The following is a 115,343-nucleotide window of genomic DNA, read 5'->3' as shown; positions in this document are numbered from 1 at the left end:
CGATCAGCTATAAAGAAGCAAGAGAAAAAATGGCACGTTCACTTCAAGAAATGCGAATTCGTGGGGTGAAAACGAATATTCCATTTTTACGTAATGTGATTCAACATGACAAGTTTGCGTCTGGTGATTACACGACGAAATTTTTAGAAGAAGCACCTGAGTTATTCACAATTAAAACTTCACGTGATAGAGGTACCAAAACGTTAGAATATATCGGGAATGTAACGATTAACGGTTTTCCAAGTGTTGAAAAAAGGCCGAAGCCGCATTTCGAGAAACCTCATATTCCGACGACAGATACGAAAGCGATTGCTTCATTAAGTGGTACGAAACAATTACTTGATGCAAAAGGGCCTGAAGCCGTCGCGGCATGGGTTAAAGCCCAAGAAGACGTATTGCTCACTGATACGACATTTCGTGATGCACATCAATCTTTACTCGCAACACGTGTGAGAACGCATGATTTACTCAAAATTGCCCCAGAAACTGCACAAGTGATGAAAGATAACTTCTCACTTGAATTATGGGGTGGTGCAACGTTTGATGTCGCCTATAACTTCTTGAAAGAAAATCCATGGGAACGTCTCGAAAAATTAAGAAAAGCAATTCCAAATGTGTTATTCCAAATGCTATTACGTGCATCTAATGCAGTGGGGTATCGCAATTACCCTGACAATGTCATTCAAAAATTTATTGCGGAAAGTGCCGATGCAGGGATCGACGTCTTTAGAATATTTGACTCGTTGAACTGGTTAGAACAAATGAAAGTCGCTAACGAAGCGGTCCAAAAAGCAGGTAAAATTTCTGAAGGAACGATTTGTTATACAGGTGATATTTTAAATCCTGAACGTTCTAATATTTATACGTTGGAATACTATGTAAAACTCGCGAAAGAGCTAGAGCGTGAAGGTTTCCATATTTTAGCGATTAAAGATATGGCAGGGTTACTGAAGCCTAGAGCAGCATATGAGTTGATTGGTGAATTGAAAGCCGCTGTTGACCTACCGATTCATCTTCATACACACGATACGAGTGGTAACGGGATTCTCACTTATAAAGAAGCAATCGAAGCCGGTGTTGATGTCATTGATACAGCAGTTGCGGCGATGTCAGGTTTAACAAGTCAACCAAGTAGTAATTCATTGTATTATGCCATGAGTGGGTTTGAACGTAATATTCGTATGGATATTGAAGGCCATGAAACACTTTCACATTATTGGGATGCAGTACGTCCGTATTATAGTGATTTTGAAAGTGATATGAAATCGCCACATACAGAAATTTATCAACATGAAATGCCAGGGGGCCAATATTCTAACTTACGTCAACAAGCGAAAAGTTTAGGGCTTGGTGAACGTTTCAGTGAAGTGAAAGACATGTACCGCCGTGTCAACTTCCTCTTTGGTGATATTGTGAAAGTGACGCCATCATCAAAAGTAGTCGGGGATATGGCACTCTACATGGTACAAAATGAATTGGATGAAACGTCTGTGATCGAGCAAGGTCATAAGTTAGATTTTCCTGAATCTGTAGTTTCTTTCTTTAGAGGCGATATTGGTCAGCCAGTGAACGGATTTAACGAGACATTACAACGTGTCATTTTAAAAGGCCAACAACCATTAACTGCACGTCCTGGTGAATATTTAGCGCCTATCGATTTTGAAGCTTTACGTGAAGAATTACAAGAAAAGCAAGAAAGTAAAGTGACTGAACAAGACTTAATCAGCTATGCGTTGTATCCAAAAGTGTATGAACAATATATGCAAACTTATGAAACGTTTGGCAATGTTTCTAAGTTAGATACACCAACATTCTTCTTCGGTATGCGCAATAACGAAAAAATCCAAATCGAAATTGATAAAGGTAAAATTTTAATCGTTGAGTTGAAAACCATTACGGAACCTGATGAAAATGGTGTGCGTACCGTGTTCTTTGATATGAATGGTCAAGCACGTCGTATTCAGGTGAAAGACGAAAATATTCAAACGTCTCATTTAGCGAAAGTGAAGGCAGATAAGAGCAATCCAAATCATATCGGTGCACAAATGCCGGGTACAATTATTGAAGTGAACGTCGCTGAAGGAGATCAAGTTGAAGCGGGGCAATCACTTATTATTAGTGAAGCAATGAAGATGGAAACAACAGTACAAGCGCCGTTTAAAGGAACGATTTCAAAAATACATGTCGTTGCAAACGATAGCGTCGAAACACAAGATTTACTCATTGAAATTGAACCAGTAGTATAACAGTAAAGTCGGCACGGTTTGTTAAATCCTATCATTACAATTTTCTATAAACATAGCGTTAAAATGCATACCACAAAGCAATCACAAAAAGACATCAAACAACGACTTATGTTGTTTGATGTCTTTTGCAATGCGCATTATTTTAAATTTGTTGATCGCCGCGATTAGTTCGCAAAATTAACAAGATGAAATAACTAATCATGCCGAATAATAACGTGATAAAAAGTGCGTGTAATAACGCAATAATTAAATTCACGTTTGTAACGATTGAAAGTGCCCCAGTTACAACTTGTAAAATAATTAAAATAAAGCTTGCTGTATAACCGTAATGAATCGTTCTCATCGTTGGATAATGTTTGACAGCGTGGATATAAGTAAACATTATAACAAAAAACGTAATCATAGCCATCAGCCTGTGTGCCAGTTGAACCCAGTCGTGCACATCATGAGGCACAATATCGTTAAATGGCAATGGCCATGCACCGTATGCAAGACTTGAATCTGTATGTCTCACAAGTGCACCTGTGTATATCGTTAAATATACGACACCCGTCATTATCCATGTATAGCGTTGCAACGGTTTACGGATGTGGACTTTATTGGCTTCGTATTTTTTATCCATGTCAAAAATGATTAAAGTCAATACGAAAACAGATGAGAAGCTAATTAGGGAAATACCAAAATGAAGTGCGAGCACATAATCATTTTGTTGCCACATGACGGCAGCGGCACCCACTAAGGCTTGAATGAGTAAAAAGCCAATGCTAATCATACCTAAAGGCTTTACCTCTTTAATATGCCCAATGTTTTTCCAAGATGTGATCACAAGCCATGTCACAAAAATTACAGATAATCCAGATACAGCTCTGTGACTCAATTCAATAATTGTTTCTATCGGTAGGTTTTGTGGTAATAATGCGCCATGACACAGCGGCCAATCTGAACCACAACCATCTTCAGAACCTGTTTTTGTTACGAGTGCACCACCAAGCTGAACCCAAGTCATAATCAACGTCGTTAAGACAGCAAGCCACTTTAGGTTTCGCTTTTTAAACAATCTCAAACACCTCATTATGTATCAAATTAAATAATCTCTATTCATCAACATCACCCACATTATAACAAAAACTGAACTGAAAAATGTGAATTTATCATGACGTTTTTTGAATGTCGTTAAAGTGTCACAAATTTTTCTCATTTGAACTAGTCATTCTCGACGCTTTCATATATCATGAATGTATATGTTATTTTAAGGGGGGGGAACTGATGTCCAAATCAGAGGTTGTATCACAAACTTCCGGTCGTATTACTTATAAAGAACTGAAACAAATTATTAAGTTAGGTCTTGTTCAAGGCAACTTAATTCCATCGTTTGCGGGCGCGTGGTTGGCTATCGTCATGACACATCATGCATTTTTAGCTTCTATTCCACAAATTATTGTGATGATTATTGGTTCTACGTTAGTAATGGGCGGAGCATGTGCATTGAACAATTTCTATGACCAAGATATTGATCAATTAATGCCAAGTAAACAAAATCGACCAACTGTTAACCATCGTATTTCAGATCGTCATTTATTGGTATTAAGCTTTGGTATGATGGTCGTTGGTGAAATATTATTGTTCATGTTGAATATGCAAGCCGGTGTTATCGGACTCGTTGGTATCGTTGGTTATGTCTCATTTTATTCCATTTGGTCAAAACGACATACGACATGGAATACTGTGGTAGGTAGTGTGCCTGGAGCGGTACCACCATTAATCGGTTGGGTCGCGATTGATGGTCACTTAAGTTTGATGGCTTGGGCATTATTTTTAGTCGTGTTTTGTTGGCAGCCGATTCATTTTTACGCATTAGCGATTAAACGTAAAGATGAATATGCAACAGCACACATTCCAATGTTACCATCTGTTAAAGGCTTTTCGCGTACACGTGTTGGCATGTTTTTATGGCTGATCGCATTATTACCACTTCCATTTTTAATGCAAGATTTAGGTGTGATCTTCGTCGTGTTAGCTACGTTACTGAACGTCGGATGGATTGCATTAGGGCTTACAAGTTTTAAATCGTCAGCGAATGAAACAAAATGGGCAACAAAAATGTTTATTTACTCATTAAACTATCTTGTTCTATTTTTTGCACTTGTTGTCGTGATTTCTTTAATACAATTAATTTAGAAGATCTACGAGTGAGGAATGAATAAAATGAATGTACCTATTTTACCTACGTTAAGTACAACTTGTATTGTAATTAGTGCCATTTTAGTCGCTATCGGATGGCGCCTCATCTGGAAACGTCAAATTGAGCGTCATAAAAAAACGATGCTGTGGGCTGCTATTTTCGCAGTGGTCTTTTTTACAATTTATGCGAGTCGTACTATCTTTATTGGTAATACAGCATTTGGAGGGCCGGATTCAGTAAAAGTTTATTATACGATTTTCTTGGTTTTCCATATTACATTAGCAACAGTGGGAGCAGTACTTGGTTTAATCCAAATTTTTACAGGTTTAAAAGATCGTTACAGTGTTCACCGTAAAATCGGACCTGTCGCATCAGTGATTTGGTTTTTCACAGCAATTACAGGTGTGGCGGTATATATTTTACTTTATGTGCTTTATCCTGGTGGCGAAACGACGTCATTGATTAAAGCAACATTTGGTTTATAATAAAAAAACAACAGATGATTTTTCATCTGTTGTTTTTTTATGTGTAATGTGCGCATAGCTGACAACTGTCTCATGAGTGTCGTATATTCAGTGGAGGGTAATCAAAAAAATCACACCTATCGTCATTTTACGCAATTTCATTAAAAAAAGAGGCAAAACACAGGGACGTGTCTTACCTCTTATGGTTTCAATTCACTCTATTTTGAATGATACGCTATGTTAAGGGGGGAAGTGTTTTACAACAGCGCCCCATAGCACGATTCAGCTGTATTAATTATTTTGAATTTCTTTTTGATGCTGTGCTGCTTGTTGTTGTTGACGTTCTAAAGCTCTTCGTTGTGTGATTACATCGTAAATAGAAGATAAGTTGCTGCGATTTTTGTATGCGACAGTGTTAGTAACGTCTGAAGCAGTTGGCGTTGTAGCGGCTTGTTGCTGTTGACGTTCTTGAGCTCTTCGTTGTGTAATCACATCGTAAATAGAAGATAAGTTTTTGTGACGATCATATGATACAACATCAAAATCGTCTGATTGTGTAGTAGGCGTCTCCTCTGCTGCTTGTGCTTGAGTGCCGAGTAACCCCGCTAAACCAAGTGAAACGGAAAGTGCTGAAACTCTGAATAAATTTTTCATCGTTCTAATACCTCCTTCATTTGATATAAAAAGTATACCACTTAAACAATTAATTGTAAATGGAAAGGCTTTTAAAAACTATAGTGAATAAATAAGAAATTGTTTATAAAAACCGTCATCAAGCTATTTCGATAATCTAATTAAATGTGTAGAATTTATAGAGAACATGAGGTATATAGTGGTGGCGTTTAGGACGCAACTGTCATTGTTCTTCAATTGAACCATGTAACAAGGTGACGAAGTTTGGTATGTGTCCATGACAAAATTTCAACGTCTATTTTGTTTATAGTAGAAAGTCTTTTTCAACAGTGATACGATAAAGTGAAATCAATAGTTTGGATGATTTGAATTTTAATCATTCACAAAGTATATGAATGTTTTTATAATGAAAAGTGAGTCTTAAGGGCGGATAATGAAATAAGAGAGTTTTTATCTATACTAATAGGGTTAAAATGATATGAAAAAGAGGGGAACGTATGCAAAGAAAATTGATTAAAGTATTAGCAGTATTGTTGTTAGTTGGCTTTTTAGTCTATTTATTTTATTCCCCTCAACTTGAATTTGATGTGTTAGAGAATCCAAATCGTGCCAATCATCAACAACCAGAAAAGCCTAAAAATGTGAACCAAAATGAGGGACAGAATCCGCCATTGGAAAGTGGTGTTGGGACTTATATCGGCAAATCACTCAATCAAATCACCTCACAATTTGGCACTCCAGATAGAATTTATGCTTTTCAGCAAGGCTACCATAAATACATTTATAAAGGTGACAAACGTTACATGATTTTTGCGGTTAAAGATGACAAAGTGAAGTCTGTTTATGTGACGGGCCAAAATACGGACAAATTAACAGGACCAATTAAAATAAATGAACAAGCGTCTGATTTGTTTGATAAATTTTCGATCAATACAGAGCCTCAATTTAAAGTGAATGGACAAACGTATCATTACGAACTATCGGATAAAGACGTTAAAACACAAGCTTTAATCCAGTTTGATGATACATTTGCGCAAGTGTTTATTGATCAACAAAAAAATAAAGTACTCGGATTACGCTATTTAGATAAAGAAGCTTTGGCAGATATCAATCCTTATGCGCAAAATAATGAAGAAACGGCATCCCAAGAATCAGAAGCATCAGCGGAAGAAGATGTGCGTCCTGCAGATCAAAATGTAAATGAACGACTCACGTTATACGAATTAACGAATGAAATGCGTCAATTGAATGCACGTCAACCTTTAAAAGTGAATGATATGCTTGAAAGTGTTGCGACGGTGGATTTGTTTAATAATGGCAATCAAAAAAACACAGAATTTACAGAAGAGAATTTGATTAATTTGATGAAACAAACGCCGCTCAGTTATCAATCTGTCTCTCAAAATGTAGGGTATAATTTTAATGACGTTCCTACGTTAGTGCACAGTTGGGTCAATTCAGATGTTCACCGTTCACGCATGTTAAATTCAAAATATGCTGAAATGGGCGGAGAAGTTCAACGTCAATATTATATGCTCATCTTTTTAGAGAAAGGGGAGAATTCGTGAGATGTATGATGAACAATTGATGCAAATTCTTGATCAAACGGATGACTTAGCCGATCAAATTCGGCACTCTGAATTATTTGACGCCTATCAAAAAACGAAACAAGCATTAGTAGAAGATCGAGAAGCACAACGGTTATATGGTCAGTTTTTGAAAAGTAAAATCAATTATGATGAAGTGCAACGGTTTGGGCGGTATCACCCAAACTACCAAGAAGTAATGTTAACGACAAGACGGTTGAAACGGGCATACGAGATGCATCATACTGTTGTCGCATTTAAACAAAGTGAAACGGCGCTTCAACAATTATTAGATGAAGTTGTCACAATCATTGCGACGAGTGTGTCACAACATGTCAAAATTGATGCAGGAACGCCATTGTTTGAAGCATTAACAACAGGCGGGGGTTGTGCCACGGGTGCGACGTGTCAATGCCGAGTTTAATAGCATGAAAGTTGAATACAGTATAAAAGTGGTTAGGAAATGCATCCTAACCACTTCACTATATTAAGACTGTCGTTGGCGATAAGCAGTGAGAAATTGTCGACCAAGTGACGGGCGATCTGTCACGATAGTATGCACGCCTAGCGCCACAAGATGATGCATTGAATCGACACTATTAACGCCATAATAGCCCGGCATTCGATTCGTGTTGTTCAACCATTGAATGAGCTTCGGTTGAACGAGCGGTATACCATGGAAATGTGTCGGCATTTGGAATGTTTGCGCTTTTCCGTGATAAAAATGTTTCAAACCTGTATAAAGTTTTAAAATACCTTCTGTCACTTCAGCTTGGCTTGCTCCGATTGCTACCGTGCCTTGGCTAATTTGATGGAAACGTTCAATTTGTTCACGATAAAAACTTGTGACGAGCACACGCGATTCAGCTTGATGTTGTACAATGATATCATATAAACGTTGAGCAGCAATTTGGCCTTCATAGCTATCCGGATGATCTTTAATATCGATATTCACAAGTTGTTCAGGATAACGCGCTAACAGCTCACCCATCGTTAAAATTTTCGCATCTGGGTGATTTTGGTAAGGACGCTCGCCGTTAATGTCTTTAAAATGGTAACCCGCGTCTAAGGCTTTCAATGCATCAAGTGTATGTGCGCTAACCGGACCAGAACCATTCGTTGTACGGTCCACTTCAGCATCGTGAAAGACAATCACTTGTTCGTCTTTAGAAATACGAATATCAGTTTCGAAGCCAGTCAATTGCATCTGCACAGAATAATCAAATGCCAGTGCAGTAGACTCAGGACGTTCACCCATGCCACCACGATGACTGAAGATGTACGGCGCTGGGCCACTGAAAAATGGCGGTATTGCTCGAGGTTTAGGTGCTTTTGTAGTCTTTTGAAGTAATAAGGCGCCAGTTACCACAGAAGCTGCACCCCATAGCGCCCCTTTTAAAATTTGAGATTTGCGAGTCATGATGATATACCTCCCATTAAAATAACGTCATACTCATACTTTCCGAAGCGAGTGACACATGGTACGATAATATTGTGAAATTCGAGGTGAAAAAATGGATATCATACAACGTGAAAATATAATCATTTATCTTAAAAACATGAAGCATGAACGTCATATTCGAAAATATGGTCATATTGTTTATACGAATTCACAACAAAAATACGTATCGATGTATGTGAATCAAAAGGATATTGATGATGTGGTGACGCGCCTGATGAAACTGAAATATGTCATACGTGTTGTCGGATCACCTTATAAAGATTTGAAACAAGAATATCCAAAAGAAGCAAATGAATAAACTTATTCCAGTGCAGGAATCCAATGTTGCAATCGTAATACACTTTTTAAATAGTTAAAGTAAAGATCTAGCTCAGGATAGTCATCGGGTGCATGGACATCTACACCGACCATTTCGATATGGTAGGGTGTTGCATATGATTGGATGAGCTCGTATTTTCGATTGCTTTCAGGATAAGGGTAACGTAAGGCATCTAACATGATATACATCGCTTGAAACTTACGTCCTTCAGTAGGTTGCATAATGATTGCCACAGAGGTCAGTTGACGTGTGGACTTTGGTGTATGGAAAAAGACGATGCGATCGATACGTTCGTGATTATAGTCGATGAGCGTTTTAAATTCGTATAGATCCGTCAATCCGTGTCCTAAAACGATAAAAGATTGTTGCATTTGGATTCCTCCTCTTAAATCAAAGTATATTAAAAATGAAATCGGATTGGAAGTGTAAAAACATGCGTGTCATCGCAGGAAAACATAAAAGTAAATCACTCGAAACAATAGAAGGGCGCAATACGAGACCGACGATGGATAAAGTGAAGGAAGGTATTTTTAATAGTTTACATACAGTTGAAGGGCTCGGGCTCGATTTGTTTGCTGGGAGTGGCGGTTTAGGCATCGAAGCACTTTCACGTGGGATGGACAAAGTCATTTTTGTCGATCAAAATATCCGTGCCGTTAAAGTCATTCAACACAATTTGAAAAAGTTGGACTTAACACATCAGGCAGAAGTATATAAAAACAATGCGGACCGTGCGTTAAAAGCGTTGAACAAACGAGAAATTCAGTTCGATTTAATTTTTCTTGACCCACCATACGAAAAAGGATTGATTGATGAAGCGCTGAAGAGTATTCATCAATTTGATTTATTAAAGCAAAATGGTATCATCGTGTGTGAGTATAGCCATCGTGAATCCATTGATACTTCACTTTTTGAAGAAGTCAAACGCTATCACTATGGTTTAACTGACACTTGTGTTTTGAAAAAAGGAGAAAGTCATGGTTAATACGAAAGCTGTTATCCCTGGAAGTTTTGACCCTATTACAAAAGGACATATCGATATCGTCGAGAGAAGTGCGGACCGTTTTGATGAATTGCACGTCTGTGTATTACGAAACAGTAGTAAAAAAGGGACGTTTACAGTAGATGAACGTTTGGAGTTAATTGAAAAGTCCGTCGCGCATTTGCCGAATGTGTATGTGCATTCCTTCAGTGGTTTATTAGTAGATTTTTGTGACGAAATTGGTGCGACAACCATTATTCGTGGTTTGCGCGCGGTCAGTGACTTTGAATATGAGTTGCGCATTACTTCAATGAACAAAAAGCTGAATGATAAAGTGGAAACATTATATATGATGAGTTCGACAGATTATTCTTTCATTAGTTCGAGTATGGTGAAGGAAGTTGCGCAATATGATGCCGATATTTCTGAATTTGTGCCCAAACATGTAGAAGAGGCGTTGTTGAAAAAGTTTAAACGAGAAAAATCATAAGGCGTTTCAATAGAATAGACGGACTCAAAATCATTTGAGACATGATGAAACAAACGAGGCTAGGACATTATGTTTTCCTAGCCTTTTTAAAGTAATAAAAGTTGCGTGAATGATCAATACCAATTGTGAGCGTAATGAAAAATTCACTCATGTGCAATGTACACTGGTGTATTGAAATCGGTCATAGTGTCGCCCGTCAAAACGTTGTAAATTCCCGTTGCTTTCACTTCATTTTGAAATAGCTTTGCCGTTTCGCGATTGATCGTGGTAATGATGCGACGCTCAGGAAAATGTGCTTTCAAATATTTCAAGTAACGTTGTCCTTGAGGCGTCATTGCTAACACGCTTACGGCATGGACGTCTTCGGTCACATCAGCATATTGAAAATGCAACAACACATTCATTAAAATCCGCTGAATATGGGTATAAGTATAACGTTTCGTTTTTAATGCGTGCATCAATGATGTGTAATCTGTTGCTGACAACGCTGCACGGTACAAACGATTTTCAAAACCTTCACTCATCGTGTAAATTTGCTTTAATGTTTCAGGTGTATGTTGCAAAATCGCGAATTTAATCAAATCGAATAAGCGCTGTTGATCATGAAATGGTGCCGTCATTAATGGAATGTTTTGTTCTGGTACCATCTTTTGCCAAGTCCGATTGCCGCTCAAGATACCTTCGCGAATCGCTGTACCACTTGCGATGGAGGCGTGATGCATATCAGAATCGTGATGTTGGGCGTGTGCACGCGCTACGGTCATCGGTTCAATGGCGCTGTGTTGTAACTGCAATTGCTTCAAGTAGGCGATAGCCAAAATGTTATTCGGTGTACTTAATAGGTCGCTTTGCAATGTTTCTGCTGCAATTCTGGCATAACTTTTACCTGACTTGATTGCTGTTTGAAAAGCGGATGTTTGCTCGAGTTGAATGAGTTGATGCGCGGCGTGTGCTAATTGTGATAGGTCGCCGCTTTCACTCCCGAAACTTAAAACATCAGCTTGTAAATAGTCTGCCACTTTGACCCCAGTTTGAGCGAAAATGTCACTTGACGACAATGAGCCGACTAGAGGCATTTCTACGACTAAATCAACGCCTACTGTAGCCATTTGTGCACGTTTAAATTTGTTGTACATTGCGGGCATTCCACGCATCATAAATTGGCCGCTCATGATGGCAATCGTAACGTCACTTTGAGAAAGTTTTTTACTTTGTTGCGCATGATAGAGATGGCCGTGATGAAAAGGGTGATATTCTGTAATCATTGCGACACTTTTCATTTGCATTCTGTCCTTTCGTGTCTCATTATGAATATTGTATCAGAACTTAAGATGTTAAGAAAAAATCTTGACAACTTAACTATCAATAGTTAAAATAAATTTTGTGCTTGTTAGAGGTGAAGCCATATGAAGTGGTCAATAACACAATTGAGAAAATACCAAGGACAACCTTTTAAATTTAATCAGACCGTAACGTTTAACCATCTGATTCAAAACTTGGATCTATTAGACTTGTCACCGATTGATATCGAGGGTGAGTTGATTGTTAAATCGAATGAGGTTGTAGCGACAATGCATTTAACTGGGCAGTATACGATGGCGTGTGCGCGTACGTTAGTGCCTGTAGATGTGCCATTGGATGCAACAACAACGGAAGTATTTGATTTAGATGGTTTGTATGAGGATGAGGACGATGAACATTATCATCTTGTCACTAATGGTATGATTGATCTTCGCGAAATTGCCGAAGAGATTGTTATGCTTGAGAAACCAATGCGTGTCGTTGCGGATGACAGCGATCAAATGCTTACTGGTGGTCAAGGTTGGGAAGTTATTGACGAAGATAATTTGGATAACGACCCATCTCAAGATGAATCACATGTGAATGTCGATCCAAGGCTTCAGAAATTACAACAATTATACGATGATAGTAATCATGCACGCTAAGTTTTTTGAACTACGATGCGTCAAATGAATCGAATAAAAGGGAGGATTAACTAACCATGGCAGTACCAAAAAGAAGAACTTCTAAAACAAGAAAAAACAAACGCCGTACACATTTTAAATTAGCAGTACCAGGTATGCAAGAATGCCCAAACTGTGGTGAATTAAAATTATCTCACCGTGTATGTCCAAACTGTGGTTCATACAAAGGTGAAGAAGTCGTTTCTAAATAATAGACTTTTTACAGTAACTGGATAAGAGCGTAAAATAGAGGCTGGGAGATTAATTTTTCCTAGCCTCTTTCTTAATCATAAAGCATGGCGTTTGGACATCATTTAGCGAAGTATCTGTCAATCAACGATGTCTCAAAAGCAGGAATCTCGACAGAACACTCGCGATTTCGGCAAAATTTGGTGCCCAATTTTGCTTTTCACTCGGTCCTGCTCAAATCCTAACGCAATCAAAAAAATAAGTTGAAGAGAGTGAACTTTTTGATGGCTTTTTCAGAGTTGATTAGATGGGAGTGCTCTCTTTCCTTACTTTTGTTTATGCAAGTTTGCCAAAATGGGTGAGACTCCCGAGAAAAATGTACTTAAATTCGAACAAGAAGCTATTGAATTCATTCTGTCCAGTGTTTGACGCAGTAGCTGTTTAGATGACGTTAACTGAGTCGATTGAACGGGAGTGCTCTCTTTCCTTGCTTCTGTTCTTGCAAGATTGCCGGACAGACGAGACCCCCGAGGGAATGCGTGCATACTGCTGACGTTGACTTCTTTACTTTAATAGTGGTTACTGTTTATCGCAGTAGCTGTCTGACTTCTCAATGCATACGCTTTTGAGAAGTCTAGTCAGCCTTGCGGGAGCAGTACGACGAAATCTTTGTTGCATATGAGATTTCTGTACTGCTCCCAAAATCCACAATGAATGGGTGCGCTGGGAATCAATAAACGGTGTTCCAAAAGCAGGATTTTCGACAGAACTCCCGCGATTTCGGCAAAATTTGGAAATCAATTTTGCTCATCGCTCGGTTCTGCTCAAATCCTAAGCGCTTTTGTCACAACCTCCCCTCAGCCCCTGGGAACGCGAGTCCAAGACGGCAATCGTAAGCAAGCAACATGTTCAAAAAAAGAAAGTGACGGCAATCGTAAGCAAGCAACATGTTCAAGAACGAAAGAAGACGTGCCATGAAAGAAAAACAGCATATTTAAAAAGGAAAAAGAGAGTTCAGCGCAAAAAAACAGCATTTGACGATATAAGAAAAAGTGAGATGAAGTAAACATGGAAACCATCACATCGATACAAAATCCGAAAATTAAAAACTACAATAAATTAAAAAAGAAGAAAGAACGCGATAAGCAAGGGCTTGCAATTCTAGAAGGGTTTCATTTAATTGAAGAAGCGGTCCAAAGTCAAATTAAAGTGACGCAACTGTTTATGATTGAGCCGAGCCGTGTGCCGACAGAACTCATTGAAGCGGCGGAGGAAGTGTACGAAATTACGCAAAAAGTCGCTGAAACATTATCAGGAACTGTCACACCTCAAGGAATATTTGCAATCATTGAAAAGCCACAAGTGGATGGCACTGCAGCAAAACAAGTGTTAATTTTAGATCGTATTCAAGATCCTGGCAATCTCGGGACAATGATTCGTACGGCTGATGCAGCAGGGTTAGACTTAATAGTGATGACGAAAGGAACTGCTGATGTCTACCAAGATAAAGTATTGCGTGCAAGTCAAGGTAGTGTCTTTCACATTCCCATTCAATATGTAGATGACATGTCTGCTTGGATGTCGTCATTTGAAGGACCGATATATGGGACAGCATTACAAGATGCGACGACGTATCATCAAGTCGCTAGTCAACAGGATACATTTGCGCTCATCCTCGGCAATGAAGGGGAAGGTGTCGCGACAGATTTATTAGCCCATACGACTCAAAACTTGATCATTCCTATTTATGGACAAGCCGAAAGTTTAAATGTTGCCGTCGCTGCAGGGATTTTAATGTTTTATTTAAAGGGTTAGACTTTGGGTTGACCCTTGATGAACGCATGTATATAATAGACGTATTAACAATTCAACAAACTGCTGATAAAAAGACGTAAACTATTATCGAGGTTGCTCAGGGAAGTCTGACATGAACTGTGAGTTGGACTCAATCTACATAGTTTTTTTCACCTTTTTAGCTACTTAAAGAGATTTAAGTCGGAAGTAAAATCCGTTATCAATATGAATTCAGAGTGTATGTGTCTTGGATACATAAAACTGGGTGGTACCACGGAAGAGATTTCGTCCCAATTGTGCGGGCGGAGTCTTTTTTATTTGTGTGCGCTGTGATTGAGGACAAAAGACACATCCGACAGTTGACACGATGAAGTGCGATAAAGAGGTTTCAGTATGAATGGCGTTAAAGAATTAAAGGAGGAATGACAATGGTGCAAAATGAAGCAATGATTCAAATTAAAAATGAAGCAATGACTGATATTGAACAAGCACAAGATGAAAAAGCGTTACAAGATGTAAAGGTCAAATACTTAGGTAAAAAAGGTCAAGTGACAGGTCTCATGAAACAAATGAAAGACTTGCCGAAAGAAGATAGACCTGCATATGGTCAAAGTGTCAATGAAGTGCGTCAAGCAATTGAAGGGGCGATTGCTGAACGTCAAACGCTACTTGCTGAAGCACAATTAAATCAACAATTGGCAGAAGAGTCGATCGATGTGACATTACCAGGGCGTACAGTCGCTACAGGGGCACAACATCCATTAACACGTACAGTTGAAGAAATTGAAGACTTATTTTTAGGTTTAGGTTATGAAATTGTGACAGGATTTGAAGTCGAACAAGATTACTACAACTTCGAAGCACTCAACTTACCGAAATCACATCCAGCGCGTGATATGCAGGACAGCTTTTACATTACTGAAGAAGTATTGTTACGTACGCATACGTCACCAGTACAAGCGCGTACGATGGAGCAACGTAACGGTCAAGGGCCAGTGAAAATCATTTGTCCGGGTAAAGTCTATCGCCGTGACTCTGACGACGCGACACATAGCCATCAATTTACACAAATCGAAGGACTCGTGGTCGACGAAAATATTAAAATGAGTGATTTAAAAGGAACGCTTGAATTATTAGCGAAATCATTGTTTGGTGCAGATCGTGAAATTCGTTTACGTCCAAGTTATTTCCCATTTACTGAGCCGTCTGTGGAAGTTGACGTGTCATGTTTTAAATGTAAAGGGAAAGGCTGTAACGTGTGTAAACATACAGGATGGATCGAAATTTTAGGCGCAGGTATGGTGCATCCGAACGTACTTGAAATGGCTGGCTTTGATTCGAAAAAATATTCAGGTTTTGCGTTTGGAATGGGACCTGACCGTATCGCGATGTTGAAATATGGTATTGAAGATATCCGTCATTTCTACACGAACGATATCCGTTTCTTAAATCAATTTAAAGCAGTAGAAGATAGAGGTGAACAACATGTTAATATCTAAAGAATGGTTAGAAACATATGTTGAATTAGATGTTTCAATCGAGGCGTTGGCGGAACGTATTACGCGTACAGGAATTGAAGTTGATGATATTCAAGACTTTACAAAAGAGATTAAAAATTTAGTGGTCGGTTATGTTGAAGAAATTGCACCACATCCAGATGCAGATAAACTTAACATTTGCCAAGTGAATATCGGTGAAGCGGCACCTGTACAAATTGTTTGTGGTGCGCCGAATGTAGGTGCAGGTCAAACAGTCATCGTCGCAAAAGTAGGCGGTCGTTTACCAGGCGGTATTAAAATTAAACGTGCCAAATTACGTGGTCAAGTGTCTGAAGGGATGATTTGTTCACTTCAAGAAATCGGTCTGCCAAGCAATGTTGTACCGAAAAAGTTTGAAGATGGCATTTATCAATTTGCGACTGCCATTGAACCAGGTACAGATGCATTAAAAGCGCTATATTTAGATGATCAAATGATGGAATTTGATTTAACACCGAACCGTGCTGATGCATTAAGTATGATCGGCACAGCGTACGAAGCAGCCGCATTGTACGATAAACAAGTTCGTAAACCAGAATCAACAGTGACAGCACAGGCGAAAGCAGCGCATGAAACATTGACGGTCAAAGTTGAAGATACGACACAAGTCCCTTACTACAGTGCACGCGTCGTTGAAGATGTCCAAATCGCACCGTCACCTGAATGGATGCAAGCACGTCTAATGAAAGCGGGTATTCGTCCAATTAATAACGTCGTCGATATTTCAAACTATGTCATGTTAGAATACGGTCAACCGTTGCACATGTTTGATAAAGATCACATCGGTTCAAACGATATTGTCGTTCGACTCGCTCATGAAAATGAAAAAATGACTACGTTAGATGATCAGGAACGCGAATTATTATCAAGCGATATCGTCATTACCAATGGTCAACAACCGATTGCACTTGGTGGTGTGATGGGTGGCGATTTCTCTGAAGTTACACCAGAAACTAAAAATGTTGTTGTTGAAGGCGCGATTTTCAACCCAGTTGCGATTCGTCATACATCACGTCGTTTAAACTTGCGTAGCGAATCATCAAGCCGTTTCGAAAAAGGCATTGCGACAGAATTTTTAAATGAAGCTGTGGACCGCGCATGTTACTTACTTGAAACATTGGCTCAAGGTCGAGTGTTAGACGGACGTGTGACAGATGGTGATTTAGGTGCATTAGTGACAGATATTACAATTACAGCGGATAAAGTGAATCGTACAGTCGGTTTCGATTTGACGGAAGCAGATATCGTACGTGTATTTGAACAACTCGGCTTTAACACAGAAATTACGAATAACGACATTCATGTAAAAGTCCCATCACGTCGTCGCGATATTACAATTGAAGCGGATTTAATTGAAGAAATTGCCCGTATTTACGGTTATGATAACATTCCATCGACGTTACCAGTATTTGAAGATGTAACAAGTGGTGCACTGACTGACCGTCAACGTAAAACACGTGTCGTGAAACGTACGTTAGAAGGTGCGGGTTTATCACAAGCAATTACGTATTCATTAGTGGATCGTGAACGTGCAACGGCATTTACTACTGCCAAGCACGATACTGTGGAACTGTTAATGCCGATGAGTGAGGCCCATTCAACGTTACGTCAAAGTTTAATTCCACATTTGATTGACGCAACACAATATAACGTTGCGCGTAAAAATCAAGATATTGCACTGTATGAGTTAGGGAATGTCTTTTTCGGTCAAGAAGGTGAAGCGTTACCTGAACAAGTGGAATATTTAAGTGGGATCATGACAGGAGAATATGTATCTAATCCATGGCAAGGTAAAAAAGAAGTGGTTGATTTTTATCTTGTGAAAGGCATTGTTGAACGTATTGCTGACCAACTCGCATTACGTTTTGAATATGAAACAGCGCAAATCGATGGTCTTCACCCAGGTCGTACTGCAGCAGTGACATTAAATGGTGAAGCAATTGGTTTTATAGGTGAATTACATCCAACTGTGGCGAAAACATATGATTTAGGTCGTACGTACGTTTTTGAACTCAATTACGAAAAAATCATGCAACAATCAGTCGGTTATATTAACTATCAACCGATTCCGAAATTCCCAGGCGTGACACGTGACATTGCACTTGTTGTAGCGTCAGAAGTCCGTGCCGCAAGCCTTATTCAAACAATTCATCAAAATGGTGGTGCAATATTAAAAGATGCCCATGTCTTTGATGTTTATGAAGGTGAGCATATGGAAGCAGGCAAAAAATCAGTAGCCATCCGTTTAGCTTACTTAGATGAAAATAATACATTAACAGAAGAACAAGTGACAAAAGTTCATGAAGCGATTCTTGCAGCGTTAGAAGCACAAGGCGCAACATTACGTGGATAAATAATGTGAATAGGAACACCAAGTAACGAGTGAAGTTGCTTGGTGTTTTTTGAGTTGTTGTGTTTTGGAAGAAATATGGACAGCATTATTTTAGGTTGATTGACAACAGGGGCCACATTCCACTGGCTGATATCGAAATAATGCCTTTGCTGTTTCATTCGCTTCATCTAAATTTAATATTTGATAAGGTCCCTTATATTGAACTTGTTTAAGATATTCTAGGGCATTTTGCTCGCTTGTAAAAAAGTGAATATAAGGACAACAGTCAACATTGCAGTTTTCTTTTTTTAGCACATCTTTGTATAAAACAAAAATGTCGTGTTCATTTCGATTGATGATATGTCCGTCTTTCATTTCAAGGTGGATGGGTGTGTGCATCAACTCGTCTTCACTCTCAATCGTGATATTCGAATGAATCGTATAATGCACACCTATCGCATCAATCGCACACATTGCAAATACTGGCGACGTATTTTGATTTGTGTATACTTTTTTATTCGTTGTTTTAAGTGAAATCGGATAAATAGAAATCAATTCACCATTTTCAGCAACCACAACATTTTTGTCGATGAGTGTTTGATATTCAGGCTTTACTTTAAGAGGTGTTTCTGGGTTGTCGCAAATATAGTGAATCATCTCAAGTCTTAAGTCATTCTCTGCTTCAGTTAAACCATGTGTAAAATTCAATTTAATCCCTCAAATCGTAATTATTTCGATTTATTATACATGGAAAGACACTTTGAAGTAAAATGTAAACGTCCAAACGAGCAAAGAAAGTATAAATGTTGATACGCAAAAGCAGAAATGAATAACATTGAAAAATCGTCTATCAAAACGTAAGAGTGAATGAATGACCATAGTATTCGAAAGCAAACCAGATGCACAGTGAATGAAAGAGGTAAGTCTTAAAGTCATCAACATGTTGAAAAAACAGAAAAAACACATGAATCATCAATATTAAGAAGTTGGGATTCAATGACAAAAGGCGTTGTTCGAGAAAGTAGTCACCGAAAAAAGCAAATACACAGTGAATCAAAGTGAAAAAGCTTGAAGTCCACCACATGTCGATCAAACAGAAAAACTCCGAAAGTTGCAAGAACAGTGCAAGACTCCTGAGGGATAAAATAAATATCTAAATATGATTTCTACTCTTTAATAGTAGTTCCTGTTTATCGCAGTAGCTGTCTGACTTCTCAATGCGCTCGCTTTTGAGAAGTTTAGTCAGCCTTGCGGGGGCAGTACGACGAAATCTTTGTTACACATGAGATTTCTGTACCGCTCCCAAAATCCAATTCGGCTTCAAACAAATGCCTATTTCAATCAAGCCGAATTGAGTTGAAGGATCAGCCCTAGGAAAGCGCCGCACAGTTCTGCAGCCAAAGGATTGCTCGTCATTGTTACTTGAAATGTTACTAAAACAAAAACCAGTCAACGCTTTGAATTCACCAGTGCCAACGCTTTATTTCGATTACTAAAATGGCTTTTACTCATCCCATCAAGCACCTCAAGCCCATACTTCTCAATCACCTTTGCCGCAGTCACATCCACCTTATGACTTGCCCCTTTTAAAATCTCTATACGATAACACTTCGACAACTGATCCATATGTTTCACAAATGCATACCGTGAAATGATACTCGCCGCCGCAATTGCCAAAGATTTTGACTCACCCTTCGTCTCAAATTGCGTTTTCTGACGTTCCGGAATCGCACCTAACGCATAATGTTCATAAATCTCTTGTTTCGCAAACTGGTCAATGACAATATAATCTACTTCAGTTGCATCCACTTTTTTTAACACATTTTTAATACATTCATTATGTAAAACAGCCTTCATTTTAACTTGTGACCAGCCTAATTGTTTGCGCTCATTATATTTCGGGTTATCCAATACGAGCAAAGAATGAGGTAAAAATGTAACGAGTTGCTCAGCCAAGGCAACAATTTTTTTATCAGTTAAACGTTTGGAATCATCTACACCTAATTCTTTCAATATAGGAACATGCTGTGCAGAAACGTAACACGCACATACAGTTAATGGTCCGAAATAATCACCGCTACCTGCTTCATCACTGCCGATACAACTATGTGCATTGTAACGAATTCGATGTGTCGACGTTGCTTGCTTCTTTTTCGATATCGATTTCACAAGGGACTTGCTTTCAGAGTGGCCAATCAATTTGTGCCAGAGCGTTTCTGCATTTTTACCTTGAAACATGACTTTTTGTGAATTGTAAATACTGATCGTGACCCCTTCATATTTCGCCCGTGCACGCATGCCAGTCGGAAGGTTTTGTGTGTCAACTTGAAGTCGTTGTATGAGTTGCTCAATTTCATTCGAATCGAGCTTTTTAACAATATGGGACATTTGATCACTCCAATTCTTTTTTTACTTTAGAATCGTAACATATATTCAATAAGACGGGAACAATGAATGATACACAAATAAGCCTAACTCGTGTATAATGTACCATGATCAATCAAAAAGATAATAAGGCTAGGTGAGTGAAGATGGGTGAGTTTAAAAACCGAATCAATGTAACGATTAATGATCAAAACTATACGATTTTAGGGGAAGACGATCCTGAACGCATTCGTTATGTCGCTGACTTAGTAGATGGTAAAATTCGAGAGTTGGGACGTAGAAACGCAGGACTGGATTCTGTGCGCAAAGCTGTACTAACTGCGGTCAATGTGATGCATGAACTCGTATTATTAGAAGAAGAAAATGCACTGCTACGAGAAGAAATTCAACGTTTAAAACATAGAGGACACTAATGTGTATCTACTATTTATTATAATCGTCTTGCTGTTTTTTGCAATGACAGGATTTCATAGAGGTTGGAAAGTCAGTGTGTTACATTTGGGGAGTACATATTTTTCTTTATGGGTTGCAGCTCAATTTTATCAACCACTCAGTCATTATTTTAGGTTGTTTATTCCTTATCCACGAACTGTCGCATTTGATACCCAATTTGCTATGAACATCGCGCAACCAGAGATGCGGTTCAATTATGTTATCGTATTCCTATTGCTCGTGTTGATTGTAAAAACGATGCTGTATTTTGCGATTGGCAGCTTTAATGGTGTGTTTGCATTGCAACGCCTCGGATGGTCCAGTAGAATAATAGGCGCATGTCTTGCTTGTTGTTCAGGTATCATTTTCATCCATTTTACTTGTTATGTCACAGCATTGTATCCGCATGAGATGATACAATATGCACTTGCACAATCACAAGTAGCTCAATGGTTTATTAACGGCATTCCATTTTTATCAGAATTTACATTGAATTTGAAATAAAACAGACGAACGAGGCTGAGACTGATATGTGTTGTCACATGGTTTCACCCTCTTTTTTAATGAGGTGATGAGATGACTAAGAAAGATGTTATTCGTTTATTAGAAGAAATCGCGACTTATATGGAGTTAAAGGGAGAAAATGCGTTCAAAGTCTCTGCATATCGTAAAGCTGTCCAAAGTTTAGAAGCAGATGAACGCACAATGGATCAAATTGATGATGTGACAGAATTGAAAAATATCGGTAAAGGTGTAGGCGAAGTCATCAACACATATTTAGAAACAGGCGAATCACCTACACTGAATGCTTTAAAAGAAGAAGTGCCGAGTGGTTTAATTCCATTATTGAAAATTAAAGGGCTCGGTAGTAAACGGATTGCACGACTTTATCAAGAACTTAATATTACGGATAAAGATTCATTTCAAAAAGCGGCTGAAAACCAAGAAATAAGTGCATTAGACGGTTTTGGTAAGAAAACTGAAGAAAAATATTTAGAAGCCGTTCGTGAGTTGGGTGCGAAAAAAGAAGCCTATCCGATTGACACGATGAAAGGATTAAATGCACTGATTACAAAGCATCTACAGTCGATAGAAGCGATTGAACGTTTTGAAGTGGCGGGCAGTTTTCGTCGTAAGAAAGAAATGAGTAAAGATTTAGACTATATTATTAGTACGAATGATCCGCTTGAAGTTCAACAACAATTGTTAGCGATTCCTGAAAAAGTGGAAGAGGTTGCTGTAGGGAAAACGAAAGTATCTCTGGAACTGGCCTTTGATGACGAAACGATTGGTGTAGACTTTCGCTTAATTGAACCTGCTGCTTTTTACCATACGTTGCAACATTTTACAGGTTCTAAAGACCATAACATTCGAATTCGTCAAATTGCGAAACAAACGAACGAAAAAGTCAGTGAATACGGCATCGAACAACCGGATGGCGCTTTGTTGCAATTCGATAGTGAAGCTGCGATTTATGAACATTTTGGTGTGAAATGGATGGCGCCAAGTATGCGTGAAGACGGTACAGAATTTGATAAAGATTTATCAGAAATTGTGACACTCGATGATATTAATGGTGATATTCATATGCATACGACTGCGAGTGATGGCGCGTTTTCATTAAGAGAAATGGTAGAAGCGAATATCGAAAAGGGCTATCAATTTATGTGTATTACGGACCACTCACAAAGTTTACGTGTGGCGAATGGTTTGTCTGTGGACCGTTTATTGAAACAAAATGAAGAGATTAAAAAGTTAAATGAAGAATACTCTGAAATCGACATTTATTCAGGTACAGAAATGGATATTTTGCCTGATGGTCGTCTAGATTACGATGATGAAGTGCTCGCTCAACTCGATTATGTCATTGCGGCGATTCATCAAAGTTTCAATCAATCGGAAGATGAGATTATGAAGCGATTAGAAGCCGCTTGTCGCAATCCATATGTGCGTCATATTGCACATCCGACTGGTCGTATTATTGGGCGTCGTGATGGTTATGCGCCGAATATGACAAAGTTAATTGAGCTCTGTCGCGAAACAGGGACCGTGCTTGAAATTAATGCGAACCCAAAACGTTTAGATTTAAGCGCGGAAGTGTTACGACAAAATCCAGGTTTGAAAGTAACGATTAATACAGATGCGCACCATGTGGACCATCTCAACTTTATGAATTACGGTATCGCTACAGCACAAAAAGGCTTCGTCAAAAAAGAAGACGTGGTGAATGCGATGTCTCGAGAAGCATTTAAACAATTTATTACGCAACCCAAATCTGTTGTATAGAAATTGAGGGATTGGATGAAACAAAAAACGTTAGAAATATTGGAGTTTAATAAAGTGAAGTCATTGATTGAGCAAGAGGTCATCAGTGATTTAGCGATTGAAAAAGTAAAACAATTAGCGCCATCGTCTGATTATGAGACGGTCGTCCATCAAATGAATGAAGTAGATGAAATTTCCCAAATCTATAATCAATATCGTTTGCCAAGTATGAGCGGTTTGTCACGCGTGCAACCATATATTAAGCGTTCGCAAATTGGTGGGACATTGAACGTACAAGAACTGAATGCGATTAAAACGTTAATTCAAGTTCAAAACCAGTTTAAAACATTTTATAACCAACTTGTTGAAGATGAAGAAACGGTCAATTATGAGATTTTAGATGGGCAGATGCAGCAGTTACCTGTCTTGACGCATTTATACCAATCGATTCATCAAAAGTGTGATACACAAGACTTATTCGATTCTGCAAGTATGGAGTTGCAGTCGATTCGCAGTCGGATTGCTAAAACGAATCAACGTGTCCGTGCGCAATTAGATCGTATGGTGAAGTCCACAAGTAATCAGAAAAAGTTATCCGATGCGATTGTGACAGTGAGAAATGAGCGTAATGTGATTCCTGTGCGTGCAGAATATCGCCAAGATTTTAACGGGATTGTGCATGATCAGTCAGCTTCAGGCCAAACACTCTATATCGAACCTTCTGCAGTCGTCGAGTTGAACAATCAAATCAGTCGTTTACGTAGTGAGGAAGCAACGGAAGTCCAACGCATACTTGCTGAGTTAACGGCCGAAGTAGCAGAAGAAGCAGAAGCGTGTCTGATTTCTGAACAAGTGATGGGACATTTAGATTTTCTAATTGGGAAAGCGCGTTATGCGGCTAAAATTAAAGGGACAAAGCCGACATTTTCAGAACAACGCCAAGTGTATTTGCCAAAAGCATTTCATCCATTACTAGACCGAGACACCGTTGTTGCGAATACGATTGAATTTGAGTCGTCTATTCAAACTGTTATTATTACCGGTCCGAATACAGGTGGTAAAACAGTGACATTAAAAACGTTAGGTTTAATTATTCTAATGGCACAGTCTGGTTTGTTAATTCCAACGTTGGATGGCAGTCAGTTAAGCGTGTTTGATAACGTCTTTTGTGATATTGGTGACGAACAGTCGATTGAACAATCATTGTCTACCTTTTCTTCTCATATGAAAACGATTGTAAATATTTTAGAAGAAGCCAATGACAAGAGCTTGATTTTATTTGATGAGCTCGGTGCTGGGACTGATCCAAGTGAAGGTGCGGCACTCGCGATGAGTATTTTAGATCACGTGCATGGTATGGGCGCGCTTGTTATGGCAACGACGCACTATCCTGAGTTGAAAGCGTACAGTTACAATCGCGAAGGTGTCATGAACGCAAGTGTGGAATTCGATGTGGATACGTTAAGCCCGACTTACAAGCTTTTAATGGGTGTGCCAGGACGTTCAAACGCATTTGATATTTCGAAACGTTTAGGCCTCGGTTTGAAAATCATTAACCATGCAAAATCTATGATCGGTCAAGATGAACAAGAAATTAATGAAATGATTGCGTCGCTTGAAAAAAATGCGAAACGTGTGGATGATCAGCGTATTGAACTTGATCGACTGGTGCGTGAAGCTTCACAAATTCATAACGACTTATCACGTGCATATGAACAGTATCAAAATATGGAATCTCGTTTAATTGAAGAAGCGAAAGATAAAGCAAATCAACGTGTCAAAGCAGCGATGGAGGAAGCGGATGATATTTTGAAATCATTACGTGACATGCGTGATCAAAAAGGTGTAGAAGTGAAGGAACACGAGCTCATTGATCAACGTAAACGCCTAGAAGATCAATATGAAGCAAAATCCATTAAACAAAACGTGCAAAAGCAAAAATGGGATGAAATTAAAGCTGGCGACGAAGTCAAAGTGCTTTCTTACGGTCAAAAAGGAGAAGTGCTTGAAGTCTTGAGTGATGAAGAAGCGGTCGTTCAAATGGGTATTATTAAAATGAAATTACCATTAAGTGACCTTGAGAAAAAAGAAAAGGCTAAAGAGCAACCGAAAAAAGTGGTCACACGTACGAATCGTTCTACTGTAAAAATGGAACTAGATTTAAGAGGCTATCGTTATGATGAAGCGATGGTGGCGCTCGATCAGTATCTCGATCAAGCCGTGCTCAGTAACTATGAAGATGTGTATATTATTCACGGTAAAGGGACGGGTGCATTACAAAAAGGCGTGCAACAACATTTGAAACGTCATAAAAGCGTGGCGGCGTTCAGAGGTGGCATGCCAAGTGAAGGTGGATTTGGCGTCACAGTCGCAACATTGAAATAATTGAGCAATGATAATGAAATCAGGTATACAATTTGTTATAATTTTAACATCACACGATATTTAAGGAGGAAACTTCCTATGGCAATAATAGAAGTGAAAGATTCCAATTTTGACGAACAAATTCAATCAGGTGTTAAGTTAGTAGACTTTTGGGCAACTTGGTGTGGCCCATGTAAAATGATTGCACCTGTATTAGAAGACTTAGCAAGTGACTATGAAGGTAAAGCTGATATTTTAAAATTAGATGTTGACCAAAACCAAGCAACAGCAGCAAAATTTGAAGTAATGAGTATTCCAACATTAATCGTATTTAAAGACGGTCAACCCGTAGACAAAGTTGTTGGATTCCAACCAAAAGAAAACTTAGCACAAGTATTAGATAAACACGTATAATCTCATATTCACTTTTATTAAAATAAATGAATTTTAAAAGTTAGAATATCAAATTACAGTTATTTTATTAAATGGAAAGCGCAGTCGGTGATAAGTGATTCCGCGTGCTTGTCAATATGAAGTGAATCAACGTAGCGGGAGTGAAACAGTCATTGAAGCATTGCGATGACGTTCGTTTCACTCCTTTTCGTTGTTTAAAACGGTGAGGATATTGTTTGAAGATGAGGCTGTTTTAGGTAGGAGATGTAAAGAAGGTGAATGATGCATGGAGGAGACCCAAAGTCGAATTAAACAAAAATTAGGCGTGTTACCAATGGAGCCGGGTTGTTATTTAATGAAAGATCGGCAAAACCAAGTGATTTATGTTGGGAAAGCGAAAAAGCTACGAAATCGTGTGCGGTCGTATTTTACAGGGGCACATGATACGAAGACGACGCGTTTAGTTCGAGAGATTGTTGATTTTGAATATATCGTGACCTCAAGTGAAACGGAATCATTGTTGCTTGAGCTGAATTTAATTAAAAAATATCAACCGCGCTATAATATTTTACTTAAAGATGACAAAAGTTATCCTTTTATAAAAATCACGAAAGAACGTCATCCGAAATTGATTGTGACGCGAACAGTACGTAAAGGAAGCGGAAAATATTTTGGTCCGTATCCGAATGCCTATTCTGCACACGAAACGAAAAAGTTGTTAGATCGGATTTATCCATTTCGAAAATGTGATAAAATGCCAGACCGTTTATGTTTGTATTATCATATTGGACAATGTTTAGGACCGTGTGTTTATCCTGTTCAGCAAAATGAATATGAACGCATGACGAAAGAAATCACTGAATTTTTGAATGGTGAAGATAAAACGATTTTAAAAAATTTAGAAGAGAAAATGATTAAAGCGAGTGAAAATCTCGAGTTTGAACAAGCGAAAGAATATCGCGATTTAATTCAACATGTGAATAATTTGACGAAAAAACAAAAAATTATGTCTGTCGATCAAACAGTAAGGGATGTTTTTGGCTATTATGTCGATAAAGGTTGGATGTGTATTCAAGTCTTTTTTATTCGACAAGGGAATTTGATTGAACGTGAAGCCACGATGTTTCCGTTACAACAAACACCTGAGGAAGAGTTTTATACGTTTATCGGTCAGTTTTATCAATTGAATCAACATTTTTTACCTAAAGAAGTGCACATTCCGAAACAATTAGATGTAGAAATGGTGCATTCTGTTGTGGATACGAACATCGTCACACCCCAACGTGGACAGAAAAAGCAATTAGTCGATATGGCCAATAAAAATGCACGTATTTCATTAGAGAATAAATTTGAACTGATTGCGCGTGATGAATCACGTACGGTAAAAGCCATTGAACAACTTGGAGATGCGATGGGAATACAAACACCGATTCGTATTGAAGCTTTCGATAACTCAAACATTCAAGGCGTGGATCCGGTCTCAGCAATGGTTAGCTTTGTCGATGGGAAACCGGATAAAAAAGGATATCGTAAATATAAGATTAAATCTGTTGAAGGACCAGATGATTATAAATCGATGCAAGAAGCTGTACGTCGCCGATACACACGTGTGTTGAACGAAGGGTTACCGTTGCCAGACTTAATTATTGTTGACGGCGGGAAAGGTCATATGTCGAGTGTGGCAGATGTCCTTGAAAATGAACTTGGATTAGACATTCCTATTGCAGGGCTTGCGAAAAATGATAAACACCAAACTTCAGAATTATTATATGGAAAAACCGCGCAAGTCGTTCCATTAAAGAAAAATAGTCAAGCGTTTTATTTATTACAACGGATTCAAGATGAAGTGCACCGATTCGCGATTACTTTCCATCGTCAAACACGACAAAAGACGGGATTGCGTTCGATTTTAGATCAAGTTGAAGGGATCGGTCCAAAAAGGAAGACAAAATTATTGCGTACATTTGGCTCAATTAAAAAAATGCGCGAGGCATCTGTAGAGACACTACAAGAAGCGGGATTGCCGAAAAAAACGGCTGAGGTCCTTTTTAAAACATTGCAAGAGGAAGGCTAGATAAATTTGGTATGAGAATCATTCTCATACCCAAATTTGTCACAATTAATGTTACAATAATAGAGAGTTGATTTCTTTTTTTTACATGATATGCAAACGTTTTCTCGACAGCCAACTACAAAAAGAAATCAAAAAAATTAATAGTATTGCAGGGGGGACTTCCTTTGGCACATTCAAAGAACCAATTCTACCTTAGACGTTTACATTCGTTACTTGGTGTCATTCCGTTAGGTGGCTTTTTACTCGTTCACTTAATGGTTAATCATCAAGCAACTCAAGGGGTGGAAGCATTTAATAAGGCGGCAAGCATGATGGAGTCGCTACCATTCTTATATGCTTTAGAGATTATCATGATATATATTCCAATTTTGTATCATGCGGTCTATGGCGTACATATCGCATTTACAGCGAGTCACAACATCGGGCATCATTCGTATATGCGAAATTGGATGTTCTTATTTCAACGTATTTCGGGCATTTTAACGTTTATTTTCGTAATGATTCACATGTGGCAAACACGTATTCAAAAGTTTTTTGGCCAAGAAGTGAACTACGATATGGTACATGATATCGTATCGAATCCGATTTGGTTAGTGTTCTACATCGTATGTATCATTGCGGTGGTATTCCATTTCTCAAATGGTTTATGGTCATTTTTAGTAACTTGGGGCATTTTGCAATCACCAAAATCACAAAAGGTATTCACTTGGGTATCCCTTGTTATCTTCATTGTGGTTTCATACATCGGTGTAAGTGCAATTTTAGCTTTTGTATAAACGTTTAATCATTTCAGGGGAGTGACAATTCTATGGCAGAGAAGAAAATTATTGTTGTCGGAGGCGGTCTTGCCGGTTTAATGTCAACAATTAAAGCAGCGGAACAAGGGGCACATGTTGATTTGTTCTCGATTGTTCCAGTAAAACGCTCTCACTCAGTATGTGCACAGGGCGGTATTAACGGAGCGGTCAATACAAAAGGTGAAGGTGACTCTCCGTGGGTTCATTTCGATGACACAGTTTACGGTGGGGACTTCTTAGCGGATCAACCGCCTGTTAAAGCAATGACTGAAGCAGCACCACAAATCATCCACTTATTAGACCGTATGGGTGTCATGTTTAACCGTACAGCTGAAGGACTTTTAGATTTCCGTCGTTTCGGTGGAACATTACATCACAGAACGGCATTCGCTGGTGCGACAACAGGTCAACAATTATTATATGCATTAGATGAACAAGTACGTAGTTATGAAGTGGACGGACTTGTGACGAAATATGAAGGATGGGAATTTTTAGGTATCGTTAAAGATGATGACAATGCGGCACGTGGTATTGTTGCGCAAAATATCACAACTTCTGAAATTCAATCATTCGGTTCTGATGCAGTGATTATGGCTACGGGTGGACCAGGTATTATTTTCGGTAAGACGACAAACTCTATGATCAACACAGGATCAGCTGCGTCTATCGTATATCAACAAGGGGTAAAATATGGTAACGGTGAGTTTATCCAAATTCATCCAACAGCGATTCCTGGTGACGATAAATTACGTTTAATGAGTGAATCAGCACGTGGTGAAGGTGGCCGCATTTGGACATATAAAGACGGTAAGCCTTGGTATTTCTTAGAAGAGAAGTATCCTGATTATGGTAACCTCGTTCCTCGTGATATTGCGACACGTGAAATTTTCGATGTCTGTGTGAATCAAAAACTCGGTATTAACGGTGAAAACATGGTATACCTTGACTTATCACACAAAGACCCACATGAATTAGACGTAAAATTAGGGGGTATCATCGAAATTTACGAAAAATTCACAGGTGACGATCCACGTAAAGTACCAATGAAAATCTTCCCAGCAGTACACTACTCAATGGGTGGACTTTATGTAGATTATGATCAAATGACGAACATTGACGGTTTATTTGCAGCAGGGGAATGTGATTTCTCACAACACGGTGGTAACCGTTTAGGTGCCAACTCATTATTATCAGCAATTTATGGTGGTACTGTTGCTGGACCTAATGCTGTGAAATATGTAGAAAACATTGAAAAGTCATATGTTGACATGGATGATAGCATGTATCAAAAACGTGTGGATGAAGAACAAGCACGTTTTGACAAGTTGTTAAACATGAAAGGTTCTGAAAATGCATATAAATTGCATCGTGAACTGGGTGAAATTATGACTGCGAATGTGACAGTTGTTCGTCATAATGACAAATTGTTAGAAACTGACAAGAAAATTGTTGAATTGATGAAACGTTATCAAGATATTGATATGGAAGATACATCACAATGGAGTAACCAAGCTGTATTCTTCACACGTCAATTGTGGAACATGCTTGTGTTGGCGCGCGTCATTACAATCGGTGCTTATAATCGTAATGAATCTCGTGGTGCGCACTATAAACCAGAATTCCCAGAAAGAAATGACGATGAGTGGTTAAAACACACATTAGCTGAATATAAAGGGCCGGATGCACCACCAGAGTTCACTTATAAACCTGTTGATGTTAGCTTAATCCCACCTCGTAAACGTGACTATACAAGTAAGTCAAAAGGGGGTAAAAAATAATGGCAGAAACACAAGAGAAACAACAAACATCACAACAAGCTCAAAATAGCACTTCAAATAGAACAATCAAGTTAATTATTAAACGACAAAAGGATCAAAATTCATCACCATATGAAGAATCTTTTGAAATTCCTTATCGTGAAAATATGAATGTCATCGCGGCATTAATGGAAATTCGTCGTAACCCAATCAATACAAAAGGTGAAAAAACAACACCTGTCACATGGGATATGAACTGTTTAGAAGAGGTCTGCGGTGCATGTTCAATGGTCATTAATGGTAAAGCGCGTCAATCATGTTCAGCGATTATCGACCAACTCGAGCAACCGATTCGTCTTGAACCGATGACGACATTCCCAGTGATTCGCGACTTACAAGTAGACCGTACGCGTATGTTTGATAACTTGAAACGTATGAAAGCATGGGTACCGATTGATGGTACGTATGACTTAGGTCCTGGTCCACGTATGCCAGAGAAAAAACGTCAAACAGCATACGAATTATCAAAATGTATGACGTGTGGGGTATGTTTAGAAGTATGTCCAAACGTGACAAAAACAAATAGTTTCGTCGGGGCTCAAGCCATTTCTCAAGTGCGTTTGTTTAATTTACATCCGACTGGTGCAATGACAAAAGACGAACGTTTAGATGCGTTAATGGATCAAGGTGGTTTACAAGCTTGTGGTAACTCACAAAACTGTGTGCAAGCTTGTCCAAAAGGTATTCCGTTGACAACTTCTATTGCAGCAATGAACCGTGAAACATCATTCCATATGTTCAAATCATTCTTCGGTTCTGATCATGAAGTAGAATAAGGATATTCAAATGGCGCATGTTCATCATAGAGCATGCGTTATTTTTATGAAACAAGTCCATTTCATGTGCAAGTGTTTAAAAGGTGAGGCAATCATATATCAAAGAATATCCTATTATCAGTGGAATGAATATCAATAAACATTTAAAATGGCATCTTTCTGTGTATTTTTACGAAATGCAGATTGTTCAACTTCATATTAGATGTGATAAAATAAAAAGCAATAATGAACACGAATAGGATGAAAGAGATGGATAGACCAATTGGAGTTATGGATTCAGGAGTAGGCGGACTCACAGTAGCAAAAGAAATCATGAGACAACTCCCCAATGAAACCATTTATTATTTAGGGGATGTCGGTCGTTGCCCATACGGTCCTCGAGATCAAGAAGAAGTTAAAAAATTTACAATCGAAATGGCCAATTATTTAGTGCAGTACGATATAAAAATGCTTGTCATCGCATGTAATACGGCAACAGCTGTCGCATTGGAACCCTTACAAGAACAGTTGAAAATTCCGGTTATCGGCGTTATTGAACCCGGTGCGAGAACCGCGATTATGACGACTAAAAATCAAAATGTCCTCGTACTTGGCACAGAAGGCACGATTAAATCAGAAGCTTATCGCACGCATATTAAAAAAATTAACCCGCATGTCGATGTTTACGGTGTGGCATGCCCAGGATTTGTGCCATTAGTAGAAGAGATGAAGTATAAAGACCCGACGATTACGAATATCATCATTCACCAAACATTGAAAAGTTGGCGTCAAACGGAAGCAGATACGGTCATTTTAGGATGTACCCATTATCCGTTACTCTATCAACCGATATTTGATTACTTTGGAAAGACGAAAACCGTTATTTCATCAGGATTAGAAACAGCGAGAGAAGTCAGTGCGCTCCTTACATTTAGTCATGAACATGCGCACTACACGCCTCAGCCAAAACATCGCTTTTTTGCGAACGGTGAAGTACGACATATGACTTATATTATTCAAGAGTGGCTCAAAATAGACGCTGAAGTTGAAAGAATTCAGTTAGGATAGGAGAGGTAGATATGGCAGATATCGTCATTGCATCATCAAATCAAGGGAAAATTAATGATTTTAAAGTCATTTTTTCAGAAGACAATGTCATTGGAATCAACGAGATGATTGAAGATTTTGATGTTGAAGAAACTGGCACGACATTTGAAGAAAATGCCCGCTTGAAATCAGAAGCAGCTGCAAAGTTACTGAATGCAACGGTGATTGCTGATGATAGCGGCTTAGAAGTTGCAGCATTGAACGGCGAACCCGGCGTCTATTCAGCACGTTATGCAGGAGGCCAAAAAAGTGATGAGGCCAATATTGAAAAAGTGCTTAAAGGATTAGAAAGTGAAGAGAACCGTGCAGCCCGCTTTGTTTGTGTGATTAGCATGACGACAGCAACTGGAGAAACAACAACATTTAAAGGCACAGTTGATGGTGAAATCACGTTAAGTCAAATCGGTGAAAATGGCTTTGGATATGATCCGATTTTCTTAATTCCTGAACGTCAAAAAACAATGGCTCAACTCACTGCTGAAGAAAAATCAGAAATCAGTCATCGTCGTAAAGCTATTGACCAATTAAAAGCATATATTGAGGGTGAGGGGAAATGAAAAAAGTTATCGTCCTGAGTGACAATCATTCAGAAACAGGCATTTTATATGATGTGTATCAACAACATGAAGACGCAGATGCATTTTTTCATTTAGGTGATTCAGAATTTAAATATGATGACACAGAGTTAAGTCTATTCCAACGTGTGAAAGGGAATATGGACTTTTATCCTGAATTTCCTGACAATCAAGTCGCATCGGTTGGCAGTTATCGTATATTTTTCACGCATGGACATCTCTATGGCGTCAACAGTTCACGTCAACAACTTGCTCAGGCCGCAATTGCACATGAGGCGCCCATTGCATTGTATGGTCACACACATGTCGCAAAATATGAACAAATACACGGCGTACATGTCATCAATCCGGGAAGTATTTCACAATCACGGAGCGACATTGAAGAAACGTATGCTGAGATCGTATTAGATGGTACGAATCGTTTTGTGAACTTCCGCAATCGTCACCATGACATTATCGATACAGTGACATTTCAAATTGAGGAATAAATTATTGGACAGTACAGTTTTAGGATTCAGACCTATCACTGTACTGCTTTTTAATTGGTGGAAACATGAAGAAACCCTACTAACGATTCATATGAAATGAAACGTAGTAGGGTGACGTGAGAGGTGAGAATCGGAATGAAGATATGTATCTCCATTAGTATGATTCAGCCTCAAACTCAGTTAAACGGTGTCTTATTTGTTACCGAATAAACCTTTCAAGAATTCGATAACTTTTTTAATTAAGTCGATGATAAACATGTCGATTCACCTCCTAATGTTTGATTAATGTCATTATAAATTACGTTAACCATTAATTATTGAAAAGTCCTTAAGTTGTTTAAATTCATTCGCAACTGTTCAAATAATAATAAGTACAGACAGTTATGCATGCCGAAATGTACGGACAATGAAACGCTTCCGGTTATTTCAAGCATGGCTATCATGATGAAGACGTTGAAAATCTATAAGAATTCGAAAAATTTTCGGAAAGTGGTTTTTTAAATGGTTTTCATGTTCCTTTTTGTGGATTTACCTTCAAGAGTCGCAATATCGAGGAAATAGAGACGTCGAATCGATCAAAACACGAATAATAAAGCACTTGAAATATAATTTTAAAACTTATATATTAAGTGTTAAATAGTACGGGGCGGAATGTCAGTAGAGAAATTGGACTGCCTATTAACGATAAGGTTGTTGAAAAAGTGTTATGAAGGATACAATAAATGTGTAATTAATTATAAAGTGAGATGATATTATGAAACCAACGACGCTAGATGGTTATATTTCAAAAGAAGATTTTTTTAAAGCGCTTGATGAAGCATGCGAAAGTTATAAACAAGAGGAAAAGCAACGAAAACAAAATAAACAAAAATAAGCACCTGATGAAACGGTAAATCATTCATCCAGGTGTTCTTTTTTACTCATTTTTATGCCGTGTCTTCTAATGATGTAATGTGACTTTGTTATATAAAATTAAAGAAGTTACGTATTAACAAGGCTTTGGAACTGTCAAGATGAACCGAGAAAAGATGTTGAGCAGATGGCAAGTCACATCATGTTACGTGGGCGTCATCCGTATGAGTTTGTGGCCAAGTTGGATGAAAAGACATCTAAAATCTGTCGTCACTATGATAAGAAAGTGTTTAAAGTGAAAGATATGGTGCCTGGTGTTAATGCCCCACCGATGCATCCTCATTGTCGAAGTACGACGGTACCTTATGTAGGTAACTGGCGTGATAAATTTTTTAAAGATAGACAAGGGAAATATCGATTGAAAGATGAAGACGCTCAGGCAATAGATACGAACAATTCAAATTCTAATGAGCAAGAACCGTTTGGACTCAATAAACGTAATAAGAATGATGAGTTTAAAGTTGATGTGAAATACATTCAATCCAATGAGTATCGAAGAAAGTTTGATAAGATTTCGGATAATAAAGTATTGAATCGCAATATATATCAAGCTGCTAAAGAGATGCTTCAACATAGAAATGGTGACGATAGAGAAGATTTATATGGGTTTGACGAAAAAACAGGAAAAATGTTATTTAAGAGTATTGAAAATAAAAATAATAAGTCTAAGGTCTATTACACTAAAAACATAGAGAAAATAGTGGAAAAAAATCCGTATCAAATTATATCTGTACACAACCATCCTAGAAGCACTTTGCCGAGCGTTGGCGATTTAACAGCTCAACATTTAAGGAAATATGCTAAAGGAATAATAGTTGGCCATAATGGTAGTCTGATAGTCTATAGCGTTAATAAAGATGTTGATTTTGGTTCATTTAGACATTCATTAGACATATTAGGTGTAAATTTTAAAAGTAAATACAATACTTCGGAAGATGAACAAAATAAAATGCTAAGCAAACTTAAAGAAATTGGATTGATTGACTATAAAGTGCTATAATAAAAATGCTAGGAGGGGATACAATGAAAAAAATACTCGATTATGAAAAGCTAGACAAAATGAATGCAGAGATAAAAGAAGCGAGTAAAAAAATAAAGGCACCAGATGTCGAAGATGCCCCCTATGAATATCCTGACGTCCCAGAAGGTTTCGACGACTTAACAGACGAAGAAATCAGATATTTAGCCTTTGGAGTTAAACCTGAATGAGCACCTAACCAATTATAGACGGTTATGGTGCTCTTTTTATACCCAATTTTAAGCGACTGTGCTGCAGTGTCTTTTTTTATTGCCCAAGCCGTGCTTATGGCGTTAAAAGGTGCAAGTGTAGTCCACACCATGCAATGACATCAAACTTGAAGCGTAGATTTAAATAAGGTGCGAAATATGAAAGAACAATGGTTAAAGTTAAGCTTACAGTTTTTTAGTGATGCGAGTACTGAAGAAAATACGGAAACAGAGAATACGGTAGAAAATAACGATATGACTGCGGAAACAACAGATACGGAACAGTTGACTGAAGTGCAACTTAAATTAGTGAATGACCGTGTGAATGAGGAGATGCAACGCCGTACGAAAGCGATGCGTCAACAGCTTCAAGATGAATTAACGCAAAAACAAAAAGAAGCTGATAAGTTGCGTAAGATGAAGCCGAACAAAAACATCAATATTTGTGCTTTGTAGTTATGACGATAAACAAAAAAGTACCATCATATCGAAAGTTACTTCGAAATGATGATGTATTTTGAAAGTAATTAGCGTCCTGGCTGTACGCATTTCATCCGACCTCATTACAAAAATGAGAATACCGCATCTAAAATTGCTAATAAATTTAGCCCACCATCGCACAACGCTGCAGGTAATTCGGCTAGCAAGATAATAAGTGGAAGCAGAGCGCCGTATAACTTAAAATGGTCAAAAGGTGCTTATTTTAATGCAAAAGTTGATGGGTTGGGCGCTACATCAGCAACTCGTTACGGTGATAACCGTGCTAATTATCAATTTAATGTAGGACAAGCCGAATACGTACCAGGCACATTAATTTATGTGTTCGAGATTATCGACGGTTGGTGTCGTATTTATTGGAATAATCATAACGAATGGATTTGGCATGAAAGACTGATTGTTAAAGAAGTATTCTGATGACAAAATAAAAGTGTGATATACTATATATCCACGACATAAAAGGGCGGTCATTGCGACTGTCCTGTTTTTTGTGCTAATAAGAATTATATAATCGAATTGGTCAATATACCCTAAACAGAAGTCAAAAGAGTGGTTCTAATAATGTAATTGAAATAAATTATTAGCTGAGAGAGCATGCTGCTGCGAATGCAGTACCAGAAACCACTTCACACCCTGCGCCTGCTATTGGGTTTACAATTGCCCACACTCCGCAATAATGAGCACATGCATAAAGCCCGCCCATACTACATGCAAATGCTTTACCATTCCATTTAAATCCTACTGCTTGAGGTGCATTTTGATTATCTTCTTGCGCTATATAGTTTTTGTTTACAATCAATTTGCCTTCCTTATTTTCAGGTTGTTTTCTTTTTTTAGCTACAAATTTTGTTATTTTATTATGATAGCTGTCATATATTAACTCAGAAACAATAATCTCTTTTGTTTTTTTGTTTTTATAGACTGTGCTGACTATAAAGCCATATTCTTTTTTACCGTCTTGATTTTTAATTATGTATTTTAGCTTTGAATTTTCATCATTTAATTTAAATTCTGTAAATCCGCCTTTTTTGATTTTCTTTTCTAATTGAATAATGTCATTGTTTTTAGATGTTAACCTTTCAAAATCTTCTTTTTTTTTTACTCATTTTTGTTATTTCTACATTCTCATTTTTGAGCTTTTTTTGAGTCTCTAGAAGTGTTGGTTGTCCTTTTGCGTAAGGGTATTTGAATTTAAGGCGATAAGTAATAGTAGTAATCCAATAAATGATATTATTTTTGAAAATTTCATTTGATTACTCCAAATTAATAATGTATTTTTAATTTATACTTAGATTTTAATTGTAATCGCTTTCTAAAATCAACAATTTTTATATCTTTTATTAAGGAGAGATTTTATGAAGGATGCAAAAGAGAATGTAGACAAGTATGTTAGAAGTTTACCTTTATTAGGTTTAATTATTAGTATTATTTTGATTTTTTTATTTTTCTTTATTTGGAAAGTTGAAGGTAATTTTGTTGTAATTTTTATATATTGCTTATTACCTGTTATTGTGAATACATCTGTGTATGGAGTGTACTTACTTGTTAGAAGCAAGTAGTTTTTAATTAAAACTTTTTCTTTAACAACTTCATCCACCACACCCCCATCCGTGTTGTATTTTTTATGTAAAAACAGGGACGTTTCGGGGACGTTTCGCACAAAATACGACGTTCAACTAAAGTTAACGAAACACAACAAAATACCGTCATATCAACGTTTGATGTTACGTGATACAACGGTATAAAAACGAAATATATCTAATTAGCGTCCTGGGAGGGATTCGAACCCCCGACCGATGGCTTAGAAGGCCATTGCTCTATCCAGCTGAGCTACCAGGACATTTTCAACACAAGGATAATTATAACGAATAGAACATTATAAATCAATATAAGCTTAAGAAAAAAATTAAACATTTAACACCTAATACAAAAAATTACAACAAATAGATAGCGGCATTTTAAGTTTTATTCAAAATGAATGGGGCTTATCAATATGTTTTGATATCTTTGATGCTTATTTTTCTGATTCGTTTGATGAAATTATAACCAAAAGGATGACTGAATTGTATCATTATCATTCACTTTGTTTCTTTTATCTAAACTGAAAGGTATATAGTAATAAAGTAAGTTATATGAAAGGGAGATGGACTATGACAAAATTATATCCATATATTGCGTTTGAAAATACAAAAGAAGCGTTAGAATATTATGAGGAAGTTTTCGGAGCAACTGAAATTAATCGTTTACCAGTGACAAAAGAACAAGCGGGTCATTTTGGTTTGTCACAAGAGGATGCAACTGATGCGACGATGCATGCGGAATTCACTATTGCCTCAACGCAACTGTTCGCGTCTGATTCATTTGGGAAAGCGGCGTCAATTAACGGTGCGATTTCACTCATGTTAGACTATGATGTGAATGTTGCGGAAGATGCCCAAGAAATTGAAGCGTTGTATGACCGCGTAAAAGGTCATGACAGTATTACAGTAGAAATGCCTTTAGCAGAACAGTTCTGGGGCGGGAAAATGGGCGTATTTACAGATCGATACGGTATTCGTTGGATGATTCACGGTCAAGATACAACGGCACAATAATTCAAAGTAGCGGCATAGGATAGGGCACAATCATATTGATTTTGTCCGGTGCATATTAATGAATGATCATAAACTAAAAACACGTCATCACATTTTAACGGGTGTGATGGCGTGTTTTGATTTTTATAAATATAAATGGCTTTTCGCGTAATGGAAAGTTTCTCTCGTGCGATTGTGTAAAACACCTAGCAATGTGAGAACACCTATTTTACCGGCAATCATCGTGATAATAATAAGTGCTTTGGCAAAAGTATCGTATTCGGCAGAAATGCCTGTGGATAAGCCCACTGTCCCAAATGCGGAAATGACTTCGAAAGCGATGGCCTCAAATTGTAAGTTCGGTTGCGCCACTGCAAACCAAAATATAATAAAGATGATGAACATCATTGCTGTTAATGTAATCGCAACTGCTTTTTGTGTTTGCTTTTGATCAATCGAACGATGAAAGACTTGCGTATAGCGGTGACCTTTCAATGAGGTAATCACATATAATAGTACAAGTGTAAATGTTGTGACTTTAATCCCGCCGGCTGCACTAATCGGTCCTGCACCAATAAACATTAAAATCATGGTCAACATGAGTGTGCCAGGTGCAAGATGTGAAAAGTCTATCGTGTTAAAACCGGCCGTACGTGTACTGACAGATTGGAAAAATGAAACTAATATTTGTTGCGGAAATGACATCCCTTTTAATGCGTGATGATGTTCTAATATTAAAAAGCCGAGTGTCCCTGCAACAATTAAAATCAATGTGACAAACAATGTGACCTTCGTATGAACGTGAAGGCGCTTTAACTGGCGTGTGGTCATCAGGTCGAATAACACGATATAGCCTATCCCACCTACAATAATTAATATAGCAATCATCAAATTGACTACGGGATCACTTGCATAAGAAACTAAATTGTCACTGAATAAAGAAAATCCAGCATTATTCAGTGCTGAAATAGACGTAAAGACACTAATGAACATGCCTTTAGACCATCCATACTCAGGCACGAATACCGTTGCGAGTATCATGGCACCTAGCGCTTCGAATACAATGGTAAAAATGAAAATAAATTTTGCGAAATCAACGACATTGATGGTCTCGTCGATGTTAAGTTCTAATTTGAAAAGTTGATTGTTTTGAAAAGTGATTTTCTTTTGCGAAATCATCAGTGCTAATAAAGACACGGCGACTATCCCCATACCGCCAATTTGAATGAGCAACATGATGACAGTGTGACCTAATACGTTAAACTGTTCTGTAATATCCACGGTTGTCAGGCCGGTCACTGTAAATGCACTCGTCGCTACATACATGGCATCGATAAAAGAAATCGGCTTCTGACCGGTCCAAGGTAAGTAAAGAAGAAGACTACCAATGAAAGTAGTGCTTAAAAATAAAATAAGATAAAACAAGATAGGTTGTCTTTTACTATACATCTTTAACGCCTCGGTTCTTTTTGAAGTAATAATATCACGATATGTGCCAAAAACAAATCACTATTTTTCAAAAGTATATCAAATCGGCTTTGAAACGTCATATCGTGGACAGGTTTTGTGTGTATTTTGGAGTGATAATGTATAGATTACTTTCTAAAGGAAGGGACGGCATGAAGCATTAACGTTGAATGGATGCGCATGTGAGAGGTTTACGAATGAAAATAGTAAGCGGATGAGGTTGTATGAGGGGTGAGGTATTCAATGCGCAGAGTAGTATTTGAAATGTCGCACATGTTGAGCCGTTTTGTTGTAAAGAGGAATCGAAGTGCTATTTTTCTCACTAAACAAAAAAAGGCCGGACAATTCAATGTCTCAGCCTTTGTCGGATTATTTTTTGAATGTATCGATTAACCCTTTAATTAATTTAATAATGCCTAAAATGATATCTGCCCACATCATAGTGATGACCTCCTCTTTGTTTATTTTGTAACTTCATTTTAAACGATAAAGTGTATTAAAAGGGGGATATGGCCTAACTCGTTAATTTGAATGCTTAAGTGTAAATAAAGAAGTTTTCTTTTTACAGTTAGGCATTCAATCGTTGCCAATATGTCAATGATAATCAAGAAACTACATATTTTGATGAGTTAAATTTACAAGTTATCTTGATTTAACTTTATAGATGTTTTACAAAAGTAATTATTATATTTTAGAAAACAGTTGGGCATCTTAACTGTTAAAAATGACGGTTGTTTTAGACGGTTAGGAATGCTAACTAATGAGTTGAGAAAGATTGACGGCAATATTTATAAAATGCGTTATAGTTAGTTCAACAAAGCAAACAGTTCAATGCTTTGTAATACAAATTATCTTTATGGAGGGGTTCTATTATGACAGAATTAATCGACGCAATTAAAAGCACAATCGAGGCAGGTATTAACCATGATTGGGTTACATTAGGTACAAGCATTGCTGAAATCGTGGCAAATGGTATTAATGTAATTAGCGGCTTCTTTGGTTAATTAATCGTTTCTACTTTTGACAATTGAACATCAACTTTCCTTAACAATAAATCAATTCAAATGTCGAGTAGGTCTTAGGCGAATACGGTTAAGATGATGAACTCGCTATTGATAGAGATGATATGTTTCGTGCGCGTAGGGTGAACGTTAGCGCTGGAATGTATCATCTCTTTTTTACGTTGAATGACATGTCGAAGTGTGCGATCAAACCGCTCCACTCTGTCATCGTTTTAACGACCCACTCTATTTCCATCAGTGAAATCGTATGACAGTTAATGCATATTTTGATACGCTTAGGAAGATTCTTTTGACATTCGGGAGGCGTGAAAGTATGGGTTATAAAGTGATTTTATTCGATTTTGATGACACATTGGTAGATTTTCATGATGCTGAAGTGCAAGCATATGGGCATTTAATGCGTCATTATGAAGTGCCATCACATTTACATGATTATCATCGTTTTAAAGAGATTAATCAAAATCATTGGGAAGCATTTCAACGTGGAGAAATAACGAAAGCGGAAGTGTTGCGGCATCGTTTTATAGCAACTTTTGAGACGTATGGTATGACAGTGAATGGTCAAGAAGCGGATATCGTCTTTCGTGATGGGTTGGCACGCGCACCGATTAAATGGCTCGCTGGTATGATGCCAATGTTAGAAGCACTGCATTCACAGTATGCTTTGGCGATTGTGACAAACGGGGTAACGGATACACAAGAGCGACGTATTGCGCAAACGGATTTACATACAGTGATAGATCACATTTTTATTTCTGATAAAGTAGGGGCACAAAAACCGAATGTTGGATTTTTTGAAGCGGTCTTTGAAGTGTTTGATCAATATGATAAAAAGGATTTCTTAATTGTAGGGGATTCACTTACTTCTGATATTCAAGGTGGCATCAATGCAGGAATCGATACATGTTGGTTTAATCATCGACAACTTGAAAATAAGACGGCTATTCAACCGACGTATACGATTGAGCATATAACAGCGTTAAAAGAGATTTTAATGTAACTGAAGGCATTGGCCATGATGGTGATGCTTGTGGTGTCAGTTTAAGGTGATTGGATTTCCAAAAAATAGATCAACATTTTTTGAAAATCGAATCACCCCCAACTTTTTTGAGGTGATTCGGGAATGTTTTAAAGTTAAAGTGTGTTTTTAACAGGTGTTCCGAACAAGAAGAATGGTACACCACTATCAACTTTAAAATTTATTGTTGCGGTTCCCAAACGAGGATATCGTGACCATCATCGTTTTTGGCTTCTAAATCTTTAAAACCATTTTTAATAAAGAAGTTTTTAGATTCATTTCTCGCAATCGCTTTAATAGGAAGGTCAAATGATTTTGCATATGCAACTAATGCAGAACCGTACCCTTTACCTTGATATTTTTTAAGTACTTCAAGTTTCCAAACGACGAGATAATCGTCAAAGTTCGGGAAAAATGTTTCTTCTACTTCACCTTTTCGATAAAGTGCCATACGTGCGCCAATTTTTTCCCCAACATAAATACCGTAAAATGGTGATTCAGAACTGGCATCAATCATCTCGCCGTGCAGTTCATTCACCATATATAAATCTTTGTTGCCAAAATTTTGACGAAAGTCTTCAAAAAGTTCCTCTGTTTTGTAGTTAATGTCAAGGTGTTCAACTTTTGTCATGTGATTACCCCCCTTGTCTTTATTAATTCAATTATAGCTTATTTATTTTAAATTTTGAAGCAAGCCGTTAGATTGTCATGTGAGAGTGGAACCTTTATACTGTTATGGAATACTGTTTAAGGAGAAATGAGCATGGATTGTTTAAATATTACAGTCAATGAGTCGGATCAATTTATTAACCGTTTAAAACAACAAGATGAAAATATATTGCAATTTTTTGATTATGATCCGGTAAAAGAGGAAAGTTATGCACGCCGTATGCAACAACCTAACAATGGTCGAGAACATGAAATGGCGAAAGTTGTGCGCGCGTATATGGCGGATTTAAACCTTTCTGAAGCCCAACAACGTGCACTCGATGCTTTAGAAAATGGCGCAAAAGTCGTCGTAGGAGGTCAACAAGCGGGGTTATTTACCGGCCCACTTTATACTTTCCATAAAATTATTTCCATCATCGTTAAGGCCAATGAATTGGAATCTACATATGAGACGCCGGTCGTTCCAGTCTTTTGGATTGCAGGTGAGGACCACGACTTTGATGAAGTCAATCATACGTATGTGATGCAACAACGAACAGGGACATTGAAAAAAGTGAAATATCATACGATGACACCACCAGAATCCAATGTGTCACGTTATGCCCCTGATAAACCGGCATTGAAACAAGCATTGACTGATTATTTTGCAGCATTACCTGAAACACCGCATTCGAAAGCATTGTATCAACAAATTGCTCATTTTATCGATCAAGCAGACAATTGGACATCGTTATTCAAACAAATTGTGCATGAATGTTTTAGTCAATCAGGCCTATTATTAATTGATGCCCAATTTGAACCGTTACGTAAGCTAGAAGTGCCGTTGTTCAAACAAATCATTCAACATCATGAGCAGATTGACAACGCTTTTCGAACGCAACAACATCATACGGGCGCTGCTGGATTAACACCGATGATTCAAACCGATACGAATGTCCACTTATTTATGCATGAAGAGGGGCAACGTCAGTTATTAAAGTATGAAGATGGTGTCTATCGTTTAAGTAAATCGGATGTCACGTTCAGTCAATCAGCGTTATTAGAAAAAATTGAAGCGACACCAGCAGATTTTTCTAACAATGTGGTCACGCGTCCGCTTACCGAAGAATGGTTGTTTAACACTGTCGCATTTATCGGTGGACCGAGTGAAATTAAATACTGGGCGGAGTTGCAAACAGTCTTTCATGAAATGGACATTGAAATGCCGATTGTATTGCCACGCTTACGTTTCACATATGTGACACCTAAAATTGAAAAATTGTTAGCGTCCTACGATCTTGATTTGGCAGATATCATTGCGAATGGGACGGAAACAGCCCGCCAACGTTTTGTACGTGCACAAGCATCTGATGAGGTACTTGCGGAAATGCAACAAATGCTCGACCAGCAACATGCCTTTTATGAGCGTTTGCAAGCACAGTTGAATGATTCGGAAGACCAGCGCAAGTTACTGAAAAAGAATCATCAAATTCAAACCCATCAATATGAATATCTACAGTCACGTTATCTTAAAAATATTGAGCGTGAAAATGAAATTAGTATGCGACACTTCCATTTATTGTCACAAACATTGCATCCAATGGGAGGATTGCAAGAACGTATCTGGAATCCGCTCCAGTTATTGAATGAATTTGGGATGGGGATGTACACGTCCTCCACTTTCCCTCCACTTCGTTACACTTTTGAACAATATGTCATTAAAACGTGATAGTATCAATGGTTCTAGAGCTCTTCTTAACATGAGAAGGGTTCTTTTTTTGTGTCTATTTTGATAAATATTGGAGATTTTTACAGAATTAGTGGAGCATAGTGGTGAGATGTGGTAAATTAGAATAAAGGTGAGGTGAAAATAAAATGTTCATGGGTGAATACGAAAATAAACTCGATGCTAAAGGCCGTATGATAGTACCATCAAAATTTCGTTATGACTTGAATGAACGTTTTATTCTCACAAGAGGCCTTGATAAATGTTTATTTGGTTACACGCTTGAAGAATGGCAAACGATTGAGGAGAAAATGAAATCCTTACCTTTAACTAAACGTGATGCACGTAAATTTGTGCGCATGTTCTTCTCAGGTGCTATCGAAGTGGAAATCGATAAACAAGGGAGAATTAACATCCCAGCGAAATTAAGAGAGTATGCACATCTTGACAAAGAATGTACGGTGATTGGTGTATCAAATCGAATTGAGATTTGGGATCGCAACACTTGGAATGATTTCTATGATGAATCTGAAGAGAGCTTTGAAGAGATTGCAGAAGACTTAATTGATTTTGATTTTTAAAAAATGGAGGGTTCGCGGTGTTTCATCACATTAGCGTGTTATTAAAAGAAACTGTAGACCAACTGAATATTAAAGAAGATGGCGTCTATGTTGATTGCACGTTAGGTGGCGCGGGACATTCGCAATATCTTCTGAATCAATTATCGGATGAAGGTCGATTGATTGCGATTGATCAAGATATGACGGCAATCAATCATGCTAAAGAACAATTGCAACAAGATTTACATAAAGTCACCTTTGTACATAACAACTTTAGAAATTTAGCCAATATATTAGCTGAATTAAACATAGACAAAGTGGATGGCATTTTATATGACTTGGGTGTTTCGAGCCCGCAACTGGATGTACCAGAACGAGGGTTTAGTTACCAACATAATGCCAAGTTAGACATGAGAATGGATCAAACGCAACCTCTTTCCGCTTACGAAGTTGTCAATACGTGGTCTTATGAAGCACTCGTGAAGATCTTTTTTCGATATGGAGAAGAAAAATTTTCGAAACAAATCGCACGAAAAATTGAAGCAAGACGACAGCAACAACCGATTGAAACCACTTTTGATTTAGTAGCGTGTATTAAGGAAGGGATTCCAGCAAAGGCACGACGTAAAGGTGGCCATCCTGCGAAACGCGTATTTCAAGCGATTCGTATTGCAGTGAATGATGAACTTGCTGCATTTGAAGATTCATTAGAACAAGCGATTGACCATGTGAAAGTGAACGGACGTATTTCTGTCATCACGTTCCATTCATTAGAAGATCGTTTATGTAAGCAAATATTTCAAGAGTATGAAAAAGGGCCAGATGTCCCGAGAGGATTACCCGTACTTCCAGAAGCGTACACACCTAAATTGAAACGTGTGAACCGAAAACCAATCGTAGCGGATGGGACAGACTTAGAAGATAATCATCGTGCGAGAAGTGCAAAACTTCGAGTAGCCGAAATATTAAAATAGAGGGGCGAAAAAGAGACTATGGCTGTAGAAAGAATATATGATACCTATCAACCGCAAGTCGAACCACAGAGAAAACAATCGACGCAAAAGCAAAGCATCAAAAAGCAAGTTGTCGTCAAATTAACACGGTTTGAAAAGATGTTATACATAACACTAGTTACGATTATTGCTGTCATCAGTATCTATATGCTATCTTTAAAAATGGATGCGTATGATACGAGAGGGAAAATTGCAGATTTAGATCAAAAAATCGAAAGGCAAACAAGCCAAAATAGCGCATTAAAGTCTGAAACAATGGAAAATTCATCGTACAAACGCATTTATAAAAAGGCTGAAGATCAAGGGATGAGCTTGAAGAACGACAATGTAAAGGTAGTGCGTAAAGATGGCGAAACGAAAAATTAAAATTAAAAAAAATAAGCTAGGAGCAGTCCTCCTGATGGGTGTTTTCGGGCTGCTCTTTTTTCTTTTGGTTTTAAGATATGGCTATGTGATGTTGACAGGACATTCGTCAGGGGAAGACTTGATCGCCAAAGCAAATGGAAAATACTTATCTCATTTAGATGAAGATGCTGAACGAGGTAAGATTTATGACCGTAACGGCAAAGTTTTAGCAGAAGATGTGGACCGTTTCCGTTTGGCAGCAGTCATTGACCCACAAGCAAGTAAAGATTCGGACAAACCGCGTCATGTTGTGGATAAGAAAAAAACAGCTAAAGTTCTCGCTAAAATTATCGATATGCCTGAAAAGGACATCGAGAAGCGTCTCAACACGAAAAAGGCTTTCCAAGTCGAGTTCGGCCGCTCGGGTCAAAATCTGACTTATCAAGATAAAGAAAAAATTGAAAAAGCGAATTTACCTGGTATTACACTTTATCCAGAAGTGAAGCGTTTTTACCCGAATGGTAAGTTTGCTTCACACTTGATTGGCATAGCGCAAAAAGATCCCGATACCGGCAAGTTAAAAGGGGCTTTGGGCGTTGAAAAGATTTTCGATAGTTATCTTACAGGTAAAGCCGGCCACACGTCCTTTACGAAAGATATTTGGGGTTATATTATCCCGAATTCGAAAAATGAAGTCGCACCGCAACGTGGCGATGATGTGCATTTAACGATTGATTCTAACATTCAAGTCTTTGTGGAAGAAGCATTAGATAAAATGGTTGAGCATTATGAACCAAAAGACATCTTTGCCGTAGTCATGGATGCGAAAACTGGTGAAATTTTAGCTTATAGTCAACGTCCAACATTCAATCCAGATACAGGTGAAGATTTTGGTAAAAAATGGGCGAACGATTTATACCAAAACACGTATGAACCAGGTTCGACATTTAAAAGTTTTGGTTTAGCCGCTGCGATTCAAGAAGGCGAATTTAAACCAGACCGTAAATATCAATCGGGTTACAGAGATATTCAAGGGTCACGTATTTATGACTGGAATAAGAAAGGTTGGGGCGAAATTGATATGAGTCTCGGCTTTACGTATTCATCTAACACTTTGATGATGCGACTTCAAGATCTTGTCGGCGCAGACAAAATGAAATCTTGGTATGAAAAATTCGGCTTTGGCAAGTCAACGGGAAGTTTGTTTGATGGTGAACAATCCGGTAATATTGCCTGGGAAAATGAATTGATGCAAAAAACATCTGCGTTCGGTCAATCGACAACTGTCACGCCGGCACAAATGTTGCAAGCGCAATCGGCATTTTTCAATCAAGGCGAAATGTTACGCCCATACTTCGTCCAATCCATTGTGAATCCTGTGACTAAAAACACATATTATGAAGGTCAGCGCGAAGTTACGGGCAAACCGATTAAAAATGATACAGCGAAGAAAGTGAACAAACAATTGGATGAAGTGGTGAACAGTGAAGATAGCCATGCGAAAAACTATCGTGTCGACGGTTACCGTATTGGGGGTAAAACAGGTACCGCACAAGTGGCTGACCCTGAAAATGGCGGCTACGTGAAAGGACCTAACCCATACTTTGTAAGCTTTATGGGACATGCGCCAAGTAAAAATCCACGTGTGGTCGTCTATGCAGGGATGAGCCTAGCGCAAAAGAACGATCAAGAAGCATACGAAATGGGTGTCAGCAAAGCATTTAATCCGATTATGAAAAACACTTTACAATATTTAAATGTCGGCGATAATGAAGTAGATGACAGTAAAACGAAGATCAGCAATGTTCCAGATGTTGAAAATCGTAACGTCCAACGTGCTGAAGATGAGATTAAGGGTAAAAAGCTCAACCCAATTGTCATCGGTAACGGTAAAAAAGTTGTGAGTCAATCGCCGTCATCAAACGGTCAATTATTGCCAAATAGTAATGTCCTCTTGTTAACTGAAGGCGATCTAACAATGCCGGATATGACAGGATGGACAAGAGATGATATTGTGGCTTTCCAATCATTGACAGATATCAAAATTGATGTCAAAGGCAGTGGTTTTGTGAAGTCGCAATCAAAACCACCACAGTCAGCGATAGATAAAAACACGAAACTTGAAGTAACGTTAGATTCCCAAAAAACAGAATAAGCAACGTGATAAACAAACACTGTGCGAAGGGCTATCACAGTACGTTGATGTTTATGACGGTGTAAACTGCCATGAAAGCAATCGCTTCAGTCGACGTATACGAATACACGCATTGAAGTGATTGCATTATGTGCAGAATGTATAAAAATGTGAGCAAAAAGAAGAGAAGATAAGGAGAATATTATGGGATTGATTAGCGCAATTATCGCATTTGTTATTACAGCAGTTTTAGTACCAATTTTGATTCCGACATTAAAAAGGATGAAATTTGGTCAGAGCATTCGTGAAGAAGGTCCACAAAGTCATATGAAAAAAACAGGTACACCAACGATGGGTGGATTAACATTTTTAATTGGTGCAATTGTTACAACGATAATCGCAAGTATTTTTGTAGAACCAGCAAGTCCATTGCTGTTACTGCTCTTTGTCACAATTGGTTTTGGTTTAATTGGCTTTATTGATGACTATATTATTGTAGTGAAGAAAAATAACCAAGGGCTCACAAGTAAGCAGAAATTTTTAGCACAAATTGCCATCGCAGTCATTTTCTTTATTGTCGCTAAAGGTTTCAACGCATTTGATTTTTCTACAGATATTCACATTCCGTTTACAGATGTGAGTATCCCGTTATCATTTGCTTATGTAATTTTTATCGTGTTCTGGCAAGTTGGTTTTTCTAATGCCGTGAACTTAACAGACGGTCTTGATGGTTTAGCAACAGGATTATCTATTATTGGTTTTACGATGTATGCCATCATGAGTTTTGCACTTGAACAACCAGCAATTGGCGTATTTTGTATTATTATGGTCGCAGCTTTAGCCGGCTTTCTTCCATACAATATTAACCCAGCGAAAGTGTTCATGGGGGATACAGGAAGTTTAGCGCTTGGGGGTATTTTCGCGACAATTTCAATTATGTTAAACCAAGAAATATCATTGTTATTTATCGGTCTCGTTTTCGTACTAGAAACATTGTCAGTGATGATTCAAGTGACATCATTCAAATTAACAGGGAAACGTGTCTTCAAAATGAGTCCATTACATCACCATTTCGAATTAGTCGGTTGGAGTGAATGGAAAGTTGTAACTGTATTCTGGTCAGTAGGATTAATGACCGGTTTAATCGGTTTATGGATGGGAGTGAATTAATTGATACATTATACAGGGCTTAGAGGTCAAAAAGTACTCGTTATCGGCATGGCGAAAAGTGGCTATGAAGCAGCAAAATTATTACATCGTTTAGGCGCTGAGGTGACGGTGAACGATGGCAATGATTTATCAAACGATGCTCACGCGAAAGATTTAGAAGACTTAGGTATTAATGTCGTTAGTGGTGCACATCCGCTTGCGTTATTAGATGAGGCACCGATTATTTTCAAAAACCCAGGCATTCCATACACAGTCCCTATTATTCATGAAGCACAAAAGCAAGGGCTAAAAATTTTAACAGAAGTAGAATTAAGTTATTTAATTTCTGAAGCACCGATTATAGGCATTACCGGTACAAATGGTAAAACGACAGTGACATCATTAATTGGTGACATGTTTAACAAAAGTCGCGAAAATGGGCGTTTATCAGGAAATATTGGTTTCGTCGCATCGAGAGTCGCACAAGAAGTAAAGGCAGATGAGTATTTGGTGACGGAATTGTCGTCGTTCCAATTGCTCGGTATTGAACATTATCGACCGCACATCGCAATCATTACGAACCTTTATTCAGCGCATTTAGATTACCATGAAAATCTTGGAAACTATCAAAATGCGAAAAAGCGTATTTTTGAAAATCAAACGGAAAGCGACTATTTAATTTTCAATGATAAACAAAGACATCTCATCGATACATCGAAAATTCGTGCTAAAATTTTATACTTTTCAACGCAACATCGTGTTGACGGTATTTATGTTGAAAAAGAGTATATTGTTTACAACGGTGTACGTCTCATTCATTTAGATGATATCGTCCTACCAGGTGAACACAATTTAGAAAACATTTTAGCAGCAGTCATGGCGGCGATTTTAGCAGGGGTGTCCATGAGTGCTATCGTCCAATCGTTGTCTACATTTTCAGGCATTGTACACCGTCTACAATACATCGGCAATAACAAAACGAATAAATACTACAATGATTCTAAAGCAACGAACACATTGGCGACACAATTTGCGTTAAGTTCATTCAAGCAACCTATCATTTGGTTATGTGGTGGTTTAGACCGTGGGAATGGTTTTGACGAACTGATTCCTTATATGAACAATGTGCGCGTAATGGTGACGTTTGGTGAAACACAAGATAAATTTGTGAAGCTAGGCGAGAGTCAAGGGAAGTATGTCATTCGAGCAAACGATGTGACAGATGCAGTGACTAAAGTCCAAGATGTCATCGAACCGAATGATGTCGTCTTATTATCGCCTGCTTGTGCAAGTTGGGATCAATACGATACCTTCGAACAACGTGGAGAACGTTTTATTGAAGCTTTCAGAGCACATTTGCCATCACATTAAAGGATGTGACGATTGATGACAAAAGAAATACCCAAGATTAATAACGAATATTTAAAAGAAAAGAGAAAAAAACAACGTATTCAGCAACGTCGGGTTCAACGGATTATTGTCGGGATACTCGTTGTCATTGTTTTATTGATCCTGGTTTATATGTTTACACCTATCAGTCACATTAAAAGTGCTGACATTAAAGGGAACCATTATGTGTCTAAGCAAGATATCTTGAAAGAGTTGGATATTCAAAACCATCCACGCATTTACGCGTATAGTTCTGATGATGCTGAGGCGCGTTTGAAAAAGAACGCATTGATTGATGAAGTGACGATTGAAAAAGGGCTGTTCAATCCGATTGAAGTCAACATAAAAGAGCATGATATCATTGCAGTCACGACAGAAAAGTCACGTGTGGTACCTATGATTGAAAATGGCAAAGTGTTAAAAGATTATAAACAGGAAGTACCGAATGAAGCACCTTACATTGAAGGATTTAAAGGTGCTGAAAAACGCAATCTCGTTGATGCTTTACAAAAAATGGATCGAACGACGCGTGCACAAATTTCAGAAATTGTGAGCGCACCACAAAAAGATCAACCCCATTTAATTAAACTATTTATGCGTGATGGGATTGAAGTCGTTGGGAATACGAACACCATTGCTAAGAAGTTGAAATACTATCCAAGTATGTCACAGGCGTTAGAGAAAGATGAAACAGGTAAATTGAAAAAATCAGGCTTTATCGATTTATCCGTCGGTGCGACATTTATTCCTTATGACAATGTGAACAACGGACAAACAAGTTCAGCGAGTGCCAAAGAAGTTCAAAGTGGTACGGCGAGTGAAGACAAAGCTAAAGATGATTTACAAAAGGCTTTGAACAAGATTAAAGATGAAGAATCATCGGAATAGCAAGGCTGAGGCTCAAAAATATTTTGATATGATAATGATTTTTGAGCCGTCATCTTCCTTGCAAATAGATGATTGCGCATTACAAAAAGATTACATTAATATATAAATGTGATAAAAAGTTGAAATTCAACTGTGTTTATAGTTCACATTGATAGTGTGTTATTGTAAACTTAAAATAGCTTAATTATGTAAAGAAATGTCAGGAGGTGCCTATCTATGGAAGAGCATTATTATGTTAGTGTAGATATCGGCTCATCAAGCGTGAAAGCGATTGTTGGTGAAAAATTTCATAACGGAATTAATGTGATAGGTACAGGGCAGACCTATACAAATGGAATCAAGAATGGTTTGATTGATGATTTCGACCTTGCTAAACAGGCGATTAAAGATACGATAAAGAAAGCTTCAATCGCTTCAAGCGTAGATATTAAAGAAGTATTTTTAAAACTACCAATCATTAGTACTGAAGTTTTTGATGAAACAAATAAAATCGAATTTCATCAAGATACAGAAATTAACGGCACACATATCGAAGAGGTGCTTGAAGGGATTCGCGAAAAAAACACGGAACCTGAAACGGAAGTCATTGATACATTCCCAATTCGCTTTATTGTGGATGACAACAATGAAGTTTCAGATCCAAAAGAACTTGTCGCGCGTCACTCTTTACAAGTAGATGCAGGCGTCATTGCGATTAATCAATCGATTTTAATTAATATGATTAAATGCGTAGAGGCTTGTGGTGTGGATGTGTTAGACGTTTATTCTGATGCATTGAATTACCGTTCAGTATTAACTGCGACTGAAAGAGAACTCGGCGCATGTGTCATTGATATCGGTGAAGATTTAACTCAGATTGCGTTTTATGAACGTGGAGAGCTCGTAGATGCGGATGTCGTGTTTATGGCAGGGCGTCACATCACAGAAGATATTGCACAATTTTTAAATACTACATATGATACAGCAGAAAAGATTAAGCAACAATACGGACATGCGTTTTATGATTCAGCTTCAGACCAAGATGTGTTTACTGTAAACCAACTTGACTCTGATGAACCTGCACAATTTACGCAAAAAGAGCTGAGCGATGTCATTGAAGCACGTGTTGAAGACATTCTCATTAAAGTATTCGATGTTTTACAAGAGTTAGGCTTAACGAAAGTCAACGGTGGATTTGTAGTGACAGGGGGTTCCGCTAACTTACTTGGCGTAAAAGAATTACTTCTCGATATGGTGAATGAAAAAGTACGCATTCATACACCTTCACAAATGGGAGTAAGAAAACCAGAATTTTCTTCAGCAATTTCCACAATTTCTAGTAGTATTGCTTTCGATGAGCTATTGGATTATGTTACAATTAGTAATCATGATAATGAAGAAATTGAAGAAGAAATCATTGAAAGCGATTCAAAACGACAAGAACATAAATCAAGTGGTTTTGAGTCATTCTTCAAGAAAAAAACAAAAAAACAACAATCACAAGACACGGCAAATTCTGAATTTGTCGACGATGATACTTCGGAAGAGGTATATGAAGACATTGATGGACATGAACACGGAGAACCTAAACAAGAAGAAAGTAAGTTCAAGAAGATTATGAAATCACTGTTTGATTGATTGGCTACAAAGATTAGGAGGAAATTTAAATGTTAGAATTTGAACAAGGATTTAATCATTTAGCGACACTTAAAGTCATCGGTGTCGGTGGTGGCGGTAATAATGCTGTTAACCGAATGATTGACCACGGTATGAACAATGTTGAATTTATTGCAATTAACACAGATGGACAAGCTTTAAACTTATCTAAAGCAGAATCTAAAATCCAAATTGGTGAAAAGCTAACACGTGGATTAGGTGCAGGTGCGAACCCTGAAATTGGTAAAAAAGCTGCAGAAGAATCACGTGAACAAATTGAAGATGCGATCCAAGGTGCAGACATGGTATTCGTTACTGCTGGTATGGGTGGCGGTACTGGTACAGGTGCAGCACCTGTTGTAGCCAAAATCGCTAAAGAGATGGGCGCTTTAACAGTGGGTGTTGTGACACGTCCATTCAGTTTCGAAGGTCGTAAACGTCAAACACAAGCTGCTGCGGGTGTTGAAGCAATGAAAGCTGCTGTTGATACTTTAATTGTCATTCCTAACGATCGCTTGTTAGACATTGTAGACAAATCTACACCAATGATGGAAGCATTTAAAGAAGCTGACAACGTATTACGTCAAGGTGTACAAGGTATTTCTGATTTAATTGCAGTATCTGGTGAAGTGAACCTCGACTTTGCTGACGTTAAAACAATCATGTCAAACCAAGGTTCTGCATTAATGGGTATCGGTGTATCATCTGGTGAAAACCGTGCAGTTGAAGCGGCTAAAAAAGCCATTTCTTCTCCTTTACTTGAAACATCAATCGTAGGTGCACAAGGTGTGTTAATGAACATTACTGGTGGCGAATCATTATCATTATTCGAAGCACAAGAAGCTGCTGACATTGTACAAGATGCTGCAGATGAAGATGTGAACATGATCTTTGGTACAGTCATCAACCCAGAATTACAAGATGAAATTGTTGTTACTGTTATCGCAACAGGTTTTGAAGATAAACCTTCATCACAAGCACGTAAACAAGGTCACTCTGGCTTTGGTACAAGTGCCGCGCCAACAAGCTCAAAAGAATCTAGCTTCGGTGGAGGGCATACAGGTCAAACTTCAACACAAGATAAAGAAGTTGAAAGTGGACGTAGCCATACGACAGCGGACGATGATATTCCAAGCTTTATTCGTAACAGAGAAGAAAGACGCTCAAGAAGAACACGTCGTTAATCGTGTGATATGTTGAAATATAAAGTACACCTATCAACAGGATAAAGTGTGATATTTATCTTGAATAGGATGTCAAGAACTGCTAGGACAATTGTCACTTCATCAATGTCCTAGCAGTTTTTAATAGATAAAAGGAAAAAGGAGGGGTTAAGATGGAATTATTTGTGAAAAAGGCGCATCATTTGTCTTATCAGCCGAGTTTGGCACAAGGTGTTCAAATCGGTATCACGACGAGAGATGATGGTGTGAGTGCATATCCAACCGCAGCATTCAACATGGCAAGATATATTGATGATCAGCCGGAAAATATTACCCATCATCAGGAAGTGTTGGCACAAGAAATCGGTATTCCGAGAACGCAGTGGGTCTTTCCAATACAGACGCACGAAGCGCATGTCGTAGAAGTGACTCGCGCAGATCGTGGTAAAAATATCGATGCACTTACGAAAGACACACTTCATGGTATCGATGCGATGTTCACATATGATGAAGATACGATGTTGACGATGTGTTATGCAGACTGTGTGCCGATTTACTTTTATAGCCCTTCACATCATTTTATTGCTTTAGCACATGCAGGTTGGCGTGGGACTGTCGCAACCATTGTACATCGTGTGCTAGATCAATTTCCTTATGATTACAACGACTTATATGTGGTCATTGGTCCAGCAACTTCCGACAGCTATGAAATCAATGATGATATTTTCAAGCAATTTCAACAACTGCCGATTGATAGTGCTGCCTATATTGAAACGCGTGGCGAAGACCGTCATGGCATTGATTTGAAATATGCGAACCAATTATTGCTAGAACAATACGGCGTGCCACGTGACCATATTTATCGTACAGAATATGCAACTTCTGAAGACTTGGATTTATTTTTCTCGTATCGTTTAGAAAAAGGAAAAACGGGAAGAATGTTAGCATTTATTTCTCAATCATTGAGTGAAAGTGGAGATGATTAAATGTCAGTGAAGATAAACTTAGAAGAAATAGAGCAAACCATTACTGAAAATATGACTTTTCGCAAAGACGCAACAAGACCTCGCGTGATTGCTGTCACAAAATATGTTACAATAAACCGAGCAAAAGAAGCTTATGAAGCAGGCATTCGTCATTTTGGTGAAAACCGCATCGAAGGTTTTTTAGAGAAGAAAGCAGCTTTACCAGACGATGTTCACATGCATTTTATTGGCTCTTTGCAGTCACGTAAAGTGAAAGAAGTCATTAATGACATTGACTATTTACATGCATTAGACCGTCAAAGTTTGGCCAAAGAAATTAGTAAACGCGCAGAACATGAAATCAAATGTTTTGTCCAAGTGAACGTTTCAGGTGAAGCATCCAAACATGGCATTGCTTTAGAAGAGGTCATCCCCTTCATTGAAATGTTAGCGGACTATGATCCTATTCGTGTTGTAGGTCTGATGACGATGGCACCATACACAGATAATGAAGCTGAATTAGAAGACATTTTTGAAAAACTTAAAAATAAACGCGATGAAGTCCAATCATTGAACCTTACATATGCACCTTGTACTGAACTTTCGATGGGTATGAGTAATGATTATCATATTGCCACGAAAAAGGGTGCCACATTTGTTAGAATTGGAACGCGTCTTGTAGGAAAAGAGGAGTGAATCCATTGGCTATAAAAGATTTGTTCAACAATTTTTTCACAATTGAAGAAGAGGAAGATGAAGATTTCATTCAAGAAGAAGAACGCCGTCGTGAACGTGAGCAACAGCAAGCGCAACAACAAGGGAACAAACAACAATCTGAGCGTCCAAGAGCAGTCCAATCCGTACCAAAACGTCCAGCGTCACGTTCTAAATCTTCTCAAAATGATAAACAGTTGCAAGTTGCCCAAAAACAAGAGCAAGGGAATGTGGTGAATATGAGCCCAACACAAGATACTTATCAAAATGGTAGCTCTAAAATGTGTTTATTTGAACCACGTGTATTTTCTGATACACAAGACATTGCAGATGAATTGAAAAATCGTCGTGCCACACTTGTGAACCTTCAACGTATTGATCAAGTTTCTGCAAAACGTATTATCGACTTTTTAAGCGGAACCGTTTATGCAATTGGCGGCGATATTCAACGTGTTGGTGCAGATATTTTCTTATGTACACCAGACAATGTTGAAGTTGCGGGTAGTATTACCGACCATATCGAATCTATGGAAAATCATTATAAATAAGGGAGTATGCTATGAACATCGAGTTATTAACCTCCATCCTTGAATTTCTATTATTCATTGTTAAAGCTTACACATTTGGAATGATTATTTACATTTTTATGTCGTGGTTACCAGGTGCAAGAGAAAGCGCAGTTGGCAGATGGATGTCAAAAATTTATGAGCCATTTTTAGAACCATTTCGACGTATCATTCCGCCATTAGGTCTGGTTGATATTTCACCAATTGTAGCCTTTTTAGTGCTCAATTTGTTTGAACGTGGACTTGTAGCCATTTTTAAACTTATTTTGCATCAAATCTATTCATAAAATACAGGATGATCCATAGACTGTTCAGACGTTATAACGACGTATTTGAACAGTCTATTTTTTAATGTGAGTTATGATGTGAAAAAGCATTAAAATGTAAGGGTGTAGGGTACAAATTGTTTTGGTGAGGCAGGGACATAGAAAATTTTGATGCCATTGAAGCATTGTTTTGTATCCCATTCCCGCCTCATTTTCCGACTGTTTTAAAATGATTAATGAATCATAAATCTATGAAGGGATATCTAAACACCTTAAAGCCCCATCATTGATTACACAAAAGTGAATCAATGGTGGGGCTTTGCCGGAAGTTCACTGTTTAAATACGATGTTTATTCAATGAAATACTTAAATAAGCATTTATTTCTAAGTGCGAGATAAACGTATGATTTTATCTTGCACTGTTTTTATTTACCTCGCTGTATAGGCGATTATTTAATAAATACAGTGACTGTTGCTGCAGATAAAATCAAAATTAAACCAATGATTGTGATCAACATTTCTTTTGAAGTTTTGCGTTGATTCAAGAAATAAATGCCTGTTAATGTCGCTAAAACAACTGAAGTTTGAGACAAGATGAAACCTGTTGCTAAGCCATTCATATTAGGTTGTGCTGAGATTAAATATGTCAATGCTGCGAAAGCAAAGAAGAAACCTGAAATAATTTGTAACCAAGTGAATTTCTTGTTGAATGGATTGTCTTTTTTCATTGTCATTAAACCGTAAATGACAGCAGCCAATACCATTCCAATGGCTTGTGGTAAGAATGCGACTTTACCTCCAATGTCTGTTGCTTGTGGTGCTGCAGAGTAGAGCCAATAGCCAATTTCACCGATTAATAGGATAACGACTGCTTTTCTCAAGTTACTACTTTTTGTTTCTTGCGCATCTTCACTCCAAACTGTCATCCATGCGCCAATTAAAATCACAAGTAAAGCGGCAAAGCCAATCAGTTTATTTGTAAGGCCTGGCCAGTTACCTAATGCGAATACACCCCAAAGTGATGCACCGAGTAATTGGAAAGCCGTAGTGATAGGCATTGCACGAGAAGAACCGATATATTCAAATGCTTTAAAAGTCATAATTTGACCAAAACACCAACCGGCTCCAGAGAGTAAGGCGAAAAATAAATCCATCCCTGTTGGAAATTGACGTCCTGAAAATATAAAAAAGGCAATCGCGAAAATCAGTGTCCCAACAGTAGCACCGATAATCTGATTGACTGGTTTACCTCCAAATTTTGATGCGATTGTAGGAAAAAGACCCCAACCAATGAGCGGTCCTAAACCAATTAATAGTGCGACCATGTTCATTACTTACACTCCTCTAGTTCTATTAAACATTTTGTCTTTCATTAACAAGTCCACGTTAAAAAATATACCATTTCTATATGAATACATAAACTAACATTTACTGACAATCAAAACTATTATTTAGGAAATTAAAAAATTGAAACAAACTTGTCACATATATCAGCAAAGAAGGGGCATTTGGGTAAGAGAGAGAGTAAATTAACGTGTTAAAAATGAAGCAGAAGTCGATCTAAAATGATTTCTAATTAATATTAGTTTTACTCTGAAACTCGTTTCTAAAATAATAGTATTGCTTGAAAAAAAGAACAGAACGGCATACAATTATTTATGTAAACGCTTACAACAACGAGGTGTGAACAATGAGGTTTTATAAAGTACTCGTTCCGATGATTGAATCAAATCTTGAAAATATGACAACGACAGAAAAAGAGGTCGCACAATTTTTTCTGAAACAAGTGACTGTTGAGGATTTATCGTCTGAGATGTTTAGCCACCAACTGCATGTGTCTAAAGCGACATTGACACGGTTTGCAAAAAAGTGTGGTTTCACGGGTTTTAGAGAATTTTTGTTTCATTATAGAGAAATGATGCGTGAAAAAGAGGATATTCTTGCATACAAAGACTTAACACAAAAAGTTTTGTTTGATTATGAAGAGATGCTTCGTAAAAATTATTCAATTATTAATGAAAACCAGTTAGAACATATTAAAGAGATGATCGATCGAGCTGAGCGCGTGTACCTTTATGGAAAGGGAAGTTCGGCACTAGCATTAAAAGAAATGAAAATGAGATTTATGAGACTCGGCATTATTTGCGAAGTGATTGAAGATAATGACATGTTCGTCTGGAATAATTTGTTAGTCGATGCGTCATGTCTCGTGATTGGTGCTTCAATTTCAGGGAAAACGGGGGCAGTACTTACTGCATTGACATCAGCTCACAAAAGAGGGGCTAGTACAGTACTTATGACGACAAAAAATCTTACAGAGCATGAGTTAATGTGTGATGAAATATTACTTTTGGCGGCGAATAAAAATTTAGCATATGGAAATATAATTTCACCACAATTTCCTATATTACTCATGACAGATTGTTTGTTTTCTTACTATTTGGAGGACCCTCAAAGGCGGAAGTACTACGATCAAACCATTATTGATAAAGAGGCATAATGTTCAAATCAAAAAGGGGATGCACATCGTTTTATAAGCATTGCGCAATAAAATATCTATATAAATAATGTGACGAGATTAGCGTGAATGATTGTGGAGAGGAGAATGAATATGAGAGATTTAACAAAGTATGAAGGTATTATTCCGGCATTTTACGCATGCTACGACGAAAATGGAGAAGTCAGTCAAGAACGCGTACGCCAACAAGTGAAATATTTAATTGAAAAAGGTGTAAAAGGCCTTTATGTCAATGGTTCTTCAGGGGAATGTATTTATCTAACTACTGAAGAACGTAAACAAATTATTGAGGCAGTGATGGATGTCGCGAAAGGTAAAATCACCGTGATTAACCATGTCGCGTGTAACAACACCAAAGAGAGTGCGATTTTAGCGGCGCATTCTGAACAACTCGGTGTCGATGCGATTGCGGCGATTCCACCGATTTACTTTAAATTACCAGAATATTCAATCGAAAAGTATTGGAATACGATCAGTGAAGCGGCACCGAATACAGATTTTGTGATTTACAATATTCCACAATTAGCGGGTGTTGCGCTGACGAATCAGTTGTATGCGGCGATGCGTAAAAACCCTCGTGTGATTGGCGTGAAAAACTCTTCTATGCCTGTACAAGACATTCAAACGTTTGTGGCGGCTACGGGTGAGGACTATATCGTATTTAACGGTCCAGACGAACAATTTGTCGGTGGTCGCACGATGGGCGCGCAAGCTGGCATTGGCGGTACATATGGTGTGATGCCAGACTTGTTTGTGAAATTGAATCAACTCATCATTGATCAAGATATGGCGCAAGCACAAGCACTTCAGTTTATGATTAATGACATCATTTCAAAATTAGTGTCTGGACATGGCAATATGTACGCAGTCGCAAAAGAAGTGCTCAGAATCAATGAAAATGTAGATTTAGGCTCAGTGCGTGCACCGTTAGAACCATTGACAGAAGAAGATAAAGTCATTGCACAACAAGCAGCTGACATGATTGACGTGACAAGACAACGATTTCTTGCATCTTAGTGAACGATCATAAAGGAGTGTTGAAAATGAATACGACTGGTTTTACATTAGTAGATTTAATAGTGTTAATTGTTTACTTACTCGCTGTTTTAGTAGCAGGGCTCTACTTCTCGAAAAAAGAAATGTCAGGGAAAGAATTCTTTAAAGGGGATGGCTCGGTCCCGTGGTATGTGACGTCAGTATCTATTTTTGCGACGATGTTAAGTCCTATTTCATTTTTAGGGCTTGCAGGGAACTCTTATGCAGGCAGTTGGATTTTATGGTTTGCGCAGTTAGGGATGCTCATTGCGATTCCATTAGCGATTAAATATGTGCTTCCAATTTTTGCACGCATGGATATCGATACGGCTTATGATTATCTTGAGCGACGTTTTGAAGCAAAATCGTTACGGGTGATTTCAGCGTTATTGTTTATCATTTATCAACTCGGACGGATGTCAATTATTATGTATTTACCCTCAATTGGGTTGGCGAAATTAACAGGTATTAATATTAATATTTTGATCATTCTTATGGGTGTGATTGCAATTATTTACTCATATACTGGAGGGTTGAAATCCGTACTTTGGACAGACTTTATTCAAGGAGTCATTTTATCTGCTGGTGCGCTTATCGCTTTATTCGTATTGATTAAAGATATTGATGGCGGTATGGGGGCGATTACAGAACAACTGACACACGGCAAATTTATTGCACCTAGCGAAAAATGGTTTGATCCGAACATTTTATCAGGCTCGATTTTCTTAATTGTATTCGGTTCAGGTTTAACAATCTTCTCATCTTATGCTTCTTCTCAAGATTTAGTACAACGTTTTACGACAACACAAAATATTAAAAAGCTAAATAAAATGTTGTTCACAAACGGTGTGTTATCATTAGGGGTAGCGACAGTGTTCTATTTAATTGGAACAGGTTTATACGTGTTTTACCAGCTTCAAAATGTGAGTGAAGCAACAAAAGCGATTCCGCGAGATCAAATCTTTATTTACTTTATCGCATATCAGTTACCGGTTGGGGTGACAGGTATTATATTAGCCGCGATTTATGCAGCAGCTCAATCCACGATTTCAACAGGTTTAAACTCAGTAGCGACATCTTGGACTTTAGATATTCAAGAAGTGGTTGCGAAAGAAATGTCTGATAAAATGCGTACACGGATTGCGCAAACCGTTTCATTGCTAGTTGGTATCTTTTCTATTTTAGTGGCGATTGTGATGGCACATTCTGATATTAAATCCGCGTACGAATGGTTCAACGGCTTTATGGGTCTCGTACTCGGCTTACTTGGTGGTATTTTCATTTTAGGATTTGTCACTAAAAAAGCGAATAAACAAGGGGCTTATGCGGCATTAATTGTTGCGACAATTGTGATGGTGTGCATTAAATATGTGTTACCTCCAGAAGCAGTCAATTACTGGGCATATTCATTCATTTCAATCAGTGTGTCTTTAGTGGTAGGTTACGTTGTGTCATTATTAACTGGAAACAAAGCATCAGCACCACAATTTACAACGATTCATGACATCCCTGAAATTCTTGCAGATAAGAGTTGGGAAAAACGTCATTAATTAAGGAGAGGTGTTCGGAATGATTGTTGCAGAACGTGAAGATTTGAAAAGATATATTGCGGTGAATCCACATTTCAGAAAAGTTGTAGATTTTCTCCAGAATACGGATTTGACGACACTTGAACTTGGCAGAGTGGAGATTGATGGGGACAATGTGTTTGCGAATTGTATGTCTTATGTGGCAGATGGTGTGCCCGGACAACAATTTGAAAATCATCAAAAGTACATCGACATTCATTTAGTGCTAGAAAATACAGAAAAAATTGCGGTAACGTCACCACAATTTGCTGAACAGACATCAGCTTATAATGAGGCGGATGATTTTGCGCTATTTAAAGGTGAACAATATCAATTGGTGGATATGACACCGTCGAATGTGTTGATTACATTTGAAGAAGATTTACATCAACCGAAAATTGGCAATAACGCGCAACCTGTGAAAAAGCTCGTATTTAAAGTGTTAGAAAATCATTAATTCTAGTGGAAAATGAGGGGGAAACTATGGTCAATTATGGCATTGTCGGTGCGGGTTACTTTGGTGCTGATTTGGCACGTTCACTCGCAAAAATGGCTGATGCACATGTCACAGCAATATATGACCCAGAGCATGGTGAAACGATTGCGACAGAACTCGGTGCAGATCATTGTGAAAGTTTGGATGCGCTTGTGTCTCGTGATGATGTCGATTGTGTCATTGTCGCATCACCGAGTTATTTACATCGTGAACCTGTCGTCAAAGCTGCTGAACACGGTAAACATGTCTTTTGTGAAAAGCCGATTGCGTTAAACTATGAAGATTGTCAAGCGATGGTCGCAGCGTGTGAAGAAAACCAAGTGCTGTTTATGGCGGGTCACATTATGAATTTCTTCAACGGTGTGCATCATGCGAAAGCACTCATTATGGAAGGCAAAATTGGAAAAGTGTTGTACTGTCATGCAGCAAGAACAGGTTGGGAAGAGCCACAACCCACTGTCTCATGGAAAAAACTGCGCGATCTGTCGGGTGGCCATTTATATCATCACATTCATGAACTGGATTGCATTCAATTTATGATGGGTGGGCTCCCAGACAAAGTAACGATGGTCGGTGGCAATGTGTATCATCAAGGTGAACAATTTGGCGATGAAGATGATATGTTACTCATCAATTTAGAATACGAAGATCAACGCTTTGCAGTTTTAGAATATGGCAATGCGTTTCGTTGGGGCGAGCATTACGTCTTGATTGAAGGGACATTAGGCGCCATTAAATTAGACCTTTATCATACAGGTGGCACGTTACGTGTGAAAGGTGAGGGTGAGTCACATTTCTTAATTCATGAAACGCAACAGGAAGATGATGAACGGACAGCCATTTATACAGGACGTGGCATGGACGGCGCAATCGCATATGGTCATCCTGGTGTCAGAACGCCACAATGGTTACAAACATGTATCGATAAAGAAATGGCTTATTTGCACCATATTTTACAAGGCGGCACTATAGATGACGCTTATGTGAAGTTGACGAATGGTGTGGCAGCCCTTGAATCGATTGCGACAGCTGATGCGTGCACGTTATCACTGAAAGAGGATCGCAAAGTCAAACTTTCAGAAGTTGTAGCTGTCCCATCATCGTGTGATGTGAAAAAGGCATGACACGCCATTCATTTTACAGGGCAATATACTCACTTGTTATATTCATAAGAGGAAGGGGGATGGGACATTAAGTTTCCTCAGCTCCTTTCCTATTTCTGCATGCACATCGGGATTATGTCGTGCTTTATAGTTTTTTCGAAGGCGTGTATACTGAAAGAGTTATCGTGTATGTATTGCGTCTTGCTTCACCATTCAATGATGATGTGGAGAAGGACGTCCAATGTATGCTTGCTTTTATTTTGAAGTTTGAGCGAATAAGGAGTTTATACATGGATATTTATCAACATTTTAGACCTGAAGAGCATGAACAAATTGATTATTTATTAGATAAAGTGCGCCAGGCTGAAACACAATATGCGCCTGTACTGACTCATTTTTTAGATCCTCGTGGACAATACATGTTAGAAGTGATTGTCGGCAGTTTCAACGATTTGCACGTCGCATTTGATGGGGGACGTGATGCGGAGAGATGTCGTGCGGTCATTGCGCCAAGCTATTATGAACCGACGCGGGATGACTTTGAATTGACCTTAATTGAAATTGATTATCCGACAAAGTTTGTGACGTTACAGCATCAACACGTGCTTGGAACGTTGATGTCCCTTGGCATTGAACGTGAACAAGTCGGCGATATTCTCGTAGCTGAACGCATTCAATTTGTTTTGACAAAGCAATTAGAATCATATATTATGTTAGAATTAACACGTATTAAAGGGGCAACAATTAAACTTAATGTTATCCCATTTGAAGATATGATACAATCAGAAGAGTATTGGGAGACGCATGAAGCAACAGTGAGCGCAACAAGACTCGATGTCGTATTAAAGGAAATGATTCGGAAGTCACGCACAATTGCCAAGACACATATTCAGCGTAAACGTGTCAAAGTGAACCATACGCTCATTGAGGCAGCGGATTTTCAACTTGAAGCAGGCGATTTGTTGTCCATTCAAGGATACGGTCGTGCAAAAATTACAGAAATTGGTGATCGTACGAAGAAAGATAAATTAAGAATCACCTATCAAACTTTATTTAAATAGTGTATGATGGAGGAGGGCAAGAAATGGCTTTTACACCTAGCGAGATTAAAAACAAATCGTTCACACGTATTAAAAATGGCTTCGAACCTACAGAAGTAGAACAATATTTAGAACAGTTAAGCCATGAAATCGAACGTTTAAAAGAAGATAAAAAACAATTAGAAAAAGTGTTAGAAGAACGTGATGCACACATTCAATCATTTAAAGAGGTTGAAAAATCAGTCGGTGAAGCGATTGTCAGTGCCCAACGCGCTGCCGATGAAACAAAAGCAGCAGCACAAAAAGAGCGAGATGCAATCATTCAAAAAGCACAAGCAGAAGCAAGTCAAATTGTGAATGACGGTTTAGAAAAAGCGCGTCGTTTATCTTTTCAAACTGAAGATATGAAGCGTCAATCTAAAGTGTTCCGTTCACGTTTTAGAATGCTTGTAGAAGCACAACTCGACCTGTTGAAAAGTGATGACTGGGAATACTTGTTGAACTATGATTTAGATTCACAACAAGTAACAGAAGAAAACTTTCAACATTTAAATGAACAAGACATTACAGCACAAGAAAAACAACAAGCTGAACAAGCGAACGAACAATCAAACGAAACATCATCAAGCGAAACAGACAAGTAAAAGAGATAATCATCCATACAGCGAGTTAGGAAGCGGTGAGAGCCTAACAGATGACCTTATTTTATATCACTGATTCGCCGTGTCATATTAAAATCAATGAGAGAACTCTAAGCTGAGTTAAGCAGGGTGGTACCGCGGCATGTCCGTCCCTGAATATCTGAGCTTAGAGTTCTTTTTCAGTTAAAGGAGTGTAGTTTAAAATGGAATATAAAGATACGTTACTCATGCCAAAAACAAAATTCCCAATGCGCGGAGGACTTCCGACGAAGGAACCACAAATTCAACAAGAGTGGAAAGAGAAGGATTTATACCGCAAAATGTTAGAAAAAAATGAAGGTCAACCGTCATTTATTTTGCATGATGGTCCGCCATACGCAAACGGTAGCTTACATATGGGACATGCGTTGAATAAAATTTTGAAAGACTTTATCAACCGCTATAAAACGATGCAAGGGTTTTATACCCCTTATGTTCCAGGTTGGGATACACACGGTTTACCGATTGAGCAAGCGTTAACGAAAAAAGGCGTTAAACGTAAAGAAATGACAACTGCGGAATTTCGTGATAAATGTCAGGCTTTTGCGATGGAACAAATCGACATTCAGAAAAAAGACTTCTTACGTTTAGGGGTTAACGGCGATTTTGACAACCCATACATTACATTAAAACCTGAATACGAAGCAGCACAAATTCGCTTATTTGGTGAAATGGCCGACAAAGGTTTAATTTACAAAGGGAAAAAGCCGGTATACTGGTCACCTTCAAGTGAATCGTCATTAGCAGAGGCAGAAATCGAATATCACGACAAACGTTCAGCTTCAATTTATGTTGCTTTTGACGTGAAAGACAGTAAAGGTATCGTTGCGGATGATGCGAAGTTTATCATTTGGACTACAACACCTTGGACATTACCGTCAAACGTAGCCATTACCGTACATCCTGAATTGACATATGTTCAAATGAATGTGGACGGCACACGTTACATTATCGCTGAAGCATTAGTTGATGCAGTTGCTGAACAATTAGGTTGGGATAAAGAAGCCGTTATTCGCGAAAAAGATTTCAAAGGTTCAGAATTAGAATATATCGAAGCACAACATCCATTTATTGATCGTATTTCATTAATCATCAATGGTGAACATGTTACAACAGATGCCGGTACAGGTTGTGTGCATACAGCGCCCGGACACGGTGAAGATGACTTTATCGTAGGTCAAAAATATGGTTTAGAAGTCATTAGCCCATTGGATGATAAAGGGGTTTTCACTGCTGAAGGTGGCCCGTTTGAAGGTATGTTTTATGATAAAGCCAACCAAGCCGTTACAGAATTGTTAACTGAAAAAGGTGCGTTACTCAAATTAGACTTTATTACGCACAGCTATCCACATGACTGGCGTACGAAAAAACCAGTTATTTTCAGAGCGACACCACAATGGTTTGCGTCGATTTCTAAAGTGCGCCAAGACATTTTAGATGCGATTGAAGATACAAAATTCAAAGTTGACTGGGGTAAAACACGTATTTACAACATGATTCGTGACCGTGGCGAATGGGTGATTTCGCGTCAACGTGTCTGGGGTGTACCATTACCAGTATTCTATGCTGAAAATGGCGACATTATTATGACGAAAGAAACTGTTTATCACGTGGCAGATTTATTCGAACAACACGGCTCTAACATTTGGTTCGAACGTGACGCGAAAGACTTATTACCAGAAGGCTTTACACACCCAGGTAGCCCGAACGGTGAATTTACAAAAGAACAAGACATTATGGACGTATGGTTCGACTCAGGTTCATCACATCGCGGTGTCCTTGAAACACGTCCAGAGTTAAGTTTCCCAGCAGATATGTATCTTGAAGGAAGTGACCAATATCGTGGTTGGTTCAACTCTTCAATTACAACATCCGTTGCGACGCGCGGCCGTTCACCATACAAAATGTTATTGTCACACGGTTTCGTCATGGACGGAGAAGGTAAGAAAATGAGTAAATCGTTAGGTAACGTCATCGTGCCTGATACGATTGTGAAACAAAAAGGTGCCGACATTGCACGTTTATGGGTGAGCTCAGTGGACTACCTTGCTGACGTCCGTATCTCAGACGAAATTTTAAATCAAGTTGCTGACGTATACCGTAAAATCCGTAACACTTTACGTTTCTTATTAGGTAACATTAACGACTACAACCCAGCAACAGACCGAATTGCTGAAGCAGAATTATTAGAAGTGGACCGCTACATCTTAAATCGCTTACGTGAATTTACAGCGAGTACGTTAGATCATTACGAATCATTCGATTATTTAAATATTTACCAAGAAGTTCAAAACTTTATCAATGTTGAATTAAGTAACTTCTATTTAGATTATGGTAAAGATATTCTTTATATTGAAGAAAAAAATGCGCATAAACGTCGTAGCATGCAAACAGTATTGTTCGAAATCTTAGTAAACATGACTAAATTACTTGCGCCAATCATTCCGCACACTGCTGAAGAAGTTTGGTCACATATCGAACAAGTGGACGAAGAAAGTGTTCATTTAACTCATATGCCGGCTAAAGAAGATGTAGACCAACCGTTATTAGATAAATGGAACACATTCATGGCATTACGTGATGATGTGAACCGTGCATTAGAAGCGGCAAGAAATGAAAAAGTTATCGGTAAATCTTTAGAAGCTAAAGTCAAAATCGGTAACAGTCCATCATTTGATACGCTTGCATTTTTAGAAGGCTTTAACGATTTACATCAATTGTTTATCGTATCTCAAGTTGAATTAGTTGTAGAGGCACAAGGTGAAGCATATCAACACGGTACAATCGAAATCGCAAAAGCTGATGGAGAGAAATGTGCGCGTTGTTGGAATTACAGCGAATCATTAGGTAGTGTGGGTGAATTAGATGATTTATGTCCACGCTGTCAAGAAGTCGTGAAAACGTTAGTGTAGTAATGGAATGATATGTTGGATGAGGCAATGTTAGCGCTATACAGTGCTGATGTTGCCTTTTTTCTGTTGTTTTAAATTTTAGTTTACTCCGAATCGGTATGCAGAGTACTTTAGATTACTGAACTAGTCCTCGCGTTCTTAGGTTGATCCTTCAACTAACAAAGGCTTTGATTGAACTTTAACACTGATAGAAGCTTTGGTGGATTTTGGGAGCAGTACAGAAATCTCATATGTAACAAGATTTCGTAGTGACCAGTAAGACTGACTAGACTACTCAAAAGTGAGCATATAGAGAAGTCAGACAGCTACTGCGATAAACGGGAGCCATTGTTAAATATCAGAAATCATATTTAAGACTTTGATTCATACTTCAGGAGTCTCGGTCAGTTCTTGCAACCTAGGGGACAATGGCACAATAAAATTGGCAACAGTACTTAAGACAACAAGATCGTACAGCCACTATCCATTATTGAAATTCGACAGTTACACCGGTGTTTGAAACCACTACTGAAAGCAGATGACGGACCTGGTCGACACTCCCGAGGGATCAGACGCAGCTGAAAATCCAATTTGGCTTCCTTCAAGTGTGCGTCACAATCAAGCCAAATTTAGTTGAGGCAAGTCCCTGGGAAAGGGAGACCAAAGGGAAGTCATCGAAGTTAAAAAAATAAGAGATATCGTTAAGCAAGTTTGTGATTGTAACTTGAATAATATCAAAACAGCAATGTTTTCGAAATGAGCAATTAATGTTTGTGTCTATATATGTCATATGACGAAATATTACAAATTATACTACTTAAACCTATCCTTTCTAAACGATCCAACACTGTTTCGCTATCAATCCTAGCGTGTATTTCAAATGGAGTTATCATGAAATCATTACATAGTTAAAATTTATCGTGTTATAATATATCAGTGACTAACAGAAAGGACAAAAAGTATGAAACAACAATATTACATCGGCCTAACGCTCTTTATCGCACTTATCATCTTGATAGGCGACCAACTGACCAAATTCATCATCCGTACACAAATGACGATAGGTGAGTCGTTTGCAGTACTTCCAAAATTTTTATACATTACTTCTCATCGCAATAATGGGGCGGCTTGGGGTATACTAAGTGGGAAGATGACATTCTTCTACATTATTACGGTGATCATTTTAGTTGCGCTCATCGTCTTTTATATTAAAGAAGCGAAAAATCACATGTTGATGCAAATTGCGATTAGCTTGTTATTTTCGGGGGCATTAGGTAACTTTATTGATCGTGTCAGTAGCGGTGAAGTGGTAGACTTTATAGATACAGTCATTTTCGGTTATGATTTCCCTATTTTTAATATTGCAGATGCGAGTTTGACAATAGGTGTGATCTTGTTGATTATTGTATTATTAAAAGATCAGAATCAAAAAGGTAAGGTGTCGTAATGGAAAAACATATATTTAATATTGAAGACGCAACGCATCATTTACAGCGGATTGACAAAATATTGCCTGAATTCAATTCGGAGTGGTCACGCAGCCAATTACAAGAGTGGATTAAAGAAGGATTAATTGAAGTCAATGGTAAAGCAGTCAAGTCGAACTACAAATTAAAATTAGGTGACCGAGTCGAAATCACTGAAAAAGAAGTGGTAGAAGCAGATATTCAAGCCGAAAACTTAAATTTAGACATTTACTACGAAGATGATGATGTAGCGATTGTGTATAAACCTAAAGGCATGGTCGTTCATCCATCGCCTGGGCATTATACTGGAACGCTTGTAAATGGATTGATGTATCAAATCAAAAATTTATCAGGCATTAACGGTGAAATTCGTCCAGGTATCGTGCACCGTATTGATAAAGATACGTCAGGGTTACTGATGGTTGCGAAAAATGACGTGGCACATCGCAGTTTAGTTGAACAATTGATGGCAAAAACAGTGAAAAGAAAGTATATTGCGCTCGTTCATGGTCATATTCCACATGAGTTTGGAACGATTGATGCACCTATTGGACGCAATAAAAACGACCGTCAATCGATGGCTGTCGTTGATGACGGTAAAGAAGCTGTGACGCATTTTAATGTCATTGAGACGTTCAAAAACCATACATTGGTTGAATGCGAACTCGAAACAGGACGTACGCACCAAATTCGTGTGCACATGAAGTATATCGGTTATCCGCTTGTAGGTGATCCGAAATACGGTCCGAAAAAGACGTTAGAAATTGGCGGACAAGCTTTACATGCGGGTCTTATCGGTTTTGAACATCCAAAGACAGGCGAGTACATTGAACGTACTGCGCCGCTTCCTGCAGAATTTGAAGCTGTCATTGAACAAGTGCGTAAAGAGGATATTTAAGCAAAATTTAAAAAATAACCAGATTTACTTTGACTTTTAGTGTCAAAAACGTTACCATAAGAATAAGTCAAAAACGAATAAAAACTGAATCGTCTTTAAGAGGGAGTCCTGTGAGGCTCAAAAGACATGATATCAACCACTCAATTTAGAGAACTATCACACAGATACCGCATAGTGCGTACGAGAGACGTAATGGTACAGTTGTTGGTAGTCTATCATTATAAATTGCTTAAAACTCATGTCTACTTAAAGGCATGAGTTTTTTGCGTAAGGAGTGAAATGATTGGCTGAACGTGTTGTATTAGATGAATCTGCAATCAAACGAACAGTAACACGCATCGCTCATGAAATTTTAGAATATAACAAAGGCACAGAAAATCTTGTATTACTCGGCATTAAAACGCGTGGTGAGTATTTAGCGCAACGGATTCAACAAAAGATTCAACAAATTGAAGAAGTCGAAGTGCCAACGGGTGCGATTGATATTACAAGCTTTAGAGATGATATCGATTCACGTCAACCGCTCGAGACACCTGGCTTTGATATTGATACAGATTTGAATCATCAAGTGGTCATCATTGTCGACGATGTGCTATACACAGGACGTACTGTACGTGCCTCCCTTGATGCGATTTTACTTCATGCGAGACCGAAAAAGATTGGTTTAGCGACACTCGTGGATCGTGGTCACCGAGAGTTACCGATTCGCGCAGACTTTGTAGGAAAAAATATTCCAACGTCTCATGAAGAATCTGTCAATGTTTACTTAGAAGAAATAGACGATCGCAATGCGGTTGTCATCACATAATGACACCTTTTAATTCAGTACGAGAGACTGACAAAGGTACCGTTTCAAACAGCATCCTTGCATCTGATGCCGCTTTTTAAGGCTGGCCTCTATGTGCATAGCGGTTTGGAACCACCTCAGTCTCTTACCTTAATCGGTGAAGAGACTTTTTTTATGCGAAAGGAAGAAAACAATGGAAAATGAACAAATGTTTACGAGAACGGTTCAACCGGTACTCGATGTGAATGAAAAACCGAAAGCAGGCCAATGGGTATTTTTAAGTCTTCAACATTTATTTGCGATGTTTGGGGCCACAGTATTAGTACCGTTTTTAACAGGCTTGCCCGTATCATCAGCATTACTTGCATCAGGGGTAGGGACATTGCTCTACATTTTGATTACAAAAGGAAAAATTCCGGCGTATCTCGGTTCAAGTTTTGCGTTTATCACACCGATTATTACCGGTTTAAGTACGAATAGCTTAGGTGATATGCTTGTCGCGTTATTCATGAGTGGTGTCATGTACGTCATCATCGGGATTGCGATCAAAGTGAGTGGCACAAACTGGCTCATGCATTTATTACCACCTGTCGTTGTCGGTCCGGTCATTATGGTAATCGGTTTAAGCTTAGCACCGACTGCTGTCAACATGGCGATGTTTGAAAGTTCAGCTGAGATGAAAGGATACAACTTAAGCTTTGTAGCAGTGGCAGGGATTACATTACTTGTGACATTGATTGTTCAAGGATTTGCGAAAGGCTTTTTCTCGCTCATTCCAGTTTTAGTCGGCATTATCGTCGGCTACATTACAGCGATATTGTTTGGCATTGTAGATTTTAAACCTGTCGCAGAGGCCGCTTGGTTCCAATTCCCAGACATTTACATTCCATTTGCAGATTATCAACCTTCCGTGCATCTCGGATTAATCGCAGTGATGCTTCCAATCGTGTTTGTAACGGTGAGTGAACATATCGGACACCAAATGGTCATCAACAAAATCGTCGGCCGTAACTTCTTTAAAGATCCGGGACTACACCGTTCTATCATCGGTGACGGGGTATCGACAATGTTCTCAAGTATCATCGGGGGCCCACCAAGTACGACTTACGGTGAAAATATCGGTGTACTCGCGATTACGAAAATTTACAGTATTTACGTCATTGGTGGTGCGGCTGTTATCGCGATTATGCTTGGCTTTGTTGGAAAGTTTACAGCACTGATTTCATCTATCCCTACACCAGTCATGGGTGGCGTGTCCATCTTATTATTCGGGACTATCGCCGCAAGTGGTTTACGTATGATTGTCGAAAGCCAAGTCAACTTTGCGCAAAACCGTAACTTAGTCATCGCGTCAGTCATTCTCGTCATCGGTATCGGCAACATGATGTTGAATTTATCTGATTTAGGTGTACATCTTACAATTGAAGGGATGGCATTATCAGCAACAGCAGGGATTTTACTGAACTTAATTTTACCAAAAAGTTAATTATAGGAGGCCTTGATCATCATGCAACATCTCGTATCAATGGAACATTTAGCTGTAGAAGAAATTGACAACTTAATTCAAAAAGCGATGCAGTATAAAGCAGGAGAAGCGGTACCGAATTTGCAAGGACGTTACATTGCGAACTTGTTTTTCGAAAATTCGACACGTACGAAATGTAGTTTTGAAATGGCAGAACACCGTTTGGATATGAAGCAAATCAACTTTGAATCAAGTGCCTCTTCTGTACAAAAAGGGGAATCACTGTATGACACATGCCGAACATTACAAAGCATTGGCTGTGATGCACTCGTCATTCGTCACGAACAAAATCATTACTACGAACCCTTGTTGAATATGGGGATTCCGATTATTAATGCAGGGGATGGCAGTGGCCAACATCCAACGCAAAGCTTACTCGATTTAATGACGATTTACGAAACATATGGTCGTTTTGAAGGACTCAAAGTGGTCATTTGCGGTGACATTAAAAACTCACGAGTGGCACGCAGTAATTATCATAGTTTAACTGCACTTGGCGCAAAGGTCGTTTTCTCAAGTCCTGATGTTTGGAAAGATGATACTATGACTGCAGATTATGTTGAATTAGATGATGTCATTGATGAAGTCGACATTGTGATGCTATTACGTGTCCAACATGAACGACATGCGGGCGTTTCACAAGGTTTTGAAAAAGCAGAATATCACCGTCGTTATGGTTTGACTGAAGAGCGATATGCCAAACTTCAAGAGCATGCGATTGTGATGCACCCCGCACCAGTGAATCGCGATGTAGAAATTGCAGATACATTAGTAGAAGCACCGAAGTCACGTATTTTTGAACAGATGTCAAATGGTGTGTACATAAGAATGGCAGTATTGACTGAAATTTTAAAAGGTTAAGGAGCGATTAGGATGATGAAATTAATTCAAAATGCAAAGATGTTAGAAGCAGGTACGTTGAAAAAAGTGGATGTATTAATCGAAGGCAAGACAGTGAAACAGATTGCAGAAACGATTGAATCGACTGAAGACATGACCGTTATTGATGCAAAAGGTCATTTTTTAGCGCCAGGTTTCATTGATGTCCATGTGCATTTAAGAGAACCAGGTGGCGAATATAAAGAAACGATCGAAACAGGAACCAAAGCAGCGGCACGTGGAGGTTTTACAACGGTTTGTCCTATGCCAAATACGAAACCTGTTCCTGATTCGTTGGAACATTTAACACAGCTAAATGAATTAATTGAAAAAAATGCACAAGTTCGTGTCCTACCTTATGCCGCTATTACAGTACGACAAGCAGGAAAAGAACATGTTGATTTCAAAGCGTTAGCCGAAAATGGTGCATTTGCTTTTACAGATGATGGTGTCGGTGTTCAAGAAGCGGCGATGATGTATGAAGCGATGCAACAAGCGAAGGCACAAAATAAAGCCGTCGTTGCACATTGTGAAGATAACAGCCTTATCTATGGTGGTGCTATGCATGAAGGCCATCGCAGTCAAGAGCTTGGCATCCCAGGCATTCCAAATATTTGCGAATCGGTACAAATCGCGCGTGACGTGTTACTTAGTGAAGCAACAGGGTGTCATTATCATGTGTGCCACGTATCAACGAAAGAAAGTGTTCGCGTGATTCGGGATGCGAAAAAAGCAGGCATTCCAGTGACAGCGGAAGTGACGCCACACCATTTATTACTGACAGAAGATGATGTGCCAGGAGATAATGCGATTTATAAAATGAATCCACCGTTAAGAAGTCAAGAAGATAGAGCGGCGTTATTAGCAGGCTTACTTGACGGTACGATTGACTGTATTGCGACAGACCACGCGCCACATGCAGCAGACGAAAAAGTACAACCGATGACACGTGCACCATTCGGCATTGTCGGCAGTGAAACAGCTTTCCCATTACTTTATACACACTTTGTTAAAAATGGGGATTGGTCATTACAACAACTCGTTGATTACTTAACAATCAAACCAGCTGAAGTGTTCGATCTCCCTTATGGTAAGTTAGCAGAGGGTGCGCTGGCAGATTTAACATTAATCAACTTAGACGATGCATACGAAATTAAAGCAGAAGATTTCTTATCAAAAGCGTCTAACACACCGTTCTTAGGTGAAACAGTATATGGCAATCCTATTTTAACTATGGTTGAAGGCGACATTCGTTACGAGGAGGCAAAATAAACATGTTTGAGAAACGTTACCTTGTTTTAGAAGATGGTTCACATTATACAGGCTTTAAGTTAGGGTCTGACAAATTAACACGCGGTGAAATTGTGTTCAACACTGCAATGACAGGTTATCAAGAAACCATTTCAGACCCGTCATATACAGGCCAAATTATTACATTTACGTATCCTTTAATCGGCAATTACGGTATTAACCACGACGACTTTGAATCTTTGACACCGAGTTTAAATGGTGTCGTCGTGAAAGAAGCATGTACGATGCCGAGTAACTTTAGAGCCCAAAAATCATTTGATGACGTATTAAAAGAATATGACATTCCAGGTATTAGTGGTGTGGATACACGAAGCATTACGAAAAAAATCCGTCAACATGGCGTGCTCAAAGCAGCATTTGTCGATGATCCATCTGAAATTGAAACAACTGTGACAGCACTCAAAACAGCAGAATTTCCAAGAACTGAAGTGCCAACTGTCTCTACGAAAACACCTTACGTCTCAACCGGCTTTGACTTGCGCGTTGTACTTGTGGACTTCGGAAAGAAACAAAATATCGTCCGTGAGTTGAACGCACGTGGCTGTGAAGTGACGGTCGTCCCGTATGACACTTCTGCAGATACAATTATTAAAATGGCGCCAGATGGTGTCATGCTATCCAACGGCCCTGGTGATCCGGATGACGTGACAGTCGCACTCGATATGATTAACGGTATTTTAGGGCGCATTCCGTTTTTCGGCATTTGCCTCGGTCATCAACTTTTTGCGCTCAGTCAAGGGGCGAAATCGTTCAAAATGAAATTCGGACATCGAGGTGCCAACCATCCTGTTAAAGATTTGGCGACAGGTAAAATCGCACTCACAAGTCAAAACCATGGCTATGCGATCGACGCAGATTCTGTAGCTGCAACAGATTTAGAAATTACGCACATCGCTTTAAATGATGGCACAGTTGAAGGGTTGAAACACCGCACGTTACCAGCCTTTTCGGTACAATATCATCCAGAAGCTTGCCCAGGTCCGACAGATTCGAATTACTTATTTGATCAATTTGTAGAAATGATGCAACAAAATAAGCAAAAGGAGCGCGTTACACATGCCTAAAAGAAATGATATTCAAACGATTTTAGTGATTGGCTCAGGTCCTATCATTATCGGTCAAGCAGCAGAATTTGACTATGCAGGGACACAAGCATGTCTCGCACTCAAAGAAGAAGGTTACCGTGTCATTTTAGTTAACTCAAACCCTGCGACGATTATGACGGATAAAGAAATTGCTGACAAAGTTTACATCGAACCGCTCACTCACGATTTTATTGCACGCATTATCCGTAAAGAACAACCGGATGCGCTCTTACCGACGCTCGGTGGACAAACAGGGCTCAACATGGCGATTGAACTACATAATAGCGGTGTCTTAGAGGAAAATAGCGTCACACTCCTCGGTACGAAATTGTCATCTATTGAACAAGCAGAAGACCGTGAATTGTTCCGCTCGTTAATGAATGACTTGAATGTGCCAGTACCTGAAAGTGACATCGTGAATACACTTGAACAAGCCTTTGCATTTAAAGAAGCAGTCGGTTATCCATTAATCGTACGTCCAGCATTTACGATGGGGGGCACAGGGGGCGGCATTTGTCATAATGATGAAGAGCTCCGTGAAGTCGTTTCTAACGGGTTGAAATATAGTCCGGCCACGCAATGTTTAATTGAAAAGTCGATCGCAGGTTTTAAAGAAATTGAATATGAAGTGATGCGCGATAAAAATGATAATGCGATTGTCGTATGTAACATGGAAAACATTGATCCAGTCGGTATCCATACGGGGGACTCAGTCGTTGTTGCACCAAGCCAAACATTATCTGACGTCGAATATCAAATGTTGCGCGACGTGTCATTAAAAGTCATTCGTGCGCTAGAAATTGAAGGGGGATGTAACGTCCAGCTCGCTTTGGATCCACATTCGATGCAGTTTTACATTATCGAAGTGAACCCGCGTGTGTCACGTTCGTCGGCACTCGCTTCAAAAGCAACAGGGTATCCGATTGCGAAACTCGCTGCGAAAATTGCGGTAGGTCTGACGCTAGATGAGATGAAAAACCCAGTTACTGGCACATCTTATGCGGCATTTGAACCAAGTTTAGACTATATCGTATCGAAAATCCCACGTTTCCCATTTGATAAGTTCGAAAAAGGTGAACGTGAACTCGGTACGCAAATGAAAGCGACAGGGGAAGTCATGTCGATTGGTCGCACGTACGAAGAGTCTTTATTAAAAGCGATTCGTTCATTAGAATACGGCGTGCATCATCTCGGCTTACCTAACGGCGAATCTTTTGACTTAGACTACATTAAATCACGTATAAAAGCGCAAGACGACGAAAGATTGTTCTTCATTGGTGAAGCGATTCGTCGTGGCACAACGCTTGAAGAATTACATGAAATGACGAAGATCGATTACTTCTTCTTAAATAAATTCAAAAATATTATCGATATGGAACATGCATTAAAGGCACATCCAGGTGATATTGATTACTTAAGATTTGCGAAACGTTTCGGCTTCAGCGACCGCGTCATTGCGCATCGTTTTGAAATGACAGAAGCAGAAGTGTATGAATTACGTCAACAACACAACATTCGTCCTGTCTATAAAATGGTCGATACGTGTGCAGCAGAATTTGAATCAACGACACCTTATTTCTATGGTACGTATGAAGAAGAAAATGAATCGCGCGTCACTGAAAAAGAGAAAATTATCGTACTCGGTTCAGGACCTATTCGTATCGGTCAAGGGGTAGAATTCGACTATGCGACAGTGCATGCGGTATGGGCGATTCAAAATGCCGGTTATGAAGCGATCATTATTAACAATAACCCTGAAACGGTATCGACGGACTTCTCAATTTCAGACAAGCTCTATTTCGAGCCACTGACAGAAGAAGATGTGATGAACATCATTAATCTGGAACAACCTAAAGGCGTCGTCGTACAATTCGGTGGCCAAACAGCGATCAACTTAGCGGACAAATTAGCGAAATACGGTGTGAAAATTTTAGGGACATCCCTTGAAGATCTCAACCGTGCTGAAGATCGTAAAGAATTTGAAGCGTTACTGAACAAAATTGACGTGCCTCAGCCGAAAGGGAAAACAGCGACATCGGCTCAAGAAGCACTCGACAATGCACGCGATATCGGTTATCCCGTTGTGGTCCGTCCATCATACGTACTTGGTGGCCGTGCGATGGAAATTGTGTACAATGATGCAGAACTTGAAAATTATATGAATGAAGCAGTAAAAGCCAGTCCAGAACATCCTGTACTCGTAGACCGTTACTTAACAGGTAAAGAAATTGAAGTGGATGCCATTTCTGACGGAGAAACAGTCATTATTCCAGGGATTATGGAACATATCGAGCGTGCGGGTGTTCACTCAGGTGACTCTATCGCAGTGTATCCCCCACAAACGTTAAGTCAAGACGTCATTGATACATTGGAAGCTTATACTATCAAATTGGCGAAAGGGCTCAACGTTATCGGTTTAATCAATATTCAATTCGTTCTCGCACATGATGGGGTTTATGTGCTAGAAGTGAATCCACGAGCGAGCCGTACTGTGCCGTTCTTAAGTAAAATTACAGAAATTCAAATGGCACAACTCGCAATGCAAGCGATTATGGGACAAAAATTAACAGATCTTGGCTTTCAACCAGGCATCCAACCGTACAAAGAAGGGGTATTTGTTAAAGCACCGGTATTCAGCTTTAATAAATTGAAAAATGTCGACATCACACTTGGACCTGAAATGAAGTCAACAGGAGAAGTGATGGGTCGCGACATTACGTTAGAAAAGGCGCTATACAAAGGGTTAACAGCAGCAGGGATGGAAGTCAAAGATTACGGTACAGCATTGATTACTGTCAGCGATAAAGATAAAGAAGAAATGGTTAAAATTGCGAAACGTTTAAGTGAAGTCGGCTATAAAATCGTGGCAACAGCAGGCACAGCCGCTACGTTGAAAGACCACGACATCAACGTTGAAACGGTAGAAAAAATTGGAGGCCACGATGATTTAATTACAAAAATTCAAGACGGTTCAGTCCAACTTGTCATTAACACGATGACAAAAGGGAAAACGATTGAACGTGACGGATTCCAAATTCGTCGTGCATCAGTTGAAAATGGGGTCCCTTGTCTCACTTCACTCGATACAGCGAACGCATTAACGAATGTCATTGAAAGTATGACGTTTTCAATGAGAAATATGTAGGAGGTCAAAAGCGGTGGAAAAATTAACAGTGGTTTCAAATGCACCTATTGCAGAACGCATTTATGAATTAACAGTCAAAGGACCGGTTGTTGAAAAACTTCAGCAACCTGGTCAGTTCGTGCATATTAAAGCTGGAGAAGGTTCATTACACATGTTGCGTCGACCGATTTCGATTTGTCATATCGATCAAGCGCAACAACAGTTCACAATGCTATTTCGTGCTGAAGGGGAAGGCACAAAGCGTATTGCTGCCTTAAATGAAGGCGACGAAATTGATATTTTAGCACCACTGGGTAATGGTTTTCCAGTAGACAAAGCGAAGAAAAAGGCTTTACTCGTCGGAGGGGGCATCGGAGTTCCGCCGCTTTATGAACTTTCGAAACAACTTAATGAACGGGGCATCGAAACAGTACATGTTTTAGGTTTCCGTTCAGCTAAAGATGTGTTTTATCAACAACAATTTGAAGCATTAGGTGAGACGCACATTGTGACAGAAGATGGTTCATTAGGTACAACAGGTTTTGTCACAACGGTTATTGATGCACTTCCAGTCGATTATGACATTTTCTACACTTGTGGACCGTTACCGATGTTAAAAGCGTTAACACAGTTAGAAACATTGAAAGATGTACCGGGTTACATTTCACTGGAGGAACGTATGGGTTGCGGTGTCGGTGCATGCTTTGCGTGTGTTTGTCACGTACCAGAAAGTCCGACAGATTATGTCAAAGTGTGTACAGATGGACCAGTATTTGAAAGAGGGGCGGTTGTACTATGAGTCGATTAGCAGTAGAAATTCCAGGATTATCGTTAAAAAATCCGATTATGCCGGCAAGTGGTTGTTTCGCTTTCGGTGCGGAATACGGTCAGTTTTACAATTTGTCTGAGTTAGGGGCCATCATGATTAAAGCTGCAACGAAAGAAGCACGTTTTGGCAATGAAACGCCACGTGTCGCGGAAACAGATAGTGGCATGTTAAATGCGATTGGTCTGCAAAATCCAGGCGTTCATCATATTATTGATCATGAACTTAAATCATTAGCACAACACGACGTCCCAATTATTGCGAATGTAGCGGGCTCGATGGAAGAAGACTATGTATATGTAGCTAAACACATTTCAAAAGCACCGAATGTGAAAGCGTTAGAATTAAATATTTCATGTCCAAACGTAAAAGAAGGCGGCATGCAGTTTGGTGTAGACCCGACAATCGCTTCTGAACTGACACGTAAAGTAAAAGCAGTGTCTGAAGTACCCGTTTATGTGAAGTTATCGCCTAATGTGACTAACATTGTAGAAATGGCGGAAGCAATCGCCCAATATGCAGACGGCTTAACAATGATTAATACACTCGTCGGCATGAGAATTGACGCACGTACAGGCAAACCGATTATTTATAACGTTACGGGTGGTTTAAGTGGGCCAGCATTTAAACCGGTCGCATTAAGAATGGTGCATGACGTTCGCAAAGCTTTACCTGATATCCCAATTATCGCAATGGGTGGCGTGCAAAATGCGCAAGACGTTATTGATTACGTGTCAGTCGGTGCAGATGCAGTGGCAGTCGGAACAGCCAACTTCCAAAATCCAATGGTCTGCAAAGAAATTATCGATACTTTACCTGAATATTTAGACGCGTTAAATGTACATCATATTTCAGAACTTAAAGGTCGTACATTGAAAGGATTGCAGTAACATGAGACAGGATCCGATTATCGCCTTAGATTTTGCAACTGAAGCAGAAGTGATGTCATTTTTAGCGCAATTTGATGAACCATTATTCGTCAAAATTGGTATGGAATTGTTTTATCAGACAGGTCCAGCACTCATTGATCAAATTAAAGCACTCGGCCACGACATCTTTTTAGACTTAAAATTACACGATATTCCGAATACGGTCGGTAAAGCGATGGAAGGTCTCGCAAAACTGAACGTGGACCTCGTCAATGTTCATGCAGCTGGCGGTACAGTCATGATGGAGCGCGCCATAGAAGGGTTACGTCGACACAACAAAGACATTAAGATTATCGCCGTCACTCAATTGACATCTACATCTGAACAGCAGTTGCATGAGGAGCAAAACATCCAAACATCGATGGAAACGGCTGTTTTAAACTATGCTCGCCTTGCGCAACAAGCAGGCTTAGATGGTGTCGTATGTTCACCGTTAGAAACAACAATGATTCGCGAACATTGTGGCGACGATTTCTTAAAAGTGACACCAGGTATTCGTCTAGCGCACAGTGCAAAAGACGATCAGCAACGCATCACGACGCCAGAAAAAGCACGTCAACTCGGTTCGACACATATCGTTGTCGGTCGCCCGATTACACAAAGCGACCATCCAGTACGAAGTTATCATCAAATTAAAGAAAGTTGGTTAAATGCATGTCAAAATTAATCGCAAAAGCATTATTAGATATCGAAGCCGTATCATTATCACCGAATGAAATGTATACATGGAGTTCCGGCATTCAATCACCTATTTATTGTGATAACCGTGTCACACTCGGATATCCAGAAGTACGTACCGCGATTCGTGACGGCTTAATTGAACTGATTCAACAACATTTTGCTGAGGTCGAAATCGTATCAGGCACAGCAACAGCCGGTATTCCACATGCGGCGTATATTTCAGATAAAATGAACTTGCCAATGAATTACGTGCGTTCAAAAAGTAAAAGCCACGGCAAACAAAACCAAATCGAAGGCGCGCGCAGTGAAGGCAAAAAAGTCGTCGTCATTGAAGATCTAATTTCAACTGGTGGCTCTTCCATCACAGCTGTTGAAGCATTACAAGAAGCGGGTGCTGAAGTGTTAGGTGTCGTTGCGATTTTCACATATGGTTTAAATAAAGCTGACGAAGCGTTTAAAGCAGCAGGTGTCCCTTTCTATACGTTAAGCAGCTATGATGAACTGATTGAAGTTGCACGTGAAGAAGGCAAAATTTCAGAAGATGACATTCAAACATTAGTCGAATGGCGTAATCAATTATAAGCAGAAACGGGATGGGACATAAAAAATTTGATGCTATTGATGCAATATTTTTGTTAAACTTGCCCTCCCTATGAATTGTGGCTTTAGATTGCCTTCATGGCTTCGCGTTCTAGGGGTTGAGGGGAGGTTGTGACAAAAGCGCTTAGGATTTGAGCAGAACCGAGCGATGAGCAAAATTGATTTCCAAATTTTGCCGAAATCGCGGGAGTTCTGTCGAAAATCCTGCTTTTGGAACACCGTTTATTGATTCCCAGCGCACCCATTCATTGTGGATTTTGGGAGCAGTATAGAAATCTCATGTTCAACAAAGATTTCGTCGTACTGCCCCCGCAAGGCTGACTAGACTTCTCAAAAGCGAGCGCATTGAGAAGTCAGACAGCTACTGCGTTAAACACCTCCTACCATTAAAGTAAAGAGGAGACTGTCAGCATTATGCACGCATTCCCTCAGGAGTCTCAGCCTTCTGGACAATCTTATATGAAATACAGCGAAACTGAGGGCAAGTTTATGAAATCAAGAAAACAATAGCATCAATTTTTATCCCATTCACGCTCATTTTCCGACCGTTTTAAAGTCATTAATGAATATGCAATCTATGTATAGCTTAAGGCTTAATTTTTTCTAGCCCCATCCCTTGGTATACACAACAAAATATAGTAAAGGAGCTGGGGAAACTTAATATCCCCAGCTTCTTTTTGTATTTGTTGATATAACGAAAGCATTAATGAAGCGATTTTGTAGTGCTGATAAAGTTGAATTTGAGCTATGAAACTTCATTCAAAGATGTGTTGTTTGATTAAAGATGAGATGACTACTTTTAAACGAGTAAACGGTTATCTTAAATACCAACGTAAAAAGAGCCAACCGCCAATTAAGATCAATAAAAATACTAAAAGAGGGATTAATAAATTCATACTAATCATAAAATAACCTCCAAAAATGATTTAACACTATTGTAACCGGTTATAATATAGAGTGAAAGCAAAAACAACAAAAAATGAAACAGTAACGGATATAAATATTTCACAGGATGACGCAGAGGTAGCTGATGATTGTGAATATTAAAATGAAAGTATCGTTTAACATTTGAGGAGGACCGGTTATGAAAATACCTAAAATTACAACGTTTTTAATGTTTAATGGTGACGCTGAAGAAGCCATCAAACGCTATACATCATTATTTGAAGATAGTGAGATTATTACAATGGTGAAATATGATGACACGATTCCAGAACAAGCAGGAAAAGTGCAACATTCTATTTTTACATTAAACGGTCAAGTCTTTATGGCGATTGATAATTTGAATGGTACAGATATTGAAATGAACCCAGCGATGTCATTGTATGTGACAGTGAAAGACCAATTTGAAATGGATACATTATATCATGGCTTAAAGGATGGTGGCGCGATTTTAATGCCGAAAACTGAAATGCCACCACAATTTCGTGAATTTGCGTGGGTTCAAGATAAATACGGCGTGAACTTCCAACTCGCCTTACCAGAATCAAAGAAATAACAATAGAATAAGATAAGCAAAAATCCGAGTCTTTCGTTACGTGTGGCGAAAAGACTCGGATTTTATGTGTAATATAGTCAATTCTTGTTGGTAATATGCTGGTTGCTTGTTGTGTTGATTGGAATATAGCCTACATACAATATGGGAAACGGAGGGGATTTTTAAAGTGGATATCAAAAATGGCCTTTATACTATGATTTTTATAAAAAAGGATCCTTTACTCAATGGGCATTTTAAACTTATCCTTCAGAGTTATTTATTCATGTTGTTATTACATGCGACAGGTAAGTTATCTCTTAAACGGTCTGCTATGATTTCAACATTGTTTTTATTTTTAATATTACTATTCAATATCATCGGAGCATTATTTTACGTTCAATCATATGATGAAAAATCATTTATTTATTGTTTACCAGTTTATCATAATGGCTAGTCAAAATTTTCATGCGAAAGAAATAAGGAGTTGAGTATATTAGATTTTATAAAAGCAAAAGAAGATTTTGTTCGTACACCCTTGAACAGTATTAGAAGAAAAATTATAAATAGTTGTAACTGGAACTGTTGGTGGTGTCACAATGAAGGAATCGGTAATAACAAATCAGAAGCTTGTACAAAATGTTGGCTTTTTAGATAAAATATTTTTCTCAGATTTTCTTGAAGTTACTAAAGAATTAAATATTTCTGAGATTCACTTGACAGGGGGCGAGCTGGTTTGCATAATAAAGTTGCCTATATATTCAGAAAATTGAAGAAAAATGTATTTATCGTCAAAAGGACTTCTATTTGTTGTAATAAACGCGTCTTTGACAAAATAATCGAATCAGGAATTGATGGCATAAATTTCAGTTTACATGCGATAGATAAAGATGAAACGTATGGAACACAAGTTGATCGTTCTAAACGATGGATAGAGCAAAACCATAAAAAATTGATGGAGTTGATAGCGTGTGTATGTTCTAGAGGTGTAAATGTTAAATAAATACTGTCGTAGCTTCATCAGTTTTTAGTGAGTTGAAAGGAGAGATTTAATGAAAGAATTAGAAGTTAGGTTTTCAATTGCTGATAAAGATAATTATCTTAAAGTGATTGAATTTTTAGATCAAAATTATAAATTTAAATCAAAGAATAGACAAATAGATAAGTATTATAAAGCGCGTGGAAAAGAAGCAGAAGAAGATGTTAAGGGGAGTTTTATTTATCGATTTCGTCAAGAAAATGATTCTACATCAGGTATTTTTACTAGGAAAGATACAGTGAAACCAGGTTTCTGGACGGAAGATGAGATTTTATTAGAATCGCAACAAATGGATTTTGTAAAAAATATTCTAGATGCTGGTTTCTCTAATATCATGACTATTGACAAAGATAGAAAATCATATACTAATCTTGAAGAAACCAGAACTGTAAACGCTGACGTAGTTGGAGAGCTTGGATATTATATTGAAGTTGAAATCTTAGGCGACTTTTCTGAAAATGATTACGATTCCTTTGTAAAAGAAACAGAGACAGAGTTTGAATTTATCAATTCAAAAATTGAAACAAAGGGTTATGTACAATTAATGAGAGAAAAAAATGAACGTACAAGAGATAATTAATAAATTTCACCTCTATGGGAATGATAGGGGATTTCATGAGTTAAAAGAGGGAAAAGTAGTTAGAGAATATGGTTCCGAGACATTATTTAACATGTCTGCTATATCAGAACACATTTATTTGTTTGATAAACTCTCTTCAACTGAATCTTTAGAAAAATATGTAACAAAGCAATTATCTTACTTTCCAAATAAGCTAGATGGCGTGGGGCTTAATAGGTTAACCAATCCAATGGAAATAGGACTATCATTTCTAGTTAAAAATAGTAAGTATCCGATAGATATCGTAAATCTATCGTTAGGATTTCTAGAAACTATAGGGTTGCGCAAAGATAAAATATATATTAGATGCGATAAAGAAATCAATTTTTTGGAATGGTATGTGAATACCGGGATTCCGAAAGATAACATTTATGAATGGGAAAATATAGAAAAATTTCATATTGGCAAACATCGACCAACTGGAAATTATTCTTATTTGTACTATAAGTATCTTAACGGAATCGTTCCAATTGGAGCAATAGCCATCATTAAAAAAGAAGAAAATTATTATTTCGATATAGTTTTTTATGCAGAGCGTCTTGCAATGATACTTGAAAGAAAAGAAGCTATTTGGCAGATAGATGAAATTAACTTTTTAGCACCGGTAATAGAAAAATTGGAAATTAATACTAGTAATAGAGGTAGATTTACGCTTTTTTTTAGAATTCTAGTTTTATTGATTCATGCTGGTCTAGGTATTGCATCAAACAAAAAACACGGTTATTTTTTGAAAAAAATACTTCGAGAAATGGCCTTTTTGCTTGATGGAAAAACTATATCAGAGTCGTATATTAAAGAACTTAGTATGTGTTCTTCTGATATTGTTCTTTCTTTAGGATACACTGATTTAAATGACGATCAAAGGAAGCAAGTCGAACAAAACATGATGAAAATAAATCATTTCTCTGTTGATATAAATGCTAGATTAAAAAAAGTAGAATCACTAATTACATACTCTAAGTCTATTGATTTTGATAGGTTAAAGAGTGAATTTGGAATTTTCCCTGAATGGGTAGTGTCGAAATATTCAGAACTTCTTTTGAGTAGAGGTATTCAGATAACATTAAATCGGAGAAATTCTATTCGAAGTTTAGCTTTAGGAAATGACAATAGACTTGTAGATATTGATAAACTGTTAGGAGAAAAAAATGACTAAAATACTTGCTATTGGTGGTTTCTCTGAGATAAACAGAGAAATAAAGAAAAAACTGTAAGTTAACATTAGTTTGTGAATCTTCGAGTATAAAAACATATTTTAAAGACCTTTATGATGAAGTTCTTGCATTTAGTAGTTTTGAAAATGAAGTTTAAATTATTGAAACAGCATGTAAGTTTATTGAATATTCAGGAAAGTGGAAAACTATAATTTGTATATCTGAAAGTTTACAAGACTTAGCCTACAAAATAGCTAAAAAACTAAGATATCTTTCAATATCAATGAAAATCAAATGATGTTTATAATAATAAGTATTCTATCGTTTACCAAAGCCCGCACTTTAGAGACAGATTTATTGAAAGAAATTGACCCGAAATAGTGTTCATATTTGTTACTCGTGGTGATTTTGGTATAGTTTAATCAGAGGTAGTCGGAGAGTAATACCGACTCTAAAAAGAAAATACTCTAAAGATGATGTAGTCGTAAGGGTCGCGACTCTAAAAAGAAAGCCCTTTTTTTGTATAATAGAGGTTTAATTTATGTCAAAAATCAATAAGAATAGCTATGATTTTTATAAAAAAGGATCCTTTACTCAATGGGCATTTTAAACCTATCCTTCAGAGTTATTTATTCATGTTGTTATTACATGCGACAGGTAAGTTATCTCTTAAACGGTCTGCTATGATTTCAACGCTCTTTTTAATTTTATTAATTCTTTTCAGTATCCTTGTAGCCTTATTTTAAGATGAATCCTATGATGAAAATGCATTAATTTACTGATGATTTTCAATAAAAACCGAAGCTAGAATGTACGTCATCCTAGCTTCGTTTTTTTAGATTTAAATCCGATACTACAGTCTATTAAATAGCAAATTTAACACTATATCTTTTACACTTCTTCAGCTTTCAACTGACGAATCATATCATAATCCGGTGTGGCATAAAGTGTCTTCTGGTTATCGTACGTGACAAATCCTGGTTTACTGCCACTCGGTTTGTGCACATTGCGAATCGTTGTATAATCCACTGGAATTTGTCCCGATTGTCCTGCTTTTGAAAAGTACGCTGCAATCATCGCCGCTTCTTCAATCGTTTTGTCACTCGGCGCATCATTTAAAATCACGACATGGCTTCCTGGAATATCTTTCGTATGGAACCATAAATGTGATTTTTGCGCACGCTTATTCGTTAAATAATCATTTTGTTTATTATTTTTACCAACTAAAATGGTATCGCCATCTGTAGAAACATAGGATTGTAATTGGATTTTTTGTTGCTTTTTCTTTTTCTGCTGTTTCTTCTGTTTAATAAAGCCTTGTTCTGCCAGTTCTTCACGAATATCGTCAATTTCATGCACTTGAATGTGTGACAACTGTTGCTCGATATTTTCAAAATAAGCGATATTTTCTTCGGTTAAAGTAATTTGATGTGTCAATTCGCGCTCACGTGTTTTCATTCGGTTGTACTGTTTATAATAGTATTGCGCATTTTCAGCAGGTGACTTTTGTGGATTTAACGGAATCGTCACGTTTTCCCCAGTGTAATAATTCACCGTTTCTAATTGGCGATCTCCAGGTTTGAGTTGATAAATATTCGCTGTGATTAATTCGCCATATAATTGTTGGTTCTCTTTTTCTTCTGTTCCTGCTTGTTCATCGACGAGCTTACTCAATTTATTTTGATATTTTTGAAGCAATTGTTGGACGAGTTTCACTAAATCATTCGCACGTTGCTTGACACGCTCACGTTCACCACGCGCATCATAAAAACGGTCGAGCAGTTCATGGAGTGAATCATACGTGACGCAATCATCGTAAAACTGTTGGAGCTTCATAAAATAAAAGTCTTCTTTACCCGTTTCGTGATTTTTATGGAACACAGGTTGTGGCGCTGCTTTCGTTTCGGCCATCACTTCATCAAATGCTTCAGGTAAAGTTTGCGTTGTCATAAAATGGCGTCTCGATGTAATTTCTTTTGTGAGTAACGGTGAAAATCCTTCAAACGTTTGGAGCAGCTGACGATCAATTTTGCCCGCATTGAAATCAATATGTTGGAGCACTTGCGCACCAGTGTATTCATAAGGATTTTGTTTATGTTGTGTTGGCGGCGCTTCATATTGAAAACCTGGCATCACGGTTCTAAATTGATTCGTATTTGGTGTAAGGTGTTTAAAACCTTCTAAAATTTTGCGTTCTTCATTAACAAGAATGAGGTTACTATGTTTGCCCATAATTTCTAAAATTACAGTACGATGAATCGTATCGCCAATTTCATCTTTACTTTCCACGTCCATTTCGATGCGACGGTCATTACCGATTTGGCGAATGGCAAGGATACGTCCGCCCTCTAAATGTTTACGAAAGACGCGCGCAAACATCGGCGGTTCGAATGGATTATCATATTTTTTTGTAGTGAGGTGAATCCTTGCAAAATTAGGGTGAATCGACAACAACAATTGATGGTTTTGGCGTTGCTGTCTGACAACCATGATGATCGTATCGTTTTCCGGCTGATTGATTTTATGAATACGTCCAGAAACGAGAAATTGTAATTCTTCTACCATTTTTCTTGTAAATACACCATCAAATGCCATAAATATCTGCCACCTTTAAAAATTTTCATTACATTATTATAACATGCCTATCCATGCACGTCAGAACTAAAGTTTTCGCTTGGCCCTCTATGCAATTCAATAAAAATTGTGGTAAGATATGTTAATAAATAGAAGAATAGCGAAGAAAGGTCGTAAGGCATGGATACTGAAAAAGGCTTACTAATAGTACTCTCAGGCCCTTCTGGTGTTGGCAAGGGCACAGTTAGAAAACGTATTTTTGATGATCCACACACATCTTATAAATATTCCATCTCGATGACAACGCGTCAAATGCGAGAAGGCGAACAAGATGGCGTTGATTATTTTTTCAAAACGAGAGAAGAATTTGAAAAACTCATTGAAGCAGATGAGTTTATTGAATACGCAGAGTATGTAGGAAATTATTACGGCACACCCGTGCAATATGTTAAAGATACGATGAATGCAGGTCACGATGTATTCTTAGAGATTGAAGTTGAAGGGGCCAAGCAAGTGCGCAAGAAATTTCCAGATGCGCTATTTATCTTCTTAGCACCACCAAGCCTAGACCATTTAACAGAGCGTTTAATCGGTCGTGGTACAGAATCAAAAGAAAAAATTGAAAGTCGCGTAAAAGAAGCGAAAAAAGAAGTTGAGATGATGAATCTTTACGATTATGTTGTCGTAAACGATGAAGTGGATCTAGCGAAAGACCGCATTCAGTCCATTGTTGAAGCTGAACATTTAAAGCGAGAACGCATTGAAGCGAAATACAGAAAAATGTTATTGGAGGCCAAAAAATAATGTTATACCCACCGTTACACCAATTACAAGATAAAATTAACTCAAAATACTTAATTGCGACAACAGCCGCTAAACGTGCACGTGAGTTACAAGCTGACCCTGATCATTTATTGTTAGATCGTTATGAAAGCAAAAAAACAGTAGGCCGCGCGTTAGAAGAAATCGCCGCAAGCAAAATTCATCCACACGTTGATGAATCACACTTTTAATACAATACAATCGATAAATGCATATGACATTTAAAATGCGCTTTTCAAAGTTGTCTCTACCTGCTGAGATGAATTTGAAAGGCGTTTTTTTATCATTCATCATGAAGTATTGAAATCGGGATAACATTAACGATTCAGTGTGCTCATTGTAAATAGTTCGGATGATAAATGGTGTTAAGCTCCCCTAAAAAATTTTTACGTCTGAGACTATGATTTTGAAATGCAACGTCTTATGAAACAAAATGGTAAATATATTATAATGCTTTTAAGAGTGAAAAAAACAGGAGTGGAAATGATGAAAAATATTTTGCTAGCTGTAACAGGCGGTATCGCTGCATATAAAGCGATAGATTTAACAAGTAAACTGACACAAGGGGGTTATGATGTGCGCGTCATGTTGACAGAACATGCGCAACAATTCGTCACACCATTATCATTTCAAGCGATTAGTCGTAACGCGGTTTATACGAATACGTTTTTAGAAGAGAACCCAGCCGAAATACAACATATTGCTTTAGGAGATTGGGCGGATGCGATTGTCGTTGCGCCCGCGACAGCAAACATCATTTCAAAATTAAGTCACGGAATTGCGGACGATATGGTGACGACGACGTTATTAGCGACGACGACACCTAAATTTATGGCACCTGCAATGAATGTCCATATGTTTGAAAATCCGCGAATTCAAGCTAATATTCAAACGCTCATAGACGATGGTTATCATTTTATTGAACCGGGAGAAGGCTTTTTAGCATGTGGTTACGTAGCGAAAGGGCGTATGGCGGAACCTCTCGAAATTAAAGCTGTGATCGATCGACAAGGTCAGGAAAATGCAGAAAAGTCACAATCCGCATACTTCAATCATAAAAAAGTGCTCGTGACTGCAGGGCCAACTGTCGAAACGATTGACCCTGTCCGTTTTGTATCAAATAGAGCGTCAGGGAAAATGGGATATGCCATAGCAGAAGCACTTCAAAAAGTCGGTGCGAAGGTAACTTTAGTAACTGGACCTACGTCAATCGAGCCACCCCGTCATGTCGAAGTCGTACAAGTGACGACGGCTGAAGATATGTTTCAAGCGGTAAAGCAGCGTTTCGAGCAACAAGATATCATATTTAAAACTGCTGCCGTATCCGATTACACACCGGTTGAACCGTTGCCACACAAAATGAAAAAACAAGACGGTGATGTAACTGTCACTTTCAAACGTACACAAGACATTTTGAAATATTTAGGTGAACACAAAACGACACAAAAACTAGTAGGCTTTGCGGCAGAAACACAAAATATGGAAAGCTATGCACAAGACAAACTCGTGCGTAAAAATGCAGATGTCATTATTGCGAACAATGTAGGCGATACGTCTATTGGTTTTAGTTCAGATCATAATGAAGTGTCGCTTTATTTTAAAGATGGGACATTTGAAACGCTGCAAAAAGGCCCTAAAAAGAAATTGGCTTTCCAAATCTTATCAATTTTAGAAAGTAGATGGGATGTATGATCGCGCAAGTTATTGTAGACGTTGCCTCGAAAAGTGTGGATAAAACGTTCGATTACGCCATACCAGCTGATTTAGAAAATGTCGTTCAGCCGGGTGTTCGTGTTATTGTGCCATTCGGTCCGCGCAAAATTCAAGGGTATGTGATGCGATGTTTACCGGATGATGAAGCGGAATATGATTTGAGTAAGTTGAGACCGATTTTGGAAGTGAAAGATATTCAGCCAGAACTGACGGCAGAACTCGTCCAATTAAGTGAATGGTACAGCCGTTATTTTTTATTAAAGCGCATTTCTATTCTTGAAGCGATGTTGCCCAGTGCGATTAAAGCGAAATATTCGAAAGCGTTCAAGTTAAAAGACGATGCGGATTTACCTGATGAAGTGGTCATGCACTTTAATAAAGAAGGGCTGTACTATTATAAAGACGCACAACAAGATGAAAATATTGAACAGCTCATGCCGTATTTGAAAGAAGGCTATATTGAAGCCGTTACGATATTGTCGCAACATACGACGAAGAAAAAGCGACGTGCGGTCAGAGTGGTGTCTACAGAAATGGCTGAAGCGTATTTGGAAACCGCGCAAAAGAAACAAAAGCAGTATGAGGTGCTCGCATTTTTACTCGATGAACGCCACCGTGATGTATTGTTACAAGAATTATTAGACATGGCATTTTCTACTTCAGCGATCAATACGTTAGAAAAACAAGGCGTGATCGAAAAATATGATGCGATTGTGGAACGAAACCCATATGAAGGGCGTGTTTTTGAGCAAGAACAAAAGCGTGAGCTCACACCAGAACAACAAGTCGCATATGACACTTTATTGCATTCGGTCCATCAACAACAAGCTGAAACGTTTTTACTACATGGTGTAACGGGGTCCGGCAAAACAGAAGTGTATCTCCAAATTATTGAAGATGTCCTCACACAAGGTAAAGAGGCGATGATGCTCGTGCCAGAAATCGCATTAACACCGCAAATGGTTTTACGATTTAAACGACGCTTTGGTGATGAAGTGGCTGTTCTACACTCTGCTTTGTCGAACGGCGAACGTTATGATGAATGGCAAAAGATTCGTGATGGCCGTGCACGTGTCAGTGTTGGTGCGCGTTCGAGTGTATTTGCGCCATTTAAAAATCTCGGCATGATTATTATTGATGAAGAGCACGAATCGACGTATAAGCAAGAAGATTATCCACGTTATCATGCGAAAGATATTGCAGAGTGGCGCAGTCGATATCATCAATGTCCACTTGTGTTAGGCAGTGCGACGCCAAGCTTGGAAAGTTATGCGCGTGCTGAAAAAGGCGTTTATACGTTGTTGTCTATGCCGTCACGTGTCAACCAACAGCCATTACCCGATGTTGAAATTTTAGATATGCGAGAAGAACTAGCAAATGGTAACCGTTCCATGTTTTCAGCACGTCTCCTTGAAGCGATTGAACAACGACTCGAACGTAAAGAACAAGTCGTCCTCTTCTTAAACCGCCGTGGGTATGCATCATTTATGTTATGTCGCGACTGTGGTCATGTCCCACAATGTCCGAATTGCGATATTTCATTGACGTATCACAAATCGAGTGACCAACTGAAATGTCACTATTGTGGTTATCAAGAACAAGCGCCGTTTCAATGTCCGAACTGCCAAAGTGAACACATTCGTCAAATGGGGACAGGGACGCAACGTGTCGAAGAATTGCTGCAACAACAATTCCCTGATGCCCGAACGATTCGCATGGATGTTGATACGACGACTAAAAAAGGCAGTCATGAAAAATTATTGAAACAGTTTGGTGAAGGCAATGGCGACATTTTGTTAGGCACACAGATGATTGCGAAAGGATTGGACTTTCCGAACATTACACTCGTTGGCGTGCTAAATGCAGATACAATGTTGAATTTACCTGATTTTCGCTCGAGTGAACGGACCTTCCAAATATTGACGCAAGTCGCAGGGCGTGCAGGACGTCATGAGAAAAAAGGGGAAGTCATTATTCAAACGTATAATCCGGATCATTACGCGATTAAAGACGTGCAACAAAATGATTATTTGAACTTTTACCAAAAAGAAATGCAGTTTCGTAAGCTAGGGCAATATCCGCCATACTATTATTTAATTAACTTTACAATTACGCACGAAAAGACAAAAGAAGTGCTACAAGCCGCAACACATATTCATCAAATTTTGTTGCAACATTTAACAGATAAAGCATTCGTATTGGGGCCGTCACCGTCAGTCATCCCGCGTATCAACAATGAGTACCGCTTCCAAGTATTAGTGAAATACAAAAGTGAACCGTCGCTCATTCATGCACTGACGTATTTAGATGACTATTATCACGAAATGTTTGTGAAAAATAAGTTGGGACTTAAAATAGATATCAACCCTTATATGATGATGTAAAAACAGACATAAAGTGCTGATATATCAAGTGTTTCAAGGGGAATGGGAATCTTAAATATATAATTAAGGACAGAAAAAGGGCAGATGGTTTAATGCTTTTGTTCTGATAGTTGTTTGTTTATTTTATGAGTATATAAACATTCGAGGGCGAAACCGTATATATGCCAGTACGCACGTGGGACACTAAAACTGTTAAAGTTGGCGGGTTATGGGTCACTATTAAATAAAGTGCATTAAATGAAGAAGTGGGATAAAGTTATGAACAAATTTATAATACATCTGATATATCTTTGATACTGTTCTGGGTTTACAAGCCTTCAGTTAAACTTATAGCTATAAGTTTAACTGAAGGCATTTTGTATGAATTTTTAAATCACGTTTAATGGATTTCAAACGTCGGGAAAAAGAAATAACTTTCGATATGTTTGTATGTGTTAAAGCGTAGAAAACAGGAAATTCAAGCCGTAACTATTATATTTATAAAATTATAATAATTAATTAATATTTAGTTAATTGATTCAACGGGTTAAGGGGCTGTATGATATAAGGGCATAGATTATATCAACGATTATGATTTGTTTTTCGTGTTAACTCAATACATTGAATCAAATTTATATCCTATTACTAGGAGGAAAAAACATGTGTAAAAAGAAAGAAAAAATTAGTGTTTCTAGATTTAGGTATAAGTATGAAATGCCTATGATAATAATTGGCTTTATAGCTATATTTCTCTATATAATTATGGCTATAGTTTTGTTAATTTTTTCTATTGATATACCTGAATGGGTTTATGGAGCTTTTTTGGGCTTGTTGATACCTTTTCTTGCTATATTTACTATTCGTTACCTTTATTGGAATAGTATTTCAAACGGAGTTGAAATCAATGAAAATCAACTGAGTGAAATATATGATATCTACCTTCAACTAGCAACTGAAATGGGATTTAATTCAAAAAAATTAAAATTACCTAGATTGTATTTAATTAATGGTAATGGTGTTATGAATGCATTTGCAGCTAAATGTACTTTGAAGAAAAGATACATAGTAATACATAGTGATTTGCTAGATCTCGCTTATAAGTTTGATGAAATGCCTTTAATAAAATTTGTTTTGGCTCACGAACTAGGTCACCATAAATGTGGACATACAAATATTTGGCGATTGATTTTCTCCCCTTTTTTAAAGCCTTTGTATTTAGACAAAAGTTTAACTAGAGCTCAAGAATACACGGCTGATAGAGTAGCGCTATATTATGCACCAGAAGGCGCATTAAGTATGATTTATCTATTCTCCGGAAAATATATGGGTTCTAGAATTGAGATTGAAGAATATTTCAAAAGCATAGATTTACACGACGAAACAATTTGGCTTAAATTGAGTAATTTTTTATCTGATCATCCTGTAGGCTTTAGGAGAATGAAAGCATTAAAAGAAGCGAAGGAAAAAGGAACTTGGGATGTTCATGGTAAGTTTATTTGATTGTATTGTAGAAAACGATATAATTATAAAAGAAAGCACATGAAGTGGAGAACTGTTGTACTTTACCTCCTCTTCATGTGCTGTAGTATGCGTGAATCATGAAATATCAGTTCGACATCTATGTTTACACAAACTAGATTATGACTGATTATAATCAATGATATAGTTATTAAGTTTTCATAAAAACACTCAGAACAAATATCCCGTGCTTGTCATTTGTTTTGAAACTCTATTAATTATTTAATACAGTCGATAATCATTTTTTTTGTATTTTCATCAATGATAGCATGCTCTTGAACATCTACTGACTCTTGCGTTTCATCAGAAGTTACGATATTACCGCCAATCCCGAAGCTTGATAGTCCGCCATCGTTTTCAATTGAAAGAGCTAGAATGTTTTTACCATGCGTTTGAATATCCCCACCGATGTAAAAGTCTTTGATTTCTCCTTGACCTTTAATGGATAAAGCAGTTGCATCCAGTTTTTGTATTTGACCTTTAACCAGCGACTCTCCCGTTGTACCAAAAGTTTTTAAATGATTGTTAATTTTAATGTGGCCCACAGGTTTTGAAAACTGCATACCAATTGAGCCATCACCATAAGTGATAATTGAATCAAACTCGGCGTTATGGATTGTGCCATCATATTGATTAAATCCTCTTGCGCCCGAACCATATGTTTCGATAGGTTTTTTAGCAATAAAGTTATGCACTGTACCAAAGTTAACAAAACCTATACCTGAAGTTCCATATGATTGGATATTTTCAAAACAAATCCAATCGTCTACTTCACCCCATACATCAATAACCATATCGTTAACACCATAAGTAGTTATAGGGCCGACAGAGTCAATTTTTTTTGCGTGCGCACCCGAAATTATGAAAACACCAGCTGTTATTAACGTTGGTTGTCCAAATGGAATCATGCCATTTGAATAAACAGCATTTGTTTTAAGATAGTCAACTTCGACTTTACCGCCATCGTAACCAAAACCGCCAATAAATATTCCTGTACCAATAACTGGTGCTTTTTCGCGGCCTATTTTGACCCCTTCAATTTTAGTTGTAATTAGTGATTCTGGGTCTTGATTGTAATTATAAATAGTTAGCGCGCCTTGATAAACTGAAACACCGTAAGCTAATGGTTTTTCAGCAGCAATTCGTGTATCCGCTGAGACAATGTCGAGATCATGAATAGTTAAATTTAATTTCTTTTGAGGTCTACGAGTTAAAATTTGAACTTGTCCAGTAATTATTAAAGAAGAAAGCTCAATTTCACCTAAATCTTCAAAATTGGAGTTGATAAAAATTGCACGTTGGTCTTGATTGGTTTGAATTGCCAAATTTGTGATTTTGTTATCTCCTTCTAAGCTGAAACCATCTCCGCGACTAAAACTAATAAGAATTTCTTTTTCATTTGAGCCGGAAATTGAGACACCTTTACTCAAATGAATTGAATAGGGTACTAAAAACGATTGAGTGATTTTAATGTCTTTTTCTCCGTTGTTAAGGGCTTCTTCTAATGCGCTTAAATTGGCAACTTCTACTGTCATACTATCAAACTCCTTCATTAAGTATTTTAATATAGTTAATCTCAAAATAGAAAAAGAACTATATTCAGATAGCATTTTAAAGGAACTTAGTTGATATTTCTATTTTTTTGCTCTTAAAAAAAGGTGTAAAACAAAATAATCGTAATGGCAAGTTATGAAGTTTTGAATATCTCCCAAATAACGTGTGTAATCGAATTCCCTAACCTTATTGCAGGCGAGGGATTTTTAAGGCAACAAAAGGGCAAATGGTTCAATGTGATAGATTTTTAATTGATCATTGAGCGGTTTGTCCCTTTTTTGCGTACGCATAATGATGTATGATGCGTTTTTTGTTATGATGACGATGAGAGACTATCGCAATTTAGGTGAGAATAAGCTATAATATAATGATAAATTTTCGTGAGGGGCGATGAATGATATGATCAGAAAAATTAAAACGCATATGCATCCGATTTTGAGAAAAAAAGCAGCGCCTGTAACTGAGTTTGATGCACATTTGAAAGACATCATTCAAGATTTGGAAGATACGTTATATGATGCAGAAGGTCAAGCGTTAGCGGCACCGCAAATTGGTGTGAGTGAGCGTGTCGCAATTGTCGACATGGAACAAGATGGCCTGTTACAGCTGATCAATCCTGAAGTCGTTACCCAATCAGATGAAACAGCGACGGAACTTGAAGGGTGCTTGAGTGTGCCGGGACGTTTTGGTGAAGTGACGCGCAGTCGTATGATTACGGTTCGAAGTTATGATTTAAATGGCAATGAAGTCGAAATGACGGCTTATGATGACATTGCACGGATGATTTTACATGTTATTGATAATTTAAATGGCGTTTTATTTGTAGATATAATGGATCGAGAAATTTCAAATGCAGAATTGGAGGCTTATTTAGAAGATGAGTAAAATTATTTTTATGGGGACACCTGATTTTTCAACAGCAATTTTAGAAATGTTAATCGATACTGAAGAGGTGATTGCAGTTGTCACTCAACCCGATAGACCTGTGGGACGTAAACGGGTACTCACACCGCCTCCAGTGAAAAAGGTGGCTGTTGCACACGATATTCCTGTGTACCAACCTGAAAAGTTAACTGGCTCAACAGAACTTGAGACATTACTTCAAATGGAATGTGACTTGATCGTGACAGCGGCGTTTGGTCAATTATTACCTGAATCATTACTTGAACATCCAAAATTTGGCGCGGTTAATGTACATGCGTCATTATTGCCAAAATATCGCGGTGGTGCACCAATCCATCAAGCGATTATTGACGGTGAAGCAGAAACAGGCGTGACAATCATGTACATGGTGAAAAAGTTAGATGCCGGTGATATCATTTCACAACGTGCGATTCCAATTGAAGACACGGACAATGTGGGGACTATGCATGATAAGTTAAGTGCACTTGGTACGGACTTATTAAAAGAAACGCTCCCATCAATTTTAAATGGCACGAACGACCGTGCGCCACAAGATGAAGCATTAGTGAGCTTTGCATCGAACATTCAACGTGAAGATGAACGTATTGATTGGACACAAGGTGCGCGTACGATTTTTAACCATATTCGCGGCTTATCTCCGTGGCCAGTGGCTTATACGACATTTGAAGATAAAAATATGAAGTTATATGAAGCGCAACTCATAAAAGGTCAATCTGGGCGTCCGGGTGTAATTATCGATGTTACGAAAAAACACATCATTGTCGGTACAGGTTCAGACGATGCGATTGCACTGACAGAAATTCAATTAGCGGGTAAGAAAAGAATGCCTGTTGCACAATTTTTAAGTGGTTTCCAAACATCTCTAGTTGGAAAGGAACTCATCTAAATGGTCACAGTTCGTGAATTAAGTTTAATGACAATTGAAGCGGTGTTGAAAGACGGAGCTTACAGTAATTTAAAAATGAATGAGATGTTACAGACGTATCCATTAAATCCTGCTGATCGCGGTTTATATACGGAACTTGTATATGGCACGATTAAGCGAAAACTGACGTTAGATTATTATTTAAAACCGTTCATCAAAACAAAAATTAAAGGCTGGGTGCGTCGTTTATTATGGATGAGCCTGTATCAATTCCTTTATTTAGATAAAGTGCCGACGCATGCTTTAATTAATGAAGCCGTGAATATCGCTAAGAAACGTGGTGGCGTACAAACGGGCAATACGGTCAATGCGATTTTACGTCAAATGACATCGCAGCCATTACCAGATGTGACTGCGATTAAAAAGCAACCTGAAAGACTTTCAATTCAATACAGTATACCGACTTGGATTATCAAACATTGGTTAACGCATTTCGGAACTGACACGACTGAAGCGATTGCGTCGAACTTGCTTCTCCCAGGAACACAAACTGTACGTGTGAACCGTACACAAATCACAGTAGATGAAGCGATCGCGCAATTACGTGCTGAAGGTTTTGACGTTCAATCGGATGCTCATATTGACGTTTGTCTACACGTGTCAGGTCATGGTGTGATGACTTCTGAGCTGTTTCAAAAAGGTTTGATCAGTATCCAGGATAAGAGCTCTATGTTTGTCGCGGAATATATGGGGTTACAACCGGGTGACACCGTGTTAGATAGCTGTAGTGCCCCTGGAGGAAAAGCGTGCCACATGGCTGAAATTTTAAATGGTCAAGGAACAGTGCTCGCAACGGATGTACATGCGCATAAAATCCAGCTCATTGACCATAATATTCGCAAGTTACATTTAACAGGAATTCATGCAATGCAACATGATGCGACACAACCGTACGACCAGCAGTTTGACAAAATTTTACTCGATGCGCCGTGTAGTGGGCTAGGCGTTTTGAGACATAAACCAGAAATTAAATATATGATAACGCCACAAGATGTAGAGGGATTAGTAGACTTACAATTACGCATCATCGACAATGTTTCAAAGCATCTTAAAGCGGGTGGGACATTGGTTTATTCAACATGTACAATCGAACAACTTGAAAACGACAATGTGATTTATACCTTTTTGAAGTCGCATCCTGATTTCGAATTTGATTTTATTGAAGACCCACGGACACATGAACCAGTGAAAACATTGCAACTATTGCCACAAGATATGCATGCAGATGGTTTTTTTATAACGAGAGTAAGGAAGAAAGGGTAGACGATATGATTACTGCAGAAAAGAAAAAGAAGAATAAATTTTTGCCAGACTTCGAGAAACAATCGATTTATTCACTCAGATTTGATGAATTGCAAGGTTGGTTGAAAGAGAATGGCCAACAAAGTTTCCGGGCTAAACAGATTTACGAATGGCTTTATGATAAACGTGTAGATACTTTTGAAGAAATGACGAATTTGTCGAAAGAATTGCGTCAACTTCTCGCGGACCACTTTACGATAACGACTTTGGAAACGGTCGTCCGCCAAGAAAGTCGCGATGGCACAATCAAGTTTTTATTTGAATTACAAGATGGCTATACAATTGAAACAGTTTTAATGCGTCATGACTATGGGAATTCTGTATGTGTGACGACACAAGTGGGCTGTCGTATTGGCTGTACGTTTTGCGCGTCAACATTAGGCGGATTGAAGCGTAACTTAGAAGCTGGTGAGATCGTATCACAAGTCTTAACTGTGCAAAAAGCGTTAGATGAAACGGACGAACGTGTCTCTTCTATCGTCATCATGGGCATTGGTGAACCGTTTGAAAACTATGATGAAATGATGGACTTTTTGAAAATAGTGAACGATGATAACAGCTTAAACATTGGTGCACGTCATATTACGGTTTCAACATCAGGTATTGTACCGAGAATTTATGATTTTGCGGATGAATCACTTCAAATTAATTTTGCGGTGAGCTTACACGCAGCAAATAATGAAATTCGTTCAAAATTAATGCCGATTAATAGAGCATATGATGTGGATAAATTGATGGAAGCGATTCAATATTATCAAGAAAAAACCAATCGTCGTATTACGTTTGAATATGGCTTATTTGGTGGCGTGAACGATCAACTTGAACATGCACGCGAACTTGCCAAATTGATTAAACCACTCAATTGTCATGTGAATTTAATACCAGTCAACCACGTCCCAGAGCGTAATTATGTGAAAACGCCGAAAGATGACATTTTTAAGTTTGAAAAAGAATTAAAAAAATTAGGCATTAATGCTACAATTAGACGTGAGCAAGGCGCAGATATCGACGCAGCATGTGGACAACTTAGAGCAAAGGAACGTCAAGCAGAAACGAGGTAGAACATAATGTTAAATGCAGAATTTTTTTCAGTAGCAGGTAATTTTCGTGACAACAATGAAGATGCAGGTGGCGTATTTTATAATAAGACAGATCAACAATTTTTAGTGCTATGTGACGGTATGGGTGGCCATCAAGCAGGTGAAGTGGCGTCACAATTTGTCGTCAGTGCTTTACAAGAAAGATTTGAAGCAGAAAACTATATTGAACCTGAACAGGCAGAAGCTTGGTTGAAACATCAACTTCAAATCGTCAACCGTGATTTATATGATCAAGCACAACAAAATTCTGACTATCGTGGTATGGGGACGACGTGTGTATGTGCATTAGTCTTTGACCATCATATTGTTGTCGCAAATGTAGGCGATTCACGTGCATATTTAACGAATGGTCGAACGATGGACCAAATTACAATTGACCATACATTCGTCAATCAGCTCGTGATGTTAGGTGAAATTACCGAAGAAGAAGCTTTTGAACATCCGAGAAGACATATTATTACTAAGGTGATGGGGACAAATCGTTTTGTTACGCCTGATATTTTCACTAAACGTACACAATTTTATCAATATCTGATTTTAAATTCTGATGGTTTAACAGATTACGTGAGACCTCATCAACTTCATACATTATTGAATGATCATGAATCTGTTCACGAAATCGGCGAGAAAATGTTAGCACTCGCTGAAGAATTAGAAGCGAAGGATAACATCTCATTTGTACTAGCTGAGATTGCAGGTGAACCTGTATGATTGGTCGCTTAATAGATGACCGCTATGAGTTAAAGCAAATTCTCGGTGGCGGTGGTATGTCAAATGTTTATGTCGCAATGGACACGATTTTGAACCGTCAAGTGGCTGTGAAGTTAATTCATATTCCACCGAACGAGAAGCAAGCGACGATCCAACGCTTTGAAAGAGAGGTACAGAATACAACGATATTGACGCATCCGAACATTGTGAGTGTGTTAGATGTGGGTGAAGAAGTGGACTTTTTCTTTTTAGTAATGGAGTACATTGAAGGTCCGACACTTGCTGATTATATTAAAGCACATGGGCCGTTGAAGCCTGAAAAAGCACTGTATTTCATTGAACAAATACTGAGTGGGATTCGTCATGCGCATGAGCGTGGCATTGTACACCGTGATATTAAACCACAAAATGTCATGATAGATAGTAATCAAATGCTGAAAATAGTGGATTTTGGTATTGCGAAGGCTTTAAGTGAAACCGCTATGACGCAGACGAATCATGTAGTCGGCACGGTCCAATATTTATCTCCTGAACAAGCGAAAGGCGAAAAAACAGGGGAACGTTCGGACATTTATTCAATTGGTATCGTTTTATATGAGATGCTCACGGGTCATCCACCTTTTACAGGAGAGACAGCAGTGAGTATTGCGATTAAACAAATACAAGAATCTGTGCCAAACGTGACAGATACGCGAAGAGATGTGCCACAAGCGTTAAGTAATGTCATTTTAAAAGCAACAGAAAAGGATCAAAGTCATCGTTACCGTTCAGTATCAGAAATGGCACACGATGTCATGTCGACTTTAGATCCGAGTCGCCAAAATGAAGCAATATACGAAGTGGACGGTACAGCGACGAAAACTGTACCAATCAATAAAAATGCATTAAAAGCTGAACAAGCGAAACAAGGTCAAGCTGTTGATGAAACGGCACAAATTCCAATTGTCACGCCTGAAGAGCAACCTCAGGCACAACCTAAACCGAAACCAAAGCCACAACCTGCCTATTATAGCCCACCACCGAAACGCTCAGGACGCAAAAAACTAATTTTTGGTGTGATTTTACTACTTTTATTAGGTAGTTTGTTTATTTTTATGGGAGCAGCGATGACTGGAGATAAATACAGTCAAGTGCCTGAAGTGCTCGGTAAATCGAAAGCTCAAGCTGAAAAACTATTAAAAGATAATAAATTGACAGTGGGTGATGTCACGTATGATTACAGTGACCGTTACAGTAAAGATCAAGTGATGACTGTCGATCCTGAAGAAGGTACGAAAGTCGAACAAGAAAGCAGTGTGGACCTTGTCATTTCGAAAGGGCAACGTGTAGAAGCGATGCCGAATTTGGTAGGGATGACGAAACAAGATGCCGAACGAAGATTAAAAGAATTAGGCTTCACACACGTGACATTCACAAAGGCCTATACTGAGAATAATATTGAAAAAGGTCATATCGAGGCGCAAAGTATTCAGCCAGGTCAAAATGTGGCAGTGACGCAAGATAAAGTGGAAGTCACAGAATCACTCGGTAAACGTCAAGTGTATGTCGGTGATTATACGAACAAAGACATAGATGACGTGAAAGCAGAATTAGAAGAAAAAGGACTTGTCGTTGAAATTGAAAAAGAACGTTCAGACCGTCGTGTGAAAAAACATCATATTATCAATCACTCGCCTAAAAAGACCAATGTAGAAGAGGGCGATACGGTGAGCTTTATCGTGTCAACAGGCGAGAAAGTGATGAAGACAGTGATGAAGACAGTGATTCAACGGTGAAGACGTACAGTGAAACGGTGAACATTCCTTATACAGGTAAAAATGATAAGCCTCAAAAAGTAGAAGTTTTTATTACAGACAAAAATGATAATGGTCAAAGCCCTGCTGAAACGTTTAATATTACGCGAGATACGCCGCAAACAATGCAATTTGTAATAGAGAAAAATAAAACGGCGAAGTATGTGATTAAAGTGGATGGTAAAACAGTGGCGAGAAAGACGATTGATTATGATGATTTTTAGAAGATGAAGTGTTGTTTTTGTTAGGTTTCAGCATTTCGGTGACATGTGTGTTTCAATCTTACAGATTGCTGAACGATGCTTCGTTGTTATATTGATTTAGTCTTATTGATGCAATCTAAGGCTCGCGTTCCTAGGGGCTGGTCCTTCAACTAAATTCGGCTTGATGATAGTGTACATTTGGTGGTAGCCGAATTGGATTTTCCGGACCAGCTGATCCCTCAGGAGTCTCGCCTAGATTGCTAATCAATAAGGCTATTTTGTTTTTATGAAGCATCGTTCTGGCAATCTGTTTTGTTTGGAGAAACGTAGGTGTTGTTGTGCTTGGTAAAAACAAAACCGTCGTCTTTCGCCACTATTTTTTTTTGTGTGTCGAAAGAGATGAGTTGTCATGTCTTATTGATGCAATCTAGGGCTCGCGTTCCTAGGGGCTGGTCCTTCAACTAAATTCGGCTTGATGATAGTGTACATTTGGTGGTAGCCGAATTGGATTTTGGGAGCAGTACAGAAATCTCATATGAAATAAAGATTTCGTCGTACTGCCCCCGCAAGGCTGACTAGACTTCTCAAAAGTATAAACATTGAGAAGTCAGACAGCTACTGCGTTAAACAGTAACCACTTTTCAAGTTAAATGACATTACTTTGCCTTTAACATAATCCCTCAGGAGTCTCGCCTAGATTGCTAATCAATAAGGCTATTTTGTTATTATGAAGCATCGTTCTGGCAATCTGTTTTGTTTGGAGAAACGTAGATGTCATTGTGCTTGGAAAAAACAAAATCATCATCTTTCGCCACTGTTTTGATTAGGTGAAGGGTGTAGGTGCTTGAGTTTGTTAGGAGTCTCGCCTAGATTGCTAATCAATAAGGCTATTTTGTTTTTAGGAAGCATCGTTCTGGCAATCTGTTTTGTTTGGAGAAACGTAGATGTTGTTGTGCTTGGTAAAAACAAAACCGTCGTCTTTCGCCACTATTTTTGTTTAGGTGCAGGGTGTAGGTGCTTGAGTTTGTTAGGAGTCTCGCCTAGATTGCTAATCAATAAGGCTATTTTGTTTTTAGGAAGCATCGTTCTGGCAATCTGTTTTGTTTGGAGAAACGTAGGTGTTGTTGTGCTTGGAAAAAACAAAATCATCATCTTACGCCACTGTTTTGTTTAGGTAAAATGTTGGAAATTGTTGACATTTAACAGAATAACACTATATCAACTGTGAAGGTGGGCTTGAGGCTCATTTTGACGGTTGTTTTTTGTTGAAAATGGCTTTTTGATAATTTAGAGTATGAAAACAGACTGATTTGCTAGGGATGCTTTTGAAAGTTGGGTTTTTGGATTACATTTCGCTGTTAACCACGTATAATGGGGATTGAAGATAAAAATTTTTTTCGGGGGGACTTATATTGGCAAAGAAATTACCAAAAGATACGGGATTAGACAATACGCTTAAAATTATCAACGACGCTTATACTTATGTGCCTAAGCGTCTAGAAAAGTTTGGAACGAAAGCTTTTGAAACGCGTGCATTAGGGATGAAACCAGTTGTTGTGATCAGTGGTAAAGCAGCGGCTGAACTATTTTATGACAACGATAAGATTTCAAGAAAAGGCACGTTGCCGAAACGCATTGTACATACTTTATTCGGAAAAGGTGCGATTCATACGACAGAAGGTAAAGTGCATGTCGACCGTAAAGCACTCTTTATGTCTTTGATGACTGAGAAAAATTTGAAATATTTACGTGAATTGACACGAAATTACTGGTTTATGCACACAGAACGCATGCAAAATAAAGATGAAGTTAACGTCTATCAAGAAGCGGGACTGATTTTAACAAAAGTCGGTTTTCGCTGGGCAGGTTTAAAACAAACGGATGAACAAGCGGCACAAAATGCTGAAGATATGAATACGATGATTGATTCGTTTAGCGGGCTTGGTCAATCTTTGAAAGGGTATCGTGAAGCGAAAAAGGCGCGTGCACGTGTTGAACAATTTTTACAAGACCAAATTGAAGCGGTACGTGAGGGTCAACAATATGCAGAACCAGGAACGGCTTTGTATGAATTTGCACATTGGAAAGATTTGAATGACCAACCAATGGACCCACACTTATGTGCAGTAGATTTAATGAATATCATACGTCCACTTGTTGCGGTGAATCGCTTTGTGAGCTATGGTGTAAAAGCACTGATTGAATTTGATCAAGAACGTAAAAAGTTACAAGTGACTAACGATCCGAATTACGCTTATAAATTCGCTCAAGAAGTGCGTCGTATTTTCCCATTTGTGCCATTTTTACCAGGGCGATTAAAGAAAACGGTTGAATTTGACGGTTTCAAATTGAAAAAAGGCACATTGACGGTACTGGATATTTTTGGGACGACACACGACCCTGAACTATTCGAAAATCCATATCAATTTAACCCAGACCGTTTCGACAACTGGGATGGCAGTCCATTTGATTTAATTCCTCAAGGCGGTGGAGATTTCTATACGAATCATCGTTGTGCGGGTGAATGGATGACAGTGATTGTGATGGAAGAAACGATTCAATATTTTGCGAATAAAATTGATTTCGAAGCACCTGCACAAGATTTGTCTGTGAAGTTAGATCAATTCCCAGGCAAAGTAACGAGTGGGACAATCATTAAAAGTGTTTATCCAAGAATTTAATTTCTGTGTATGAATAGGCTGAAATAAAGCGAGATGGGACTGGGACATTGTTTTCTCAGTCTCTTTTTTATTGGTATGGCATACATTGAGATCAAAAGTTGTTTCAAGTATTAAATCATATCATTGTCTATAAGGCTTTGATATAATAATTGAGGATATTAACGAAAAAGAGGTGTGAATTTGAAAACAGGTCGAATTATTAAATCAATCAGCGGTGTCTATCGCGTTGACGTCAACGGTGAAATGTTTGATGCAAAACCACGTGGACTCTTCAGAAAAAAGCAAATTACGCCTATCGTTGGAGATATTGTGGATATTGATGTAGAAACACATGCATCGGGCTATATCCAACACGTACATGAACGTCGTAATGAATTAAAAAGGCCGCCAGTGAGCAACATCGATTTACTCATTGTCGTGATGAGTGCGGTGTCTCCTGATTTTTCAACACAATTGTTAGATCGTTTTCTCGTGATTGGTCATTCATATGGGTTGCAGCCGAGCATACTCATTACAAAAAAGGATCTTGCATCAAAAGAAGAACAAGCAACCATTGAAGAAGTTCTCAAATATTATGAAAAAATCGGTTATCAAACACAGTTTATTGGTAAAGATGATGATGTGGCTGAAGTATTTCAACAATGGGCACCTGGACTGGCGGTATTGAGTGGACAGTCTGGTGTAGGAAAATCGACATTACTCAACCGTTATGCGCCGAGTCTTGAGTTGGAGACGAATGAAATTTCACAATCACTCAACCGAGGCAAGCATACGACGCGCCATGTCGAACTTTATCCACGTGAACAAGGTCATATCGCTGACACACCTGGTTTTAGTGCGCTCGATTTTGATCATATTGAAAAAGAAGATTTGCGAGACTATTTTATTGATATTGCCGAATTAGGGGCGTACTGTAAATTTAGAGATTGTTATCATATTAATGAACCACGTTGTCATGTCAAAGCGATGCTAGATGCAGGTGAATTGCCGGCATTTCGTTATGACCATTACGTACAATTATATAATGAAATATCAAATCGAAAGGTAAGATACTAATGACAAAAGTTTTTCCTTCTTTATTATCAGCTGATTTTTTGAACTTAAAACAAGAATTAACAAAATTAGAAAAAAGTGGCATTGATGCATTACATTTTGATGTGATGGATGGCCAATTCGTACCTAACATTTCAATTGGTTTTCCAGTGCTCGAAGCGATTCGTGCAGCGACGGATTTACCGATTGATGCACACTTGATGATTGAAACGCCGAATGACTATGTCGAAGCGTTTGCGGAAAAAGGTGTGAACAAAATTTCAGTGCACATGGAAGGCAATCCGCATATTCATAGAGTGATTCAAAATATTAAAAAGCATGGTGTTGAAGCAGGTGTTGTCATTAATCCAGGGACACCGGTGCATGCTATAGATGCGATCATTGCAGAGGTAGATTTCGTCTTAGTCATGTCCGTGAATCCAGGTTTTGGTGGACAAGCATTCCTTCCAGCTGCCGTAGATAAAATTAAACAGTTAGATGACATACGTAAAAATCGCCAACTCGACTTTAAAATCGAAGTCGACGGTGGCATTAATGATCAAACAGCGAAACAAGTCGTTGAAGCAGGGGCAGATTGGTTAGTCGCAGGTTCATATTTCTTTAGCCAAGCAGATTATAAAGAAGCGAACCAACGTTTGAAAGGTGAACTATAATGGACGATAAAGTCATTGGCTTGCTCTGTAGTGATCGTGAATTGCCAGAAGCATTGTTCGATATTCAACGTCATCAAACATGGGGTGGCGTAGATAGAGGCACAATGATTTTATTACAACACAATATTATGCCAATCTTTGCGGTAGGCGATTTTGATTCAATTTCTCAAAGTGAGCGCGAATGGATACAGTCACACATTGATATCGACCCCGTACCAGCCGAAAAAGCCGATACAGACTTAGCACTTGCTGTACGCACTGCAGTGGAACAAGGGTATCGTCATATTCAAATTTTTGGGGCAACTGGTGGGCGTTTAGATCATTTTATGGGTGCCATGCAACTCCTGCAACATCCTGATTTTGAAGCGGTGCGCATTCAACTCATTGATCAACAAAATAAAATCGAATATTTAACTGAAGGTCAGCATGTATTACAAAATGATACAGCTTATCGTTATGTTTCATTGATGCAAGGGACGGATCAAGTCGTACTTTCATTAAAAGGATTTAAATATGAATTGTGCGAGCAGCAGTTGAATCGAGGCGAAACTTTAACAGTCTCAAACGAATTTGATGCAGAACGAGGTGAGGTCATCATTCATCAAGGTGGCGTCTATGTCATGAGAAGTCGAGATAAGTCATGATAAATAGCAAAAAAACAGGTCTCCCACATAAAGACCTGTTTTTTATTTCGATATATGTTGTTAATTATACGCGAGTAACTTTACCTGATTTTAAAGCACGAGTTGAAACCCAAACTTTTTTAGGTTTACCATCAACAAGGATTCTAACTTTTTGTAAGTTAGCATTCCAACGACGTTTAGTTGAGTTTAACGCGTGTGAACGTCTGTTACCTGTTGAAGCTTTACGTCCTGTTACGAAACATTCTTTACCCATCATCGTACCTCCTTTAAGAAATACAAATACACTTTTCTACTACATACTAAGGTAATATACCACATTAACCATTGACATGCAATAAAAAGTTAGGTTATATTTTCATAAATCACTTTTTGTGTTATGCACTTTCTGATATAATTTGAAACTGTGATTAATTGAAAGATGAGAAAAAGTAATCGTGGACATGCGTATATTGGCAACGACTTGTCAGATATAGTAATATAATATTATTAGAAATCAGAGTGTTTTTAAATGATAGGCAATCAATTTTAACAAATGTAAAGATAGATGATATAAAAGAGTGAATTTGTAAATAGGAGGCGAAAAGGATGGCTTTAGAAATTACAAATGATTATGGAAGTATCGATATCTCAAATGAAGTAATCGCGTCAATTGTAGGCGGTAAAGCTGTAGAATGTTATGGCATCGTTGGGATGGCTTCACGTCAACAAGTGAGAGACGGTATTGCTGAAATTTTAGGACATGAAAACTATGCGAAAGGAATCGTAGTGAGGGAAGATAATGGTGTGTTAGACGTAGATATGCACATTATTGTAAGTTACGGTGTGAAAATTTCAGAAGTTGCGCAAAACGTGCAATCGACTGTGAAATATACTTTAGAAAATACATTAAAACTTAAAGTCAACTCTGTAAATATTTTTGTTCAGGGCGTGCGCTTTACTAATGACGGGAAAGACTAATAGGAGGATATTTGCATGATAACGAAGATCAACGGTAATCTATTTGCCGACATGATTATACAAGGGGCACAAAATTTATCAAATAATGCGGACATGGTGGATGCATTAAATGTTTACCCTGTGCCTGATGGGGATACAGGTACAAACATGAATTTGTCAATGACTTCTGGACGTGAAGAAGTACAGGCGCATTTGACAGCGCATATTGGGAATTTAGGTAAAGCTTTTTCTAAAGGATTATTGATGGGCGCACGAGGCAACTCTGGTGTGATTCTATCTCAAATTTTCCGCGGATTTTCAAAAGCATTAGAAGATAAAGAAGAAATTGATGCTAAACAATTTGCGGAAAGTTTTGAAGCCGGTGTTAAAACAGCTTATAAAGCAGTCATGAAGCCAGTGGAAGGGACAATTTTGACTGTCGCTAAAGATGCAGGTGCAGCAGCTGTTAAAAAAGCACAAGAAACGGACGATTGTTTAGAAGTGATGGCGTACGTTTATGAAGAGGCGCAAAAGTCACTTGAAAATACACCTAATTTATTACCAGTGCTGAAAGAAGTCGGCGTTGTGGATAGCGGTGGTAAAGGCCTGACATTAGTTTATGAAGGTTTCCTTAAAGCGATGAAAGGTGAAAAAATTGTCGCAGAAGCACCGAAAGTTGATCGTGAAGCATTCTTTAACGATGAACACGACTTCCATGGTGTTATTGATACAGAAGATATCGTCTATGGCTATTGTACAGAAATGATGGTGCGTTTCGAAGCAGATAAAGCACCATTTGATGAAGCTGACTTTAGACAAGAAATGAGCCAGTTTGGAGATTCATTATTGGTGATCAGTGACGACGAAATTGTGAAAGTCCATGTCCATACAGAAACACCAGGTGAAGTCTTTTCATTCGGTCAAAAGTACGGTGAATTGATTAAAGTTAAAGCTGAAAATATGCGTGAACAACACCGTGAAGTCTTACGTAAAGAAGCAGCACATCAATCTAAAACAAAAAATACAAATGATACAACACAAACTGTAGAAACCGCGGTCATTACAATTTCAATGGGTGACGGCATTACTAAGCTGTTCAAATCAATGGGTGCGACACATGTCATTAGTGGCGGTCAAACGATGAACCCTTCAACCGAAGACATTGTTAAAGTGATTAACGACAGTGGTTGTAAACGTGCCATTATTTTACCGAATAATAAAAATATTCAAATGGCAAGTCAACAGGCAGCGGATATTGTTGAAGCTGAAACAATCATTATTCCAACACGTACTGTCCCACAAGGTATCGCAGCTATGTTCCACTATGACGAAAGCGCAGATCTAGCGACTAACGAAGAAGCAATGACAGCAGCTATCGACGACGTCCAATCAGGTGCGATGACGTATGCCGTGAGAGATACGAAAATTGACGGTATTGAAATTGAAAAAGATGCTTTCATGGGACTTGTAGAAGATAAAATCATCGCGAGTGACCGAGACAAGCAAACCGTATTGAAAGAGACTTTAAATCACATGTTAAGTGAAGATAGTGAAATTTTAACGATTATCACAGGTGAAGAAGCGGAGAGCGAATTAACAGACTGGATTGAAACATTCGTCGGTGAGCACTATGAAGACGTTGAAGTTGAAGTACAAGACGGTCAACAGCCAATTTATCCATACTTATTTGCAGTAGAATAGTTTGATTGATAGAACCGAACAAGCATCAAACGACGTATCATCGTTGTTTGATGCTTTTTAATGGTCGTTGGATTTTTCGACTTAAGGCGATTCATCTGAAATTGCTGAACCGTGCTATGCTTTCCGAGGCGCTGAAGTCTCAGGAGTCTCGCACGGTTCTTGCAATCAGAGATGAAGAAACACACTGGTATTAAGAGAAAAACTAAACAACCTGAAAATGACATTAATCTGATACTTGGTCTTGAAATGGGGGAATAAGAGAGTGTGTACCGCTCACGCTTCTATCTAAAGTATCAGTGGATGATATGATTGTAGTTTTTGACAAACGGTGATAGAAAAATTCATGTTTATTAAATGAGGGCTTTTTGATACAGAAGTGTGGCTGGGATATCCGTTTTTTGAGATATATTCAAACATGGGATGGATACGATGACTATGTCCCTTGAAGTTTAAATCGTATGTCATAGATAGCCAAAACTAGCCGAGACTCCTGAGGGGTTATGTTAAAGGCAAAATAATGTGATTTAACTTCAAAAGTGATTACTGTTTAACGCAGTAGCTGTCTGACTTCTCAATGCGCTCGCTTTTGAGAAGTCGAGTCAGCCTTGCGGGGGCAGTACGAAGAAATCTTTGTGACACATGAGATTTCTGTACTGCTCCCAAAATCCAATTCGGCAACCATCCCATGTACACCACAATCAAGCCGAATTGAGTTGAAGCGAGCGCCTAGGAACGTGAGGGTGGTCAAGCATTTCAAATTTGATAGGTTTTTTGTTAAGGCAAAATAAAAGGAAAGTATTGTGTTTTTTGATTTGTATAAATGTCTTCTTATTTTTAGTAGATAGCATCTGTGCCGTGGATTTAGGTTTTTGAAAAGTGGTGTTTTTGTTTTTGATTTGCATCGGGTGTCTTGTTAACTTAAAAAAGGGTATTGATACGGTACATTTGGTTTTTAAATTGTAGTTAAAATGGAGGTTTTTTGATTTTTAGAAGTGTTTATTGATATGAAGTGTATTTGGCTAAGCATTAAGTCTTTTGAAATGTTCATAGACAACAAGTGGACATGTTGCTAATGTATCATGAAAGCTCAAAAAACGATGTCAGAGATTGCCAAAGCCACCCGAGACTCCTGAGGGGTTATTTTAAAGGCAAAATAATGTGATTTAACTTCAAAAGTGGTTACTGTTTAACGCAGTAGCTGTCTGACTTCTCAATGCGCTCGCTTTTGAGAAGTCGAGTCAGCCTTGCGGGGGCAGTACGACGAAATCTTTGTGACACATGAGATTTCTGTACTGCTCCCAAAATCCAATTCGGCAACCATCCCATGTACACCACAATCAAGCCGAATTGAGTTGAAGCGAGCGCCTAGGAACGTGAGGGTGGTCAAGCATTTCAAATTTGATAGTTTTTTTGTTAAGGCAAAATAAAAGGAAAGTATTGTGTTTTTGATTTGTATAAATGTTTTCTTATTTTTAGTAGATGGCATCTGTGCTGTGGATTTAGGTTCTTGAAAAGTGGTGTTTTTGTTTTTGATTTGCATCATGTGTCTTGTTAATTCTAGAAAAGGGTATTAATACGGTATATTTGGTTTTTGAAACTGTGGTTAAAATGGAGTTTTTTGATTTTTAGAAGTGTTTATTGATATGAAGTGTATTTGGGTAGGCATTAAGTCTATTGAAATGTTCATAGACAACAAGTGGACATGTTGCTAATGTATCATGACAACTCAAAAAACGATGTCAGAGATTGCCAAAGCCACCCGAGACTCCTGAGGCATAGAGGCGAAGCTGAAAATCCAATTCGGCAACCACCCCATGTACACCACAATCAAGCCGAATTTAGTTGAAGCGAGCGCCTAGGAACGCGAGGGTGGCAAGCAATCCAAACAACTGAAATGTTAAAGGAATAGTATTTTGTGAGCTGCAATGTCAAAACCAACGTATCTATTGTGCTGCAATGTCAAAACCACCGCATCCGATGCACCGAAATGTCGAAAACAATACTACATCAAACACACATACCAAAAACACCAAATGTACAAAACCACAAAGGAAAAACAGCACAAACAAACACAAAAATAAAAAAACAACAAAAATTACATTCTACAAAGAACATTGATATAATAAAGAGACACATTTGATGGTCAAAAACGGGGGGAGCAAAAATGAAATATAAAAGCGTATTTGATATTATCGGACCAACCATGGTAGGCCCGTCATCTTCACATACAGCAGGTGCCGTCAGAATCGGCCTTGTCGCAAGAGATCTATTCGGCAAACAACCAGAACGAGCAGACATCTACTTATACGGCTCATTTATGGAAACGTACAAAGGGCACGGGACAGACGTTGCATTAGTCGGAGGATTACTCGGCTATGATACAGATGATGATCGCATTGAAACGAGTCTCGAAACTGCAAAAGAGGCCGGCATGCGCGTGCACTTTATTGAAATGAGTGAGGAACGTTCACATCCGAACACAGCGATTATCGACATGACCGATGGAGAGAAAAATATTTCTGTCGAAGGCGTATCGATTGGTGGCGGTAAAATTGAAATTGTCGCGATTAACGGTTTTCCATTAGCCATTAGCGGTAATTATCCGACACTACTCGTCTTTCACCAAGATACATTTGGTACGATTGGTAAAGTTGCCAACATTTTAGGTGATGATGGTATTAACGTCGGCAGTATGCAAGTGTCACGAAAAGAAAAAGGTGATCAAGCGTTAATGACGTGTGAACTGGACGATGAAGTGAACGACAAGATTTTAGATGCGATTCGACAAGTGCCAGGTGTCGTAACAGTTTCGTTGATGGGGGATAATTAAATGATGACAGACGTGAAAATGTTTAAAAGTGTAAAAGAATTAATTGAGAGATGTGAAGCGGAGAATAAAGCGATTTATGAAGTCATGCTAGAGCAAGAAATGGC

The 115,343-nt window shown here is 38.3% G+C and carries 102 protein-coding genes, 1 tRNA gene and 4 pseudogenes (2 of these 107 cut by a window edge); 90 read left to right on the top strand and 17 right to left on the bottom strand.

All coding sequences use genetic code 11. The features are described from left to right. Positions 1 to 2,246, top strand: the 3' portion of a protein-coding gene (locus tag EL101_RS09245; RefSeq protein WP_096596129.1) for a pyruvate carboxylase. Its footprint begins 1,204 nt before the window's first position; only the last 2,246 of its 3,450 coding nucleotides appear in the window; the start codon falls outside the window, past its left edge; its stop codon occupies positions 2,244 to 2,246. 142 nt (positions 2,247 to 2,388) lie between these two features. On the opposite strand, the gene EL101_RS09240 is transcribed toward EL101_RS09245, so the two are convergent. After that, positions 2,389 to 3,303 (bottom strand): COX15/CtaA family protein, encoded by a 915-nt coding sequence (locus EL101_RS09240; RefSeq protein ID WP_096596130.1) that lies wholly within the window; start codon positions 3,301 to 3,303, stop codon positions 2,389 to 2,391. A gap of 209 nt (positions 3,304 to 3,512) precedes the next feature. Between EL101_RS09240 and cyoE the strand changes: the two genes are divergently transcribed. Then, positions 3,513 to 4,424, top strand: a complete 912-nt coding sequence (gene cyoE, locus EL101_RS09235) for a heme o synthase (protein WP_096596131.1) — start codon at positions 3,513 to 3,515, stop codon at positions 4,422 to 4,424. Positions 4,425 to 4,451: 27 nt separating this feature from the next. Beyond that, complete coding sequence (locus EL101_RS09230) at positions 4,452 to 4,913, top strand: DUF420 domain-containing protein (protein WP_014614224.1); 462 nt, start codon at positions 4,452 to 4,454, stop codon at positions 4,911 to 4,913. 270 nt (positions 4,914 to 5,183) lie between these two features. Here EL101_RS09230 and EL101_RS09225 read toward each other — a convergent pair whose 3' ends face one another. Next, entirely contained in the window at positions 5,184 to 5,546 is a 363-nt protein-coding gene (locus EL101_RS09225; protein WP_096596132.1) for a hypothetical protein, read from the bottom strand. 476 nt (positions 5,547 to 6,022) lie between these two features. On the opposite strand from EL101_RS09225, the gene EL101_RS09220 reads away from it, so the two are divergent. Together EL101_RS09220 and EL101_RS09215 are read left to right on the top strand one after the other, a co-directional pair. Next, positions 6,023 to 7,093 carry a CAP domain-containing protein gene (locus EL101_RS09220; RefSeq protein ID WP_096596133.1) on the top strand — a complete coding sequence of 357 codons (1,071 nt, stop codon included), beginning with the start codon at positions 6,023 to 6,025 and terminating at the stop codon, positions 7,091 to 7,093. 1 nt (position 7,094) lies between these two features. Then, positions 7,095 to 7,535, top strand: coding sequence for a YlbF/YmcA family competence regulator (locus tag EL101_RS09215; protein WP_096596134.1), 441 nt, complete (start codon positions 7,095 to 7,097; stop codon positions 7,533 to 7,535). Positions 7,536 to 7,598: 63 nt separating this feature from the next. Here EL101_RS09215 and EL101_RS09210 read toward each other — a convergent pair whose 3' ends face one another. Next, the gene (locus EL101_RS09210; RefSeq protein WP_096596135.1) at positions 7,599 to 8,531 is read right to left on the bottom strand and encodes a lysophosphatidylglycerol phospholipase D; all 933 of its coding nucleotides are present in this window, start codon (positions 8,529 to 8,531) and stop codon (positions 7,599 to 7,601) included. A gap of 94 nt (positions 8,532 to 8,625) precedes the next feature. Between EL101_RS09210 and EL101_RS09205 the strand changes: the two genes are divergently transcribed. Beyond that, positions 8,626 to 8,871 carry a YlbG family protein gene (locus tag EL101_RS09205; protein ID WP_014614220.1) on the top strand — a complete coding sequence of 82 codons (246 nt, stop codon included), beginning with the start codon at positions 8,626 to 8,628 and terminating at the stop codon, positions 8,869 to 8,871. 2 nt (positions 8,872 to 8,873) lie between these two features. Here EL101_RS09205 and EL101_RS09200 read toward each other — a convergent pair whose 3' ends face one another. Further along, entirely contained in the window at positions 8,874 to 9,263 is a 390-nt protein-coding gene (locus tag EL101_RS09200) for a DUF7147 family protein (protein WP_096596136.1), read from the bottom strand. Positions 9,264 to 9,325: 62 nt separating this feature from the next. On the opposite strand from EL101_RS09200, the gene rsmD reads away from it, so the two are divergent. Further along, the gene (gene rsmD, locus EL101_RS09195; protein WP_096596137.1) at positions 9,326 to 9,877 is read left to right on the top strand and encodes a 16S rRNA (guanine(966)-N(2))-methyltransferase RsmD; all 552 of its coding nucleotides are present in this window, start codon (positions 9,326 to 9,328) and stop codon (positions 9,875 to 9,877) included. After that, positions 9,870 to 10,364: a pantetheine-phosphate adenylyltransferase gene (gene coaD / locus EL101_RS09190; RefSeq protein WP_096543128.1), complete on the top strand. Its 495-nt coding sequence runs from the start codon at positions 9,870 to 9,872 to the stop codon at positions 10,362 to 10,364. Before rsmD ends, coaD begins: the two co-directional genes overlap by 8 nt. Positions 10,365 to 10,507: 143 nt before the next feature. Here the strand turns inward: coaD and EL101_RS09185 are convergent, their stop codons facing one another. Then, a complete protein-coding gene (locus EL101_RS09185) occupies positions 10,508 to 11,644 on the bottom strand; it encodes a nucleotidyltransferase (RefSeq protein WP_096596138.1) in 1,137 nt (378 codons plus the stop codon). A gap of 126 nt (positions 11,645 to 11,770) precedes the next feature. Here EL101_RS09185 and EL101_RS09180 point away from each other — a divergent pair, with 126 nt between their 5' ends. From EL101_RS09180 to pheT, 5 genes are all read left to right on the top strand, one after another. After that, complete coding sequence (locus EL101_RS09180) at positions 11,771 to 12,310, top strand: YceD family protein (protein WP_019166365.1); 540 nt, start codon at positions 11,771 to 11,773, stop codon at positions 12,308 to 12,310. 56 nt (positions 12,311 to 12,366) lie between these two features. After that, positions 12,367 to 12,540 carry a 50S ribosomal protein L32 gene (gene rpmF / locus EL101_RS09175; RefSeq protein WP_014614214.1) on the top strand — a complete coding sequence of 58 codons (174 nt, stop codon included), beginning with the start codon at positions 12,367 to 12,369 and terminating at the stop codon, positions 12,538 to 12,540. 1,045 nt (positions 12,541 to 13,585) lie between these two features. Then, a complete protein-coding gene (locus EL101_RS09170) occupies positions 13,586 to 14,332 on the top strand; it encodes a TrmH family RNA methyltransferase (protein ID WP_096596139.1) in 747 nt (248 codons plus the stop codon). 407 nt (positions 14,333 to 14,739) lie between these two features. Beyond that, positions 14,740 to 15,810, top strand: a complete 1,071-nt coding sequence (gene pheS / locus EL101_RS09165; protein ID WP_019166363.1) for a phenylalanine--tRNA ligase subunit alpha — start codon at positions 14,740 to 14,742, stop codon at positions 15,808 to 15,810. Further along, positions 15,797 to 18,202: a phenylalanine--tRNA ligase subunit beta gene (gene pheT / locus EL101_RS09160; protein WP_096596140.1), complete on the top strand. Its 2,406-nt coding sequence runs from the start codon at positions 15,797 to 15,799 to the stop codon at positions 18,200 to 18,202. The genes pheS and pheT overlap by 14 nt, the downstream gene beginning before the upstream one ends. Positions 18,203 to 18,292: 90 nt before the next feature. Here pheT and merB read toward each other — a convergent pair whose 3' ends face one another. Both merB and rnhC read right to left on the bottom strand, forming a co-directional pair. After that, positions 18,293 to 18,889, bottom strand: coding sequence for an organomercurial lyase (gene merB, locus EL101_RS09155; protein WP_164715582.1), 597 nt, complete (start codon positions 18,887 to 18,889; stop codon positions 18,293 to 18,295). Positions 18,890 to 19,630: 741 nt separating this feature from the next. Further along, a complete protein-coding gene (gene rnhC, locus EL101_RS09150) occupies positions 19,631 to 20,569 on the bottom strand; it encodes a ribonuclease HIII (protein WP_096596141.1) in 939 nt (312 codons plus the stop codon). A 143-nt stretch (positions 20,570 to 20,712) separates the two neighbouring features. Here rnhC and zapA point away from each other — a divergent pair, with 143 nt between their 5' ends. The 12 genes from zapA to EL101_RS09090 all read left to right on the top strand — a co-directional run bounded on the left by zapA (position 20,713) and on the right by EL101_RS09090 (position 33,633). After that, positions 20,713 to 20,979, top strand: a complete 267-nt coding sequence (gene zapA / locus EL101_RS09145; protein ID WP_019166359.1) for a cell division protein ZapA — start codon at positions 20,713 to 20,715, stop codon at positions 20,977 to 20,979. Between the two features lies 1 nt (position 20,980). Beyond that, the gene (locus tag EL101_RS09140; protein ID WP_096596142.1) at positions 20,981 to 21,502 is read left to right on the top strand and encodes a CvpA family protein; all 522 of its coding nucleotides are present in this window, start codon (positions 20,981 to 20,983) and stop codon (positions 21,500 to 21,502) included. Positions 21,503 to 21,574: 72 nt separating this feature from the next. After that, positions 21,575 to 23,284: a DNA polymerase/3'-5' exonuclease PolX gene (gene polX / locus EL101_RS09135; protein WP_096543120.1), complete on the top strand. Its 1,710-nt coding sequence runs from the start codon at positions 21,575 to 21,577 to the stop codon at positions 23,282 to 23,284. A 15-nt stretch (positions 23,285 to 23,299) separates the two neighbouring features. Then, complete coding sequence (locus EL101_RS09130) at positions 23,300 to 25,648, top strand: endonuclease MutS2 (protein WP_096596143.1); 2,349 nt, start codon at positions 23,300 to 23,302, stop codon at positions 25,646 to 25,648. 78 nt (positions 25,649 to 25,726) lie between these two features. Continuing rightward, positions 25,727 to 26,041 carry a thioredoxin gene (gene trxA, locus EL101_RS09125; RefSeq protein WP_019166355.1) on the top strand — a complete coding sequence of 105 codons (315 nt, stop codon included), beginning with the start codon at positions 25,727 to 25,729 and terminating at the stop codon, positions 26,039 to 26,041. Positions 26,042 to 26,306: 265 nt separating this feature from the next. Then, positions 26,307 to 28,094 (top strand): excinuclease ABC subunit UvrC, encoded by a 1,788-nt coding sequence (gene uvrC / locus EL101_RS09120; protein ID WP_096596144.1) that lies wholly within the window; start codon positions 26,307 to 26,309, stop codon positions 28,092 to 28,094. Between the two features lie 164 nt (positions 28,095 to 28,258). Beyond that, positions 28,259 to 28,870 (top strand): succinate dehydrogenase cytochrome b558 subunit, encoded by a 612-nt coding sequence (locus tag EL101_RS09115; RefSeq protein WP_096596145.1) that lies wholly within the window; start codon positions 28,259 to 28,261, stop codon positions 28,868 to 28,870. Positions 28,871 to 28,902: 32 nt separating this feature from the next. After that, positions 28,903 to 30,669 (top strand): succinate dehydrogenase flavoprotein subunit, encoded by a 1,767-nt coding sequence (sdhA, locus tag EL101_RS09110; RefSeq protein ID WP_096596146.1) that lies wholly within the window; start codon positions 28,903 to 28,905, stop codon positions 30,667 to 30,669. After that, positions 30,669 to 31,484, top strand: a complete 816-nt coding sequence (sdhB, locus tag EL101_RS09105; protein ID WP_096543115.1) for a succinate dehydrogenase iron-sulfur subunit — start codon at positions 30,669 to 30,671, stop codon at positions 31,482 to 31,484. Before sdhA ends, sdhB begins: the two co-directional genes overlap by 1 nt. A gap of 249 nt (positions 31,485 to 31,733) precedes the next feature. Beyond that, positions 31,734 to 32,531 carry a glutamate racemase gene (gene racE / locus EL101_RS09100; RefSeq protein ID WP_096596147.1) on the top strand — a complete coding sequence of 266 codons (798 nt, stop codon included), beginning with the start codon at positions 31,734 to 31,736 and terminating at the stop codon, positions 32,529 to 32,531. Between the two features lie 11 nt (positions 32,532 to 32,542). Then, entirely contained in the window at positions 32,543 to 33,127 is a 585-nt protein-coding gene (locus EL101_RS09095; RefSeq protein ID WP_096543113.1) for an XTP/dITP diphosphatase, read from the top strand. Further along, positions 33,124 to 33,633, top strand: a complete 510-nt coding sequence (locus EL101_RS09090) for a YfcE family phosphodiesterase (protein WP_096596148.1) — start codon at positions 33,124 to 33,126, stop codon at positions 33,631 to 33,633. The genes EL101_RS09095 and EL101_RS09090 overlap by 4 nt, the downstream gene beginning before the upstream one ends. Before the next feature lie 192 nt (positions 33,634 to 33,825). Here the strand turns inward: EL101_RS09090 and EL101_RS13830 are convergent, their stop codons facing one another. After that, on the bottom strand, positions 33,826 to 33,891 hold the full coding sequence (locus EL101_RS13830; RefSeq protein ID WP_095658924.1) for an epsilon family phenol-soluble modulin: 66 nt from the start codon (positions 33,889 to 33,891) through the stop codon (positions 33,826 to 33,828). 736 nt (positions 33,892 to 34,627) lie between these two features. Between EL101_RS13830 and EL101_RS09080 the strand changes: the two are divergent. From EL101_RS09080 to EL101_RS09065, 4 genes and pseudogenes are all read left to right on the top strand, one after another. Beyond that, positions 34,628 to 35,545: pseudogene (locus EL101_RS09080) on the top strand (minor capsid protein); the annotation flags it as partial. Positions 35,546 to 35,568: 23 nt separating this feature from the next. Beyond that, a complete protein-coding gene (locus EL101_RS09075) occupies positions 35,569 to 35,754 on the top strand; it encodes a hypothetical protein (protein ID WP_096596149.1) in 186 nt (61 codons plus the stop codon). A gap of 177 nt (positions 35,755 to 35,931) precedes the next feature. Beyond that, positions 35,932 to 36,215: pseudogene (locus tag EL101_RS09070) on the top strand (phage capsid protein); the annotation flags it as partial. 94 nt (positions 36,216 to 36,309) lie between these two features. After that, positions 36,310 to 36,687 (top strand): annotated as a pseudogene (locus tag EL101_RS09065) (CHAP domain-containing protein); the annotation flags it as partial. Positions 36,688 to 36,850: 163 nt separating this feature from the next. Here the strand turns inward: EL101_RS09065 and EL101_RS09060 are convergent. Beyond that, positions 36,851 to 37,321, bottom strand: a complete 471-nt coding sequence (locus EL101_RS09060; RefSeq protein WP_240622733.1) for a putative immunity/bacteriocin fusion bifunctional protein — start codon at positions 37,319 to 37,321, stop codon at positions 36,851 to 36,853. A gap of 304 nt (positions 37,322 to 37,625) precedes the next feature. Between EL101_RS09060 and EL101_RS09055 the strand changes: the two genes are divergently transcribed. After that, complete coding sequence (locus tag EL101_RS09055; RefSeq protein WP_096596150.1) at positions 37,626 to 37,829, top strand: hypothetical protein; 204 nt, start codon at positions 37,626 to 37,628, stop codon at positions 37,827 to 37,829. 207 nt (positions 37,830 to 38,036) lie between these two features. Here EL101_RS09055 and EL101_RS09050 read toward each other — a convergent pair. Beyond that, a tRNA-Arg gene (locus tag EL101_RS09050) sits at positions 38,037 to 38,110 on the bottom strand. A 310-nt stretch (positions 38,111 to 38,420) separates the two neighbouring features. Here EL101_RS09050 and EL101_RS09045 point away from each other — a divergent pair. Next, the gene (locus tag EL101_RS09045; protein WP_170141200.1) at positions 38,421 to 38,864 is read left to right on the top strand and encodes a VOC family protein; all 444 of its coding nucleotides are present in this window, start codon (positions 38,421 to 38,423) and stop codon (positions 38,862 to 38,864) included. A 123-nt stretch (positions 38,865 to 38,987) separates the two neighbouring features. On the opposite strand, the gene EL101_RS09040 is transcribed toward EL101_RS09045, so the two are convergent. Together EL101_RS09040 and EL101_RS13825 are read right to left on the bottom strand one after the other, a co-directional pair. Beyond that, the gene (locus tag EL101_RS09040; protein WP_096596151.1) at positions 38,988 to 40,292 is read right to left on the bottom strand and encodes a TrkH family potassium uptake protein; all 1,305 of its coding nucleotides are present in this window, start codon (positions 40,290 to 40,292) and stop codon (positions 38,988 to 38,990) included. A 387-nt stretch (positions 40,293 to 40,679) separates the two neighbouring features. Next, positions 40,680 to 40,748 carry an alpha-1/alpha-2 family phenol-soluble modulin gene (locus EL101_RS13825; RefSeq protein ID WP_373364898.1) on the bottom strand — a complete coding sequence of 23 codons (69 nt, stop codon included), beginning with the start codon at positions 40,746 to 40,748 and terminating at the stop codon, positions 40,680 to 40,682. 434 nt (positions 40,749 to 41,182) lie between these two features. Here EL101_RS13825 and EL101_RS09030 point away from each other — a divergent pair, with 434 nt between their 5' ends. Together EL101_RS09030 and EL101_RS09025 are read left to right on the top strand one after the other, a co-directional pair. Further along, positions 41,183 to 41,314, top strand: a complete 132-nt coding sequence (locus EL101_RS09030) for a beta-class phenol-soluble modulin (protein ID WP_096540577.1) — start codon at positions 41,183 to 41,185, stop codon at positions 41,312 to 41,314. A gap of 331 nt (positions 41,315 to 41,645) precedes the next feature. After that, positions 41,646 to 42,332, top strand: a complete 687-nt coding sequence (locus tag EL101_RS09025; protein ID WP_096596152.1) for a YjjG family noncanonical pyrimidine nucleotidase — start codon at positions 41,646 to 41,648, stop codon at positions 42,330 to 42,332. A gap of 199 nt (positions 42,333 to 42,531) precedes the next feature. Here EL101_RS09025 and EL101_RS09020 read toward each other — a convergent pair whose 3' ends face one another. Then, positions 42,532 to 42,981: an N-acetyltransferase gene (locus tag EL101_RS09020; RefSeq protein WP_096596153.1), complete on the bottom strand. Its 450-nt coding sequence runs from the start codon at positions 42,979 to 42,981 to the stop codon at positions 42,532 to 42,534. 132 nt (positions 42,982 to 43,113) lie between these two features. On the opposite strand from EL101_RS09020, the gene bshC reads away from it, so the two are divergent. From bshC to EL101_RS08950, 14 genes are all read left to right on the top strand, one after another. Beyond that, entirely contained in the window at positions 43,114 to 44,727 is a 1,614-nt protein-coding gene (gene bshC / locus EL101_RS09015; protein WP_096596154.1) for a bacillithiol biosynthesis cysteine-adding enzyme BshC, read from the top strand. A gap of 146 nt (positions 44,728 to 44,873) precedes the next feature. Continuing rightward, positions 44,874 to 45,305: a division/cell wall cluster transcriptional repressor MraZ gene (gene mraZ, locus EL101_RS09010; RefSeq protein ID WP_014614186.1), complete on the top strand. Its 432-nt coding sequence runs from the start codon at positions 44,874 to 44,876 to the stop codon at positions 45,303 to 45,305. A gap of 17 nt (positions 45,306 to 45,322) precedes the next feature. Then, entirely contained in the window at positions 45,323 to 46,258 is a 936-nt protein-coding gene (gene rsmH / locus EL101_RS09005) for a 16S rRNA (cytosine(1402)-N(4))-methyltransferase RsmH (protein ID WP_096596155.1), read from the top strand. An 18-nt stretch (positions 46,259 to 46,276) separates the two neighbouring features. Next, positions 46,277 to 46,663, top strand: coding sequence for a cell division protein FtsL (gene ftsL / locus EL101_RS09000; protein WP_096596156.1), 387 nt, complete (start codon positions 46,277 to 46,279; stop codon positions 46,661 to 46,663). Then, complete coding sequence (locus EL101_RS08995; RefSeq protein WP_096596157.1) at positions 46,644 to 48,797, top strand: penicillin-binding protein; 2,154 nt, start codon at positions 46,644 to 46,646, stop codon at positions 48,795 to 48,797. Before ftsL ends, EL101_RS08995 begins: the two co-directional genes overlap by 20 nt. Positions 48,798 to 48,980: 183 nt before the next feature. Next, on the top strand, positions 48,981 to 49,946 hold the full coding sequence (mraY, locus tag EL101_RS08990; protein ID WP_096596158.1) for a phospho-N-acetylmuramoyl-pentapeptide-transferase: 966 nt from the start codon (positions 48,981 to 48,983) through the stop codon (positions 49,944 to 49,946). Next, positions 49,947 to 51,296, top strand: a complete 1,350-nt coding sequence (gene murD / locus EL101_RS08985) for a UDP-N-acetylmuramoyl-L-alanine--D-glutamate ligase (RefSeq protein ID WP_096596159.1) — start codon at positions 49,947 to 49,949, stop codon at positions 51,294 to 51,296. Positions 51,297 to 51,311: 15 nt separating this feature from the next. After that, a complete protein-coding gene (locus tag EL101_RS08980) occupies positions 51,312 to 52,202 on the top strand; it encodes a cell division protein FtsQ/DivIB (RefSeq protein WP_096596160.1) in 891 nt (296 codons plus the stop codon). A 216-nt stretch (positions 52,203 to 52,418) separates the two neighbouring features. Beyond that, entirely contained in the window at positions 52,419 to 53,819 is a 1,401-nt protein-coding gene (gene ftsA / locus EL101_RS08975) for a cell division protein FtsA (RefSeq protein ID WP_096596161.1), read from the top strand. Positions 53,820 to 53,848: 29 nt separating this feature from the next. Continuing rightward, positions 53,849 to 55,021, top strand: coding sequence for a cell division protein FtsZ (gene ftsZ, locus EL101_RS08970; RefSeq protein ID WP_019165662.1), 1,173 nt, complete (start codon positions 53,849 to 53,851; stop codon positions 55,019 to 55,021). Positions 55,022 to 55,173: 152 nt separating this feature from the next. Then, the gene (gene pgeF / locus EL101_RS08965) at positions 55,174 to 55,986 is read left to right on the top strand and encodes a peptidoglycan editing factor PgeF (protein WP_096596162.1); all 813 of its coding nucleotides are present in this window, start codon (positions 55,174 to 55,176) and stop codon (positions 55,984 to 55,986) included. Continuing rightward, a complete protein-coding gene (locus tag EL101_RS08960; protein ID WP_096596163.1) occupies positions 55,987 to 56,661 on the top strand; it encodes a YggS family pyridoxal phosphate-dependent enzyme in 675 nt (224 codons plus the stop codon). Positions 56,662 to 56,666: 5 nt separating this feature from the next. Further along, positions 56,667 to 57,227 carry a cell division protein SepF gene (locus EL101_RS08955; RefSeq protein ID WP_096596164.1) on the top strand — a complete coding sequence of 187 codons (561 nt, stop codon included), beginning with the start codon at positions 56,667 to 56,669 and terminating at the stop codon, positions 57,225 to 57,227. Positions 57,228 to 57,238: 11 nt separating this feature from the next. Further along, entirely contained in the window at positions 57,239 to 57,532 is a 294-nt protein-coding gene (locus tag EL101_RS08950; RefSeq protein WP_015728996.1) for a YggT family protein, read from the top strand. 428 nt (positions 57,533 to 57,960) lie between these two features. On the opposite strand, the gene rbsU is transcribed toward EL101_RS08950, so the two are convergent. After that, entirely contained in the window at positions 57,961 to 58,842 is an 882-nt protein-coding gene (rbsU, locus tag EL101_RS08945) for a ribose/proton symporter RbsU (protein ID WP_096596165.1), read from the bottom strand. A gap of 359 nt (positions 58,843 to 59,201) precedes the next feature. On the opposite strand from rbsU, the gene EL101_RS08940 reads away from it, so the two are divergent. The 24 genes from EL101_RS08940 to EL101_RS13520 all read left to right on the top strand — a co-directional run bounded on the left by EL101_RS08940 (position 59,202) and on the right by EL101_RS13520 (position 87,241). Further along, a complete protein-coding gene (locus tag EL101_RS08940; protein ID WP_096596166.1) occupies positions 59,202 to 60,011 on the top strand; it encodes a MurR/RpiR family transcriptional regulator in 810 nt (269 codons plus the stop codon). A gap of 111 nt (positions 60,012 to 60,122) precedes the next feature. Beyond that, positions 60,123 to 61,046: a dihydrodipicolinate synthase family protein gene (locus EL101_RS08935; RefSeq protein WP_096596167.1), complete on the top strand. Its 924-nt coding sequence runs from the start codon at positions 60,123 to 60,125 to the stop codon at positions 61,044 to 61,046. 26 nt (positions 61,047 to 61,072) lie between these two features. Beyond that, on the top strand, positions 61,073 to 62,614 hold the full coding sequence (locus tag EL101_RS08930) for a sodium:solute symporter family protein (RefSeq protein WP_096596168.1): 1,542 nt from the start codon (positions 61,073 to 61,075) through the stop codon (positions 62,612 to 62,614). Between the two features lie 19 nt (positions 62,615 to 62,633). After that, positions 62,634 to 63,089, top strand: coding sequence for a NanQ anomerase/TabA/YiaL family protein (locus EL101_RS08925; protein ID WP_096596169.1), 456 nt, complete (start codon positions 62,634 to 62,636; stop codon positions 63,087 to 63,089). A gap of 26 nt (positions 63,090 to 63,115) precedes the next feature. Beyond that, on the top strand, positions 63,116 to 64,252 hold the full coding sequence (locus EL101_RS08920; RefSeq protein ID WP_096596170.1) for a Gfo/Idh/MocA family protein: 1,137 nt from the start codon (positions 63,116 to 63,118) through the stop codon (positions 64,250 to 64,252). A gap of 269 nt (positions 64,253 to 64,521) precedes the next feature. Continuing rightward, on the top strand, positions 64,522 to 65,292 hold the full coding sequence (locus EL101_RS08915) for a YlmH family RNA-binding protein (protein ID WP_096596171.1): 771 nt from the start codon (positions 64,522 to 64,524) through the stop codon (positions 65,290 to 65,292). A 23-nt stretch (positions 65,293 to 65,315) separates the two neighbouring features. Beyond that, positions 65,316 to 65,915, top strand: coding sequence for a DivIVA domain-containing protein (locus tag EL101_RS08910; RefSeq protein WP_096596172.1), 600 nt, complete (start codon positions 65,316 to 65,318; stop codon positions 65,913 to 65,915). 200 nt (positions 65,916 to 66,115) lie between these two features. After that, complete coding sequence (gene ileS, locus EL101_RS08905; RefSeq protein ID WP_096596173.1) at positions 66,116 to 68,863, top strand: isoleucine--tRNA ligase; 2,748 nt, start codon at positions 66,116 to 66,118, stop codon at positions 68,861 to 68,863. A gap of 940 nt (positions 68,864 to 69,803) precedes the next feature. Continuing rightward, on the top strand, positions 69,804 to 70,289 hold the full coding sequence (gene lspA / locus EL101_RS08900; protein ID WP_096596174.1) for a signal peptidase II: 486 nt from the start codon (positions 69,804 to 69,806) through the stop codon (positions 70,287 to 70,289). Beyond that, the gene (locus tag EL101_RS08895; protein ID WP_096540620.1) at positions 70,289 to 71,206 is read left to right on the top strand and encodes an RluA family pseudouridine synthase; all 918 of its coding nucleotides are present in this window, start codon (positions 70,289 to 70,291) and stop codon (positions 71,204 to 71,206) included. The genes lspA and EL101_RS08895 overlap by 1 nt, the downstream gene beginning before the upstream one ends. Positions 71,207 to 71,489: 283 nt before the next feature. Continuing rightward, positions 71,490 to 72,014 (top strand): bifunctional pyr operon transcriptional regulator/uracil phosphoribosyltransferase PyrR, encoded by a 525-nt coding sequence (gene pyrR / locus EL101_RS08890; RefSeq protein ID WP_096540622.1) that lies wholly within the window; start codon positions 71,490 to 71,492, stop codon positions 72,012 to 72,014. A gap of 172 nt (positions 72,015 to 72,186) precedes the next feature. Continuing rightward, positions 72,187 to 73,479 carry a uracil-xanthine permease family protein gene (locus EL101_RS08885; RefSeq protein ID WP_096596175.1) on the top strand — a complete coding sequence of 431 codons (1,293 nt, stop codon included), beginning with the start codon at positions 72,187 to 72,189 and terminating at the stop codon, positions 73,477 to 73,479. A gap of 21 nt (positions 73,480 to 73,500) precedes the next feature. After that, a complete protein-coding gene (locus EL101_RS08880) occupies positions 73,501 to 74,379 on the top strand; it encodes an aspartate carbamoyltransferase catalytic subunit (RefSeq protein ID WP_096596176.1) in 879 nt (292 codons plus the stop codon). A gap of 15 nt (positions 74,380 to 74,394) precedes the next feature. After that, complete coding sequence (locus tag EL101_RS08875; protein ID WP_096596216.1) at positions 74,395 to 75,669, top strand: dihydroorotase; 1,275 nt, start codon at positions 74,395 to 74,397, stop codon at positions 75,667 to 75,669. 2 nt (positions 75,670 to 75,671) lie between these two features. Next, positions 75,672 to 76,772, top strand: coding sequence for a carbamoyl phosphate synthase small subunit (locus EL101_RS08870; RefSeq protein ID WP_014614155.1), 1,101 nt, complete (start codon positions 75,672 to 75,674; stop codon positions 76,770 to 76,772). Continuing rightward, positions 76,765 to 79,938, top strand: coding sequence for a carbamoyl-phosphate synthase large subunit (gene carB, locus EL101_RS08865; protein ID WP_096596177.1), 3,174 nt, complete (start codon positions 76,765 to 76,767; stop codon positions 79,936 to 79,938). The genes EL101_RS08870 and carB overlap by 8 nt, the downstream gene beginning before the upstream one ends. Positions 79,939 to 79,951: 13 nt before the next feature. After that, complete coding sequence (locus tag EL101_RS08860) at positions 79,952 to 80,716, top strand: dihydroorotate dehydrogenase electron transfer subunit (RefSeq protein ID WP_014614153.1); 765 nt, start codon at positions 79,952 to 79,954, stop codon at positions 80,714 to 80,716. Further along, positions 80,713 to 81,633 (top strand): dihydroorotate dehydrogenase, encoded by a 921-nt coding sequence (locus EL101_RS08855; protein WP_096596178.1) that lies wholly within the window; start codon positions 80,713 to 80,715, stop codon positions 81,631 to 81,633. Before EL101_RS08860 ends, EL101_RS08855 begins: the two co-directional genes overlap by 4 nt. A gap of 1 nt (position 81,634) precedes the next feature. After that, positions 81,635 to 82,339, top strand: coding sequence for an orotidine-5'-phosphate decarboxylase (pyrF, locus tag EL101_RS08850; protein WP_096596179.1), 705 nt, complete (start codon positions 81,635 to 81,637; stop codon positions 82,337 to 82,339). Further along, positions 82,327 to 82,935, top strand: coding sequence for an orotate phosphoribosyltransferase (pyrE, locus tag EL101_RS08845; RefSeq protein ID WP_096596180.1), 609 nt, complete (start codon positions 82,327 to 82,329; stop codon positions 82,933 to 82,935). Before pyrF ends, pyrE begins: the two co-directional genes overlap by 13 nt. Positions 82,936 to 84,037: 1,102 nt before the next feature. Further along, positions 84,038 to 84,451 carry a VOC family protein gene (locus EL101_RS08840; protein ID WP_096596181.1) on the top strand — a complete coding sequence of 138 codons (414 nt, stop codon included), beginning with the start codon at positions 84,038 to 84,040 and terminating at the stop codon, positions 84,449 to 84,451. A gap of 712 nt (positions 84,452 to 85,163) precedes the next feature. Continuing rightward, on the top strand, positions 85,164 to 85,430 hold the full coding sequence (locus tag EL101_RS08835) for a hypothetical protein (RefSeq protein ID WP_096596183.1): 267 nt from the start codon (positions 85,164 to 85,166) through the stop codon (positions 85,428 to 85,430). A gap of 49 nt (positions 85,431 to 85,479) precedes the next feature. Next, complete coding sequence (locus EL101_RS08830; RefSeq protein ID WP_096596184.1) at positions 85,480 to 86,046, top strand: adenylate cyclase; 567 nt, start codon at positions 85,480 to 85,482, stop codon at positions 86,044 to 86,046. Continuing rightward, complete coding sequence (locus EL101_RS13520; protein ID WP_240622730.1) at positions 86,024 to 87,241, top strand: hypothetical protein; 1,218 nt, start codon at positions 86,024 to 86,026, stop codon at positions 87,239 to 87,241. Before EL101_RS08830 ends, EL101_RS13520 begins: the two co-directional genes overlap by 23 nt. An 889-nt stretch (positions 87,242 to 88,130) precedes the next feature. Here the strand turns inward: EL101_RS13520 and EL101_RS08810 are convergent. Then, on the bottom strand, positions 88,131 to 89,834 hold the full coding sequence (locus EL101_RS08810; protein ID WP_096596186.1) for an Rqc2 family fibronectin-binding protein: 1,704 nt from the start codon (positions 89,832 to 89,834) through the stop codon (positions 88,131 to 88,133). 159 nt (positions 89,835 to 89,993) lie between these two features. On the opposite strand from EL101_RS08810, the gene gmk reads away from it, so the two are divergent. The 5 genes from gmk to EL101_RS08785 all read left to right on the top strand — a co-directional run bounded on the left by gmk (position 89,994) and on the right by EL101_RS08785 (position 96,211). Next, on the top strand, positions 89,994 to 90,617 hold the full coding sequence (gene gmk / locus EL101_RS08805) for a guanylate kinase (RefSeq protein ID WP_014614147.1): 624 nt from the start codon (positions 89,994 to 89,996) through the stop codon (positions 90,615 to 90,617). After that, positions 90,617 to 90,826, top strand: coding sequence for a DNA-directed RNA polymerase subunit omega (gene rpoZ / locus EL101_RS08800; RefSeq protein ID WP_019165540.1), 210 nt, complete (start codon positions 90,617 to 90,619; stop codon positions 90,824 to 90,826). The genes gmk and rpoZ overlap by 1 nt, the downstream gene beginning before the upstream one ends. Before the next feature lie 295 nt (positions 90,827 to 91,121). After that, positions 91,122 to 92,327: a bifunctional phosphopantothenoylcysteine decarboxylase/phosphopantothenate--cysteine ligase CoaBC gene (coaBC, locus tag EL101_RS08795; protein WP_240622732.1), complete on the top strand. Its 1,206-nt coding sequence runs from the start codon at positions 91,122 to 91,124 to the stop codon at positions 92,325 to 92,327. Continuing rightward, complete coding sequence (gene priA / locus EL101_RS08790) at positions 92,324 to 94,732, top strand: primosomal protein N' (protein WP_096596188.1); 2,409 nt, start codon at positions 92,324 to 92,326, stop codon at positions 94,730 to 94,732. Before coaBC ends, priA begins: the two co-directional genes overlap by 4 nt. A 639-nt stretch (positions 94,733 to 95,371) precedes the next feature. Beyond that, positions 95,372 to 96,211 carry a M48 family metallopeptidase gene (locus EL101_RS08785; protein WP_197717995.1) on the top strand — a complete coding sequence of 280 codons (840 nt, stop codon included), beginning with the start codon at positions 95,372 to 95,374 and terminating at the stop codon, positions 96,209 to 96,211. Positions 96,212 to 96,447: 236 nt separating this feature from the next. Here EL101_RS08785 and EL101_RS08780 read toward each other — a convergent pair whose 3' ends face one another. Next, complete coding sequence (locus EL101_RS08780; RefSeq protein WP_096596189.1) at positions 96,448 to 97,764, bottom strand: hypothetical protein; 1,317 nt, start codon at positions 97,762 to 97,764, stop codon at positions 96,448 to 96,450. Between the two features lie 418 nt (positions 97,765 to 98,182). On the opposite strand from EL101_RS08780, the gene def reads away from it, so the two are divergent. From def to EL101_RS08730, 10 genes and pseudogenes are all read left to right on the top strand, one after another. Beyond that, positions 98,183 to 98,668, top strand: coding sequence for a peptide deformylase (def, locus tag EL101_RS08775; RefSeq protein WP_096596190.1), 486 nt, complete (start codon positions 98,183 to 98,185; stop codon positions 98,666 to 98,668). Beyond that, the gene (fmt, locus tag EL101_RS08770; protein ID WP_096596191.1) at positions 98,661 to 99,593 is read left to right on the top strand and encodes a methionyl-tRNA formyltransferase; all 933 of its coding nucleotides are present in this window, start codon (positions 98,661 to 98,663) and stop codon (positions 99,591 to 99,593) included. Before def ends, fmt begins: the two co-directional genes overlap by 8 nt. Continuing rightward, positions 99,594 to 100,895, top strand: a complete 1,302-nt coding sequence (rsmB, locus tag EL101_RS08765) for a 16S rRNA (cytosine(967)-C(5))-methyltransferase RsmB (protein WP_096596192.1) — start codon at positions 99,594 to 99,596, stop codon at positions 100,893 to 100,895. Between the two features lie 5 nt (positions 100,896 to 100,900). Further along, positions 100,901 to 101,995 carry a dual-specificity RNA methyltransferase RlmN gene (rlmN, locus tag EL101_RS08760; protein ID WP_019165534.1) on the top strand — a complete coding sequence of 365 codons (1,095 nt, stop codon included), beginning with the start codon at positions 100,901 to 100,903 and terminating at the stop codon, positions 101,993 to 101,995. A gap of 6 nt (positions 101,996 to 102,001) precedes the next feature. Beyond that, positions 102,002 to 102,745: a Stp1/IreP family PP2C-type Ser/Thr phosphatase gene (locus EL101_RS08755; RefSeq protein ID WP_096596193.1), complete on the top strand. Its 744-nt coding sequence runs from the start codon at positions 102,002 to 102,004 to the stop codon at positions 102,743 to 102,745. After that, positions 102,742 to 104,762, top strand: a pseudogene (gene pknB, locus EL101_RS08750) (Stk1 family PASTA domain-containing Ser/Thr kinase). Before EL101_RS08755 ends, pknB begins: the two are co-directional and overlap by 4 nt. A gap of 1,391 nt (positions 104,763 to 106,153) precedes the next feature. Beyond that, entirely contained in the window at positions 106,154 to 107,422 is a 1,269-nt protein-coding gene (locus EL101_RS08745) for a cytochrome P450 (protein ID WP_096596195.1), read from the top strand. Positions 107,423 to 107,602: 180 nt separating this feature from the next. Continuing rightward, positions 107,603 to 108,478, top strand: a complete 876-nt coding sequence (gene rsgA / locus EL101_RS08740; RefSeq protein WP_096593028.1) for a ribosome small subunit-dependent GTPase A — start codon at positions 107,603 to 107,605, stop codon at positions 108,476 to 108,478. Further along, positions 108,478 to 109,128, top strand: coding sequence for a ribulose-phosphate 3-epimerase (gene rpe, locus EL101_RS08735; protein WP_096596196.1), 651 nt, complete (start codon positions 108,478 to 108,480; stop codon positions 109,126 to 109,128). Before rsgA ends, rpe begins: the two co-directional genes overlap by 1 nt. Beyond that, entirely contained in the window at positions 109,128 to 109,772 is a 645-nt protein-coding gene (locus tag EL101_RS08730; RefSeq protein WP_096596197.1) for a thiamine diphosphokinase, read from the top strand. The genes rpe and EL101_RS08730 overlap by 1 nt, the downstream gene beginning before the upstream one ends. Positions 109,773 to 109,836: 64 nt before the next feature. Here the strand turns inward: EL101_RS08730 and rpmB are convergent, their stop codons facing one another. Beyond that, positions 109,837 to 110,025 carry a 50S ribosomal protein L28 gene (gene rpmB, locus EL101_RS08725; RefSeq protein WP_014614133.1) on the bottom strand — a complete coding sequence of 63 codons (189 nt, stop codon included), beginning with the start codon at positions 110,023 to 110,025 and terminating at the stop codon, positions 109,837 to 109,839. A gap of 332 nt (positions 110,026 to 110,357) precedes the next feature. Here rpmB and EL101_RS08720 point away from each other — a divergent pair, with 332 nt between their 5' ends. From EL101_RS08720 to sdaAA, 4 genes are all read left to right on the top strand, one after another. Then, positions 110,358 to 110,729 carry an Asp23/Gls24 family envelope stress response protein gene (locus EL101_RS08720; protein ID WP_096596198.1) on the top strand — a complete coding sequence of 124 codons (372 nt, stop codon included), beginning with the start codon at positions 110,358 to 110,360 and terminating at the stop codon, positions 110,727 to 110,729. A 15-nt stretch (positions 110,730 to 110,744) separates the two neighbouring features. After that, positions 110,745 to 112,409 (top strand): fatty acid kinase catalytic subunit FakA, encoded by a 1,665-nt coding sequence (gene fakA, locus EL101_RS08715; RefSeq protein ID WP_096596199.1) that lies wholly within the window; start codon positions 110,745 to 110,747, stop codon positions 112,407 to 112,409. Between the two features lie 2,164 nt (positions 112,410 to 114,573). Continuing rightward, on the top strand, positions 114,574 to 115,239 hold the full coding sequence (sdaAB, locus tag EL101_RS08710) for an L-serine ammonia-lyase, iron-sulfur-dependent subunit beta (protein ID WP_096540698.1): 666 nt from the start codon (positions 114,574 to 114,576) through the stop codon (positions 115,237 to 115,239). 18 nt (positions 115,240 to 115,257) lie between these two features. Beyond that, positions 115,258 to 115,343 carry the beginning of an L-serine ammonia-lyase, iron-sulfur-dependent, subunit alpha gene (sdaAA, locus tag EL101_RS08705; protein WP_026066990.1) on the top strand. It continues 784 nt past the right edge of the window, so only the first 86 of its 870 coding nucleotides appear in the window; its start codon is at positions 115,258 to 115,260; its stop codon lies off the right edge, out of view.

The organism is Staphylococcus delphini (genome assembly GCF_900636325.1).
GTDB classification, from domain to species: Bacteria; Bacillota; Bacilli; order Staphylococcales; family Staphylococcaceae; genus Staphylococcus; species Staphylococcus delphini.
The sequence above is the reverse complement of the archived record's forward strand: the minus strand, read 5'-3'. Positions and strand labels throughout refer to the sequence as shown.

Coding starts and splice junctions, on each gene's coding strand:
- pyrE (WP_096596180.1), top strand. CDS start 82,327: ATGTCAAAATTAATCGCAAAAGCATTATTAGATATCGAAGCCGTATCA.
- EL101_RS09075 (WP_096596149.1), top strand. CDS start 35,569: ATGAAAAAAATACTCGATTATGAAAAGCTAGACAAAATGAATGCAGAG.
- ileS (WP_096596173.1), top strand. CDS start 66,116: ATGGAATATAAAGATACGTTACTCATGCCAAAAACAAAATTCCCAATG.
- EL101_RS08980 (WP_096596160.1), top strand. CDS start 51,312: ATGACAAAAGAAATACCCAAGATTAATAACGAATATTTAAAAGAAAAG.
- EL101_RS08870 (WP_014614155.1), top strand. CDS start 75,672: ATGTTTGAGAAACGTTACCTTGTTTTAGAAGATGGTTCACATTATACA.
- carB (WP_096596177.1), top strand. CDS start 76,765: ATGCCTAAAAGAAATGATATTCAAACGATTTTAGTGATTGGCTCAGGT.
- EL101_RS08995 (WP_096596157.1), top strand. CDS start 46,644: ATGGCGAAACGAAAAATTAAAATTAAAAAAAATAAGCTAGGAGCAGTC.
- EL101_RS09090 (WP_096596148.1), top strand. CDS start 33,124: ATGAAAAAAGTTATCGTCCTGAGTGACAATCATTCAGAAACAGGCATT.
- EL101_RS08785 (WP_197717995.1), top strand. CDS start 95,372: ATGTGTAAAAAGAAAGAAAAAATTAGTGTTTCTAGATTTAGGTATAAG.
- rlmN (WP_019165534.1), top strand. CDS start 100,901: ATGATTACTGCAGAAAAGAAAAAGAAGAATAAATTTTTGCCAGACTTC.
- polX (WP_096543120.1), top strand. CDS start 21,575: ATGACTAAGAAAGATGTTATTCGTTTATTAGAAGAAATCGCGACTTAT.
- EL101_RS08720 (WP_096596198.1), top strand. CDS start 110,358: ATGGCTTTAGAAATTACAAATGATTATGGAAGTATCGATATCTCAAAT.
- pgeF (WP_096596162.1), top strand. CDS start 55,174: ATGGAATTATTTGTGAAAAAGGCGCATCATTTGTCTTATCAGCCGAGT.
- EL101_RS08935 (WP_096596167.1), top strand. CDS start 60,123: ATGAGAGATTTAACAAAGTATGAAGGTATTATTCCGGCATTTTACGCA.
- EL101_RS09045 (WP_170141200.1), top strand. CDS start 38,421: ATGACAAAATTATATCCATATATTGCGTTTGAAAATACAAAAGAAGCG.
- trxA (WP_019166355.1), top strand. CDS start 25,727: ATGGCAATAATAGAAGTGAAAGATTCCAATTTTGACGAACAAATTCAA.
- EL101_RS08755 (WP_096596193.1), top strand. CDS start 102,002: ATGTTAAATGCAGAATTTTTTTCAGTAGCAGGTAATTTTCGTGACAAC.
- rbsU (WP_096596165.1), bottom strand. CDS start 58,842: ATGAACATGGTCGCACTATTAATTGGTTTAGGACCGCTCATTGGTTGG.
- EL101_RS08810 (WP_096596186.1), bottom strand. CDS start 89,834: ATGGCATTTGATGGTGTATTTACAAGAAAAATGGTAGAAGAATTACAA.
- sdhB (WP_096543115.1), top strand. CDS start 30,669: ATGGCAGAAACACAAGAGAAACAACAAACATCACAACAAGCTCAAAAT.
- coaBC (WP_240622732.1), top strand. CDS start 91,122: ATGAAAAATATTTTGCTAGCTGTAACAGGCGGTATCGCTGCATATAAA.
- EL101_RS09020 (WP_096596153.1), bottom strand. CDS start 42,981: ATGACAAAAGTTGAACACCTTGACATTAACTACAAAACAGAGGAACTT.
- coaD (WP_096543128.1), top strand. CDS start 9,870: ATGGTTAATACGAAAGCTGTTATCCCTGGAAGTTTTGACCCTATTACA.
- rsmB (WP_096596192.1), top strand. CDS start 99,594: ATGGTCACAGTTCGTGAATTAAGTTTAATGACAATTGAAGCGGTGTTG.
- EL101_RS09215 (WP_096596134.1), top strand. CDS start 7,095: ATGTATGATGAACAATTGATGCAAATTCTTGATCAAACGGATGACTTA.
- def (WP_096596190.1), top strand. CDS start 98,183: ATGATCAGAAAAATTAAAACGCATATGCATCCGATTTTGAGAAAAAAA.
- rnhC (WP_096596141.1), bottom strand. CDS start 20,569: ATGTCCCATATTGTTAAAAAGCTCGATTCGAATGAAATTGAGCAACTC.
- EL101_RS08950 (WP_015728996.1), top strand. CDS start 57,239: ATGAACATCGAGTTATTAACCTCCATCCTTGAATTTCTATTATTCATT.
- rpoZ (WP_019165540.1), top strand. CDS start 90,617: ATGTTATACCCACCGTTACACCAATTACAAGATAAAATTAACTCAAAA.
- EL101_RS08855 (WP_096596178.1), top strand. CDS start 80,713: ATGAGTCGATTAGCAGTAGAAATTCCAGGATTATCGTTAAAAAATCCG.
- EL101_RS09225 (WP_096596132.1), bottom strand. CDS start 5,546: ATGAAAAATTTATTCAGAGTTTCAGCACTTTCCGTTTCACTTGGTTTA.
- ftsA (WP_096596161.1), top strand. CDS start 52,419: ATGGAAGAGCATTATTATGTTAGTGTAGATATCGGCTCATCAAGCGTG.
- EL101_RS08780 (WP_096596189.1), bottom strand. CDS start 97,764: ATGACAGTAGAAGTTGCCAATTTAAGCGCATTAGAAGAAGCCCTTAAC.
- EL101_RS09180 (WP_019166365.1), top strand. CDS start 11,771: ATGAAGTGGTCAATAACACAATTGAGAAAATACCAAGGACAACCTTTT.
- pheT (WP_096596140.1), top strand. CDS start 15,797: ATGTTAATATCTAAAGAATGGTTAGAAACATATGTTGAATTAGATGTT.
- racE (WP_096596147.1), top strand. CDS start 31,734: ATGGATAGACCAATTGGAGTTATGGATTCAGGAGTAGGCGGACTCACA.
- pyrF (WP_096596179.1), top strand. CDS start 81,635: ATGAGACAGGATCCGATTATCGCCTTAGATTTTGCAACTGAAGCAGAA.
- mraZ (WP_014614186.1), top strand. CDS start 44,874: ATGTTCATGGGTGAATACGAAAATAAACTCGATGCTAAAGGCCGTATG.
- gmk (WP_014614147.1), top strand. CDS start 89,994: ATGGATACTGAAAAAGGCTTACTAATAGTACTCTCAGGCCCTTCTGGT.
- EL101_RS08915 (WP_096596171.1), top strand. CDS start 64,522: ATGGATATTTATCAACATTTTAGACCTGAAGAGCATGAACAAATTGAT.
- lspA (WP_096596174.1), top strand. CDS start 69,804: ATGAAACAACAATATTACATCGGCCTAACGCTCTTTATCGCACTTATC.
- EL101_RS08930 (WP_096596168.1), top strand. CDS start 61,073: ATGAATACGACTGGTTTTACATTAGTAGATTTAATAGTGTTAATTGTT.
- EL101_RS08875 (WP_096596216.1), top strand. CDS start 74,395: ATGAAATTAATTCAAAATGCAAAGATGTTAGAAGCAGGTACGTTGAAA.
- EL101_RS09200 (WP_096596136.1), bottom strand. CDS start 9,263: ATGCAACAATCTTTTATCGTTTTAGGACACGGATTGACGGATCTATAC.
- pheS (WP_019166363.1), top strand. CDS start 14,740: ATGGTGCAAAATGAAGCAATGATTCAAATTAAAAATGAAGCAATGACT.
- EL101_RS08730 (WP_096596197.1), top strand. CDS start 109,128: ATGGACGATAAAGTCATTGGCTTGCTCTGTAGTGATCGTGAATTGCCA.
- EL101_RS08925 (WP_096596169.1), top strand. CDS start 62,634: ATGATTGTTGCAGAACGTGAAGATTTGAAAAGATATATTGCGGTGAAT.
- EL101_RS08920 (WP_096596170.1), top strand. CDS start 63,116: ATGGTCAATTATGGCATTGTCGGTGCGGGTTACTTTGGTGCTGATTTG.
- priA (WP_096596188.1), top strand. CDS start 92,324: ATGATCGCGCAAGTTATTGTAGACGTTGCCTCGAAAAGTGTGGATAAA.
- rpmF (WP_014614214.1), top strand. CDS start 12,367: ATGGCAGTACCAAAAAGAAGAACTTCTAAAACAAGAAAAAACAAACGC.
- EL101_RS09210 (WP_096596135.1), bottom strand. CDS start 8,531: ATGACTCGCAAATCTCAAATTTTAAAAGGGGCGCTATGGGGTGCAGCT.
- fakA (WP_096596199.1), top strand. CDS start 110,745: ATGATAACGAAGATCAACGGTAATCTATTTGCCGACATGATTATACAA.
- EL101_RS08895 (WP_096540620.1), top strand. CDS start 70,289: ATGGAAAAACATATATTTAATATTGAAGACGCAACGCATCATTTACAG.
- EL101_RS09205 (WP_014614220.1), top strand. CDS start 8,626: ATGGATATCATACAACGTGAAAATATAATCATTTATCTTAAAAACATG.
- sdaAB (WP_096540698.1), top strand. CDS start 114,574: ATGAAATATAAAAGCGTATTTGATATTATCGGACCAACCATGGTAGGC.
- EL101_RS08830 (WP_096596184.1), top strand. CDS start 85,480: ATGAAAGAATTAGAAGTTAGGTTTTCAATTGCTGATAAAGATAATTAT.
- EL101_RS09130 (WP_096596143.1), top strand. CDS start 23,300: ATGAAACAAAAAACGTTAGAAATATTGGAGTTTAATAAAGTGAAGTCA.
- rpe (WP_096596196.1), top strand. CDS start 108,478: ATGACAAAAGTTTTTCCTTCTTTATTATCAGCTGATTTTTTGAACTTA.
- EL101_RS09030 (WP_096540577.1), top strand. CDS start 41,183: ATGACAGAATTAATCGACGCAATTAAAAGCACAATCGAGGCAGGTATT.
- EL101_RS09055 (WP_096596150.1), top strand. CDS start 37,626: ATGAAGGATGCAAAAGAGAATGTAGACAAGTATGTTAGAAGTTTACCT.
- bshC (WP_096596154.1), top strand. CDS start 43,114: ATGGATTGTTTAAATATTACAGTCAATGAGTCGGATCAATTTATTAAC.
- EL101_RS08960 (WP_096596163.1), top strand. CDS start 55,987: ATGTCAGTGAAGATAAACTTAGAAGAAATAGAGCAAACCATTACTGAA.
- EL101_RS08880 (WP_096596176.1), top strand. CDS start 73,501: ATGCAACATCTCGTATCAATGGAACATTTAGCTGTAGAAGAAATTGAC.
- fmt (WP_096596191.1), top strand. CDS start 98,661: ATGAGTAAAATTATTTTTATGGGGACACCTGATTTTTCAACAGCAATT.
- EL101_RS09220 (WP_096596133.1), top strand. CDS start 6,023: ATGCAAAGAAAATTGATTAAAGTATTAGCAGTATTGTTGTTAGTTGGC.
- rsmD (WP_096596137.1), top strand. CDS start 9,326: ATGCGTGTCATCGCAGGAAAACATAAAAGTAAATCACTCGAAACAATA.
- EL101_RS08940 (WP_096596166.1), top strand. CDS start 59,202: ATGAGGTTTTATAAAGTACTCGTTCCGATGATTGAATCAAATCTTGAA.
- EL101_RS09040 (WP_096596151.1), bottom strand. CDS start 40,292: ATGTATAGTAAAAGACAACCTATCTTGTTTTATCTTATTTTATTTTTA.
- EL101_RS13520 (WP_240622730.1), top strand. CDS start 86,024: ATGAACGTACAAGAGATAATTAATAAATTTCACCTCTATGGGAATGAT.
- zapA (WP_019166359.1), top strand. CDS start 20,713: ATGGGTGAGTTTAAAAACCGAATCAATGTAACGATTAATGATCAAAAC.
- rpmB (WP_014614133.1), bottom strand. CDS start 110,025: ATGGGTAAAGAATGTTTCGTAACAGGACGTAAAGCTTCAACAGGTAAC.
- uvrC (WP_096596144.1), top strand. CDS start 26,307: ATGGAGGAGACCCAAAGTCGAATTAAACAAAAATTAGGCGTGTTACCA.
- EL101_RS09230 (WP_014614224.1), top strand. CDS start 4,452: ATGAATGTACCTATTTTACCTACGTTAAGTACAACTTGTATTGTAATT.
- mraY (WP_096596158.1), top strand. CDS start 48,981: ATGGGATTGATTAGCGCAATTATCGCATTTGTTATTACAGCAGTTTTA.
- EL101_RS08885 (WP_096596175.1), top strand. CDS start 72,187: ATGGAAAATGAACAAATGTTTACGAGAACGGTTCAACCGGTACTCGAT.
- EL101_RS08840 (WP_096596181.1), top strand. CDS start 84,038: ATGAAAATACCTAAAATTACAACGTTTTTAATGTTTAATGGTGACGCT.
- EL101_RS09095 (WP_096543113.1), top strand. CDS start 32,543: ATGGCAGATATCGTCATTGCATCATCAAATCAAGGGAAAATTAATGAT.
- cyoE (WP_096596131.1), top strand. CDS start 3,513: ATGTCCAAATCAGAGGTTGTATCACAAACTTCCGGTCGTATTACTTAT.
- ftsZ (WP_019165662.1), top strand. CDS start 53,849: ATGTTAGAATTTGAACAAGGATTTAATCATTTAGCGACACTTAAAGTC.
- EL101_RS09025 (WP_096596152.1), top strand. CDS start 41,646: ATGGGTTATAAAGTGATTTTATTCGATTTTGATGACACATTGGTAGAT.
- EL101_RS09185 (WP_096596138.1), bottom strand. CDS start 11,644: ATGAAAAGTGTCGCAATGATTACAGAATATCACCCTTTTCATCACGGC.
- ftsL (WP_096596156.1), top strand. CDS start 46,277: ATGGCTGTAGAAAGAATATATGATACCTATCAACCGCAAGTCGAACCA.
- EL101_RS08910 (WP_096596172.1), top strand. CDS start 65,316: ATGGCTTTTACACCTAGCGAGATTAAAAACAAATCGTTCACACGTATT.
- EL101_RS09170 (WP_096596139.1), top strand. CDS start 13,586: ATGGAAACCATCACATCGATACAAAATCCGAAAATTAAAAACTACAAT.
- sdhA (WP_096596146.1), top strand. CDS start 28,903: ATGGCAGAGAAGAAAATTATTGTTGTCGGAGGCGGTCTTGCCGGTTTA.